The sequence below is a fragment of the Pseudoxanthomonas sp. LjRoot127 genome (genome assembly GCF_964253495.1).
Classification (GTDB): domain Bacteria; phylum Pseudomonadota; class Gammaproteobacteria; order Xanthomonadales; family Xanthomonadaceae; genus Pseudoxanthomonas_A.
Map to the genome: position 1 here is coordinate 3817433 of NZ_CAXUQR020000001.1, position 115343 is coordinate 3932775.

Annotated in this window: 93 protein-coding genes and 2 pseudogenes (2 of these 95 running past the window's edge); 51 read left to right on the plus strand and 44 right to left on the minus strand. The window is 67.4% G+C overall.

Annotated elements, in window-relative coordinates; genetic code table 11:
* The 26 genes and pseudogenes from ACSQ19_RS18075 to ACSQ19_RS18200 form a co-directional block, all read left to right on the plus strand.
* A protein-coding gene (locus ACSQ19_RS18075) for a chemotaxis protein CheA (protein ID WP_299343716.1) crosses the window boundary here: on the plus strand, nt 1-1525 show its 3' portion. Its footprint begins 221 nt before the window's first position; the window shows 1525 of its 1746 coding nt (coding positions 222-1746); the start codon falls outside the window, past its left edge; the stop codon is at nt 1523-1525.
* 217 nt (nt 1526-1742) lie between these two features.
* Complete coding sequence (locus ACSQ19_RS18080; protein ID WP_299343714.1) at nt 1743-2483, plus strand: flagellar motor protein; 741 nt, start codon at nt 1743-1745, stop codon at nt 2481-2483.
* 18 nt (nt 2484-2501) lie between these two features.
* Nucleotides 2502-3464 carry a flagellar motor protein MotD gene (motD, locus tag ACSQ19_RS18085; protein WP_343125255.1) on the plus strand — a complete coding sequence of 321 codons (963 nt, stop codon included), beginning with the start codon at nt 2502-2504 and terminating at the stop codon, nt 3462-3464.
* Nucleotides 3464-4246 (plus strand): ParA family protein, encoded by a 783-nt coding sequence (locus tag ACSQ19_RS18090; protein WP_296281151.1) that lies wholly within the window; start codon nt 3464-3466, stop codon nt 4244-4246. The genes motD and ACSQ19_RS18090 overlap by 1 nt, the downstream gene beginning before the upstream one ends.
* A complete protein-coding gene (locus ACSQ19_RS18095; protein WP_299343710.1) occupies nt 4243-5220 on the plus strand; it encodes a chemotaxis protein CheW in 978 nt (325 codons plus the stop codon). Before ACSQ19_RS18090 ends, ACSQ19_RS18095 begins: the two co-directional genes overlap by 4 nt.
* 185 nt (nt 5221-5405) lie before the next feature.
* The gene (locus ACSQ19_RS18100; RefSeq protein ID WP_296281155.1) at nt 5406-5717 is read left to right on the plus strand and encodes an STAS domain-containing protein; all 312 of its coding nucleotides are present in this window, start codon (nt 5406-5408) and stop codon (nt 5715-5717) included.
* Complete coding sequence (locus tag ACSQ19_RS18105) at nt 5714-6079, plus strand: response regulator (RefSeq protein WP_055944462.1); 366 nt, start codon at nt 5714-5716, stop codon at nt 6077-6079. The genes ACSQ19_RS18100 and ACSQ19_RS18105 overlap by 4 nt, the downstream gene beginning before the upstream one ends.
* Before the next feature lie 49 nt (nt 6080-6128).
* Nucleotides 6129-8123, plus strand: a complete 1995-nt coding sequence (locus ACSQ19_RS18110) for a chemotaxis protein CheA (protein ID WP_296281157.1) — start codon at nt 6129-6131, stop codon at nt 8121-8123.
* Between the two features lie 88 nt (nt 8124-8211).
* Nucleotides 8212-9405: an OprO/OprP family phosphate-selective porin gene (locus ACSQ19_RS18115; protein ID WP_435998937.1), complete on the plus strand. Its 1194-nt coding sequence runs from the start codon at nt 8212-8214 to the stop codon at nt 9403-9405.
* 214 nt (nt 9406-9619) lie between these two features.
* Nucleotides 9620-11839, plus strand: a complete 2220-nt coding sequence (locus tag ACSQ19_RS18120; protein WP_435998939.1) for a methyl-accepting chemotaxis protein — start codon at nt 9620-9622, stop codon at nt 11837-11839.
* Between the two features lie 191 nt (nt 11840-12030).
* Complete coding sequence (locus ACSQ19_RS18125) at nt 12031-14688, plus strand: Cache 3/Cache 2 fusion domain-containing protein (protein WP_435998941.1); 2658 nt, start codon at nt 12031-12033, stop codon at nt 14686-14688.
* A 252-nt stretch (nt 14689-14940) separates the two neighbouring features.
* A complete protein-coding gene (locus tag ACSQ19_RS18130; protein ID WP_299343697.1) occupies nt 14941-15720 on the plus strand; it encodes a flagellar brake protein in 780 nt (259 codons plus the stop codon).
* A 314-nt stretch (nt 15721-16034) separates the two neighbouring features.
* Nucleotides 16035-16487: pseudogene (locus ACSQ19_RS18135) on the plus strand (cache domain-containing protein); the annotation flags it as partial.
* A gap of 366 nt (nt 16488-16853) precedes the next feature.
* A pseudogene (locus tag ACSQ19_RS18140) lies at nt 16854-18587 on the plus strand (methyl-accepting chemotaxis protein); the annotation flags it as partial.
* 95 nt (nt 18588-18682) lie between these two features.
* A complete protein-coding gene (locus ACSQ19_RS18145; protein ID WP_192267748.1) occupies nt 18683-19171 on the plus strand; it encodes a chemotaxis protein CheW in 489 nt (162 codons plus the stop codon).
* Between the two features lie 215 nt (nt 19172-19386).
* Entirely contained in the window at nt 19387-21642 is a 2256-nt protein-coding gene (locus ACSQ19_RS18150; protein ID WP_435998947.1) for a methyl-accepting chemotaxis protein, read from the plus strand.
* Nucleotides 21643-21805: 163 nt separating this feature from the next.
* The gene (locus ACSQ19_RS18155; RefSeq protein ID WP_435998949.1) at nt 21806-24424 is read left to right on the plus strand and encodes an EAL domain-containing protein; all 2619 of its coding nucleotides are present in this window, start codon (nt 21806-21808) and stop codon (nt 24422-24424) included.
* Between the two features lie 216 nt (nt 24425-24640).
* Nucleotides 24641-24988 carry a hypothetical protein gene (locus ACSQ19_RS18160; RefSeq protein ID WP_436001026.1) on the plus strand — a complete coding sequence of 116 codons (348 nt, stop codon included), beginning with the start codon at nt 24641-24643 and terminating at the stop codon, nt 24986-24988.
* A gap of 91 nt (nt 24989-25079) precedes the next feature.
* The gene (locus ACSQ19_RS18165; RefSeq protein ID WP_435998951.1) at nt 25080-27311 is read left to right on the plus strand and encodes a methyl-accepting chemotaxis protein; all 2232 of its coding nucleotides are present in this window, start codon (nt 25080-25082) and stop codon (nt 27309-27311) included.
* Between the two features lie 98 nt (nt 27312-27409).
* Nucleotides 27410-28321, plus strand: a complete 912-nt coding sequence (locus ACSQ19_RS18170; protein WP_299343677.1) for a CheR family methyltransferase — start codon at nt 27410-27412, stop codon at nt 28319-28321.
* Nucleotides 28318-28920 carry a chemoreceptor glutamine deamidase CheD gene (gene cheD, locus ACSQ19_RS18175; RefSeq protein ID WP_296281868.1) on the plus strand — a complete coding sequence of 201 codons (603 nt, stop codon included), beginning with the start codon at nt 28318-28320 and terminating at the stop codon, nt 28918-28920. Before ACSQ19_RS18170 ends, cheD begins: the two co-directional genes overlap by 4 nt.
* A complete protein-coding gene (locus tag ACSQ19_RS18180; RefSeq protein ID WP_435998954.1) occupies nt 28920-29987 on the plus strand; it encodes a protein-glutamate methylesterase/protein-glutamine glutaminase in 1068 nt (355 codons plus the stop codon). Before cheD ends, ACSQ19_RS18180 begins: the two co-directional genes overlap by 1 nt.
* A 232-nt stretch (nt 29988-30219) precedes the next feature.
* Nucleotides 30220-31410: a methyl-accepting chemotaxis protein gene (locus tag ACSQ19_RS18185; protein ID WP_296281866.1), complete on the plus strand. Its 1191-nt coding sequence runs from the start codon at nt 30220-30222 to the stop codon at nt 31408-31410.
* Between the two features lie 125 nt (nt 31411-31535).
* On the plus strand, nt 31536-32159 hold the full coding sequence (locus tag ACSQ19_RS18190; RefSeq protein ID WP_435998956.1) for a histidine kinase: 624 nt from the start codon (nt 31536-31538) through the stop codon (nt 32157-32159).
* Nucleotides 32156-33871: an EAL domain-containing protein gene (locus ACSQ19_RS18195; RefSeq protein WP_435998958.1), complete on the plus strand. Its 1716-nt coding sequence runs from the start codon at nt 32156-32158 to the stop codon at nt 33869-33871. The genes ACSQ19_RS18190 and ACSQ19_RS18195 overlap by 4 nt, the downstream gene beginning before the upstream one ends.
* Complete coding sequence (locus ACSQ19_RS18200; protein WP_436001028.1) at nt 33855-34130, plus strand: GIY-YIG nuclease family protein; 276 nt, start codon at nt 33855-33857, stop codon at nt 34128-34130. Before ACSQ19_RS18195 ends, ACSQ19_RS18200 begins: the two co-directional genes overlap by 17 nt.
* A gap of 190 nt (nt 34131-34320) precedes the next feature.
* Here the strand turns inward: ACSQ19_RS18200 and ACSQ19_RS18205 are convergent, their stop codons facing one another.
* From ACSQ19_RS18205 to flgA, 4 genes are all read right to left on the minus strand, one after another.
* Nucleotides 34321-35565, minus strand: coding sequence for an ATP-binding protein (locus tag ACSQ19_RS18205; protein WP_435998960.1), 1245 nt, complete (start codon nt 35563-35565; stop codon nt 34321-34323).
* A 98-nt stretch (nt 35566-35663) separates the two neighbouring features.
* Nucleotides 35664-36008 (minus strand): flagellar protein FlgN, encoded by a 345-nt coding sequence (locus ACSQ19_RS18210; RefSeq protein ID WP_296281863.1) that lies wholly within the window; start codon nt 36006-36008, stop codon nt 35664-35666.
* Between the two features lie 5 nt (nt 36009-36013).
* Nucleotides 36014-36322 (minus strand): flagellar biosynthesis anti-sigma factor FlgM, encoded by a 309-nt coding sequence (gene flgM, locus ACSQ19_RS18215; RefSeq protein ID WP_435998963.1) that lies wholly within the window; start codon nt 36320-36322, stop codon nt 36014-36016.
* 168 nt (nt 36323-36490) lie between these two features.
* The gene (gene flgA, locus ACSQ19_RS18220) at nt 36491-37138 is read right to left on the minus strand and encodes a flagellar basal body P-ring formation chaperone FlgA (RefSeq protein WP_436001030.1); all 648 of its coding nucleotides are present in this window, start codon (nt 37136-37138) and stop codon (nt 36491-36493) included.
* Between the two features lie 253 nt (nt 37139-37391).
* On the opposite strand from flgA, the gene ACSQ19_RS18225 reads away from it, so the two are divergent.
* The 12 genes from ACSQ19_RS18225 (at nt 37392) to flgL (ending at nt 49812) form a co-directional block, all read left to right on the plus strand.
* A complete protein-coding gene (locus tag ACSQ19_RS18225; protein WP_296281858.1) occupies nt 37392-38345 on the plus strand; it encodes a chemotaxis protein in 954 nt (317 codons plus the stop codon).
* 138 nt (nt 38346-38483) lie between these two features.
* Nucleotides 38484-38870 carry a flagellar basal body rod protein FlgB gene (gene flgB, locus ACSQ19_RS18230; RefSeq protein WP_435998965.1) on the plus strand — a complete coding sequence of 129 codons (387 nt, stop codon included), beginning with the start codon at nt 38484-38486 and terminating at the stop codon, nt 38868-38870.
* Nucleotides 38871-38881: 11 nt separating this feature from the next.
* Nucleotides 38882-39289, plus strand: coding sequence for a flagellar basal body rod protein FlgC (gene flgC / locus ACSQ19_RS18235; RefSeq protein WP_296281855.1), 408 nt, complete (start codon nt 38882-38884; stop codon nt 39287-39289).
* Nucleotides 39290-39315: 26 nt separating this feature from the next.
* The gene (locus tag ACSQ19_RS18240; RefSeq protein WP_435998968.1) at nt 39316-39996 is read left to right on the plus strand and encodes a flagellar hook capping FlgD N-terminal domain-containing protein; all 681 of its coding nucleotides are present in this window, start codon (nt 39316-39318) and stop codon (nt 39994-39996) included.
* 34 nt (nt 39997-40030) lie between these two features.
* The gene (flgE, locus tag ACSQ19_RS18245) at nt 40031-41251 is read left to right on the plus strand and encodes a flagellar hook protein FlgE (protein WP_299343369.1); all 1221 of its coding nucleotides are present in this window, start codon (nt 40031-40033) and stop codon (nt 41249-41251) included.
* Between the two features lie 28 nt (nt 41252-41279).
* Complete coding sequence (locus ACSQ19_RS18250; protein ID WP_435998971.1) at nt 41280-42032, plus strand: flagellar basal body rod protein FlgF; 753 nt, start codon at nt 41280-41282, stop codon at nt 42030-42032.
* 924 nt (nt 42033-42956) lie between these two features.
* Nucleotides 42957-43742, plus strand: coding sequence for a flagellar basal-body rod protein FlgG (gene flgG / locus ACSQ19_RS18255; RefSeq protein WP_185896369.1), 786 nt, complete (start codon nt 42957-42959; stop codon nt 43740-43742).
* Between the two features lie 34 nt (nt 43743-43776).
* Entirely contained in the window at nt 43777-44463 is a 687-nt protein-coding gene (gene flgH, locus ACSQ19_RS18260) for a flagellar basal body L-ring protein FlgH (RefSeq protein ID WP_435998973.1), read from the plus strand.
* An 8-nt stretch (nt 44464-44471) separates the two neighbouring features.
* Nucleotides 44472-45653 carry a flagellar basal body P-ring protein FlgI gene (locus tag ACSQ19_RS18265; protein ID WP_299343365.1) on the plus strand — a complete coding sequence of 394 codons (1182 nt, stop codon included), beginning with the start codon at nt 44472-44474 and terminating at the stop codon, nt 45651-45653.
* Nucleotides 45654-45663: 10 nt separating this feature from the next.
* On the plus strand, nt 45664-46719 hold the full coding sequence (flgJ, locus tag ACSQ19_RS18270) for a flagellar assembly peptidoglycan hydrolase FlgJ (RefSeq protein ID WP_436001032.1): 1056 nt from the start codon (nt 45664-45666) through the stop codon (nt 46717-46719).
* Nucleotides 46720-46732: 13 nt separating this feature from the next.
* Entirely contained in the window at nt 46733-48613 is a 1881-nt protein-coding gene (flgK, locus tag ACSQ19_RS18275) for a flagellar hook-associated protein FlgK (RefSeq protein WP_296281836.1), read from the plus strand.
* Nucleotides 48610-49812 (plus strand): flagellar hook-associated protein FlgL, encoded by a 1203-nt coding sequence (gene flgL, locus ACSQ19_RS18280; RefSeq protein WP_299343362.1) that lies wholly within the window; start codon nt 48610-48612, stop codon nt 49810-49812. Before flgK ends, flgL begins: the two co-directional genes overlap by 4 nt.
* A gap of 126 nt (nt 49813-49938) precedes the next feature.
* Here flgL and ACSQ19_RS18285 read toward each other — a convergent pair whose 3' ends face one another.
* The 5 genes from ACSQ19_RS18285 to lexA are packed head-to-tail and all read right to left on the minus strand — an operon-like array spanning nt 49939 to nt 56496.
* Nucleotides 49939-50574 carry an alpha-ketoglutarate-dependent dioxygenase AlkB gene (locus ACSQ19_RS18285; protein ID WP_296281833.1) on the minus strand — a complete coding sequence of 212 codons (636 nt, stop codon included), beginning with the start codon at nt 50572-50574 and terminating at the stop codon, nt 49939-49941.
* 6 nt (nt 50575-50580) lie between these two features.
* Complete coding sequence (locus ACSQ19_RS18290) at nt 50581-53838, minus strand: error-prone DNA polymerase (RefSeq protein ID WP_435998977.1); 3258 nt, start codon at nt 53836-53838, stop codon at nt 50581-50583.
* Complete coding sequence (locus tag ACSQ19_RS18295) at nt 53835-55253, minus strand: Y-family DNA polymerase (protein ID WP_435998979.1); 1419 nt, start codon at nt 55251-55253, stop codon at nt 53835-53837. The genes ACSQ19_RS18290 and ACSQ19_RS18295 overlap by 4 nt, the downstream gene beginning before the upstream one ends.
* Before the next feature lie 9 nt (nt 55254-55262).
* Nucleotides 55263-55889 carry a translesion DNA synthesis-associated protein ImuA gene (gene imuA, locus ACSQ19_RS18300; RefSeq protein WP_296281828.1) on the minus strand — a complete coding sequence of 209 codons (627 nt, stop codon included), beginning with the start codon at nt 55887-55889 and terminating at the stop codon, nt 55263-55265.
* Between the two features lies 1 nt (nt 55890).
* Nucleotides 55891-56496, minus strand: a complete 606-nt coding sequence (gene lexA / locus ACSQ19_RS18305; protein WP_435998982.1) for a transcriptional repressor LexA — start codon at nt 56494-56496, stop codon at nt 55891-55893.
* A 111-nt stretch (nt 56497-56607) separates the two neighbouring features.
* Between lexA and ACSQ19_RS18310 the strand changes: the two genes are divergently transcribed.
* Together ACSQ19_RS18310 and ACSQ19_RS18315 are read left to right on the plus strand one after the other, a co-directional pair.
* On the plus strand, nt 56608-56829 hold the full coding sequence (locus ACSQ19_RS18310) for an AbrB/MazE/SpoVT family DNA-binding domain-containing protein (protein ID WP_435998984.1): 222 nt from the start codon (nt 56608-56610) through the stop codon (nt 56827-56829).
* A gap of 10 nt (nt 56830-56839) precedes the next feature.
* Nucleotides 56840-57268: a type II toxin-antitoxin system death-on-curing family toxin gene (locus ACSQ19_RS18315; protein WP_435998986.1), complete on the plus strand. Its 429-nt coding sequence runs from the start codon at nt 56840-56842 to the stop codon at nt 57266-57268.
* Between the two features lie 358 nt (nt 57269-57626).
* Here ACSQ19_RS18315 and ACSQ19_RS18320 read toward each other — a convergent pair whose 3' ends face one another.
* From ACSQ19_RS18320 to ACSQ19_RS18335, 4 genes are all read right to left on the minus strand, one after another.
* Nucleotides 57627-58784: an HDOD domain-containing protein gene (locus ACSQ19_RS18320; RefSeq protein WP_435998988.1), complete on the minus strand. Its 1158-nt coding sequence runs from the start codon at nt 58782-58784 to the stop codon at nt 57627-57629.
* 134 nt (nt 58785-58918) lie between these two features.
* The gene (locus ACSQ19_RS18325; RefSeq protein WP_435998990.1) at nt 58919-59734 is read right to left on the minus strand and encodes a hypothetical protein; all 816 of its coding nucleotides are present in this window, start codon (nt 59732-59734) and stop codon (nt 58919-58921) included.
* Between the two features lie 96 nt (nt 59735-59830).
* Nucleotides 59831-60661: a ribonuclease H-like domain-containing protein gene (locus tag ACSQ19_RS18330; protein ID WP_435998992.1), complete on the minus strand. Its 831-nt coding sequence runs from the start codon at nt 60659-60661 to the stop codon at nt 59831-59833.
* The gene (locus ACSQ19_RS18335) at nt 60658-63078 is read right to left on the minus strand and encodes a DEAD/DEAH box helicase (RefSeq protein ID WP_435998994.1); all 2421 of its coding nucleotides are present in this window, start codon (nt 63076-63078) and stop codon (nt 60658-60660) included. Before ACSQ19_RS18335 ends, ACSQ19_RS18330 begins: the two co-directional genes overlap by 4 nt.
* 189 nt (nt 63079-63267) lie before the next feature.
* Here ACSQ19_RS18335 and ACSQ19_RS18340 point away from each other — a divergent pair, with 189 nt between their 5' ends.
* From ACSQ19_RS18340 to ACSQ19_RS18350, 3 genes are all read left to right on the plus strand, one after another.
* Complete coding sequence (locus ACSQ19_RS18340; RefSeq protein ID WP_296281813.1) at nt 63268-63621, plus strand: hypothetical protein; 354 nt, start codon at nt 63268-63270, stop codon at nt 63619-63621.
* A 271-nt stretch (nt 63622-63892) separates the two neighbouring features.
* Nucleotides 63893-64306, plus strand: a complete 414-nt coding sequence (locus ACSQ19_RS18345; RefSeq protein ID WP_296281810.1) for a hypothetical protein — start codon at nt 63893-63895, stop codon at nt 64304-64306.
* Nucleotides 64307-64466: 160 nt separating this feature from the next.
* Nucleotides 64467-64787, plus strand: a complete 321-nt coding sequence (locus ACSQ19_RS18350) for a hypothetical protein (RefSeq protein WP_296281808.1) — start codon at nt 64467-64469, stop codon at nt 64785-64787.
* A 39-nt stretch (nt 64788-64826) separates the two neighbouring features.
* On the opposite strand, the gene ACSQ19_RS18355 is transcribed toward ACSQ19_RS18350, so the two are convergent.
* From ACSQ19_RS18355 to smc, 16 genes are all read right to left on the minus strand, one after another.
* Nucleotides 64827-66332 carry an ATP-binding protein gene (locus ACSQ19_RS18355; protein WP_435998997.1) on the minus strand — a complete coding sequence of 502 codons (1506 nt, stop codon included), beginning with the start codon at nt 66330-66332 and terminating at the stop codon, nt 64827-64829.
* 3 nt (nt 66333-66335) lie between these two features.
* Nucleotides 66336-66776: a response regulator gene (locus ACSQ19_RS18360; RefSeq protein ID WP_296281805.1), complete on the minus strand. Its 441-nt coding sequence runs from the start codon at nt 66774-66776 to the stop codon at nt 66336-66338.
* Entirely contained in the window at nt 66773-68575 is a 1803-nt protein-coding gene (locus ACSQ19_RS18365) for a sensor histidine kinase (protein ID WP_435998998.1), read from the minus strand. Before ACSQ19_RS18365 ends, ACSQ19_RS18360 begins: the two co-directional genes overlap by 4 nt.
* A gap of 105 nt (nt 68576-68680) precedes the next feature.
* Nucleotides 68681-69916: a diguanylate cyclase gene (locus ACSQ19_RS18370; RefSeq protein ID WP_435999000.1), complete on the minus strand. Its 1236-nt coding sequence runs from the start codon at nt 69914-69916 to the stop codon at nt 68681-68683.
* A 90-nt stretch (nt 69917-70006) separates the two neighbouring features.
* Entirely contained in the window at nt 70007-71065 is a 1059-nt protein-coding gene (mtnA, locus tag ACSQ19_RS18375) for an S-methyl-5-thioribose-1-phosphate isomerase (RefSeq protein ID WP_435999002.1), read from the minus strand.
* Between the two features lie 47 nt (nt 71066-71112).
* Complete coding sequence (locus ACSQ19_RS18380; RefSeq protein ID WP_435999004.1) at nt 71113-71868, minus strand: DUF3011 domain-containing protein; 756 nt, start codon at nt 71866-71868, stop codon at nt 71113-71115.
* 109 nt (nt 71869-71977) lie between these two features.
* Nucleotides 71978-72997 carry an EF-P lysine aminoacylase EpmA gene (gene epmA, locus ACSQ19_RS18385; protein ID WP_435999006.1) on the minus strand — a complete coding sequence of 340 codons (1020 nt, stop codon included), beginning with the start codon at nt 72995-72997 and terminating at the stop codon, nt 71978-71980.
* On the minus strand, nt 72994-75354 hold the full coding sequence (gene ligA, locus ACSQ19_RS18390) for an NAD-dependent DNA ligase LigA (RefSeq protein ID WP_435999008.1): 2361 nt from the start codon (nt 75352-75354) through the stop codon (nt 72994-72996). Before ligA ends, epmA begins: the two co-directional genes overlap by 4 nt.
* Before the next feature lie 35 nt (nt 75355-75389).
* Complete coding sequence (locus ACSQ19_RS18395; protein ID WP_435999010.1) at nt 75390-75737, minus strand: type II toxin-antitoxin system PemK/MazF family toxin; 348 nt, start codon at nt 75735-75737, stop codon at nt 75390-75392.
* A gap of 14 nt (nt 75738-75751) precedes the next feature.
* Entirely contained in the window at nt 75752-76003 is a 252-nt protein-coding gene (locus tag ACSQ19_RS18400; RefSeq protein ID WP_435999012.1) for an AbrB/MazE/SpoVT family DNA-binding domain-containing protein, read from the minus strand.
* A gap of 123 nt (nt 76004-76126) precedes the next feature.
* A complete protein-coding gene (locus ACSQ19_RS18405) occupies nt 76127-76486 on the minus strand; it encodes a GFA family protein (RefSeq protein ID WP_435999015.1) in 360 nt (119 codons plus the stop codon).
* Nucleotides 76483-76827: a low molecular weight protein tyrosine phosphatase family protein gene (locus ACSQ19_RS18410; protein ID WP_435999016.1), complete on the minus strand. Its 345-nt coding sequence runs from the start codon at nt 76825-76827 to the stop codon at nt 76483-76485. Before ACSQ19_RS18410 ends, ACSQ19_RS18405 begins: the two co-directional genes overlap by 4 nt.
* A 149-nt stretch (nt 76828-76976) precedes the next feature.
* Nucleotides 76977-77330, minus strand: coding sequence for a DUF2200 domain-containing protein (locus tag ACSQ19_RS18415; protein ID WP_435999017.1), 354 nt, complete (start codon nt 77328-77330; stop codon nt 76977-76979).
* A 111-nt stretch (nt 77331-77441) separates the two neighbouring features.
* Nucleotides 77442-78014 carry a hypothetical protein gene (locus ACSQ19_RS18420; RefSeq protein WP_435999019.1) on the minus strand — a complete coding sequence of 191 codons (573 nt, stop codon included), beginning with the start codon at nt 78012-78014 and terminating at the stop codon, nt 77442-77444.
* A 107-nt stretch (nt 78015-78121) separates the two neighbouring features.
* Nucleotides 78122-78856: a cell division protein ZipA gene (gene zipA / locus ACSQ19_RS18425; RefSeq protein WP_296281188.1), complete on the minus strand. Its 735-nt coding sequence runs from the start codon at nt 78854-78856 to the stop codon at nt 78122-78124.
* A 31-nt stretch (nt 78857-78887) separates the two neighbouring features.
* On the minus strand, nt 78888-82391 hold the full coding sequence (smc, locus tag ACSQ19_RS18430) for a chromosome segregation protein SMC (protein ID WP_435999022.1): 3504 nt from the start codon (nt 82389-82391) through the stop codon (nt 78888-78890).
* 275 nt (nt 82392-82666) lie between these two features.
* On the opposite strand from smc, the gene ACSQ19_RS18435 reads away from it, so the two are divergent.
* Nucleotides 82667-83869 (plus strand): aromatic amino acid transaminase, encoded by a 1203-nt coding sequence (locus ACSQ19_RS18435; protein ID WP_435999024.1) that lies wholly within the window; start codon nt 82667-82669, stop codon nt 83867-83869.
* A gap of 69 nt (nt 83870-83938) precedes the next feature.
* Here ACSQ19_RS18435 and ACSQ19_RS18440 read toward each other — a convergent pair whose 3' ends face one another.
* Nucleotides 83939-85021 (minus strand): ABC transporter ATP-binding protein, encoded by a 1083-nt coding sequence (locus ACSQ19_RS18440; RefSeq protein WP_435999026.1) that lies wholly within the window; start codon nt 85019-85021, stop codon nt 83939-83941.
* 430 nt (nt 85022-85451) lie between these two features.
* Between ACSQ19_RS18440 and glk the strand changes: the two genes are divergently transcribed.
* From glk to ACSQ19_RS18455, 3 genes are all read left to right on the plus strand, one after another.
* Complete coding sequence (glk, locus tag ACSQ19_RS18445) at nt 85452-86459, plus strand: glucokinase (protein WP_435999028.1); 1008 nt, start codon at nt 85452-85454, stop codon at nt 86457-86459.
* 232 nt (nt 86460-86691) lie between these two features.
* Nucleotides 86692-88602: a phosphogluconate dehydratase gene (gene edd / locus ACSQ19_RS18450; protein WP_296281194.1), complete on the plus strand. Its 1911-nt coding sequence runs from the start codon at nt 86692-86694 to the stop codon at nt 88600-88602.
* A gap of 123 nt (nt 88603-88725) precedes the next feature.
* Nucleotides 88726-89385 (plus strand): bifunctional 4-hydroxy-2-oxoglutarate aldolase/2-dehydro-3-deoxy-phosphogluconate aldolase, encoded by a 660-nt coding sequence (locus tag ACSQ19_RS18455; protein ID WP_435999030.1) that lies wholly within the window; start codon nt 88726-88728, stop codon nt 89383-89385.
* Between the two features lie 161 nt (nt 89386-89546).
* On the opposite strand, the gene ACSQ19_RS18460 is transcribed toward ACSQ19_RS18455, so the two are convergent.
* The 14 genes from ACSQ19_RS18460 to ACSQ19_RS18525 form a co-directional block, all read right to left on the minus strand.
* The gene (locus ACSQ19_RS18460; RefSeq protein WP_435999032.1) at nt 89547-90209 is read right to left on the minus strand and encodes a hypothetical protein; all 663 of its coding nucleotides are present in this window, start codon (nt 90207-90209) and stop codon (nt 89547-89549) included.
* Nucleotides 90210-90351: 142 nt separating this feature from the next.
* Nucleotides 90352-93615: a discoidin domain-containing protein gene (locus ACSQ19_RS18465; protein WP_436040793.1), complete on the minus strand. Its 3264-nt coding sequence runs from the start codon at nt 93613-93615 to the stop codon at nt 90352-90354.
* A 33-nt stretch (nt 93616-93648) separates the two neighbouring features.
* On the minus strand, nt 93649-94470 hold the full coding sequence (locus ACSQ19_RS18470; RefSeq protein WP_296281199.1) for a carbohydrate ABC transporter permease: 822 nt from the start codon (nt 94468-94470) through the stop codon (nt 93649-93651).
* Nucleotides 94467-95351: a carbohydrate ABC transporter permease gene (locus tag ACSQ19_RS18475; RefSeq protein ID WP_435999035.1), complete on the minus strand. Its 885-nt coding sequence runs from the start codon at nt 95349-95351 to the stop codon at nt 94467-94469. The genes ACSQ19_RS18470 and ACSQ19_RS18475 overlap by 4 nt, the downstream gene beginning before the upstream one ends.
* Nucleotides 95348-96628 (minus strand): sugar ABC transporter substrate-binding protein, encoded by a 1281-nt coding sequence (locus ACSQ19_RS18480; RefSeq protein ID WP_435999037.1) that lies wholly within the window; start codon nt 96626-96628, stop codon nt 95348-95350. The genes ACSQ19_RS18475 and ACSQ19_RS18480 overlap by 4 nt, the downstream gene beginning before the upstream one ends.
* A gap of 81 nt (nt 96629-96709) precedes the next feature.
* Nucleotides 96710-98323 carry a glucoamylase family protein gene (locus ACSQ19_RS18485; RefSeq protein WP_435999039.1) on the minus strand — a complete coding sequence of 538 codons (1614 nt, stop codon included), beginning with the start codon at nt 98321-98323 and terminating at the stop codon, nt 96710-96712.
* A gap of 120 nt (nt 98324-98443) precedes the next feature.
* Nucleotides 98444-101446: a TonB-dependent receptor gene (locus tag ACSQ19_RS18490; RefSeq protein WP_435999041.1), complete on the minus strand. Its 3003-nt coding sequence runs from the start codon at nt 101444-101446 to the stop codon at nt 98444-98446.
* Nucleotides 101447-101504: 58 nt separating this feature from the next.
* Nucleotides 101505-101879: a hypothetical protein gene (locus ACSQ19_RS18495; protein WP_435999043.1), complete on the minus strand. Its 375-nt coding sequence runs from the start codon at nt 101877-101879 to the stop codon at nt 101505-101507.
* Nucleotides 101880-101933: 54 nt separating this feature from the next.
* Entirely contained in the window at nt 101934-103457 is a 1524-nt protein-coding gene (locus tag ACSQ19_RS18500) for a tryptophan halogenase family protein (RefSeq protein WP_435999045.1), read from the minus strand.
* A gap of 66 nt (nt 103458-103523) precedes the next feature.
* Complete coding sequence (locus ACSQ19_RS18505) at nt 103524-106571, minus strand: TonB-dependent receptor (RefSeq protein WP_435999047.1); 3048 nt, start codon at nt 106569-106571, stop codon at nt 103524-103526.
* 96 nt (nt 106572-106667) lie between these two features.
* Complete coding sequence (locus ACSQ19_RS18510; protein WP_296281206.1) at nt 106668-107696, minus strand: LacI family DNA-binding transcriptional regulator; 1029 nt, start codon at nt 107694-107696, stop codon at nt 106668-106670.
* Between the two features lie 182 nt (nt 107697-107878).
* Nucleotides 107879-110140 (minus strand): glycoside hydrolase family 3 N-terminal domain-containing protein, encoded by a 2262-nt coding sequence (locus ACSQ19_RS18515; RefSeq protein ID WP_436040794.1) that lies wholly within the window; start codon nt 110138-110140, stop codon nt 107879-107881.
* 87 nt (nt 110141-110227) lie between these two features.
* Nucleotides 110228-110497 carry a BolA family protein gene (locus ACSQ19_RS18520; RefSeq protein ID WP_435999049.1) on the minus strand — a complete coding sequence of 90 codons (270 nt, stop codon included), beginning with the start codon at nt 110495-110497 and terminating at the stop codon, nt 110228-110230.
* Nucleotides 110494-110793 (minus strand): YciI family protein, encoded by a 300-nt coding sequence (locus tag ACSQ19_RS18525; RefSeq protein ID WP_299343294.1) that lies wholly within the window; start codon nt 110791-110793, stop codon nt 110494-110496. The genes ACSQ19_RS18520 and ACSQ19_RS18525 overlap by 4 nt, the downstream gene beginning before the upstream one ends.
* 373 nt (nt 110794-111166) lie before the next feature.
* On the opposite strand from ACSQ19_RS18525, the gene ACSQ19_RS18530 reads away from it, so the two are divergent.
* The 4 genes from ACSQ19_RS18530 to ACSQ19_RS18545 form a co-directional block, all read left to right on the plus strand.
* Nucleotides 111167-112072 carry a segregation and condensation protein A gene (locus ACSQ19_RS18530; RefSeq protein ID WP_296281214.1) on the plus strand — a complete coding sequence of 302 codons (906 nt, stop codon included), beginning with the start codon at nt 111167-111169 and terminating at the stop codon, nt 112070-112072.
* 51 nt (nt 112073-112123) lie between these two features.
* Nucleotides 112124-112948: an SMC-Scp complex subunit ScpB gene (scpB, locus tag ACSQ19_RS18535; RefSeq protein ID WP_435999052.1), complete on the plus strand. Its 825-nt coding sequence runs from the start codon at nt 112124-112126 to the stop codon at nt 112946-112948.
* Nucleotides 112945-114624 (plus strand): pseudouridine synthase, encoded by a 1680-nt coding sequence (locus ACSQ19_RS18540; RefSeq protein WP_435999054.1) that lies wholly within the window; start codon nt 112945-112947, stop codon nt 114622-114624. The genes scpB and ACSQ19_RS18540 overlap by 4 nt, the downstream gene beginning before the upstream one ends.
* A gap of 138 nt (nt 114625-114762) precedes the next feature.
* Nucleotides 114763-115343: the 5' portion of an NAD(P)/FAD-dependent oxidoreductase gene (locus ACSQ19_RS18545; protein WP_435999056.1), read on the plus strand. Its footprint extends 532 nt past the window's final position; only the first 581 of its 1113 coding nucleotides appear in the window; it begins with the start codon at nt 114763-114765; its stop codon lies off the right edge, out of view.

Genomic DNA, 115343 nt, shown 5'->3' on the forward strand with positions numbered 1-115343 from the left:
CCTGGTACGCGCAGGACAGGCCACGCTGGAACCCCAGCATTTCGACGCCGCCCAGCAGTCGCTGGACTGGTTGCAGCAGATGCTGGACGCCATCGGCGCCAGCGAAGATCCGCCCCATGCACCGCAGGCGCTGATCGACCAGTTCGATGCCCACGGCGGCACGCCCGCGCCGGCACGGAAGGCAAGCGCGGTGCCCGCCGCCGCCGCGCCTGCAGGCGACCTGATCGGCGACGACGAGTTCGAAGCCCTGCTGGACCAGTTGCATGGCGGCGGTGCGCCCACGAGCGTGGTGCCGCCCTCGCCGGCGCCTGCAGCGCCCGCGCCCACCCCGGCGAGATCCGCGGCACCCAAGCCGGCCGCCAAGGCCGGGGGCGAAGCGGAACAGACCATCCGCGTGGACACCAAGCGGCTGGACGCCATCGTCAACCTGGTCGGCGAGCTGGTGCTGTCGCGCAACCGCCTGAAGACGCTCCGCGCACGCATCCGCGACGAGGAACTGGACCGCGCCGTGAGCAGCCTGGACATCGCCACGGCCCGCCTGCAGACCGCCGTCATGCGCACGCGCATGCAGCCGGTCGGCAAGGTGTTCTCGCGCTTCCCCAAGGTGGCGCGCGACGTCGCCCGCCAGCTGCAGAAGGAAGTCGACCTGGAACTGGTCGGCGCCGATACCGAACTTGACCGCAACCTGGTGGAGGCCCTGGCCGATCCGCTCGTGCACCTGGTGCGCAACGCCATCGACCATGGCATCGAGGTGCCGTCGCTGCGCGAGGCCTGCAGCAAGCCGCGTGCCGGCCATGTGCGCTTGTCGGCGCAGCAGGAAGGCGACTTCGTCACCATCGAGATCCGCGACGACGGTGCCGGCATCGATCCGGAACGCTTGCGCGCGAAGGCGCTGGAGAAGGGCCTGATCGATCCCGAGGCCGCCGCCCGCCTCAGCCACGACGAGTGCCTGCAGTTGATCTTCCTGCCCGGCTTCTCCACCAAGGCCGAGGTCACCGACATCTCCGGCCGCGGCGTCGGCATGGACGTCGTGCAGTCGCGCATCCGCGAACTCAGCGGCCAGATCACCATCCATTCCGATGTCGGGCGCGGCAGCCGCTTCGTCATCCGCGTGCCCCTGACCCTGGCGATCCTGCCCACCTTGCTCGTGCAGGCCGGCGAGCCGGTCTACGCCCTGCCCCTGGCGCGCGTGATGGAGGTGCTGCATGCGCCGTCCGAAAGCCTGCGCTGGTTCGACGGACAGGCCGTGCTCGACCGCCAGAGCCACACCTTGCCGCTGGTCGATCTGCGCCAGTGGCTGCGCGTGGACCCGGTGATGGCTCCGTTGCTCACCATCGTGGTGCTGCAGATGGGCGAACAACGCTTCGGCCTGATCGTCGACCAGGTCCGGGGTCGCGAGGAAGTCGTCATCAAGCCCCTGCCGCGCGCCGTGCGCGGCCTGCCCGGCTATGCCGGCGCCACCCTGATCGGCGACGGCCGCATGGCGCTGATCCTCGACGTCGATGGTCTGCGCGCGACGGCGTGAGGCGTTGGCGATCTGTGGAACCCGGGCTGTTGTGGGAGCGACGTAAGTCGCGAGCTCTTTCCTTCAGACATCAAGACCCTGCTCCATCTCGTCTCGCGGCCATCGCGACTTACGTCGCTCCCACACCGGATATCCAGGTGTGACCAAGGTCGCGGCTTATGTCGCTTCCCACCCGCGTTACCTCAAGTCCCCCTGAACCGGGCCGATAGCTCTCACCATGGACATCTTCAGCCTCATCGGACTCCTGCTGGCGCTGGTCGCCCTGGTGGGCGGCAGCATCCTCAAGGGCGCGGGCCTGTCGTCGCTGTGGTCGTCGGCGGCGTTCGTCATCGTCATCCTCGGGACGATCGCCGCGATCCTGGTGCATACGCCTCCCCCGGTGTTCAAGCGCGCGCTGTCGATCGCGCGCTGGGTGATCCGGCCGCCGGGCAACGATGGCGATGCGCTGGTCGCGCAGATCGTCGAGTGGAGCAACATCGCGCGCAAGCAGGGGCTGCTGGGCCTGGAGCCGGTGGTCGGCCAGCAGGACGATCCCTTCCTGAAGAAGGGCCTGCAGATGCTGGTAGACGGTGTCGAGCCCGAGGCCATCCGCCACATGATGGAGATCGACCTCAACGGCCAGGAGCACCAGGACCTCGCCGCCGCCAAGGTATTCGAAGCAATGGGCATCTACGCGCCCACACTGGGCATCATCGGCGCCGTGTTCGGCCTGATCGCGGTGATGAAGAACCTGGCCGACCCCAGCAAGCTCGGCCACGGCATCGCCGCCGCGTTCACCGCGACCATCTACGGCATCGCCTCGGCCAACCTGTTCTTCCTGCCCATCGCCAGCAAGCTGAAAAGCGTCATCGGCGGGCGCAGCCGCGAACAGGAAATGATCATCGAAGGCCTGATCGCCATCGCGCAGGGCGAAAACCCGCGCAACATCGAGGCCAAGCTGGCCGGCTTCCTGCACTGAGCGCGCGGGACGATACCGATGGCACGCGGCAAGAAGCATGAAGAGCACGCCAACCACGAGGCCTGGGCGATCCCGTATGCCGACCTGATGACGCTGCTGCTGGCCTTCTTCGTCGTGATGTACGCCATCTCGACCGTCAATGAAGGCAAGTACCGGGTGGTGGCCGACTCGCTGACCGCCGCCTTCGGCGGCGCGCCGCGCACGATCAATCCCGTGCAGGTGGGCAACCACCAGCTGCAGGGCGCGGACTTCGACCGCCCGTCCCCCATCAAGTCCGGCGCCAAGAAGGGTCCCTCGGCCCCCTCGCCTTCGCCGAACGTCACCCTGCTGGCGGCGATGGCCTCGCAGATGAACATGTCGCTCGACGCGAATGCGCTGCAGGCGGCGCAGGGCGAACTGAAACGCATCGCCGACGACCTGGAACGCGCACTGGCCCCGCTGATCGACGAGAAGCTGGTCACCATCAAGCGGTCGGCGCTGTGGCTGGAGGTACAGATCAACAGCGACATCCTGTTCGCGACCGGTTCGGCGGCCCTGGACCCGCAGGCCCAGGAAACGGTCGGCAAGCTGGCCGAGGTGCTGGGCAACGTGCCCAATTCGGTACGCGTGGAGGGCTACACCGACGACCGCCCGATCCGCACCTCGCAGTTCCCCTCCAACTGGGAACTGTCGTCGGCACGCGCGGCCAGCGTCGTCCACTTGTTCGTCCGCGACGGAATTCCGCCGGAACGGCTGGCGATGATCGGCTATGGCGAATTCCGCCCTATCGGCGACAACGCCACGCTGGAGGGCCGCAACAGCAACCGCCGCGTGTTGCTGATCATCCTGGCCAGTCCCAGCGGACCGGCACCGAACTTGCAGGCACAGGACCAGGCCGTCGCGCCGCCGTCGGTGATCTCGCTGCCGCCGGTGCCGACCCACGCCGCGACGTCCATGCCCGGAGCGCCGCCGGCGCCCCAGGTCCATGAAGGAGTCCAGTGATGCGCGTGTGGGCAATCGCCAACCAGAAAGGCGGCGTCGGCAAGACCACCACCACCCTCGCCCTCGGGCGCGGCCTGGCCATGCGCGGCCATCGCGTGCTGCTGGTCGACCTGGACCCGCATGCGTCGCTGACGCGCGCCTTCGGCGTCGCAACCGACCCTCAGCCGAACGGGGTGCTGGACCTGTTCGACGAACAACCGCCGACGCTCGCGAGCGTGGCGCGCCCGACCGAAATCGAGAATCTCGCCTTCGTCGCCGCGCAGACGCCGCTGGCCACGCTGGAGCGCCGCAGCGCCACCCAGCCCGGCCTGGGCCTTGCGCTGTCCAATGCGCTGGCGCGCGGCGGGCACGCATGGGACCACGTGCTGTTCGACTGTCCCCCGACGCTCGGCCTGCTGATGGTCAACGCGCTGGCCGCGGCCGACCACGTCATCATCCCGACGCAGACCGAACCGCTGGCGCTGCACGGCCTGAAGGGCATGTGCCGGACCGCGGAGATGATCCAGCGCTCGCGCCATCGCCCGCTGCCGGTGTCGATCCTGCCCACGCTGCACGACAAGCGCACGCGCACCGGGGCCGAGACGCTCAAGGCGATGCAGGACGAATACGGCGAACGCGTCTGGAACGACGCCATCCCCAACGACACCCGCATCTGCAGTGTCGATGCGCTGACGCGTTCCAGCCCGGTCGCACAATATCCCGGCCGCGGGCTGTCGGCGTACCGCCGCGCGCTCGACTGGCTGCTGCTCACCGAAGCGCGCGATACGGAGCAGGCGGCATGACGACCCCCGCCGTCCTCGACGACTACCTCCTGGACCTGCTGGGCGACGCCGCCACGCCGGTACCCGCACAGGCGGCCCTCGCGGACGCCAGCGACCCCGCAGCGCCCGCCGCCGACCCGATCCATGCCACAGCACCTGCCGCGGTCCCGGCCTCGGCGGGCGCGCTCGCCGTGGCGCCGACGCGTCCGGGCAGCGAGGCGGACCTGATCAGCGATGACGAATTCGAAGCACTGCTCGACCAGTTGCATGGCGACAGCGTGCCGACGGCCGTCGTCCCCGCCCCCACCGCAGCGGAGTCCGCCATGCCCGCGCTCGCCGTCGCACCGACGCGTCCCGGCCACGCCGCCGACATGATCGATGACGACGAGTTCGAGGCCCTGCTCGACACCCTGCACGGTGACGGTGCACCGACGTCGCGCATCGTCGCGCCGTCACCGCCGGCAGCCCTGCCGCCGGCGACGACCCCCGCCCCGCCGCGCGCAGTCGCGCCGTTGCCGGCGAAGCCCTTCCTGCTGTCCCAGCCCGACACCGGAGAGCGGCGTCGCGCCACCGAACGCAAGACCCGCTGGCTGCGGCTGCGCTGCGACCAGCAGCATTACGCCCTCGAGCTGCTGAAGGTGCAGGAGGTGGTGCGTCCGGCCACCCTGTTGCCGCTACGGGGCGCCGCGCCGCACATGCTCGGCGTGATGAACCTGCGTGGCCAGGTGGTGCCCGTGATCGACCTGGGGCTCTACCTGGGCCGGCGCAGCATCGAGGTCGATGCGGTCACCCGCATCGTGGTGCTCGAGGAGCACGGCGAAACGCTGGGGCTGCGCGTGACCGCGGTGGAGGATGTCGCGAACCTCGCCGACCAGCAGATCGAATCGCCCGACAACGCGCGCGTGGGCCGCATGGCGAACCCGCTGTTCCGCGGCGTGGCACGCCTCAACGCTTGCGCGGTCATCCTGCTGGATGCCTCGCGGATCCTCCAGTGAAGGGCGGAGTCCGTGCAGAGGCGTGAGCAAGCGGCAGGCCCGCTTTCGCTCACTCCTCACGCCTCTCAGCGCACGCCTCGCCGTTAAGCCTGGCTTTCCAGAAATCCATCACACATTCACTCGCGCCCCTCAAGACCCGCCATGCCGCGCCGATACATCACCAGAGCCGCCTTTCCGGAGACACGATGAGCGCTGTGCCCCTGGGTGACGACCTCGGTATCGAGGCCGCCACCGACCTCAAGCAGCACCTGGCCCCGCATGTCGCGCAGCCGGGAACGTTGGCGCTCGACGCCGGCGCCGTGCAGCGCGTGCATACCGCCAGCCTGCAGGTGCTCTGCAGCTTCGTGCGGCAGCGCGAGCAGGCCGGGCTGGCCACCGACTTCAGTGCGGTCAGCCAGAATTTCCGCGATGCCGCGCGCCTGCTCGGCCTCTCCCCGCAGTTCGGCCTGGCCGACGACAACGAACACAACACGCAACAAGTGGAGAACGCCGCATGAGCGCACGCATTCTGGTAGTGGACGATTCGGCCTCGATGCGACAGATGGTCGCCTTCGCCCTGAGCTCGGCGGGCTTCTCGGTCGATGAGGCTGAAGACGGCCAGGTGGCGCTGGGACGCGCGCAGGGACAGAAGTTCAATGCCGTCGTCACCGACGTCAACATGCCCAACATGGATGGCATCTCGCTGATCCGCGCGCTGCGCGGCCTGCCGGACTACAAGTTCACGCCGATGCTGATGCTGACCACCGAATCGGCCGCCGACAAGAAGGCCGAAGGCAAGGCCGCCGGCGCCACCGGCTGGCTGGTCAAACCGTTCAACCCGGAACAGCTGGTCGCCACCGTCCAGAAAGTCCTGGGCTGATCCCTCCCTTCCTCCGCTTCCCTTCCGACCGCACCAGGGCACCGTCGCCATGAACATGGACATGCAGCGTTTCCACGCCACGTTCTTCGAGGAAAGCCGCGAAGGGCTGGAAGCCATGGAAGCGGGCCTGCTGTCGCTGGAACAGGGCAGCCGCGACGGCGACCTGATCAACTCCATCTTCCGCGCCGCGCATTCCATCAAGGGCGGCTCGGCGACCTTCGGCTTCGACGCCATCGCCGGCATGACCCACGTGCTGGAAACGCTGCTGGACGAACTGCGCGCCGGACAGCGCGCCGTCAGCCCGCCTGCGGTCGACGCGATGCTCGCCTCCGTCGACGTGCTGCGCGCGCTGCTGGCCGAGGCCGAACACGGCACGCCGGCCGATCCCGCCGCCGTGCAGGCCATGAAGGATCGCCTCAACGCGGTGCTGTCCGGCCAGGACGCGCCCGTCCCGGCCGCGGCGCCGGCCGCCGCCGCGGCGAAGGACGCCGAACCGGATGGCTGGAAGATCGGCTTCACGCCGGCGCCGTCGCTGTTCATGAGCGGCAACGATCCGCTGCGCATCCTGCGCGAACTGGAACACCTGGGCCCGCTGGAAATCGCGTGCCGCATGGAGCGCCTGCCCGGCTTCGAGCAGATCGATCCGCTCGAAGCCTATCTCGCCTGGGACCTTGGCCTGATCGGCAAGGTGCCGCGCAGCGCGGTGGACGACGTATTCGCGTGGGTCGTCGACGACTGCGAACTCGACATCCAGCCCCTGCAGCGCACCGCCGTGCCGGTCGAGGCCGCTGCCGTGGCCGCGCAGCCGGTCGCCGCCGTCGTCGCCAGCGGCGCGCAGCCGCCGGCCACCGCCACGCCGGCCGCCAACGACGCGGCCGAAACCTCCATCCGCGTCAGCGTCGACAAGATCGACGGCCTGATCAACCTGGTGGGCGAACTCGTCATCACCCAGGCCATGCTGAAGCAGGTCTCCGGCCTGCTCGACCAGGCCCAGTGCGAACGCCTGTTCGCCGGCCTCGACCTGCTGGAGCGCAACACCCGCGACCTGCAGGAGGCCGTCATCGGCGTGCGCATGCTGCCGGTGGACGCCGTGTTCCGCCGCTTCCCGCGCCTGGTCCGCGACCTGTCCGCGCGCCTCGGCAAGCAGGTGCGCCTGCGCACCATCGGCGAAGGCACCGAACTGGACAAGGGCCTGATCGAACGCATCGCCGATCCGCTCGTGCACCTGGTCCGCAACTCGATCGACCATGGCCTTGAAATGCCCGACGTGCGCACGCAGGCCGGCAAGGACGAGACCGGCACCATCACGCTGGCGGCCTCACACCAGGGCGGCCACATCGTCATCGAAGTCAGCGACGATGGCCGCGGCCTCAATCGCGACCGCATCCTGGCCAAGGCCGCGGAGCGCGGCCTGGCGGTGCCGGAAAACCCGACCGATTCGCAGGTCTGGGACCTCATCTTCCAGCCCGGCTTCTCCACTGCCGAGGCCGTCACCGATCTGTCGGGACGCGGCGTCGGGATGGACGTGGTCCGCCGCAACATCCAGGCGCTCGGCGGCGAGGTGCAGCTGGAAAGCGCGGCCGGCCAAGGCACCCGCGTGGTGATCCGCCTGCCGCTGACGCTGGCCATCCTCGACGGCATGGCGGTGTCGGTGGGCGACGAAACCCTGATCCTGCCGCTGACCTACGTGCTGGAAGCGCTGCAGCCGCAGAGCGAGGACATCCGCACCGTCGGCGGCGACGGCCGCGTGCTGCGCGTCCGCGGCGAATACCTGCCGATCGTCGCGCTGAACGCGTACTACCGCTACGGCGACAACCGCAACGCCGACCCGCTGGTCGTCGTGGTGGAGGCCGACGGCCAGAAGCTCGCACTGGAAGTCGACGAGCTGATCGGCCAGCAGCAGGTCGTGGTGAAGAACCTCGAAAACAACTATCGCCGCATCGAAGGCATTTCCGGCGCCACCATCCTCGGCGATGGCCGCGTGGCCCTCATCGTCGACGTCGGTGGCCTGGTCCGAGCGCGCCGGATGCAGCAGGCCGCCTGATTCTCCTCTTCCCGCGTTGCGCGGGTGTCCGCACCGTCCCACCCGGACGGTGCTCGCCGACGCACGCCCTTACTCTGACGGTATACGCATGAAGTACCTGCTTTCCACCCTCGCCCTTTCGCTGCTGGCCGTCCATGCCGGCGCCCGCGCCGACGACGGCAAGACCACGGCCACCGCCTGGCCGCCGAAGATCACGTTCGCCAACGGCACCGAACTCAGCCTCGGCGGCAACCTGCAGTACGACCTCAACCGCTTCTCCGGTGACGGTTACAACGGCGCCGCACTCGAGGACGACGATGCCTGGCGTCGCCAGGAACTCGGCCTGACCCTGCGCAGGAAGGGCGTGTACGACCTGGGCGTCACCTACGATTTCCACGCCAAGAGCTGGAACGACGTCGCCCTGCGCGTGGAAACCAAGGCGCTGTTCGGCCACGACGTGGGCAAGCTGCGCATCGGCCAGATGAAGGTGCCGCTCGGTTTCGAAGGCAACACCGCCACCCGTTCGGTGAGTTTCCTGGAAGCCGCCCTGCCGACCCAGGCGTTCTACGAGAACCGTCGCAGCGGCATCGACTGGGCGTTCGAGCGCGAGCGTTACCTCGTCAACGCCGGTTACTTCTTCGAATCCGACCTGCTGGGCAACAACAAGGGCGACACCACGGCCGTCCGCATGGCCTGGACACCGCGCAAGGCGGCCGGCGACGTGCTCCACCTGGGCATCGCGGGGTCGCAGGAGCGTCCCGACAACGAGGTCAACGGCCTCGGCATCACCGTGCATCCCAGCGTCCGCTGGCGTGCGCGTCCGGAAGCCGCGCTCACGTCCGTGCGCCTGGTGGACTCGGGCACGCTGACGCGCGTGGACCGCATCGACCGCGCCGGCCTGGAGGCACTGTGGATCCATGGCCCATGGTCATTGCAGGGCGAGTATTTGCGGCAGAAGACCACCCGTGACCTCGGCCTGCCCTCGTACTCGGCAGACGGCGGCTACGTGTTCGCCAGTTGGATGGTGACCGGCGAGTCGCGCGGCTACAGCGGCGGCAACGTCGCCAACCCCAAACCGAAAGCCGCCCATGGCGCGGTGGAACTGCTGGCGCGCTACAGCCGCATCGACCTGGACAGCGACGGCATCGCCGGTGGCCGCCAGCACGACTGGACGCTGGGCGCCAACTGGTACCTGACGCCGTACTTCAAGTTCCAGGCCAACTACGTGAAGAGCGATGCGACGCGTGGCGCGTTCGCCGCCGACCCGTCCGTGTTCGAGCTGCGCGCACAGATGCATTTCTGACCGTGCATTCCACAGCGCCCGCGCCGCCCGTCACGGTCTGCGCGGGCACGACGCCGACACGCAGGTAAGCACGCTTACTTTTCCGCCGAACGGTCATCAAGAACCGTCGGACACCGCCGTTACTCAGGAACAGATATCGCACCAAGGGCATGGACCGCTCTGCTTCCCTCTGATGCACCGGCCGCACCCACTGAACTCCATCGAGACTTCCTTCATGTTCAAGCACCTCAAGATCGGCAAGCGCCTGGCCATCGGCTTCGCCGTGCTCGTCCTGCTCATCGTCGCCACCGGGGCTTTCTCCGCGCAGCGGATGGGCGTGGCCCAGGACGTCGTGCTCGACATCACCAAGAAGGAAGTCCCGGCCATCCGCGACCTGGGGCGCATGGCCACGATGCTGGCCGAGTACCGCGTCAGCGAGCGTGGCCTCGTGGCCGGCTACGAGGACCCGGAAAAGGTCGCCGAATACACGGATGAGCTGATCGCGGGCGGCAAGGCCTTCGACGAGCTTTCCAAGGCGTATGGCAGCAGCCTGTCCGACCCGCAGGACAAGGCGCTGCACCAGGAGATGATGGCCAAGGCCGCGCTGTACTTCGAGAACAGCCGCCGCCTGATCGAGTCCGTCAAGGTCGGCGATCTGACCCCTGCCAGTGGTGCCGGCGATTTGCGCCAGGCCACCGCCGATGCTGTCGGGCGGATGCTGGACGCAAAAATGAAGGTGCTGGACAGCGCGGTGGCTGCACAGGAGGCCGGCTACAACACGAACATCAAGGCGATCGGGCTGCTGGTGGTGGTGGCAATGCTGTTGGCCATCGCCGCTGCGGTCCTCATCACCCGTTCGATCGTGCGACCGATGGCCGACGTCATGAGCGTCGCCGACGCCGTGGCGCGCGGCCAGCTCGATCGCCAGATCACGGTCGACGACCGCAGCGAGCTCGGGGACCTGCTCGGTTCCATGCAGCGCATGCAGACGCAGGTGAAATCGGTCATCGCCGCCCAGAGCGAAATGGCGGCGCGCCATGATGAAGGACGGATCAGCTACCGGATGGACGACAGCACGTTCCCCGGCGACTACGGCCGCATGGTGCGCGACACCAACGCACTGGTCGGTTCGCACATCGCCGTCAAGTTGCGCCTGGTGGAAGTGATGCAGCGCTACGCCGTCGGCGACCTGTCGATCGACATGGATCGCCTGCCCGGCGAGAAGGCCCAGCTCACCGAAGCCATGGACGCCACCAAGGCCAACCTGTCGGCCATCAATGCCGAGATCAAGCGTCTGGCCGCGGCGGCTGCTTCCGGCGACTTCAGCCAGCGCGGCGACGTGGCGCAGTACCAGTACGACTTCCGCGACATGATCGGCGGACTGAACCAGCTGATGGAAACCACCGACGGCAACCTGGCGGAAGTGTCCGCCCTGCTCCGGGCCATCGCGCGCGGCGACCTGAGCGCGCGCATGGAAGGCGACTTCCACGGTGTGTTCGCCACGATGCGCGATGACGCGAACGCCACCGTGACGCAACTGACCGAAATCGTCGGCGGCATCCAGATGGCGGCCATGAGCATCAATACCGCTGCCGGTGAAATCGCCGCCGGCAACAACGACCTCTCGCGCCGCACCGAACAGCAGGCCGCCAACCTGGAAGAAACCGCTGCGTCCATGGAGGAGCTGACCTCCACCGTGCGCCAGAACGCCGAGTCGGCCCGCCAGGCCAACCAGCTGGCCATCGGTGCCGCCTCGGTCGCCTCGCAGGGTGGCGAGGTCGTGGGCAAGGTCGTCACCACCATGACCGACATCGAACAGTCCTCCAAGAAGATCGCCGAGATCATCTCGGTCATCGACGGCATCGCCTTCCAGACCAACATCCTGGCCTTGAACGCGGCCGTGGAAGCGGCCCGCGCCGGCGAACAGGGCCGCGGCTTCGCCGTGGTCGCCTCGGAAGTGCGCACCCTGGCCCAGCGCTCGGCCAATGCGGCCAAGGAGATCAAGGGCCTGATCGAGAACTCGGTGGAGAAGGTCTCCGACGGCTCGGCGCTGGTGAACCAGGCCGGTGCGACGATGGCCGACATCGTGGCCAGCGTGCAGCGCGTGACCGACATCATGGCCGAGATCTCGGCGGCCTCGCAGGAGCAGTCGGCCGGCATCGAGCAGGTCAACCAGACCATCACCCAGATGGATGAAGCCACCCAGCAGAACGCCGCACTGGTGGAGGAAGCCACGGCCGCCGCACGCTCGATGGAGGAGCAGGCGCAGGGACTGACCGAATCGGTGGCGGTGTTCAAGCTGCAGGCCACGGTCGATACGCCGGTGCGCAAGGCGATCAGCCAGGCCGCCAAGCCGGTCGCCGCCGCCAGGCCCGTCGCCAAGGCCCTCGTCCGCAAGCCCGCGGCGCGCAAGCCCGAACCCGCGCTCGCCGATGGCGACTGGCAGGAGTTCTGAGCCCTGCGCCTCGCGTGATCCATGTTGCGTCTCGCGCGGCCCGGCATTCCCGGGCCGCGCGCGTTTCCGGGGTCGTGGCCGGCGCAAGGTATCCGTATTTACCGTTCGTCGGGAAAATCCCGACAAGGCGCTCAATCTTGAAGGCGTAACGCCGATACCGGTTGTGATCATTCCACTACCTTTCCCGGCCCATGACCCGATTCGCGCGTCTTTCGCTCGGTAGCAAACTCTCCCTGCAGGTCACGCTCGCCGTCGCGGCGGTGCTCACACTGCTCGCCATCGTGGTCCAGCGGCAGTCCAGTCGCGCCATCGAGGACCGGGCACTCGCCGACCTGGATGTCGCCGCGCAGGTGATGCTGGAATCCGTCGCGCTGTACGACAGCACCCTGACCGACACCACCCAGCGGATGGCGCGCAGCTTCCGCGCCACGCTGCCTGCCGGCGACGTATCGGTGGACGCGGACAGCGCCACCCCGATCGGCGATACCGACGTGGCCGCCCTGCGCTTCGGCGAACAGACGCTCAATCTCGACTTCACCGCCGTGGACCGCTTCACCGAAGGCACCGGCGTGGTCGCTACCCTGTTCGTCCGCCAGGGCGACGACTTCGTCCGCGTGACCACGTCGCTGCGCAACGCCGAGGAAGAACGCGTCATCGGCACGGCGCTGGACCACAAGCATCCCGCCTACGCGCTGATGCTGCAGGACAAGCCCTATACCGGTCGCGCGCGCCTGTTCGGCCGCGACTACATGACCCATTACGAGCCCCTGCAGGATGCCGAAGGCAAGACCGTCGGCATCCTGTTCGTCGGCCAGAACTACGGTGACGGCCTGGCCGCACTGAAGGACAAGCTGCGCACCACGCGGCTGGGCGAAGCGGGCTACTTCTTCGTGGTCGACCTCGCGGAAGGCGAACACAACGGCATGCTGGCGGCACACCCGTCCGATCAGGAATCGCCGTACACCGCCGTGGTCGGTCCCGACTCGGTCCCGGCGATGAAGGCCCTGCTGGACCAGGACCATGGGCATGCCGTGCTCGACATCGCCCCCGCGTCCGGCGATGAAGCGGTGCCTGCACTGGTTGCGGTCAAACGGTTCGCTCCGTGGAAATGGGCCTTGGTCGCCGTGGAGCCGCGCGAAACCGTGCTCGCCTCCAGCCATGCGCTGACGATCGCCATCGTGGGCCTGTCCGTGCTGGCGCTGGCGGTAATCGGAGTGCTCACCGCGATCGGCGTGCGCCGCGTGGTGTCGCGACCGTTGCGCTCGGCCGTTGCGATCGCCGAGGATGTCGCCGCGGGCCGGCTCGACGGCCGGATCGACACCTCCCGCCAGGACGAAGTCGGCCAGTTGCTCGCCGCCATGGGGCTGATGCAGACGCAGGTGGTGTCGGTGATCGCCGCGCAGACCGAGATGACACGCCGCCACGACGAGGGCCAGATCAGCTTCCGCATCGACGACAGCGCCTTTCCCGGCGAGTACGGACGCATGGTGCGCGATACCAACACGCTGGTCGGCGCGCATGTCGCGGTGAAGATGCGCCTGATCGAGATCATGCAGCGCTACTCGGTCGGCGACCTCTCGGTGGACATGGATCGCCTGCCCGGGGAGAAGGCCGTGCTGACCGACACCATGGACGCCACCAAGGCCAACCTGTCGGCCATCAACGGCGAGATCAAGCGCCTGGCCACGGCGGCCTCGTCCGGCGACTTCAGCCAGCGCGGCGACGTGGACAAGTACCAGTACGACTTCCGCGACATGATCGACGGCCTGAACCGGCTGATGGAAACGACCGACGGCAACCTGGCCGAAGTTTCCGAGCTCCTGCAGGCCATCGCCCGCGGCGACCTCACCGCCCGCATGGAAGGCGATTTCCACGGCGTGTTCGCCCGCATGCGCGACGACGCCAATGCGACGGTCGCCCAGCTGACCGACATCGTCGGGCGCATCCAGGAAGCCTCTGGCCGCATCGACGTCGCGGCCGGCGAGATCGCGGCGGGCAACCTGGACCTGTCGCGTCGCACCGAACAGCAGGCCGCCAACCTGGAAGAAACCGCCGCATCCATGGAGGAACTGACCTCCACCGTGCGCCAGAACGCCGAATCGGCCCGCCAGGCCAACCAGTTCTCGATCACCGCGGCCGGCGTCGCGTCGCAGGGAGGCGAGGTGATCGGCAAGGTCGTCGCCACCATGACCGACATCGAGCAGTCGTCGCGGAAGATCGCCGAGATCATCTCGGTCATCGACGGCATCGCCTTCCAGACCAACATCCTGGCGCTCAATGCCGCGGTGGAAGCCGCGCGTGCGGGCGAACAGGGGCGCGGCTTCGCCGTCGTCGCCAGCGAAGTGCGTACGCTGGCCCAGCGCTCGGCCAATGCGGCCAAGGAGATCAAGGGCCTGATCGAGAACTCGGTGGAGAAGGTCTCCGACGGCTCGGCGCTGGTGAACCAGGCCGGTGCGACGATGGCCGACATCGTGGCCAGCGTGCAGCGCGTGACCGACATCATGTCCGAGATCGCCGCGGCGTCGCAGGAGCAGTCATCGGGCATCGAACAGGTCAACCAGACCATCGTGCAGATGGACGAAGCCACGCAGCAGAACGCCGCACTGGTGGAGGAAGCCTCCGCCGCCGCACGCGCGATGGAGGAACAGGCGCACGCGCTGACCGAGTCGGTCGCCGTCTTCACGCTGAAAGCGGCTACCGGCCTGCCGGTCCGCAGGACCGCTTCGATCGTGACGTCGGCCGCATCGCGACCGGCCACGGCGCCCAAGTCCACCGTCCGCGCACGGCCCACGCGCCAGCCGGAAACCGCCCTTGCCGAGGGCGAGGGCGACGACTGGCAGACGTTCTGAGAAGCACCCGGGACCCGCACAGCCCGGCATGCCGCTGCGGCTGTGCGCTCCCATCGGAGAGGCCATGCGTCCTGCCGGGTGACCGGGGGAAAATCCTGCACGCGGCGCTGTTCCGCAAGGCACCACGTGCGCGATGGAAGTTTGCCCTGACCGGGATCCTGCTCCCACGTCTTCCGCCCCGCTCGCTCAAGATGCCGTGTCGTCCGCCGATACAGCCTGTGACGCCTTCCCTGCACTGACGTTTCCGCCCGCATGACCGAGCCCAGCGACGCCCCTCTGGCCGATCCCGTCAGGTACGACGACGAAGAAAAGTACCTGGTGCACGGCGAGCACGCGATCCGCCAGATCCTGCAATCGCTCATCGAAAAGCGGGCGCTGGTCAGCGGCTGCGCGATGCCGCGCAACCACACCTTCCCCACGTCGGTGGTCGAGGTGCTGGACGACGAGGACGCCGTGCTGATCGACGGCAGCGCCTCGGAGGCGATCAACCGCAGCCTCGACGAAGCCACGCACGTGACCTGCGTGTCCCGGCTGGACCGCATCCACGTGCAGTTCCGCCTGTACGGGCTGCAACGCGTGCAGAAGGATGGGCAGGTGGCCTTCCGGGCCGAGCTCCCCGACAGCATCCTGCGCCTGCAGCGCCGCGAGTTCTATCGCCTGCAGGTACCGGTGACCCAGCCGATGGAGTGCGGCATCCCGGAGCGCCAGCCGGATGGCGAAACCACCTACCGCAAGTACCGCGTGCTGGACATCAGCGGCGGCGGCATCGCCCTGGCCGTGCAGGCGGGGGAACCGACGCTGCGACCCTACAAGGAATTCCCCGGCAGCCTGCTGTACCTGCCGGACAGCGGACCGCTGTGCGTACGGCTGATGGTCAAGAGCCTGCACAGCCAGCTCAACCAGAACGGCAGCGAGAGCTGGCGCGCGGGTTGCCAGTTCACCGAGCTGCCGCGCGGCGGCGATGCGCTGATCCAGCGCTACATTTTCCGCCTGGAACGCCAGCGCAGCGCCCGCGAGCGCGGCGCTGCGTGACCTTCGTCCGCTTTCCAGCCACCGTTCATCGGCATTGAGCCGCACGTACTCAACCTGGCCGCGCCACCGCCGATACCCGGTGTAACGCTCCTGCAACACTCGCATGGCCGCACGTGGCCGTAGGCAGGGGCCGCCACACCGCCCCATCCGTCGAGGCCACCATGTCATCCGTGTCTACCCGTTTTTCCTCCCGCAGCATCGCCACCCGCGTGATGTACGGCACCGCCCTGGTGCCGCTGCTGGCCTTCGGCGTCGCCGCAGCGGCCAGCTACCTGCGCAGCAGCCAGTCCCTGCTGGCCGGCGCCCGCACCACCATGGAGACGCTGGCCAGCGCCGAGGCACAGCGCATCGCCGGTGACCTGACGGGCGCCTTCGACACCAACGCGGCCCTGGCGAACGCATTGCTCGCGCAGCGCGGCGCCGACGGCCTCAGTCGCGAGGCGGCCAGCGCCATCTTCAAACGCCAGCTCGAAGCGCACCCGGAATGGGTTGGCGTCGGCACGCTGTGGGAACCCGATGCCTTCGACGGCAAGGACGCGGACTACCGCGCCGCGGACGGCCACGACGACACCGGCCGCTTCATGAGCTACTGGGCATGGAGCGAGGGCGCTCCGCTGCAGGAAGCCCTGCGTGACTACGAGGTGCCCGGCGCCGGCGACTGGTACCTGAAACCGCGTGAACTGAAGCGCCAGGTCGTCGCCGAACCCTACGTGTACAAGATCGCCGGCAAGGACGTGCTGATGACGACCCTGTCGACGCCGGTCCTGGAAGACGGCAACTACCTCGGCGTCATGACCGTCGATTTCGCCCTGCAGTCGCTGCAGGAACGCATCGCCAAACTCACCCCGATGGGCGCGGGCTTCGTGCGCCTGCTCACGCCGGCCGGCGTGGTTATCGCCGACCAGGACGCCGCATCGGTCGGCAAGCCCTTTGCGGGCGCACAGGCCGCCGAAGTGATGAAGCAGATCGCCGCGGGCGAGCCCGTTTTCCGCGAATCGTCCAATGCCGCCGGCGATGCCGTCATGGAAGCCTATGTGCCCCTGCAGATCGGTGGCGCGCAGGAGCACTTCGCGCTGGGCGTCGTGGTGCCGCGTGCCGTGCTGATGCAGGAAGCCCGCGCCGTGTTGTGGACGGTGGTGATGGTGGGCGCACTGGGCGCCGCCCTGCTCTGCGGCGCGGTGTTTTGGCTGCTGCGCCGCCAGGTCGCCAGGCCGTTGGCCGGCGCCGTGCGTGTGGCCGACGACATCGCCCGCGGCAAGCTGGACAGCGACATCGACGCCAGCGGCACGGACGAGATCGGCACCCTGATGAAAGCGATGCGCAGCATGCAGGCCAACCTGCGCGATCGCATCGAGCGCGACACCGTGGTGGCCAAGGAAAGCCTGCGCATCCGCACGGCGCTGGAGGATGTGACGACCAACGTCATGATCGCCGATGCCGACCGCACCATCGTCTACGCCAACCGTCCGCTGATGAAGATGCTGACGGACGTGGAACAGGACCTGCGCCGCGACCTGCCCGCCTTCGACGTCAGCACGGTCGTCGGCAGCAGCATCGACATCTTCCACAAGAAGCCCGAGCACCAGTCGCGGATGCTTGCGCAGCTGCAGGGCACGCATCGTGCACAGATCAGCGTGGGCGGCCGCATCATGCAGCTCATCATCAATCCGGTGACCGATGGCGAAGGCCAGCGCATCGGTTACGTGGTGGAGTGGGCCGACCGCACCAACGAGGTGATGGTCGAACAGGAAGTGACCCGCATCGTGCAGGCCGCCGTGCAGGGCGACCTGACCGGCCGCATCGCCGAAACCGGCAAGCAGGGCTTCCTGCTGGGGCTTTCCCAGCAGATCAACGGCCTGTTGGGGACGATCGCGGGCAGCGTGGATGCCGTCTCGGGCGTGCTGCAGTCGCTGTCCAAGGGCGACCTGACCACCCGCATGGAAGGCGACTTCCACGGTGTGTTCGCCACCATGCGCGACGACGCCAACGCCACCGTCGCCCAGCTCACCGACATCGTCGGCCGCATCCAGGACGCCTCCGGTTCCATCAACACCGCTGCCGGTGAAATCGCCGCCGGCAACAACGACCTCTCGCGCCGTACCGAACAGCAGGCCGCCAACCTGGAAGAAACCGCCGCCTCCATGGAGGAGCTGACCTCCACCGTGCGCCAGAACGCCGAGTCGGCCCGCCAGGCCAACCAGCTGGCCATCGGTGCCGCCTCGGTCGCCTCGCAGGGTGGCGAGGTCGTGGGCAAGGTCGTCACCACCATGACCGACATCGAACAGTCCTCCAAGAAGATCGCCGAGATCATCTCGGTCATCGACGGCATCGCCTTCCAGACCAACATCCTGGCCTTGAACGCAGCCGTGGAAGCGGCCCGCGCCGGCGAACAGGGCCGCGGCTTTGCCGTGGTCGCCTCGGAAGTGCGCACCCTGGCCCAGCGCTCGGCCAATGCGGCCAAGGAGATCAAGGGCCTGATCGAGAACTCGGTGGAGAAGGTCTCCGACGGCTCGGCGCTGGTGAACCAGGCCGGTGCGACGATGGCCGACATCGTGGCCAGCGTGCAGCGCGTGACCGACATCATGGCCGAGATCTCGGCGGCCTCGCAGGAGCAGTCGGCCGGCATCGAACAGGTCAACCAGACCATCACCCAGATGGACGAGACCACCCAGCAGAACGCCGCGCTGGTGGAGGAAGCCACCGCCGCCGCCCGCGCCATGGAAGAGCAGGCGCATGCGCTGAGCGACGCCGTGTCGACGTTCCGCCTGGACAGCCACGGCACGGTCGCACGCCTGGTGCAGGAACGCGTCACCCGCATCGCGGCCGGCGGCGCACACCGCACGGTCTCCGAACCCCACGCCTACTGACCCGCTAAAGAAACCCCACCCGGGGCCGATCTAGGCATTGACCGGTTCCGTCCCGGGAACCCCACCCCTTACCGGCTGCGACAGGAGCCCGACGAATGAGCGACAAGAAGACCCAGGCCGCGGCGAGCGCGGACGAGTTCCTCAGTTTCACCCTGGGGGACGAGCACTACGGCGTGGATATCCTGAAGGTGCAGGAGATCCGTGGCTACGACTCGGTGACGCGCCTGCCGGATGCACCGGACTACATCAAGGGCGTCATCAACCTGCGCGGCACCATCGTGCCGGTGATCGATCTGCGCCTGAAACTGCGGTTGAAGGAAGCGCGCTATGACGCCTTCACCGTGATGATCGTGCTGAACGTGGAGGACCGCGTGGTCGGCATCGTGGTGGACAGCGTCTCGGACGTGCTCGCCCTGAACGCCGAGCAGATCCGTCCCACCCCGGAGTTCGGCGCCAGCGTCGATACCCGTTTCATCTCCGGCATCGGCACGGTGGACGAGCGCATGCTGATCCTGCTCGACATCGAAACGCTGATCGACAGCGCCGACCTGGGCCAGCCCCTGCCGGAACAGGCGGCTGCCTGATCCGTCGCCGGGCATCCGGCGCAGTGATGTTCTCCCGAGACCGCGGCCCTCACCGGCCGCGGTCTTCGCATTTCCGGCGCCCGCTGCCGACACGGATGCGTCCTCCGTCGCAGAACGCTGCCTGCGCCTGAACATTCGCCCTCGCCGGCCGATAACCCCTTTGGGACGCCACGGCGCCCCGCCCTCCCCTGTATCGCCCGTCGTCCGAGATCGCCATGACGTTCACTGCCCGCATTGCCGCCACCCTCTCTTCGCTGCCCCTGAAGCGCCGCTTCCTCATCCAGACCGCGGTCGTCGCGGCAGGCACCATCGCCCTGGCCGTCGTCGCCGCGCGCATGCAGTACCTGGACCTGACCGGCACGCGCCAGGCTGGCCTGAAAGCGCAGACCGAGATGGCACTGGGCGTGATCGAGGGTTACGCGCAACAGGCGAAGGACGGCAGGCTCGATGAAGCCGATGCGAAGGCCCGCGCGCTCGCGACCCTGGCGACCATGCAGGCCAACAAGGGCGTGGACTACTTCTTCGTCACCGACGAAGCGCCGACCATGCTGATGCACCCCACCCGCCCCGACCTGGTCGGCAAGCCGCTGGACGACGTGCTCAGCCCCGATGGCAAGCGCATCTTTCCCGAGTTCGTCCGCGTCGCGCGCGCCGGCGGCGGCCATGTCGACTACAGCTGGGCGAAGGCTGGCGAAGAGGATCCGGTGCCCAAGACATCGTATGCGGCGCTGTACCAGCCCTGGGGCTGGGTCATCGGCACCGGCGTCTACATCGACGACACGCAGGCGCAGGCATTGCAGTTCACCCTCATCATGACCGTCGCGGGCGGCGTGCTGGTGCTGTTGAGCATGGCGATCGGCTGGATCATCGGCCAGTCGGTGCTGGAACCGGTCGCACGCGCACTGGCTGCCATCAAGGGCGTGTCGCGCGGCGACCTGAGCGTGCGCACCGGCCACCATGGCCGCGACGAAATCGGGCAGATGCTGAAGTCCACCGACGCGATGGTGCACATGCTCGAACGCTTCTCGCACGAGACGCGCGACATGATCCGCCTGCACGCCGCCGAGGACATCCGCCACCGCATGCCGGAGGACTTTCCCGGCGTGTACGGCGAACTGGCTGCCGGCATCAACACCATGATGTTCGAACACCTGGATGCCTTCCGCGATGCCATCGGCATCCTGGAGCGCTACGCCAACGGCGACCTGAGCCAAGATGCGCGCCGCCTGCCGGGCACCCGCGCCTTCCTGCACGAGGCGATGGACGCCGCCAAGCAGAGCCTGCTGGCCATCAACGGGGAGATCAAGCGACTGGCGCAGGCAGCCTCGGCCGGCGACTTCACCGCCCGCGGCGACCAGGCCGGCTTCCGCCACGACTTCCTGCAGATGGTGCAGGGCCTCAACACCATGATGGCGACGAGCGACCGCAACCTGGCCCAGCTGTCGTCGCTGCTGCGTGCCATCGCCGAAGGCGACCTGAGCGCGCGCATGGAAGGCGACTTCCACGGTGTGTTCGCCACCATGCGCGACGACGCCAACGCCACCGTGACGCAGCTGACCGAGATCGTCGGCGGCATCCAGATGGCGGCCATGAGCATCAATACCGCTGCTGGTGAAATCGCCGCCGGCAACAACGACCTCTCGCGCCGTACCGAACAGCAGGCCGCCAACCTGGAAGAAACCGCCGCGTCCATGGAGGAGCTGACCTCCACCGTGCGCCAGAACGCCGAGTCGGCCCGCCAGGCCAACCAGCTGGCCATCGGTGCCGCCTCGGTCGCCTCGCAGGGTGGCGAGGTCGTGGGCAAGGTCGTCACCACCATGACCGACATCGAACAGTCCTCCAAGAAGATCGCCGAGATCATCTCGGTCATCGACGGCATCGCCTTCCAGACCAACATCCTGGCCTTGAACGCAGCCGTGGAAGCGGCCCGCGCCGGCGAACAGGGCCGCGGCTTTGCCGTGGTCGCCTCGGAAGTGCGCACCCTGGCCCAGCGCTCGGCCAATGCGGCCAAGGAGATCAAGGGCCTGATCGAGAACTCGGTGGAGAAGGTCTCCGACGGCTCGGCGCTGGTGAACCAGGCCGGTGCGACGATGGCCGACATCGTGGCCAGCGTGCAGCGCGTGACCGACATCATGGCCGAGATCTCGGCGGCCTCGCAGGAGCAGTCGGCCGGCATCGAGCAGGTCAACCAGACCATCACCCAGATGGATGAAGCCACCCAGCAGAACGCCGCACTGGTGGAGGAAGCCACGGCCGCCGCACGCTCGATGGAGGAGCAGGCGCAGGGACTGACCGAATCGGTGGCGGTGTTCAAGCTGCAGGCCACGGTCGATACGCCGGTGCGCAAGGCGATCAGCCCGGCCCCCAAGCCGGTCGCCGCCGCCAGGCCCGTCGCCAAGGCCCCGGCCCGCAAGCCCGCGGCGCGCAAGCCCGAACCCGCGCTCGCCGATGGCGACTGGCAGGAGTTCTGAGCCTCCGGACCCGCTTCGCATCCGCCCCGTGACCGTTTTCAAGTAATCCGGATCCCGGCCGATATGTCACCTGAAGGCACTCCTCCCTGGCCCCCATGACCGTCGCACTCACCGCCCACGACGACGCCAGCCCCGCGACGCCCGCACATTGCGAGGAGTCCGCATGCTGCGCCGCACGTTGAACGCGCTTGCGCCCGTGCGCGACGTGCAGGCACCGCCCGGCCCGGCGCACGACAGCCTGTGGCACGTGCTGGAGCAGTCGGTCGATGCGGCGTTCGTCATCGATGCGCGGCACCGCGTGGTGCTGTTCAACCCGGCGGCGGAAGCGCTGTGGCGATGCCGCCGCGAAGACGTGCACGGCGTGCCGTTCACCCGCCTGCTCGCGGAGGCGCCGGCAGGCGTCGCCGGCGAGACGACGCTCGCATCGCTGCTCGGGAGCCATCGCGATGCCGTGCTGGTGCGGGCCGACGGAAGCGAAAGCGCCTGCTCGGTCTCCATGTCGAAAGTGGTGATCGGCGACCAGGTCTTCCATACCGCCTTCGTCCGCGACACCAGCGACCAGCAGCGGCAACTGGCGCGCCTGCGGCAGCTGTCCATCGTCGTGGACAGCAGCGACAACGCCATCTTCATCAGTTCCGCCGACCGCGAGGTCGTCTACGTCAACAGCGGCTTCACGCGCATGCTGGGCTACCGCCTGGAGGAGCTGCGCGGCGTCCGACCTTCGGAACTGCTGTCGGGACCGCACACGGACGGTTCGCTGGACGAACGAATCAGCCGTGCGATCGACAACGGCGAGGGATTGCAGACCGAGGTCCTGCTGTACACCAAGGCGGGTCGCCCGCTGTGGCTGTCCACGGCGATCAACCCGGTACGCGACGAGGACGGCACGCTGCTGGGACTGGTGAGCGTGCTCAGCGACATCACCCAGACCAAGATGCATCAGGTACTGCACAACAAGGTGCTGGACGCGCTGGTGCACGAGTGGAACGTGGCCGACGTGATGACGCTGATCTGCCGGGAGGTGGAGCACATCGCGCCGGAGCTGACGGTGTCCATCATCACCGTCGACAACGAGGGGCTGATGCACGCCCTCGCCTCGCCCAGCCTGCCCGAAGCCTGGTCGCGCAAGATCAACGGCCTGCCGATCGGCCCGCGCGCCGGCGTCTGCGGGGTAGCCGCCTGGCGCGGCCGGGCGGTCCTGGTCAAGGACATCGCCAGCGACCCGCTGTGCGCCAACACCCGCCACCTCACCACGCCGCTGGGCCTGCACGCCTGCTGGACGCACCCGATCAAGTCGAGCAGCGGTCGCGTGCTCGGCACGCTGTCGTTCTACTACCGCGAGAACCGCGGACCGGACGAGCTGCACGAGCGGCTGGCCGACACCTGCCTGCACCTGTGCTCGCTGACGCTGGAGCGCGAACAGACCAACGAACGCGTGCACCAGCTGGCGTTCTACGACACCCTGACCGGCCTGCCGAACCGCATCATGTTCAGCGCCAAGGCCGAGCAGGCGCTCGCCAACGTGGCACAAGCCAACGGTACCGCGGCCGTGGTCTTCATCGACCTGGACCGCTTCAAGCGGGTCAACGACGCGCAAGGCCACGCCGCCGGCGATGGCCTGCTGCGTGACGTGGCCGCGCGCCTGAGCGAAGAACTAGGCGGCATCAACATCGTCGGGCGACAGGCCGGCGACGAATTCGTCGCCGTACTGCCGATGTGCGGCACGGAACAGGCCGGCAGCGTCGCCGAGCGCCTGCTGGGCGCCATCGCCGCCCCCACGACGGCAGGCCTGATGACCCTGCACCCCAGCGCCAGCATCGGCGTGGCGATGTTCCCCGACGACGGCCGCGACATCGACCTGCTGGTCCGCCACGCCGACATGGCCATGTACCGCGCCAAACGCGACGGCGGCGGCAGCTTCCGCTTCTTCAGCCTGGACATGAACCGCGTGGCACAGGAGCGCGTCTCGCTGGAGACGGCGCTGCGCGACGCGCTGCGGCTGGACCAGCTGGACCTGCACTACCAGCCGCAGGTCGGCGGCGGCGACGGTCACGAGCTTTACGGCGTCGAAGCGCTGCTGCGCTGGCACCATGCCGATCTCGGGGTGATTCCGCCGTCGCGTTTCGTTCCCGTCGCGGAAGAGTGCGGCCTGATCGCCGACCTCAGCCTGTGGGTGCTGCGCCGGGCATGCGCGCAGATGGCCGACTGGCGCCGCCGCGGCATCGACATCCCGCGCGTGTCGGTCAATGTTTCCGCGATCAATTTCCGCGACCCGCAACTGTCGCTGCAGATCTCCGACCTGCTGGACGAACACGGCCTGGTGCCGGCCGACCTGACGCTGGAAATCACCGAAAGCGTCATGCTCGATCCGGATCCGGACGTGCTGGAGAACATCGAGGCCATCTACGTGCTCGGCGTGCGGCTGTCGCTGGACGACTTCGGCACCGGCTATTCCAGCCTCAGCCACCTGCACCGCCTGCCGATCAGCGAGCTGAAGCTCGACCAGAGCTTCGTGCGCGACATCGACACCAGCGCCATCGCCCGCACGCTGACCTCCTCCGTCCTGCGCATCGGCGAGAGCCTGGGCATGAAGGTGGTTGCCGAAGGGGTGGAAACCGAATCCCAGCATCGTTTCCTCACCGAACAGCGCTTCCCCGTCCTGCAGGGCTACCTGTTTTCGCCGCCGCTCCCGGCGGGCCCGCTGGAAGCATGGCTGCACGCACATCCGCATGCATCGGTGCGCGACATCGAGGTCGTGGCGGACAGCGTCGCCACGGCCTGAGCCGGGCCGCCGCCGCGCGCCAGCGGCCACGAACTGTGATGCAGCTCCCACTCGTGCGCATCACCGCTTCCTGAAGCGTCCGAGGTCTCAAGTTTGGCGGCGGGGCGCCGATCTCAGGCGGTGAGTGTTTCCCACCATCCCTGCCCCTCCGGAGTTACTGGCATGAAGATCGCATCCGTCCTGACCCTGTCCCTCGTCGCCGCCGGCGCCGCCCTGATGATGCCCACGCCGGCCAGCAGCCAGTCGCAGATCGACAATGCGATCCCCGCCGACATGGCCGCGCGCTTCACCGGCAAGGCCGGCACCGTCTGCGGAAAGGTGGGCAAGGCCCGCTTCGCCGAGAACACCGAAGGCACCCCGACTTTCCTGTACATGGGCGGCAACTTCCCGCGCCACACGTTCACTGCCCGCATTCCGGGCGACGCCCGCGCCAAGTTCAAGCCGGCGCCGGAAGAGCTGGAAGGCAAGGATGTCTGCGTGATCGGCAACATCGAGCGCGACCAGTCGCGTGCCGAGATCGTGGTGAGCTCGCCGTCGAACCTGAAGCTGGCGACGATCCGCTGATCCGCTTCACGGGCAGGGCCGCGCGCCCTGCCCCGCCCTGGTTGCCAATGAGAGCGGCGCGGCGCGCGCCCCGGTAAAGGAAAGAATCCCCATGCAGCGGATCAAGAACCTCAAACTGACGACGAAGATGATGCTGGCCTTCGGCGTCGTGCTGGCCCTGATGTTGGTCCAGGGCATCGCCGCGTTCGTCGGCCTGAACTCGTTGAACGGTGTCACCACCCAAGTGACGGGCAACGTCGTGCCCAGCGTCAAGGCCGCCGGCGATCTGCAGAGTCTGCTGGGCGAATACCGGACCAATTCCTATCGCCAGCACGTGCGCGCGAGCGACGCCGTCAAGGCCGAGGCAAGGAAACTTGCCGGCGAAACCGAGAAGAGGATCGAGCAGGCGAGCAAGGACTACGCCAAGCTGATCACCGACGCCGACGAGAAAAAGGCTTACGACAGCTTCGTCAAGGAATGGAAGGCGGCTCAGCAGTCCTACGCGGACGTTCAAGAGATGCTGGACCTGGGCTTGCCGGACGATGCCGTGGACACGTTCATCGGCGCGACGCGCGACCAGCACCGCAAGGCGACGGCTGCACTCTCCACGTTGATCACGGTGGTCGACAAGCAGGCCAAGACCGCCAGCACGAACGCCCACAGCACTTATACGGCCTCCAGCACGCTGATGGTCGTGATGCTGGTGGCAGGCATTGTCGGTGGCCTTGCCCTGGCCTGGTTCTTCGCCCGTGCCATCGCCAATGCGGTCGGCGAAGCCGTGCGCGTGGCCAACGATGTCTCCGCCGGCAAGCTGGACGGCAAGATCGATACCAGCCGTTCCGACGAGGTCGGCCAGTTGCTCAGCGCCATGCAGCGCATGCAGACGCAGGTGCAGTCGGTCATCGCCGCACAGAGCGAAATGGCCGCACGCCACGACGAAGGCCAGATCAGCTACAGGATGGACGACAGCGCGTTCCCGGGCGAATACGGCCGCATGGTGCGCGACACCAACGCGCTGGTCGCCTCGCACCTGCAGGCCATCGGCGACGCGCTGAAGATCATGCAGCGCTACTCGGTGGGCGACCTGAGCCTGGACATGCCCAAGCTGCCCGGCGAGAAGGCCAACCTGACCGAGACGATGGACGCCACCAAGGCCAACCTCTCGGCCATCAACGGCGAGATCAAGCGCCTGGCCATGGCGGCCTCCTCCGGCGACTTCAGCCAGCGCGGCGACGTGGACAAGTACCAGTACGACTTCCGCGACATGATCGACGGCCTGAACCAGCTGATGGAAACGACCGACGGCAACCTGGCCGAAGTTTCCGAACTGCTGCAGGCCATCGCCCGCGGGGACCTCACCGCCCGCATGGAAGGCGATTTCCACGGCGTGTTCGCCACCATGCGCGACGATGCGAATGCCACCGTCGCCCAGCTGACCGACATCGTCGGCCGCATCCAGGACGCCTCCGGCTCCATCAACACCGCCGCCGGTGAAATCGCGTCGGGCAACGCGGACCTGTCGCGTCGCACCGAACAGCAGGCGGCGAACCTGGAGGAAACCGCAGCGTCCATGGAGGAACTGACCTCCACCGTGCGCCAGAACGCGGAATCGGCCCGCCAGGCCAACCAGCTCTCCATCGGCGCCGCGTCCGTCGCGTCGCAGGGCGGCGAGGTGGTCGGCAAGGTCGTCACCACGATGCGCGACATCGAGCAGTCCTCGAAGAAGATTGCCGACATCATCTCGGTCATCGACGGCATCGCCTTCCAGACCAACATCCTGGCGCTCAATGCCGCCGTTGAAGCGGCGCGTGCCGGCGAACAGGGCCGCGGTTTCGCGGTCGTGGCGAGCGAAGTACGCACGCTCGCCCAGCGCTCGGCCAATGCGGCCAAGGAGATCAAGGGCCTGATCGAGACGTCCGTGGACAAGGTCGCCGACGGTTCCAAGCTGGTGAACCAGGCGGGCGCGACGATGGGCGAGATCGTCGCCAGCGTGCAGCGCGTGACCGACATCATGGCCGAGATCTCGGCGGCCTCGCAGGAGCAGTCGGCGGGCATCGAGCAGGTCAACCAGACGATCACCCAGATGGACGAGACCACCCAGCAGAACGCCGCGCTGGTGGAGGAAGCCTCGGCCGCCGCCCGCTCGATGGAAGAGCAGGCGCAGTCGCTCAGCGAGTCCGTCTCGGTGTTCAAGCTGCATGCCCACTCCGCACCCGTGGCCGCCGCCAAGCCGGCCAAGGCCGCGGCCGCCCCGACCGCCGCAACGCCGAAGCCGGTCGCCCGCACCGCCTCGACGGTGCTGGAGCCCGCCCTTGCCGACGGTGACGACTGGCAGGAATTCTGAGGCACGCGGTTTGCATCGTCCCGGTCGCGCGCCGGGGCCCGTCCACAGGACGGACCCCGGCGGCATGACCGCCAGTACCCCGCTCTTGCGAGACCTCCATGTCCGTCAGTACCCGCCCCCTTGCTCCGGCTACCTCGACCCGACGGACCTCCGCCCCGCCCCCTCGCGACGACGCCGCCGCGACCGGCGCGCGTGATTTCGAGTTCGATGACCGCGACTTCCGCCGCGTCGCCGACCTGATCCGCCAACGGGCAGGCATCGCCCTGGCCGACGGCAAGCGCGACATGGTCTACGGCCGCCTTTCGCGACGCCTGCGTGCGCTGGGCCTGCGCAGCTTCAAGGACTACCTGGACCAGCTGGAACGGGACGGCGGCGACGAGTGGCAGGCCTTCACCAATGCGTTGACCACCAACCTGACCTCGTTCTTCCGCGAACCGCACCATTTCGAGCGCCTGCAGGAAGAACTCGCCAAGCGGCGCAACGACGGAGCGCTGAAGATCTGGTCCTGCGCCGCCTCCACCGGTGAGGAGCCCTACTCCATCGCCATTTCGGCCTGCGAGGCCTACGGCACGCTGACGCCGCCGGTGCGCATCCTGGCCACCGACGTCGACACGCAGGTGCTGGCCACCGGCGAACGCGGCGTGTATCCGATCGAACGCATCGCCGGCCTGGACGACGCGCTGAAGCGGCGTTACTTCCAGCGCGGCAGCGGCCCCAACGAGGGCAAGTGCCGCGTGCATCCGGCGTTGCGCCAGATGATCGACTTCCGTCCGCTCAACCTGCTGGCGCCACGCTACGACGTGGCGGGCCCGTTCGTGGCGATGTTCTGCCGCAACGTGATGATCTACTTCGACAAACCGACCCAGCGCAGCATCCTCACCCGCCTCGTGCCGCACCTGGCCGACGACGGCATGCTGTACACCGGGCACTCGGAGAATTACCTGCACGCCGCGGACATCATCCAGCCCTGCGGGCGCACGCTGTACCGGCGCGCCGGGGCCGCCGCATGAGCGCCGCCGCGGCCGCCTTCGCCGATGGCAGCGTGATGCGCTACCACGACATCCGCTTCAAGACCGATGCCGCCAAGCTGCTGCCCACGCAGTACCTGGTGGTGAACGATCACACCGCGCTGGTCACCGTGCTGGGCTCGTGCGTGGCCGCCTGCATCCGCGATCCGCTGCTGAAACTCGGCGGCATGAACCATTTCCTGCTGCCGGACGGCAACGTCGGCGACGGCGCACCCGCGCGCTATGGCAGCTACGCGATGGAACTGCTGATCAACGACCTGCTCAAGCGCGGCGCCGCGCGCAGCCGCCTGCAGGCCAAGGTGTTCGGGGGCGCCAACGTGCTGAAGGGCTTCACGAGCAATCCGGTCGGTACCCGCAACGCCGAATTCGTGCGCCGTTACCTCGATGCCGAGCGCATCCCGGTGGTGGCGGAAGACCTGCGGGGCATCCATCCGCGCAAGGTCTGGTACTTCGCCGACAGCGGCCGCGCGGTGGTGCAGCGCCTGCCGCACGCCCACGATGCCGAAGTGCTGGCCGCCGAATCCGCCGCGCGCGCGCGCCTGTCCAGGGCGCCCGTCACCGGGGGCGTGGAGCTGTTCTGATGAGTACGAATCCTTGCCGCGTGCTGATCGTCGACGACTCGGCGGTCGTTCGCCAGATCCTGACCGAAATCCTGTCGCGCGACCCCGGCATCGAGGTCGTCGGCTCCGCCGCGGACCCGCTGCTGGCGCGCGACAAGATCAAGCGGCTCAATCCCGACGTGATGACGCTCGACGTGGAAATGCCGCGCATGGACGGCCTGGCGTTCCTGGAGAACGTCATGCGCCTGCGGCCCATGCCGGTGGTGATGATCTCCTCGCTGACCGAGCGCGGCGCCGATACCACGCTGCAGGCGCTGTCGCTGGGCGCGGTGGACTTCGTTTCCAAGCCGAAGCTCGATGTCGCCAGCGGACTGCAGGCGTATTCCGACGAGATCATCGCCAAGGTCAAGACGGCGGCGAAGGCGCGCGTACGGCCCTTGGCCCGCACCGGCGCGCCACGCGTGAACCTCGATGCGGCACTGCCGGCGCCGCCGGCATTGCGCTTCCGCACCACCGACCGCCTGATCGCCATCGGCGCCTCCGCCGGCGGCACCGAAGCGCTGCGCGTGGTGCTGGAACAGATGCCCGCCGACGCGCCCGCGATCGTGCTGACCCAGCACATCCCCGCGGGCTTCAGCCGCGCCTTCGCCGAACGCCTTGACCGCCATTCGGCAATGGCCGTGCGCGAAGCCAGCGACGGCGAAGCGATCCTGCCCGGCCACGCCTATCTGCCCCCGGGCGGCCAGCACATGCGGATCATCCGCGACGGTGCGCGCTGGCGCGCCCGCATCGACGACGGCCCCGCCGTCAACCGCCACAAGCCGGCGGTCGACGTACTGTTCCGCTCGGTGGCGCAGAGCGCGGGGGGCAATGCGGTCGGCGCCATCCTGACCGGCATGGGCGACGACGGCGCCCGCGGCCTGCTGGAGATGAGCCAGGCCGGTGCGCCGACCCTGGTGCAGGACGAAGCCACCAGCGTGGTCTGGGGCATGCCCGGAGCCGCGATGCGCCTGGGCGCGGCCAAGGAGGCGCTGCCGCTGGAACGCATCGCCCAACGCCTGCTCGACCTGGCGGCGGCGATTGCCTGAGCGTGCGGCATCGCCGCTGCGAGCCTGATGTGGGAGCGACGTAAGTCGCGATGACGCGACGGCGATGCCTGAACGAAGAGCATCGCGACTTACGTCGCTCCCACAACCGCCGGTCGCACAAGCGGCAATGGCGGTCACAGATCGCCCGCCACAGCAAAACCGCGCGATTTCCCGCCTAAAGAGCCGTTCCCCACGGCCGATACTCATCAGTGAGCTTCATCAGAGAGCACCCATGTACTCGCGCATCCTGGTTCGTCTTGCGGCACCCCTTCTCCTGACCCTGCTGTTCCCGCTGTCGGTCGGCTTCGACTGGCCCAACGCCGTGCAGTGGGCGTTGCTGACGTCGCTGACGCTGGCCTGGCTGATCTTCGCCTGGCTGACGGCCGTCAATTCGCACCAGATCTCCCCTGAGCATGCCAGCGTGGTGCGTGAACAGGATGCGCTGCTGACCGAGCTGCGCCGCTTCGTGAACAACGAGATCGAAGGCTCGCGCAGCGAGATCGACCGCGCACGGGAACTGATCCGCGAGGCGGTCAGCAACCTCGGCGGCAGCTTCGACGCGATGAACCGCAAGTCGCGCGAACAGAGTGCGGCCATCTCCCGGATCATCGACCGCAACGGCGACGGCGACCGTGCCGGCGTGGACGTGGCGCGCTTCGCCCAGAACGCCAGCCAGCGCATGGAACAGCTGGTCGAGGCGCTGGAACAGGTCGCCGGCCAGAGCGGCACCACGGTGCACCACATCGACGACATGGCGCAGCACCTGGATGGCATCTTCTCGCTGCTGGAAGACGTCAAGTCGATCGCCGACCAGACCAACCTGCTGGCACTGAACGCCGCCATCGAAGCCGCGCGCGCCGGCGAAGCCGGTCGTGGCTTCGCGGTGGTCGCCGACGAGGTGCGCAACCTGTCGGAGCGCTCCACCGCCTTCAACGAGCAGATCCGCAAGCTGGCGCACAGCTCGAAGGAATCCATTGCCAAGGTCCGCGACACCGTGTCGAACATGGCCTCGCGCGACCTGGACCGCTCGCGTGAAGCCCGCTCCGAAGCCGCCGGCATGCTCAACCAGGTTGCGGCGATCAACGCCTCGCTGGGCGACGGCATGCGCGAAGTCTCGATGTGCGGCCACGCCATCGACGCCAGCGTCGCCGATGCCGTCCGCTCGCTGCAGTTCGAGGACATCGCCACGCAGTCGCTGGGCAGTGCGCAGACCCACCTGGACCGCCTGACCGCGATCAACAAGGAAGCGCTGGCCCTGCAGGAACTGCTGCACCGTACCGGCGGCGCGACGGACAACGAACTGCTCAGCGCGCTGCGCCTGATCGGCAACCGCCTGCGCGACCAGCGCACCGAATGGGAACGTCCGCCGCACAAGCCGGTGGCCCAGCAGAACATGGGCGCGGGCACGGTCGAGCTGTTCTGACCCCCGCCACCGGATGACACGCACGGGGCGGCCAGCGATGGCCGCCCCGCTGCATTCAGGGCCGCTCCGCCATGCCACGGCGGCACGACTGGCATACTGCCGCCGTTCCCGCCCGCGCCGCGCCCATGCCGCCTTCTCCCGACGACCTGCTGTTGCAGCTTTTCCACCTGCAGGAAGCCGACCGCCACCGGGTCGGGCGCGCCCTGCACAACCAGGTCGGCCAGGCCTTGTCGGCGATCCGCATGGGAGCGCACCTGGTGCAGTCGGAGGATGACGCGGAGATCCGCCAGGAGGACCTGCGCGAGATCATCCGCGCAAGCGATGAGGCGGTCGCCCTCGTGCGCGACCTGCATGCCACGCTGCATCCGCCGCAACTCGATTCGATCGGGCTCGACGCCGCATTGCGGGCCGAGTACGAACGCCTGTTCCCCGGCAGCACGTTGACACTCGCATCCTTGCCCCACGCACCCGGCGCCGACCGTGCCCTGGTCGCGTTCCGCATCGTCCAGACCATCGCCCGGGAAGTGGCCCACGCGGGCGGCCGCATCATCCTCGCGCTCAACGGCGATCCCGATCCCCGCGGCGGCTTCACCGTGGACATGCAGGTGCAGGCCGACGTGGATGCGCGGCCGCTGCTGCAGGCGCTGGCGAACGCGGCGGGGGGCGAACTGGTCGTCGTCCCGGACGCGCCATGGCGACTTCGCCTACCCTATGGGTCCCTGCCCGCCACATCCGCCGATCCCGCGTGAACTCCGAGCACGCCCACCTGCCCCGCCTGCCGCGCCTGGGGGCCGGCGAACCCGACCTGCTGCGCATGGTCGAGGCCGCCACCCACGACGGCACGCCGTTGATGCTGCTGTACGTCGACATCGACCACTTCCGCTCGATCAACGAGAACATGGGCGTGGAAGTCGGCGACGAAGCCCTGGCGATCCTCAGCGACCGCCTGCAGCAGGCCTTGGGGACCGAGGCGCGCGCCTGGCGCCATGGCAGCGACGAGTTCATCGTGGCCGTGCCGCGCTCGCCCGGCACCCTGCCGCCCGAACGCTTCGGCGAGCTGCTGCGCGAGCAGATCGAGCTGCCGATGACGGTGCTGCCGTACACGCTGTTCCTGACCGGCACGCTGGGCATCGCCTTGTGTCCCGAACATGCCGACACGCCGTCTGGCCTGCTGCAATGCGCCGAGAGCGCGATGGAACAGGCCAAGCACGAAGGCATGAACCTGGTGCGCCTGTACCGGCGCGGCGCGGCGATCACCGCACGCAGCGACAGCATCATCGCGCGGCAGATCGTCAATGCCATCCACCACAACGAACTGCGCCTGTTCTACCAGCCGCAGATCAATGCCCACGACGGACGCGTGGTCGGCATGGAGACGCTGCTGCGCTGGTACTCGCCGGCCCTTGGCCTGCTGGTGCCCGAGCGCTTCATGCACGTGGCCGAAAAGCTGGGCGTCATCGTCCAGATCGGCGACTGGGTGCTGCGCAACGCCTTCAAGCAGGCGCGCGTCTGGCGCGACTGGGGCTTCGACGACTTCGAGATCGCGGTCAACGTGTCCACGCTGCAACTGCTGCGCCCCAGCTTCGTGCCCGAAGTCCTGGAGGCCATGCAGGAGGCCGGCATCCCGCCGCAGATGGTGGTCCTGGAGGTGCGCCAGAATGCGCTCGCCAAGGACATGAACCTGGTCCACCGCACGCTGGCGCAGCTGCACCGCGAAGGCGTGCGGCTGACGCTGGACGACTTCGGCATGGGCGACTCGAACCTGGATTCGCTGGTCCGCTTTTCGGTGGACAAGATCAAGATCGACCGCAACTTCGTGAAGGGCGTGCCCTCGGGCAACCGCGAGGTCGCCATCACCTGCGCCATCATCGCGATGGGCCACCAGCTGGGCATGAAAGTCATCGCGCACGGCGTGGAAACCGATACGCAGCTGGGCTTCCTGCGCAGGAACCAGTGCGACATGTTCCAGGGCCACCTGTTCGGCGAGCCGATGTCGGCCGAGGATGCCGGCGCGGTGCTGCGCCGCCGCTACCTGCGCGCCGATGCCTTCGCCGCCACCAAGCCCGACCGCACCCTGCTGCTTCTCGACGACGAAGAGAACATCCTGCGCTCGCTGGTGCGCCTGTTCCGTCGCGATGGCTACCGCATCCTGGCCGCCAGCAACGTCACCGACGCGTTCGAGCTGCTGGCCACCAACGACGTGCAAGTCATCCTGTCCGACCAGCGCATGTCGGACATGAGCGGCACCGAGTTCCTCGGCCGCGTGCGCGTGCTCTACCCTGACACGATCCGGCTGGTGCTGTCCGGCTACACCGACCTGGCGACCGTCACCGAGGCGATCAACCGCGGCGAGATCTACCGCTTCCTGACCAAGCCGTGGAACGATGACGACCTGCGCGAACACATCCGCCAGGCATTCACCACGCACGAGAACCAGCCGCACCATCGTGCGCACGCCTGACGCCGACGACGCGCCGGGTCGCTGGTGCGTGTACCTGCTCGAGTGTCGCAGCGGCGCGTATTACGCCGGCATCACCAACCGCCTCGACGCACGCTACGCCGCGCATGTCGCCGGGACCGGCGCGAAGTACACGCGTGCGAATCCTCCCGTGCAGCTGCTGGCCAGCCGCGCGTATCCCGACCGCAGTGCGGCATCGCGTGCGGAAGCGCACCTCAAACGGTTGCCGCGGGCGAAGAAGCTGGCGTTCTTCGAGTCCTGACACACCCCCTCTCCCTGCGAAGCGGGGAGAGGGTGCCGGAGGCGGGTGAGGGGCGAACGAAGACCAAGAGCCGGGACATGCGGCGCCATCGCAACAATCGCAATGTATGCCGCGAGGTTTATTCCTGCGCTCGCCCCTCATCCGCCCTTCGGGCACCTTCTCCCCGCCGAGCGGGGAGAAGGAAGTGATGTCACGCCGCGTCGAGACTCGGCTGCCGGATCGGCAGCACGATGCGGAAGCAGGCGCCGGCGCCCGGCACGTTGCGCGCTTCGATGCGCCCGTTGTGCTTCTTCACGATCCCGTAGGAAATCGACAGGCCCAGCCCGGTGCCGCTGCCGACCGGCTTGGTGGTGAAGAACGGATCGAAGATGCGCTGCAGGATCTCGTCGGGGATGCCGTGTCCGCTGTCCTGGATCTCGATCCACACCTCGTCGCCCTCCACCCCGGTGGCCACGGTGATCGTGCCGCGTTCGTCGATGGCATGGCTGGCGTTGAGCAGGATGTTCATGAACACCTGGTTCAACTCGGAGGGGCGGCACTGCACCAGCGGCAGCTTGCCGTACTGCTTTTCCAGGGTGACCTTGTACTTCAGCTCGTTCCAGATGATGTTGATGGTGGAATCGAGGCCGGCATGCAGGTCGGCGGACTTCCAGCTGTCGTCGCGCCCGGAGTACGAAAAATCCTTGAGGTTGCGCACGATCGCGGTGACGCGCTCGATGCCTTCGCGCGACTCGGACATCAGCTGCGGCAGGTCGCCGGTGATGAAGTCGATGTCGGCGCGTGCACGCAGGTCCTCGATCTCGGGCAGCATCGTCTTCGGGTCCGGCAGGCGCAGCGCGCGCTCGTAGACTTCGATCAGCGAGAACAGGCTGTGCAGGTATTCCTGCAGCGAGCCGAGGTTCGAGTGCACGTAACCGATCGGATTGTTGATCTCGTGCGCAACGCCGGCCGCGAGTTGGCCGATGGAGGCCATCTTCTCCGACTGGACCAGCTGCTCCTGCGCACCGGCCAGCCGCACCAGCGTCTGCCGGAGCTGTGCATGGCGACGCTGCAGTTCCTGCTGGCGCGCATGCGCCTCGCTCACGTCGTGGAACACGACCATGCAGTGGCCGCCGCCCGGACTGTCGTGGAAGTACGCGCGCACCTGCAGCACCAGGCCGTCGTCGAGCGTGAGGTCGGCATTCCAGCGCCCGGTCTCGCGCGCGATGCGGATCGCGTCGGCGGGCAACAGGCGGGACAGCGCGGCCAGCACGTCGCCTTCATCGTTCACCAGCGCGCGGGCGGCTGCATTGGCGTGCAACGGACGCGCATCGCCACGGCACAGCAGGTAGCCATCGTCCATCAGTTCGGCCAGCGCCTTGAGATCGGCGAAGGACGGGATGTCGTCCACGGTGCAGGCGCCGGAAGGCGGATTCGTCAGCGGGTCTGTGGCCACGGATGGATCGGGTGGCGGCGATGATGGGGCGCCAGTATCCGGCGCGGCCGCAGGAGCGGCAAGGTGCGGTGTCGCAGTTTGCGGATCCGGCACCGGGCTCAGGCCACCGCGATCGGACGCGGGGCGGCGTTCGTCGATGTCTGGCCCTGGGCGTCGTAGGCGCCGTGGCTTTCGGTGCGGCCGAGGTGGCGCAGCGCCCAGTTCACTTCGCGACGCCGACGCGCCAGCAGGATGCCATTGGCGTGGTTCATGTCGGCGAGTTCGGCCAGGCGCTGGCGCAGTTCGTCCGGGAAGCCGTAGCCGGCGGCGGCGCCTTCCAGCGCCCGCAGCGCGTCCAGCTTGTCCTGGGTGCAGCGCACGAGCGCTTCCACGTCGTGCTCGACGATGGCGCGACGCTCCTCTTCCAGGGCCGCGGACAGTCGCTGGAGGGGGGCGTGCGTCATGGTGCTCAGCCGCCCAGCTGGTCTTCCAGGCCGAGCATGCCGTCGGCGATGGCCTCGCCGTTGATCTTGTACGTGCCGGCCTGCAGCGCTTCGCGCACGGCCTGCACGCGTGCCTCGTTGATCGCCGGGGCGGTGGACAGTTCGCGCTGCATGGCCTGCAGGCTGGTGGCCTCGCCGGTCAGGCGCAGGCTGTCGCCTGCCGCGCTGGCTTCCACGGGGCTGGAACGGTCGGCGCCCGCCGGGGCGACACGGCCACCCAAGGGGCCTGTGCTGCGGATGGCGGCAGGGGGAGTGCCTTCGATTTTCTGGTTCATGTCAGTCACCTGTAACAGGGTTCAAAGGAGTTATCGGCCGCCACCCGGTCGACTTTAGTGACGGATCGCACAATTCCGAGGAAGGCCCGTTTTCTGCCCGATGTCCTTCCACCCAGCGTCGGTATCGGCACCCCGCGGGACATCTTGAGGGCCGATCGCGAATTATTTTCATCGACTCACCCAGACGTCGCCGCCCGGCCCGACCACACCCTGCACCACGCGGCGCGAGGACAGGTTTTCGACGGTCACCCGCTCGTTCTCGCCTGCATCGGCCAATGCCTTGCCGGCGACGCGGACTTCCACGCCCCCGCGCCGGGACACCAGCGCCACATTGTCGCCGCGCCGGACCAGGCGCTGCGCGACCAGGTCGGTCGACGCCAGCACCGTCCCGGCAGAAAGCATGCGTCGCGCGACCCGGCCCACCGCCTGCGCCGGATCGGCGACAGCCGCCCCGACGACGCGGGAAGCATCGCGGCGCTCGGCGACGAAGGCATCGGCGGTGATGGTCTCGCCTGGCGCCACGCCACGCGCCAGCACCAGCACGGTCTGGCTGCGGCGCACGCGCACGGGCACGAACAGGCGCCAGCCGGCATCCTGCGGGCAACTGACTTCCACGTTGTTGCTGCCCTGGATGCGCGCCACCAGCGCGGCACCGCAGCGCGGCAGGCGCAGGGCGGGATCGAGCGTGGCCTCGGCTTCGCTGCCCGCAGGCAAGGCGCCGAGGGCAGCGGCCTTGATGCTGTCGACCGGCTGGAAGTCCGCGGCGAGCACGGCGCATGCGGTCAGACCGCCGATCAGGGCGGTGGTCAGGCGCAGCAGCATGGGCGGGCTCCGGTGGTTCATCGGCGGGGTGGGTGCAAAGCGTGTGCCAGTTCCTGCCCCTCGCCCTGCGCAGCGGGGAGAGGGTGCCGAAGGCGGGTGAGGGGCGAACGAAGCGATGACGCGCCGGCGCTCGATCAGGCGCCGCGCCCGCCCCTCATCCGCCCTCCGGGCACCTTCTCCCCGCAGGCGGGGCGAAGGAAAGTGCAACGCCGCTCAAGCACCCCTTGGGCGTGCCGATAAGTTGTCCATGACCCAGGACCTGCTCAACCGCATCGACCAGCGCACCCGCCTGGCCGGCCACAACCGCCTCGCATTGCTGCTGTTCCGCCTGGGCGGGCGTCAGCTTTTTGGCGTCAACGTCTTCAAGGTGCAGGAAGTCCTGCGCCGCCCGCCCCTGTTCCAGCTTCCCGGACTGCCCACCGAATTCGTGGGCGTGGCCGACGTGCGCGGCCGTTCCGTCCCCGTGCTGGACCTGGGACTGAGCATCCGCCACCCCGAGCGGGACCCCAATCCCGAGAACGCGCCCAACTACCTGGTGGTCACCGAGTTCAACCGGTCCATCCAGGGGTTCCTGGTCAGCGGCGTGGAGCGCATCGTCAACATCGCGGTGGAAGACATCCATCCGCCGCCGGAACTGGGCGCGGAAAACAGCTTCCTGACCGCGGTGACGCGTTTCCAGGGCGAATTGATCCAAGTGATCGACGTGGAAAGCGTGCTGGCGGACATCTGCCAGTCGCGCATGGACGCCACGCTGGCGCCGGAGATGGCCCTGCCCGCCGGTGCCCCGCCGATGCAGGTGCTGGTGGTCGACGACTCGCGTGTCGCGCGCTCGCAGATCCGCAGCGTACTGGAGCAGTTGGGCGTCACTGCCACCCTGCTATCCGACGGGCGCCAGGCGCTGGACCACCTCTTGCAGGTGCACGCCGCCGGCGAGAACCCGGCCGAACGCTACGCCATGGTCATTTCCGACATCGAGATGCCTGCGATGGACGGCTACACGCTGACGACGGAAATCCGGCGCCATGCGGGCCTGGCCGGCCTCTACGTGCTGCTGCACACGTCCCTGTCGGGCGTGTTCAACAACGCCATGGTCGAACGCGTGGGCGCAAACGCCTTCGTGGCGAAGTACAGCCCGCACGAGCTGGCCGAGCACGTGCTGTTCCGGCTGAACCAGGTGGCGGCAGCGCAAATGGCGGCGTAAAGCGCCCCTCATCCGCCCCCGTATCGAGTATGGGGCACGCGCTTCGGGCACCTTCTCCCCGCCGCACGGGGCGAAGGAAGAGCACGTTCTGGCACACGCCTTGCAGCATCCCCGGCAACGGTCTGCCGGAGCGGTGCCATGTCCAATCCCATCTCCAACTACCTCGGTGTCCATGCGGCGGCACTGCCGCTGCGTGAGCAGCGCATGCAGCTGATCGCCAGCAACCTGTCCAACGCCGACACGCCGAACTACAAGGCGAAGGACCTGGACTTCCAGGCTGCCCTGAAGAACGCCGCCGCCAGGGCCGCGCCCTTGCGGACCACCAACGAACTGCACCTCACCCTGCAGGACGCCACCCCGCGCATGTTCGAACGCGATGGCGTGCAGCCCAGCCTGGACGGCAACACCGTCGACGCCGACACCGAGCGCGCCGCCTATGGCCGCGCGGCGCTGGAGTATCGCGCCTCGCTGAGCTTCATCGAATCCAAGGTGCGCACCATGCTCACCGCGATCACCGGCCAGTAAGGAGGCATGCCATGAGCAACCTGCCCATCTTCGACGTCGCCGGTTCCGCGCTGCAGGCGCAGTCCGTGCGCCTGAACACGATCGCCAGCAACCTGTCCAACGCCGATTCCATCGCCTCGTCCGCGGATGCGGTCTACAAGCCCATCGAGCCCGTGTTCCAGGCGCGCCCGCTGCGCGGCGACGGCTCGCTTACGTCGGTGCAGGTGAAGGAGATCAGCCAGAGCGATGCGCCACCGATCAAGCGCTATGAGCCCGGCCACCCGATGGCCGACGGCGACGGCTACGTCTACGCGCCCGATGTGGATCCGGTCTCGCAGATGGTCAACCTCATCTCGGCGTCGCGCGGCTACCAGGCCGGCGTGGAAGTGCTGAACACGGCCAAGGAACTCGCCCTGGCCACCCTGACCATGGGCCGCTGACGCCCCGCCACCGAGCGACCACGCACATGACCACCATCAATGGCGATCCGTTCGCCGCCATCAATACCGCCTCCTCGGGTGTGGCGACCACCAAGAAGGCCGACACGCTGGGCCAGGCCGATTTCATGCGCCTGATGACCGAGCAGCTGAGCCATCAGGACCCGCTGAAGCCGCTGTCCAACAGCGAATTCGTCGCGCAGCTGGCGCAGTTCTCGACCGTGCAGGGCATCAGCGAACTGAACACCACCGTCGGCGGTTTCTCCTCTGCGTTGACCGGCGACCAGGTGCTGAAGGGCGCGGCGCTGGTCGGCCATTCCGTCGTGGTGCCGTCCAGTTCGGTGGCACTGCCTGCCACCGGCAATGCCACGGGCCTGGTCATGTCCCCGGGTGCGGGCAAGGTGACGTTCGAGATCACCGATGCCAGTGGCGTGGTCGTGGACACCATCGACGTCGAATCCACCGGCAAGGGCGAAACCGCCTTCGTCTGGGATGGCGTCAAGGCCACCGGCGAACGCGCGGCGGCCGGCGCGTACTCCATCAAGGCCACGCATACCGGCAGCGATGGCACCGGCACCGCGCTCAATACGTACGTCGACGCCACCGTGGAAAGCGTGACCATCGGCTCCGACGGCCTGTACCTCAACCTGCCCGGCCTGGGCACCGCCCCGCTCGACTACGTGCTGCGCATCGGCAAGTCGGCGTCCTGACCTCACTCCCACCGCATCCAGCAAGGAGTCTTCCATGGCTTTCAACAGCTCGCTGTCCGGCATGAGGGCGGCCAATGCCGACCTCAACGTTACCTCGCACAACATCGCCAACGTCAACACCAGCGGCTTCAAGGAGTCGCGCGCGGAGTTCGCCGAGGTGTTCTCCACCACCGGTTACGGCCTGCTGCAGAACGGCATCGGCGCGGGCGTGCGGGTGACCAACGTGGCCCAGCAGTTCTCGCAGGGCGACATCAACCAGACCGGCCGCTACCTGGACCTGGCGATCGACCGCGAAGGCTTCTTCACCGTCAGCAACAACGGCACCAACGTGTATACCCGCGCCGGCAACTTCCAGCGCGACGCGAATGGCTTCGTCACCACGCCCGACGGTTACCGCCTGCAGGTGTTCCCGCCGCGCGCCGACGGCGTAGGCTTCGATACCGGCAACCTGGTCGACCTGCAGCTGCTGACCACCGATAGTGCGCCCTCGCCGACCACCAACGTGGACCTGGGCGTGACCCTGCCCGGCAATGCGTCGCAGCCGACGATCGCGCCGTTCTCGCCCACCGACAGCGCCAGCTACAACGAGACCACCTCGGTGACGGTGTACGACTCGCTCGGCGTGGCCCACCAGCAGGCCGTGTACTACGTTAAGACGGCCAACCCGAACGAGTGGCAGATGCACACCTATGTGGACGGCGCCTCCATGGGCGCACCGACCACCGTGCAGTTCGACAACAACGGCACGCTGACCGCGCCGGCCAACGGCCTGGTGACGCTGGCACCGTTCACGCCCAGCACCGGCGCCGGCGTGCTCAACATGACGATGAACATCAGCGGCACCACGCAGTACGGCGAACAGTTCGCCAAGCGCATCCAGAACCAGGACGGCTACGCCACCGGCAAGCTCAACGAGTTCAGCGTTTCGCCGGAAGGCGTGGTGTATGCGCGCTATTCCAACGGTGTGGACCGCGCCATCGGCCAGGTCGGCCTGGCCAATTTCACCAATCCGCAGGGTCTGGTGTCGCAGGGCAACAACACGTGGACGCACAGCTTCGCATCCGGTGAACCGCGTATCGGCGCGCCGGGCACGTCGGACTTCGGCCAGGTGGCCTCGGGCGCGTTGGAAGCTTCGACCGTCGACCTGACCGAGCAACTGGTCAACATGATCGTGGCGCAGCGCAACTTCCAAGCGAACTCGCAGATGCTGTCCACGCAGGACCAGATCACCCAGACCGTCATCAACATCCGTTGATGGCGGCACGGCCGACGGAGGCTGACGCATGGACAAGGCACTCTACGTCGCGATGACCGGCGCCCGCGCTTCGCTGCAGGCGCAGGGCACGGTGTCGCACAACCTCGCCAACGTGGACACGAAGGGTTTCAAGGCGGCGCTCGCCGGCACGGAAGCCTTCAAGATCCAGGGCCAGGGTTTCCCCTCGCGCGTCGATGCCGTGCTGATCGATCCCGGGTTCGACGGGCGCACCGGATCGCAGATGGTCACCGGCCGTTCGCTCGACATCTCGCTGCAGCCGAACCGCTGGATGGCCGTGCAGGCCGCCGATGGTGGCACGGCCTACACGCGCAACGGCGAGCTCAACGTCACCCCGAACGGCCAACTGGTCACCGCCGGTGGCCGCGCGGTGCTGGACGACAACGGCAATCCCATCGCGATCCCGCCTGCACAGTCGATCGACATCGGTGCGGACGGCACGGTGTCGATCATCCCGCAAGGCGAAGGCCCGCAGACGATGGCCATCGTCGGTCGCATGCGCATCGTGGAAGCCGCCCAGTCGCAGCTCGCCCGGGGCGGCGATGGCCTGATGCGTCCCTCGGATCCGCAGGCGCCGGCGTTGCCGGTAGCCAATGGCAACAGCCTGACGATGGGCGTGCTGGAAGGCAGCAACGTGGATGCGGCCGGTGCGCTGGTGCAGATGATCCAGTTGCAGCGGCAGTTCGAGATGCAGGTGAAGGTCATCCGCACGGGTGACGAGATGGCGCAGTCGTCGAATCAGCTGCTGCGGTTGGGTGGTTGATCAACAAGCACCATAAGCGCGATGCGTTCATGGTATTTGAGCGCACGACGTTCGTTCGTTGGATGCGTTCATTGGATGCGTTCACTAGCCTCAAGCATGGTGCCGCTCGCCGCGGAGGCATTCTTTCTTTGCTTGTGCAAAGAAAGAATCAAAGAAACACACCCCAGGCGGCACGCCCTGCGCTTCGCTCCGGGTCCGCGAGCGGGCCGGGAATTTTCGTATGACACATCCATGTGCCATACGAAAACGCCGTCATCCATGACGGCGCCCTTCGGGTTTTACCCGGCCCACTCGCCGTGCCTCATGGGGGCCCGAAGGCAACAGCAACGGCAAAAGCGCGCCTTGGTCAGTCAGACGCCGCCCTTGGGGCCCCTGAGGTCCGGCAGTCGCGGCGGGTAAAACCCCGCAGGGGCGCCGCACATGGATGTGCGGCGTTTTCGGCCGGGGCAGGATGCCCCGTCCGAAAATTCCTGCCGCGACTGCGAACCCGCCGCGCAGCGGCGGGCGGACCGCCGGGGGGTGTTTCTTTTGCTTACTTTTCTTTGCACAAGCAAAGAAAAGTAAGGCCCCCGCGGCGAGCGGCGCCATGCCTGACCCAAAGCCCCGCCTACGAAAGACGCACTCAACACGTTCATCATGATTGTGCGTTTCGAGTGAACGGAGGATGTGGAAAAGTCGCTGATAGCCGGGGTAGACCGGCTTCGTTGCCCCTCACCCCAACCCCTCTCCCGCAGGGAGAGGGGCTAACGCCAGGCCCCGCCGGTTTTCCGCCACGCCTACGCCGCGACCGGAACCTCCGCCCCATTTCGGCGCCAATCCCAGCGCCAGAACCACGACACCCATTCCGGCACAGGACTTGCCTGAGAGGAAGCGAGGAACCGCACCGCGCGGTTCCACCCCTTCCACCCCGCGAGGAACCACGCCATGAACCAGGCCCTCTGGGTCGCCAAGACCGGACTGGACGCGCAACAGACGCGCATGTCCGTGGTCTCCAACAACCTGGCGAACACCAACACCACCGGCTTCAAGCGCGACCGCGCCAGTTTCGAGGACCTCCTGTACCAGCAGGTCCGCCAGCCCGGCGGCTCCACCTCGTCGCAGACCCAGCTGCCCTCCGGCCTGCAACTCGGTACCGGCGTGCGCGTGGTGTCGACGTCCAAGGACTTCCAGCAGGGCAACCCGCAACAGACCGGCCGCTCCCTGGACGTGATGGTGAACGGCCGCGGCTTCTTCGAAGTGCTTCTGCCCGATGGCTCGCCGGCCTACACGCGCGACGGTTCGTTCCAGATCAACGCACAGGGCGAACTGGTCACCAACAGCGGCTATCCGGTGCAACCCGGCATCCAGGTGCCGGAAGGCGCGCAGTCGATGACCATCGGCAATGACGGCACCGTCAGCGTGACCATGGCGGGCCAGGCGCAGGCGCTGGAGATCGGCTCGCTGACGCTGACCGATTTCGTCAATCCGTCGGGCCTGCAGGCCAAGGGCGAGAACCTCTACGTCGAGACCACCGCCTCCGGCCCCGCGCAGAACGGCACGCCCGGCCTCAACGGGCTGGGCAGTCTGGTGCAGGGTTCGCTGGAAGGCTCCAACGTCAACGTGGTGGAAGAGCTGGTGAGCATGATCGAGACCCAGCGCGCCTACGAGATGAACGCCAAGGCCATCTCCACCACCGACTCGATGCTCGGCTACCTCAACAACAACGTCTGACGCCTCACTCCACCGTCACGCCACGAGACACGCCATGAAGCGCACCACGTCCGCCACCACCCTTGCCTGCGCGCTCATGCTGCTGCCGGGCTGTGCACGCTACTACGGCGACGTGCGCCCGTACGCACCGATGCAGCCCATCCAGCCGATCGTCGCCGCGCAGTCGCCGGCGACCGCGGGTTCCATCTACCGCGCCGGCCCCGGGCTGAATCTCTACGCGGACCGCCGCGCGCGCGACGTCGGCGACCTGCTGACGATCAACCTGGTGGAGAACACCACCGCGCAGACGTCGGCCACCACCTCGGTCGACAAGCAGAGCGAAATCGCCATCGCGGCCCCGAACATCGCCGGTGCGCCGGTCACGTACAACGGCCGCGACATCCTGAGCGCTTCGGTCAATGGCGACCGCGGCTTCAGCGGCGCCGGCAACAGCGCGCAGAGCAACAAGCTGCAGGGCAGCGTGACGGTCACCGTGATCCAGCGCCTGCCCAACGGCAACCTGGTGGTGCAGGGCCAGAAGAACATGCGCCTGAACCAGGGCGACGAGCTGGTGCAGATCCAGGGCATCGTCCGCCCCGCCGACATCAATCCGGACAACACGATCTCCTCCGGCAAGGTCGCCGACGCGCGCATCGCCTACGGCGGCCGCGGCGCGATCGCGCAGTCCAACTCGATGGGCTGGCTGGGCCGGTTCTTCAACTCCCCGATCTTCCCGAACTGAGCACCGTGATGGACGCCAACGAAGCCAACCGCGCTGCACCGGCACCCGCGAAGAAGTCGCGCCGCATCGACACCTACACGCTGCTGGGGCTGCTGGCCTGGATCGGCCTGGTGCTGATCTGCCTGGCGCCCGCTGCGCGTGCCGAGCGCATCAAGGACCTGGCCCAGGTCGGCGGCGTGCGCAGCAACCCGCTGGTCGGCTACGGCCTGGTGGTGGGCCTGGATGGCAGTGGCGACCGCACCAGCCAGGCGCCCTTCACCGTGCAGAGCCTGAAGAACATGCTCGGCGAGCTGGGCGTCAACATTCCGCCCAACGTCAATCCACAGCTGAAGAACGTGGCGGCCGTGGCCATTCACGCCGAGCTGCCCGCCTTCGCCAAGCCGGGCCAGCCGATCGACATCACCGTGTCCTCCATCGGCAACGCCACTTCGCTGCGCGGCGGCAGCCTGCTGATGGCGCCGTTGCGCGGCGCCGATGGCGAGGTCTATGCGATCGCCCAAGGCAATCTGGTGGTCGGCGGCTTCGGTGCGCAAGGCAAGGATGGCTCGCGCGTGTCGGTCAACGTGCCCAGCGTGGGTCGCATCCCGAACGGCGCCACCGTCGAGCGTGCGATCCCCAATGCACTGGACAGTGGCGAAGGCACCATCACGCTGAACCTGCACCGCGCCGATTTCACCACGGTGTCGCGCATGGTCGCGGCGCTGGAACAGAACTTCGGCGCCGGCAATGCCTACGCGCTGGATGCGGTCACGGTCGCGGTGCGCGCACCGGCCGAGATCTCGCGGCGGGTGAATTTCCTCGCCCAGATCGAGAACCTGGAACTCACCCCCGGCAGCGCGCCGGCCAAGGTCATCGTCAACGCGCGCACCGGCACTGTGGTGATCGGCGCGCAGGTGCAGGTGATGCCGGCGGCGGTCACCCACGGCTCGCTGACGGTGACGATCACCGAATCGGCGAACGTCAGCCAGCCGAACGAATTCTCCCGGGGTGGCACCACTGTGGTGACCCCGCAGTCCAGCGTGTCCGTCAGCCAGGAAGGCAACCGCATGTTCAAGTTCGAAGGCGGCACCTCGCTGGACGAGATCGTCCGCGCGGTCAACGAAGTCGGTGCCGCACCCGGCGACCTGATCGCGATCCTGGAAGCCCTGAAGCAGGCCGGCGCCTTGCGCGCGGAGCTCGAGGTGATCTGACATGGCCAGCATGCCCATCGGAACGCTGAATCCTTCCCTGCCGCTGGCCGATGCCGGCGGCAAGCCGGACAACGCGCGCATCCACGACGTCGCGCGCAAGCTGGAAGGCCAGTTCGCGCAGATGATGATCAAGTGCATGCGCGAGGCCGGCTTCGGTGATTCTCTGTTTCCCGGCGAAAACCAGATATTCCGCGACATGTACGACCAGCAGATCGCCAAGGCAATGAGCGAAGGGCGCGGTTTGGGCCTGGCGCCGATGATCGCGCGGCAGCTGGGCGCGACCGACAGCACCACGCCCGCGGTTCCCGCCACCACGGCGCTGTCCGCGTACAAGCGCCTGCTGCCGGGCAACGAAGCCGATTCCATGTTGGACGCCATCGCAGGCCGCGGCATCGGCAGCAGCGCCGTGCGCCACGACCCCGGCATGCCGGGCACGATCACGCTGGACACCATCACCGTCCGTCCTGACGCCGCCTGCGATGAGGTGGAACAGGTCGCGTCGGCCGATCCGTCGAAGTACGCGCGTAATACGCCCGAGCGCTTCGTCGCCGAGATCTGGGACCACGCCAAGCAGGCGGCGAAGGAGCTGGGCGTCGACCCGCGCGCGCTGGTCGCCCAGGCTGCGCTGGAAACCGGCTGGGGCAAGCGGCAGATCAAGACCGGCGATGGCGACAGCGCGCACAATCTGTTCGGCATCAAGGCGACGGGCTGGAAGGGCGAGCGCGCCCGCACCGCCACGCACGAATACAGCAATGGCGTGAAGCACAGCGAGACCGCGGACTTCCGCGCGTACGCGTCGCCCGCGGAAAGCTTCGCCGACTACGTGCGACTGCTCAAGAACAATCCGCGCTACCAGCAGGCACTGGCGGCCGGCAAGGACATTGCGGGCTTCGCCCGCGGCCTGCAGCGCGCCGGCTACGCCACCGACCCGACGTATGCCAACAAGATCGCCTCGATCGCCAACGGTCCGACACTCGGAAAAGTGCTGTCGGCCATCGGCGACAGCGTCGGCGGCAAGGTCGGCGGATTCGTCGGCAATGCCATCGGCAACGCATTGAAGCGCTGACCCCGGAGCACGCATGTCCAACCTTCTCGCCACCGGCAGCAGCGCCCTCCTCGCTTTCCAGCGTGCGCTGTCGACGGTCAGCCACAACGTGGCCAACATCAACACGCCCGGCTATTCGCGCCAGCGCGCCGAGTTCGAAGCGCGCGACGGCACCTACTTCGGCCAGGGCTACCAGGGCAACGGCGTGCAGATCGTCGACATCCGCCGCATGGCGGACTCGCTGGCGACCTCGCGCCTGCTCGACAGCGGCGGCGAACTGTCGCGCCTGCAGCAGCTGTCGGTGCTGTCCACGCGCCTGGACCAGCTGTTCTCCGAAAAGGCGACGGGCATCAGCGCGCCGTGGTCCAGCTTCTTCGATTCGGTGAGCGCGCTGTCGTCCAACGCGGCCGGCTCGGCCGACCGCGAAAGCGTGCTGGCGCAGGCGAACGCGCTGGTCACGCGCTTCCGGCAGATCGACCAGCACCTGGACGGGCTGGATACCGAGGTCAATGCCGGACTCACCGCCGCCACCGGTGAAGTCAACCGGCTGGCGAAGGAGATCGCCCAGCTCAACGGGCAGATCGGCGGCAACACCCATCCTTCCGGCGACCTGCTGGACCGCCGCGACCAGTTGATCAGCGAACTGGTGGCCTTCACCGGCGGCAACGCGGTGACGCAGGACGGCGGGCTGGTCAACGTGTTCAGCGCCGGTGGACAACCCCTGGTCGTCGGCGCTACCGCCAGCCGGCTCGTCACCGTGCCCGACGCGTACCGCCCCGAGCGGCTGCAGGTGGCGCTGGAAACGAACAGCCAGCGCATCACGCTCGACAAGCGCGCGATGGGCGGACAGATCGGCGGCCTGATCGAGTTCCGCACCACGGTGCTGGACCCGGCGGTCGCCGAGCTTGGGCGCGTCGCCACGTCGCTGGCCGATACGTTCAATGCCGGCCACCGCGCGGGCATGGACCAGTATGGACAGCTGGGCGCCGACTTCTTCAGCCTGCCCGCGCCACGCATTTCGTCGAACGCCGGCAACACCGGCACCGCCGTGCTGCAGACGGCCGTGGGCAGCGTCTCGGCACTCAATTCGCAGAACGTGCTGCTGCGCTTCGACGGCAGCGCATGGGTGGCGACGCATCCCGACACCGGTGCCGCCATCGCAACGACCGGCACGGGCACGGCGGCCGATCCGCTGGTGGTGAACGGCGTGGAGGTCGTGCTCGCGTCCGGCACCCCGGCCGCCAACGATCGCTTCCTGCTGCAACCCACCGCGGGCGCCGCCGGCAACCTGGGCGTCGCGATCACGGATCCCGGCCGCATCGCCGCGGCCACGCCGGTCAAGGCCACGACGGACATGGCCAACACCGGCAGCGGCAAGCTGAGCGGCCTGAAAGTGCTGGACGCCAGCCATGCGGGCCTGCTGGCGCCGGTCGACATCGACTTCCTCGATGCCACCAACTACACCATCAATGGCGCCGGCCCGTTCGTCTACACCCCCGGACAGACCATTGCGTCGAACGGCTGGAGCCTGGTGCTGGACGGCGCACCCGCCGCCGGCGACCGCTTCAGCGTGGGCCCGACCGGCGCCAATTCCAGCGACAACGGCAACGCCCGGCTGCTGTCGAACCTGGACGACGCGCGCGCGCTCAACGGCGGCACGCTGACGCTCAATGGCGCCATCGGCGGGTTGACCACGCAGGTCGGTTCGGCGGCGCGACAGGCGGATTACTCCGCCCAGGCGCAGCAGGTCATCCACGACCAGGCGCAGGCCGCGCGCGATGCGATTTCCGGCGTCAACCTGGATGAAGAAGCCGCCGACCTGATGCGCCTGCAGCAGGCGTACCAGGCGGCGTCGCAGATCATCGCGACCGCCGACACCCTGTTCCAATCGCTGCTGAGCGCCACACGCCGATGAACAATCGCATCTCCACCGGAATGATGTACCAGCAGTCGATCTCCACGATGCTGGCCAAGCAGGCGAAACTGGCGCACACGCAACAGCAGCTCGCCAGCGGGCAACGCCTGGTGACCGCCAAGGACGATCCGGTCGCTGCGGGTACCGCGGTCGGCCTGGACCGGGCCGTCGCCGAACTCGAACGCTTCGGCATGAACGCCAACGCGGTGCAGAACCGCCTCGGCCTGCAGGAGAACGCACTCACCCGCGTGGGCGAAGCGATGGCGCGCGTGCAGGAGCTGGCGATCCAGGCCAACAACGCGGCGATGGGCGACGACAGCCGCCACGCCATCAGCACCGAGCTGAAGGCGATCTATGCCGGCCTGCTGGACCTGGCCAACAGCACCGACGGTGCCGGCCGCTACCTGTTCGGCGGCACCAGCGACGGCAGCACGCCCTTCGCCATCGCCGGCGGCAGCGTGATCTACAGCGGCGACCAGACGCAGCGCCAGGTGGAAGTGGCGCCGGACATGTTCGTCGCCGACACCCTGCCCGGCAGCGAGGTCTTCCTGCGCCTGCGCACCGGCGACGGCCGCATCGACGGACGGGCCGCTCCGGGCAACACGGGTACGGGCCTGCTGATGGATTTCAGCGTCACCGATTCCACCCTCTGGTCGGGCGGCAGTTACACGCTTTCGTTCGGCGCCGGCAACACGTACCAGGTGCTGGATGCAGGCGGCAATGCGGTCACGACCGGCACCTACGCCAAGGGCGAGAGCATTGCCTTCGCCGGCGTGCAGATGAAGATCGATGGTCAGCCCGCCAACGGCGACAGCTTCACCCTGGGCCCCTCGGGCAGCCGCGACATCTTCGCCACCGTGCAGGGACTGATCGACACGCTGGACGCCAACCCCACCACGGACGCGCAGCGCGCCGCGATGCAGAACAACCTGCAGGCCGCCATGCGCGATGTCGGGACCGCGCAGGGAAAGATGATCGATGCCCGCGCCAGCGGCGGCGCGCAATTGTCCGCCATCGAGGATGCGGCCGCCCTGCGCGAAGCCAACAACGTCACCCTGCAGGGCACCCTGTCCACCCTGCGCGACCTGGACTGGGCCGAGGCCATCGGCCGCTACCAGATGGAGAACACCGCGTTGCAAGCCGCGCAGACGGTCTTCATGCAGATGCAGCAGCTGTCGCTGTTCAAGCTGATGGGCTGACCGGCCTCTCCTTTTCATGCAGTCCTTCCCCTCACGCCGCGATGCCCTCGCGGCGTTTTTTTTCGGGCAGCCTGTTGTGGGAGCGACGTAAGTCGCGATGAAGCTTTACAGGTGACCCTTCGCGACTCACGTCGCTCCCACACCTGCCAAGCCACCTGTTCCCACAGGGGACGAAGGCCTCACCCGGAACACCACGCTGATCCGCGGCCCCTGCGAACGCCGGGTCTTCGGAATGCCGTGCTCGTGCGTGCTCTGCGACGCATGGCTCATCGACAGGATGCTTCCCGGCGCGAGGTCCACCGCCAGCGTTTCGCGCCTGCCCTCGCGTGCGCGGATCAGCATGCGCCGCGGCGCGCCCAGCGAGACCAGGGTGATCGGATGGCCGGCGGCTACGGTATGCAGCTTGTCGCCGTGCATAGCGACGCTGTCGTGGCCGTCGCGGTAGAGGTTCATGCCGATGCGCGAATAGGGCGCAGGCGCCCTCGCCTGCACGCAGGCCAGGAGACCGGCCAGCGGAAGCTCGGGCGGCAGTGCATCCACGGCGTAGTTCGCCAGCAGGCGCGGCACGTCGACGATGCGGTCGTACATGGGGCGCTGCAGATGGATCCACGCGGCCTGTGCGTGCAGGGCCTCGAACCATGCCTGCGCCGTATCGGGATCGATCGCACCCGGCCAATAGCGGATGCCGCCCTGATCGTCATGCACGAGGCGGTGCATCGCGGGAGCGAACAGATCATCGGTGTGGGCGGTCAGCGCACGCATGGCAGGTCAGTGGAAGTCACGGGAGCCGGGCTGGATCTCGCCCAGCAGGTGACTGAAATCCTCCAGCCGGCGTGCGATCAGGTGGGAGACGCCGTCCACCTGTTCCCAACGGCCGCGTACCGCCATCAGGCGCGCGCCAAGCAGGGCCTTGCGGTCGCGCAGCGCCACGTGCGACCACACCACCACGTTGACCATGCCGTGCTCGTCCTCCAGGGTGACGAAGATGGTGCCCTTCGCCGTGGCCGGCCGTTGCCGCTGGGTGACGATGCCAGCCGCGAAGGCGCCCCGCCCGTGTGGCAACCCGCTCAGCTGTCGCGAATCGACCACGCGTTGCCGCTGCAGGCGTTCGCGCAGCAACGACAGCGGATGCGCGCCCAGCGTCAGCCCGGTCATGCGGTAGTCCGAGGTCACGTCCTCGCCCACCGTCGGAGCGGGCAGGACGATCGCCTCCTCATCCGGGCTGCCGGGCAGCAACGGGCGCTGCCGCTCGATGCCGGCGACCGCCCAGCGCGCGGCATGGCGATGCCCGGCGAGCGAATGCAACGCGCCCGCTTCGGCCAAGGCAGTGCGCGCCTTCTCGTCGAGCCTGGCGCGCTGGCAGAGATCACGGACATCGGCGAAGGGGCGTTGCGCGCGCGCGGCCATGATCGCCTTGCCGGCGTCCTCCGACAGTCCGCCCACCTGCCGGAAGCCGAGCCGCAGCGAGGGTTGTCCGCCGTCGTCGACCCCGCGGCGCACATGCCCGCCTTCCAGTGTGTTGTCCCAGTCGCTGATGGCGACGTCGACGGGCAGGACATCAATGGACACACGCCCGCCCTGCCCGCGTCGCGCGTCCTGCACGATCTGGCTGGGCGAGTAGAAGCCCATCGGCTGCGCATTGAGCAGCGCGCAGGCGAAGGCGGCCGGCTCATGCCGTTTCAGCCAGCAGCTGATGTAGACCAGCTTGGCGAACGAGGCCGCATGGCTCTGCGGGAAGCCATAGGAACCGAAGCCCTTGATCTGCTCGAAGATCTGGTCGATGAACTCCGGAGAGTAATTCTTCCCGAGCATCAGCTCGCGGATGCGCAGGCGATGCGGCTCCATGTCGCCGCCCCGCTTCCAGGCCGCCATCGAGCGGCGCAGACCATCCGCCTGCGAAGGCGTATAGCCGGCATGGATCACCAGTTCCATCACCTGTTCCTGGAACAATGGGATGCCGAGCGTTTTCCCGAGGATCTCCTTCACGCCCTCGGAGGGATAGGTCACCGGATCCTTGCCCTGCCGGCGGCGCAGGTAGGGATGCACCATGCCGCCCTGGATCGGGCCGGGGCGCACGATCGCGACTTCCACAACCAGGTCGTAGTATTCCTTCGGCTTCAACCGCGGCAGCATGCTCATCTGCGCGCGGGATTCGATCTGGAACACGCCCACGGTGTCGGCGGCCTGGATCATCTGGAAGGTCGCTTCGTCATCGTTCGGCAGGCGCGCGAGATCCAGACGGAATCCGCGGTGTTTCTCCACCAGGTCCACCGCCTTGCGGATGCAGGTCAGCATGCCCAGCGCCAGGCAGTCGACCTTGAGCAATCCCATCGTCTCCAGATCGTCCTTGTCCCACTGGATGATGGTACGGTCGTCCATCGACGCGTTCTCGACCGGCACTACCGTTGACAGCGGCGCATCGCCGATCACGAAGCCTCCCACGTGCTGCGACAGGTGACGCGGGTGGTCGCGCAGCTGGTCGGTCACCGCCAGCACGCGCCGGATGAGTGGATTTCCCGAATCAAACCCCGCCTCGCGCAGGCGCTGCTCCATCGGTGCCTCGCCGTTGCCCCAGCCATAGCAGTCGGCCAGCAGTGCGATCTGGTCCGGCGGCAGGCCGAACGCCTTGGCCACGTCGCGCACCGCGCTCTTGCCGCGGTAACGGATCACCGTGGCGGCCAGCGCGGCACGGCGGCGGCCGTACTTGGTGTAGACGTACTGCAGCACTTCCTCGCGGCGCTCGTGCTCGAAGTCGACGTCGATGTCCGGCGGTTCGCCGCGATCCTTGGACAGGAATCGGGCCATCAGCAGGCGGCTTTCGGCAGGATTGACCACGGTGATGCCCAGTGCGAAACAGACCGCGGAATTCGCCGATGAACCACGTCCCTGGCAGAGGATGTGCTGTTCCCTGGCAAACCGCACGATGTCCCACACGGTCAGGAAGAACGCCTCGTACTGGAGCTCTTCGATCAGCGCGAGTTCGCCGTCGATCTGATCCACTACTGAATCCGGCACGCCCTCCGGCCAGCGCTCGCGCATGCCGCGTTCAGTGAGTTCCCGCAGCCACGTGCTGGGCGTGTGGCCCGCCGGCACCAGCTCGGCGGGATAGCGGTAATGGATGTCGCGCTTGAGATCGAACCTGCAACGCCGCGCCAGCGCCACCGCGGCATCGATCAGGGCACGCGGATAGATGTTGCCCAGCGCCCGTCGCGTGCGCAGGTGGCGTTCGCCGTTGCGGAACAGGTGCTCGCCGCATTCGGCCAGCGGTGCGGCATGGCGGATCGCCGTCATCGTGTCATGCAACGCGCGGCGGCGGCGCACGTCCATGTGCACGTCGCCGGCCGCCACCGGCACCATGGCGAGGCGTGCGGCGGTCTCGAGCAGGCGCGCGAGTCGGGCGGCATCGTCCTGCTCACGGTGCAGTTCGACCGCCACATGCGCGCGATCGCCGAACACCGACTGCAGCCACTGCCCCTGCGTTTCGTCGATCTCGGGTGCCGGCAGCCAGAGTGCGAACAGGCCGCAGACGGCAGGATCGACGTCGGACAGGAGGCGCTCCATGTCCAGCCGCGTGAGCCGGTAGCCCTTCTTGTCGACGGCGCGCCGGGCGGTGGTGATCAGTTCGCACAGCCGCGTGTAGCCGGCCGTGGTTTCCACCAGCAGCACGCACTTCAACCCGCACGCCAGGGTGAACTCGCTGCCGACGACGAGGGGCACCTCCGTCGCACGCGAAGCTTCCCAACCGCGCACGATGCCGGCCAGCGAGCATTCGTCGGTGATCGCGAGTGCTTCATAACCGAGATCGCGCGCCCGCTCGAACAGCTCTTCCGCACTGGCCGCGCCTCGCAGGAACGAGAAGTCCGACAGGCAATGCAGTTCCGCATAGGCCGGCCAGGCATCTTCCTGCGGGCCGTCGTCGTTGGCCGCGGCATGCCGGCGCAACCGCTGCGCCACTTCCCACGCGCGGGGCGGGCGACCGCCGGGCGTATCGCGGTCGACGCCGTCCACCGCATCGTCCCAGCTCACGCGAACCACCCATGCAGCATCCAGCCGCCCTGCTCGCCCGGCGGCGCGAACGCCCAGGCCCGCTGGCCTTGCGAGGTCTCCAGCACGTAGTAGTCGCGGCGCGCGTCCTCGCCGTCCCACCAGCCGCTTTCCAGCCGCTCGGGCCCGGAGACGATGCGCGGGTGCGGATCGCGCAGCGGCACCGGTTGCGGCAGCAACCAGGTCGGGCGTGGCGGACGCAGGGGCGCCCGTTCGATGCGACTGCCATCGCCCTGCACGCGTCGCCACGCGCGTTCCGGGCGTGGATCGCCGGCCGGTGCCACGCGATGCACCGCCTCGTCGCCCAGGCGCGCGCGCAGGCGTTCGCGCAACTGCGGCCACGGCAGTTGCTGCTGCGGCCGCGTATCGAACAGATCGCGCGCGGCCGGCACGAACGGCGGCAGCTCGCGTGCCAGCAGGCGCACGCCTACCACCGGCTGGGCGATCTGCACGCGCTCCAGGCGATTGCGGGTGAGTTCGAACAGCATCGCCGGCTCGCGCTCGGCGGCCAGCAGGCCCACCTCGACATCGGTATGGCCCTCCTCGTGTTCCAGCCGCAGCACGAAGCGCTGCACGCCGCCGTCGCGGATGGACAGGTAGGTGCACAGGTCGCCGATCAGGCGCCGGAGCGGGAACAGCAGCGCCATGTGGCTCTCGACTTCGTAGCCGAGTTCGATGCGCGCATCGAAGTGGTCCGGCGGCGCGTAGTACGCCAGCGCGTCGTCGGCCTGGCCGTACAGGCGATCCAGGTGGTCGAGCACCGGCAAGCCGAAACGGCGGCGCACGCTGTCGCGTGGCAGGTCGCGCAGCGTGCGCAGGTCGCGGATGCCCATGCGATGCAGGCGTTCGCCGGCATCGTCCGGCAGGCGCGCACGGCGCACCGGCACGCGGTCCAGCATTTCCGCCATCGCCGCCGGCTGCATCACCGCCAGTCCGTCGCGCAGGCCGGCGAACACATGCGCCGCGCGCGGCGTGGGTGCCAGCGCGAGACGATGCTGGAAACCCAGCAGCCCGAGTTCCTCGCGCAACCGCACCTCGATGCGCGGCCAGGGCCCCAGCAGGCGGAAGCTGGCGCGCACCTCCAGCACCAGGCAGCCCGGCCACTGCGCGCTTACCAGCGAACTGTGGCGATACGCCCAGGCGGCGAGGAACCGCTGCCAGCGCGCTTCGGCCGAGGGGTCGTATTCGACCATCGCGAAATCCGGCAGCAGCGCGTGCGCGGCCGTCAACCGCATGCCGGCCCGCAGGCCCGCCTGCGCGGCAGCGGCATTCACCGCCTGCAGGGTACGCAGTTGCACGGCACCGCCGACCAGCGCCAGCGGCGCGTCGGGATCAGGCAAACGCCGGAGGACGGCGTCCAGCGCCAGCTGCGGCAGCAGTACACAGGCCCAGAGCATCGGTAGGCCTCAATGCGCGACCAGCGCGAAGGGTTGCGCAGGTGCCGGACCACCCCGGCATTTGCGCACCTGCCACTGCGTGCCGCCCTGCGCATCGCGCATGGCTTCCACGCGCAGCGCGGCCGCCGAGGGATTGGCCGCGTGGCGACGGTCGCGCAGCGCAAAGCCCAGGCATTCGCCGCTGTCGGCCGCCACCTGCAACCTGCGCAGCGCAGGACCGTCGGCGTGCGTGGGCCAGCCCAGCACGGCGGCGCAGGCACCGCTGCGCAGGCATTGCTCGAACGCCCACAACGCATCGCGTGGCGCGGCTTCGACGATCTCCAGCATCGCCAGGTCCACGCCCGCGGCCTGCCAGGCCGGCGCATACGGCACGTAAGGCGGCGCGATCACCGCCACCGCGCTGCCGGCCTGGGTCATGCGTGCCAGCGTGGGCAGCAGCAAGGCCAGTTCGCCCACGCCGTCGGCAGGCAGCAGCAGCTCGGTCAGGGCGCGCCGTGGCCAACCGCCCTGCGGCAGCAGCGCGTCGAGCGCCGCATGGCCTGTGGGTTCGCCATCGGCGGCGATCGCCGCACTGCGGCCCGCGTGCCACAACGTGCGCGCGGCCAACAGCGTGTCGAGGGCGACGACCGCACCCATGTCAGCCGCGCCTTACCAGGCCGCAGTAGACGCCTTCGATGGCGAAGTCCTGTCCCGGCTGCACCTCGATCGGCGCGTGCGCGGGATTGCGCGGCAACAGGCGGATGCGCCGGCGCTCGCGCTGCAGGCGCTTGATGGTCAGTTCGCCGTCGATGCGGGCCACGACGGTCTGGCCGTCGCGCGCCTCCGGCGTGCGATGCACGCCGACCAGATCGCCATCGACGATGCCGTCGTCGATCATCGAATCGCCCTGCACCTTCAGCAGGTAGTCCGGCTGCGGCGAAAACAGCCGACGGTCCAGCCACAGTTGTTCGTCTAGGCCGATGTCGGCGCCGATCGGCTGGCCCGCGGCCACCCGGCCCAGCACGGGCAACGGCAGCAGGTCGGCCATGCCGCCGGGCAGGCGCAGGCCGCGCTTCTGGCCCGGCGCCTGTTCCAGCAGGCCATCGGCGACCAGCGCCTGTACGTGCTTCTGGGCGGCATTGCGGGAGGCGAAGCCGAAGGCCCCGGCGATGTCCGCCAGGCTGGGCGCGCGTCCGGCCGCCAGCTCCCGGCGCAGGAAGGCCAGGACGGCGGCACGTTGGGGAGGCAGATCGATGGGGTTCATGGGTGTACATTTGTACACCTTCAGGTCTCACATGACGAGAAAAACGTGCGGGTTGCCTCAACCCCTCATCCGCCCCAATATAACCATGGTTATAACGTCAGGAAGGCAATCATGAAGCTCAAGATCACCACGGTCGGCAATTCTGCCGGCATCATCCTGCCCAAGGATCTCCTGGCGCGCCTTCGCCTGGAAAAAGGCGATGAACTCCATGCACTCGAGACCCCCGACGGCATCCGCCTGACGGTCTACGACCCCACCTTGGCCGAGCAGATGGAGGTGGCCGAGCAGGTGATGCGCAGCCGCCGCACCCTGCTCCACAAGCTGGCCCAATGAAGCAGCCCGGATGATCGTCTGGATCAGCCGTGCCTTGGCCTTGGCCATCCATGACCGGCAATTGGCCGAGCATGGCGGCGCGACCGGCATCCGCGACGAGGGCTTGCTGGAATCGGTGCTGGCGCGCGCCCGGCAGCTGCACGCCTACGGACAACCCACGCCGGACCTGGCCGATCTGGCTGCCGCCACGGCCTTCGGCCTGGCCCGCAACCACCCCTTTGTCGACGGCAACAAGCGCATGGCAGCCGTGGCCTGCGAAGTCTTCATCGTACTCAATGGCGCCACGTTGTCGGCGGAAGACCACGAGCTCTATCCGCAGTATCTGGGCCTGTCGGAAGGCAGTCTCGGCGAAGCCGACTTCGCCGCGTGGCTACGACCGCGGATCATCGCCAAGCCAGCAGGCAAGGTGCAGGAGACCTCTCCCACCTACGGTCCCTGACAGCGTCACGCCCGTCGTCCCCGGGAAAGCCGAGACCCATCTCGCCTTTGCCTTCCCCGCCGCACGAAGGATGCGGATCACTGACGGACAGTGGATTTCTGCTTGCGCTGGAATGACCGCAAGGGATGGCGGCACGGATTCGGACACGCCAGCCCCGTCGTCCCAGCGAAAGCCGGGACCCACGTTGCCGATGCTTTCCCTGACGTTCGCTAGAAAGGACATCGCTGAGAGGCCATGGATTCCGGCTTGCGCCGGAATGACGGCCACGACGTCACTCGCGGGCCGCTCCACGTAGACAGACGTGAAGCATCGCAGACGCTGCATCGCGCGCAGGCGCGCACGCGGAATCAGAGACGCGTCAGGCCGCCTGCTCTTCGGCGCGCTCGACCATGGTCTCGGCCATCTGGCGCCAGTTGGGCAACTGGTCCAGCACGCCCAGCGACTTCAGGTAACCCTCGTCCACCGGTTCGTTGCTGGCCAGCGCACCGGCCACGTGCACGGCGCCGGGCACCCAGAAACTGCGCAGGCTGGAACGCTGTGGCTGGCGGTGGAATGCCACCGCTTCGACGATCGGCATCGGCAGGCCCCACAGGCCCAGCAGGTAGGCGCCCGCCTCGGTGTGACCGGGGCGGTCGTCGTCCTCGCTGGCCGGCGTATCGCGCTCGTCGCGCACGCCCGGCAGCAGCAGGCCGATGTCGGCCAGCAGCGCCGCGGTGGCACCGAGTTCGGAGCTGGTCCGCGGCAGGATCTTCGCCGCCAGGCGCGACGCCAGCAGCGCACGCTGCTGCAGCGCGCCGCGGTCGACATGGGCCGCGGTCTTCATCGAGAACACCTCGCTCGCCAGCACCAGGTCGCGCAAGGTGCCCAGGCCCAACCGCGTCACCGCAGCACGCAGGTCGGTGATCGAGCGGCCACTGGAGAAGTAGGCCGAGTTGCACAGTTGAAGCACCTTGGCCGCAATGGCCGGATCGCCGGCCACGAGCTTGGCGATGTCGTTGGCCGTGCCTTCGTCTTCTTCCAGTGCGCGCGTCAGGGCGAAGTACAGGTGCGGCGGCGACGGCAGGTGTTCGACGCGACCGATGGCGCGACGCAGGCGCGGACTGTCCAGCAGGTCGCGCAGTTCTTCCAGGCTGTGGATCGCTTCCAGCACCGTTTCCGACGACAACGGCAGCGGCAGGAAGCGGTGCGCCACGCCGATCAGCTTGATGGGGGCGGACAGGCTGTCTGCATTGCCTTCCAGCAGGGCGATGCGGATCGTCTCCGAGCGCAGCGTGCGGATCTGGCCCAGCAAGGTGGCCGGCGGCAGGTCGGGCAGCGCCGGTCCCACCATCACCACGTCGACCGGACCATTGGCGACCGCAAACATCGCCGACTTCCCGTCGGCTACCGTCTCGACCGTCCACTCGTCGCCCATGTCGCCGATGTAGTCGGCCAGATCGTCAGGCAGGCAGGCGGTGTCGCCAACGTACAGAATGCGCAAGGCACGTCCCCTTCTTTTCTTGCAAGTTCGATGCATGCCTTCCACGTGGGAAGGCACGGCTCATGTGGAATCTAGCAAGGGTGTCGGCCATGGCGGCGCATTCTTGAGCCGCGATGCAGGGAATGCGCAACGCTTCACACTCCGCTGTCGGTGGTTCCCCGACAGGCGGTTCAGAACCGGAACAGCGTGAGCAGTTGCGGCCCGCAGTTGTTCAGGTGGATGTTGCCATCGAACCGCGTGCGCCGCAGGTCCAGGTCCACGTTGTTGTAGTTGTAGCGCAGGGAAAACCCGAGGTGCCGCCAAGGCAGGTAGTCCAGGGCGACCTGCGCATCGAACGCATCACCGCTGACCGCACCGCCGTTCTTGCGCGTGTACGCCAGTGCCGCGCCCCAGCGCCAGCGCATGGACAGCGATCGCACGTATTCGGCACGCAGCATGGGGGCCCATGCGTCTTCGGAGAGGTCGTTCGCATACGCGGCCGGCGTCCCGGCGAGGGTCGCGCTGGCATCCAGGTCGGCGCGGATGTCGTAACGCATCGCACCCAGGCCGATGCCCGCGGCCTGGCGTCCGTCATGCAGGAACATCCACGTATACGCCACGCCGGTGATGTCGAGATCCAGACGGCCTTCGAAGGACGCATCGACCGGATACACGTTGTCGCCGATCTCCAGCATGCGGTCGAGCACCCGCATGCTGGTGTCGTCGTAGTCGTAGCCGAAGGCGTCGAACGTGTGCCGCCGCGCCGTGCCCAGACTGCCACCGATGCGCCAGGCCAGCGCATCCTGCCGATCGGCGAATCCCAGGTCGCGCTGGAAGTCGACGCGCGCGCCCCTCGATCCATCGCTGGCATCCCAGCGCGTGTCGAGATCGTGGTCGGCCGCGTAGAGGCCCACACCCAAGTCGAACCTGTCGATGGGCGGAAGCCGGTCCTGCGCCGCCACCGGCGCGGACAACGCAATGGCCAGCAGGACGACAGCGGTCTTCATGCAACGCTCCTGGAGCGGAGGGAATCGCATCCTCGTCGGTGCCCCGACATGATCAGCATCCGACGCGCCCTCCTGCACGGTCAAGCACGCCGTTCCTCAGGCTTCGGGTGGCGCCGACAGGTGCAGCAACAGGTGGGCGAGCGTCACCACGTCCTGGAAGTTGTGATGCAGCACGCGCCGCAGCAGGCCGGCGTCGCCGCCGCGCAGGTAATGCAGCCAGGCGCCCGGTGCTTCGGAGCCCGGCAGGTCGTCTTCGCGGACGATGCCCAGCGCATTGCGCTCGATGGTGCCCAGGCGACAGTTTTCCCACACCCCCCGATACCGCCGCCGCGAGGGGAACAGCAGGTCGAGATGTTCGATGCCGGCCAACGGCGTGCCCTGCCGCGCCAGCCGGTAGCGCGTGGCCAGCAACGGCGCGTCGTAGCAGCGACCGTTGTAGCTGACCAATCGTGTGTCTTCCGACAACCAGCCGGCGAAAACGCGCAGCATCGCCGGCTCCGCCGACAGGTGGGTGATCAGCAACTGGCGCACGCGCAGCCCGGCCGCAACGAAATCCGACGCACCCACCATGAAGGCGCGCGTGCCCGTGCCGCCGGACAGGCCGGTGGTCTCTGTGTCGAAGAACAGCATGCCAGGCGTCGGCAGTGCGCCGGTCCGTGCGAACGTGCCGTCCACGTGGGGCGGCACGGCATCGAACGGCAACACCTGTTCGATCTGCAGCAGCCCCGGCGCGATCTCGTCGCCCGGCAGCGCACGATCGCATGCGCGCCGGGGGACGGCCGGACGCGCCCGCTCGCGGATCCCGAGCATGCGCCGCAGTGCCGGCAATGGATCGTGCGCCGGCGGCAAAGGAACCGATGGCGACGTACCACCGCCCTGCCCCGCCTGGCGACGCAGGCGCTGCAGCTTCTCCAGGCTGACGCTCACGCCGCGTCCAACAGCTGCAGCACCCGCGCAGCCAGTGCGCGCGGCGTGGTGTCCGCGTCCTCATCGTTGGCCAGCACGGGCCCGACGCAGGCGGGACACCCCGCCTTGCAATCGCACGAAGACACCAGCTGTGCCGCCCGCTGCACCAGTTCGCGCTGGCGCCGCCACAATGGTTCGCTCAGGCCGATGCCACCCGGGTAGTTGTCGTAAAGATACGCGGTGGGAATGAAACGCTCGCCCGACACCGGCGACAGTACCTGGCTGTCGGTGCCGCGCAGTTGTCCTCGCCCCTGCGTATCGGGCAGCGCGAACCATGCGCCGTCACCGTCGCCCACCGCCTTCTGCAGATCCCGACCTTCCGCCATCACCGCGACGGTGGCCGCGATGTGCAGCGCGTACGCCGCGCCGAGGAAGCCATCCAGCGCGTCCTGCCGCGACTCGAAGGCCGACTCCAGCAGCGCGGGGGGCAGCTGCCACCAGAGGCTGGTGGTATGCATCTCCTGGTCGGGCAGGTTCACCGGGCCGTAGCCGATGTTCTCGTGCGTGTAGTAACGGATCTTCTTGTAGCCGGCCACGCGGCGCACCACATGCACCTCGCCGTGGTGGCACGTACCCTGCCCGGCGATGACGCCATCGAACCGCTCAAGCACCTTCAGCTTGGTGTAGTCGATCGCGTCGGTGTAGTAGTCCACCTGCGTGCGGGTGACATAGGCCTTGCGGCCCTCCCAATCCAGACGTTCCACCTGGTACGGCGCGGACTGGATCATGTGGATTGCCCCCTCGTACAGCGTCAGCGGCGCGGCACTGAAATCCACCTCGGCGATGATCACCTGGCGCCCGTCGGTACGATCCACCACCACGAAGTTGCCGTCCGCCACCGAACGCAGGCTGACCGCGTTGGCCGGATAGCTGTCGGCGATCCACTCGTAGCGGTCGCCTTCGCGGTGTACCACGCTGTCTTCGTCGAGCAGTTGCAGGAACGGCGACGGATCGACCGGGCCGAACGGCTCGCCGGCGAGGAACGGCAGCTCGAACGCGGCGCAGCGCACATGGTCCAGCAGGATCATCGGCTGGTCCGGCGCGATGCGTGCGTGCTCCGGCGGGCTGTCGGCGAAGAACTCCGGATGCCGCACCACGTACTGGTCCAGCGGCTGCGAACTGGCGACGAGGATGCCCAGCGATGCCTGCTGCCGTCGCCCGGCCCGGCCGAAGCGCTGCCAGGTCGCCGCGATGGAACCGGGATAACCGTTCAGCACCACCGCATCGAGGCTGCCGATATCCACCCCCAGTTCCAGCGCCGACGTCGAGACGATCCCGTCCACGCGCCCGTCGCGCATCGCGCGCTCCGCCTCGCGCCGTTCGGTCGGCAGGTATCCGCCGCGATACGCGCGGATGCGCGCCGGCAGCCGCGGATCGCTGTCGAACACGTCCTTCAGGTACTTGGTGAGCACTTCGACCATGGTGCGCGACTGCGCGAACACCAGTGTCTTCAGACCCGCCTTGATCGCCAGCCGCGCGATGCGGTTGCTCTGCGAGCGCGCCGACGCGCGCAGGCCCAGGTCGGGATTGACCACCGGCGGATTCCACAGCAGCACGTGCTTTTCGCCCGTCGGCGCGCCGGACTCGGTGATGGCATGCACCGGCAGTTCCAGCAACGCTTCCGCGTGCGCCTGCGGATTGCCGATGGTGGCCGAGCACACGATGAACTGAGGCGTGGCCCCGTAGAAGGCGCACACGCGCTTCAGGCGCCGCAGCACGTTCGCCACATGGCTGCCGAACACGCCGCGATACATATGCACCTCGTCGATCACCACGTAGCGAAGGTTCTCGAAGAACTGCGCCCATTTCGTGTGATGGGGCAGGATGGCCTGGTGCAGCATGTCGGGGTTGCTGACCACGATGTCGCCATGCAGGCGGATCGCCTGCCGTGCATCACCCGGCGTATCGCCATCGAAGGTGAAGGCCTTCAGGCCCAGGTCGCCGGCGCGGCTGAGGTCGAGCAACTCGGCCACCTGGTCCTGCGCCAGCGCCTTGGTCGGAAACAGGTACAGCGCCTTGCCCCGGCGCGACAGCGCCGACGCCACCACCGGCATCGTGTAGCACAGCGATTTGCCGGAAGCGGTCGGGGTGACGATGGCCAGATGATCGCCGGCCTGCGCCTGCCGCCATGCCTCGGCCTGGTGCGAATACAGCCGGTCGATGCCGCGCTGGCGCAAGGCGTCGGCCAATGCCGCCGGCACGTCGTCTGGCAGCGCTTCGTAACGCCCCTCGCGTGCAGGAATGACGAACTGCCCGGTGACGCGGTCGCGGTACTTGCCGGCGAGTCGCTCCGCCAGCGCACCGCCATCGGCGTGCACCGCAGGCAACAGGGCGGTCTCGTCGGCGTGGCGACGGATCAATGCGGTCTGTGCGGCCATGGCGGTCTCTCGGCAGGGGCCGCCATCTGACGCGCGGAGCGTCTCAGGCGCTGAGACTGACCGCCCGCTGATCGCGTCGATCGGCGTCAGCTTCGTGACCGGCCAACGAAGGTATTTCTCACCTGCGACTAACGCGGCGCGCGGTACCAGTTATCCATGCCAAGCGCCCGCCAGGAGCAGGAGACTTCCATGGACCGACCACTGTATCGCGCGCAGCTCGACCAGCTGCGGCAGACCACATGGCGAGGTACGGCCGCCGATGGCGATGCGTTCGCCGCCTTCACGGCCTACGACTATAGCCGCCGCCGGCGCCTGCACCCCGATGTCGCGTGGGAAGACGCCTGCCACGTCTATGCATTCGCCGCTTCCTCGCATGTCCAGTATGGCGGCGCGTTGGATCTCGATACCGAACTCGAACTCGAACACGACTGGGAACGGTTGCGCGGCGAGGCCGGCCCTGACTGGCCCGTGGCCAGGACCCTGCTGCGCGAGGCGTGGCGCTGGCTGGACCAGCACGGCGCGGTCACCGCCCGCGTGCACTGACCCACATGCCGTCCACGTCCGCACCGACGGACGGTCGGCCGTTCCGGTTGCACGTCCTCGTCTGATCAGAAGCAGGGGGCCACCACAACCGCGAACGCCGGCAGTACGCACGCATCTCACCGGGGACGGGGTCGCATCGTCTCACGCGGATATCGCGCAGGTCCGGAAGGCCGTCGCGATGGCCGTGGGCACAGAGGCCGATGCACGGACAAACCGCGCTTCATTCCATGGGATCGATACGCTGCCTTTCCGTGCGCCAGGGAGGGGACCCATGTCCCGTCGCGTTGATCCGTTTGCACATGCATGGAATGACGACGCCATGCCCTGCGCCGTGGTGGACATCCAGTCCGAACTGCGGTTCTGGGAACAAACCTATGCCTGCCAGCCCTTCCATCACCCGGGCACGCCCTTCCGGCATTACGTGCCGACGTTGAAATTCGCGTACGACAGCTATCTGCTGTCGCACCGGCGCTCACTGCAGCAACTGCTTCCCTTGCTGCCGGGGCGCTACGAGATGGCGCTCGCACGCAGCGTTCGCCTGGAATGGCCGGTCGCGGCGGCGGTCATCGCACGCGTCTGGGAGCGCCTCAATGCACCGCTCGAAGAAGACCCCCCGCTCTTCTCGCCGCTAGCCGCCGCATTGGAAGAACGCGCACTGATCAGCGACGCCATGCACCGTCGCTGACCAGCGCCGATGCAGCGCATTCACGCAGCACTGGCAAAGGTGAACGGAAATTCCCGCGCACGGTTAAATACGGGTTAAAACGGCCTTTATTTCACTTAAGCATCACCGCGACGAACAAAAAATCCTCTCGTCACCACCACATCGACACAGGGGATTCACCATGGCCAGCCTGCACCAGCGCAACGTCCAAGCCACTGCGCAGATCGTCGACATCGACGCCGAACTCGCCTACTGGAAAACGCGCCTCAACGAGGACACTTTCCAGGTGGTCGGCGCCACGGTCGGCGATCTGGAGAAGTGCCTGAAGATCGGCTACGACGCCTACCTGCTGCACCATCGGCAGGAGTTCGACGAGATTGCGCCTTCGCTGCGCGACCGCCTGCAGCGCCACTGCCCCGACACGCCGATCGGCTGGTATCGCGCGCAACCGATCATGCGCGCGGTGTGGCAGCGCCTGAAGCCTACGGCGGGCCACGTCTGAGATTGCCGGGCGCGCGCCTGCTTCCTCCCGGAGAGGATGTCAGGCGCGCAGTCCCAGCGCGTGTTCGATCGCGCCGAACAACGCCTGCACCTGTACCGGCTTGGCGACCGTGGCGCACTCGCGCCCATCCGGCGCCCTTCCCGGCTCCTGCAGCCGGATCACCGGGCCGTCGAAACCCGCCTCCTGCAGCACCGCCAGCACGTCCGCCGCGGACAGCAGCAGGATGTCGTCGTCGATGATCGCCAGTGCGGGCATGCCGTCGCGCGCGATCTGTTGCAACGCATTCGCACCGTCCGGTGCCATGACCGGGTCGTAACCCTGCGCGGCCAGCGCGTTGCCCAGCAGCGACAGGCGCGTGACATCGCCGTCGACCAGCAGGATCCGGCGCCCCGCGCCGTCGGCGAACGCCGCGTCTTCGCTGCCTGCCCATTCCTCGGTCGTGGGCGCGGGCAGGTGCAGTTCGAAGGACGTGCCCTTCCCCAGCGTACTGTTGACCTCGATGCGACCGCGCGCCGATTCGACGATGCGCTTGCACGACATCAGCCCCAAGCCCGTGCCGCCCGCCTTGGTGGTGAAGAAGGGCGTGAACAGTTGCTGGCGCGTCGCCTCATCCATGCCGGTGCCTTCATCGGACACGCGCACCACCACGTAGGGCTGGCCATCCGCCGCCACCGTCGGCGTCGCCGACAGCGTCAGCTGTCCGCCCCGTTCCGCCATCGCCTGGATCCCATTGAGGCACAGGTTGATCAGGCACTGCTGGAATTCGGTGTAGTTGCCTTCGATCAGCAGATCCTCCGGCGGCAGTTCCACCGTCAACCGGACCTGCCGCGACAGGCTTCCCTGCAACAGCAGCTGCACCGCGCTGAACAAGGCGGCCACGCTGATGGTTTCGCTGGCCTTGCGCGAGCCGCGGACGAACGACAGCATCGAATCCGCCATCTCGTGGCCGCGCTTGCCGCTCTCCGAGATCACCGCGCCCAGGCGCAGGATCTTCGGATCGTCGCTGTAGGTCGATAGCAGGTCCGGCACGATCAGCAGGGGCTGCAGGATGTTGCGCAGGTCATGGCTCAGGCCTGCCGCCAGCATCGCCAGGCAGTCCAGCCGTTGCGAGCGCATCAGTTCGCGCTCGGCGTGCTCGCGTTCGCGCTCGGTGCGCGCCTCGCGGATGGCGCGCGCCACCGCCGCCGGCAACCGCGCCGGCGTGTGCTTCAGCACGTAGTCGCTGGCGCCCTGCTGCAGCGCCTTGACCGCCGCCTCCTCGCCGATCGTGCCCGAGAAGAACACGAACGGCAGCCGCGCATCGTGCGCGCGCAGGATTTCAAGCGCCTGGTAGCCGGAGAACCCCGGCAGTTCCATGTCCGACAGCACCAGGTCGAAGGTTCCGCCAGCCAGCGCCGTGCGCATGTCGTCGGCGCCATCGACGCGCAGGAACTCGGCGTCGAGCCCCGCGTCCTGCAGCTGCTCGATCAGCAATTCGGCGTCCAGTTCCGAATCCTCGACCAGGAGGATGCGGACGCGGCCCAGCGGTGATCCACTCTGCGGCACGGCTCAGTCCAGGCTGGGGGTTTCGTTGATGACGGCCCAGAACGTGCCCAGCGTTTTAACCGCCTGGAAGAACTGGTCGATGTCCACCGGCTTGACCACGTAGGCGTTCACGCCCAGGTCCCAGCTGCGTGCCAGGTCGCTTTCCTCGCGCGAGGACGACAGGATGACCACCGGCAGCGCCTTCAGCTTCTCGTCGTTGCGGATTTGCTTGAGCACTTCCAGCCCGTCCATGCGCGGCATCTTGATGTCCAGCAGCAGCACCGACGGCATGCCTTCCTCACGGTTGGCGTGGGCGCCGCGCCGCAGCAGGTAGTCCATCGCTTCCACGCCGTCCTCGACGTGCACGATGGGGTTGGCCAGGTTGGCTTCGCGCAAGGCGTCGATCGCCATTTCAGCGTCGGCCAGGCTGTCTTCGGCCAGCAGGATGGTGCGGATGTCGCTCATGCGTCTCTCTCTCGGGAAGGCGGAGCGTCGAGCGCTGCCGGAAGGGTGAAGAAGAACGTGGCGCCCTGGTCGGGGGCGGCCTCGGCCCAGATGCGGCCGCCGTGGCGGCTCAGCACGCGGCGCACGCTGGCCAGGCCGATGCCGGTGCCGCTGAATTCGCTCGCCTTGTGCAGGCGCTGGAACACGCCGAACAGCTTGTCCGCATAGGCCATGTCGAAGCCGGCACCGTTGTCGCGCACGGTGAACAGATGGCTGCCGTCTTCCTGGTTGCGGTGCTCGACCTCGATGACCGCGCGCTCCCGCTGGCTGCTGTACTTAAGCGCGTTGCCCAGCAGGTTGCTCCAGACCTGGCGCATCATGTTCTCGTCGGCCAGCACGATGGGCAAGGGCGCGATGCGCCATTCCACGCGGTCTGCACGCCCTTCGTTGGCCTCGTTGGCATCCAGCATCGCGCGCGCCTCGGCGACCATCGACTGCATGTCCACCGCCTGCAGGCGCAGTGCGCTGCGACCCAGGCGCGAGTAGACCAGCAGGTCGTCGATCAACTGCGACATGCGGCGCGCCGAATCGCCGATCACGCTCAGGTAATGCCGGCTCTTGTCGTCGATGCCCTCTCCGAGGTGGCGGCCCAGCTTGTCGGAGAAACCCGCCACGTGCCGCAGCGGGGCACGCAGATCGTGCGAGACGGAGTAGCTGAAGGCTTCCAGCTCGCGGTTCACTTCCGACACCTGCTCCACCTTGCCCTCGAGCTGGCGGTTCAGGGCTGCGATTTCCTGCTGGGCGGTCTTCTGCAACGAAATGTCGCTGACCGTCATCAGCACGGCGTGATCGTCGGAGTCAGGCAGCGGCATGCGCCGCGCATTGAGAAGCACCGTGCGGCGCAACCCATCGGCGGTCTCCTGCTGCAGCTCGTAGTCCCACAGCTCGCGGCCGCGCGACAGCACGTCGTCCAGCCGCTGGCGCATCACCTTGTCCTGCCAGGCCGCACCCAGTTCGTCGAGCGTCCCGACCTTGCCGCCCTTCGGCACGCCATACAGCTCGGCGAAGGCGCTGTTATGCATCTGGATGTGCTGCTCGTCGTCCAACAGCACGATCGGTTCGCGCACCGTGTCCAGCACCACCAGCGCGCGCTGGCTGGCCTGCGCGGTCCGCTTTTCGGCCGCCAGCCGGCGCCCCACCTGCTTGCCCAGCGCCATCAGCACCAGCGAAAGCAACAGCAGCTGCGCGCCCAGCGCGATCATGCGGATCCATTCCATCCGGCGGCGCTGTTCGGTCGCGTCCTCACTGCGCGCCTTCAGCAGCGAGCGCTCGTCGTCCAGGATCTCGGTGAGCAGGCCACGAATGGGGAAACGCGTGGCCAGCGGCGCGACGACATTCGCCTTGTAAGCATCCGGCGCCTCGAGCAACTGGTCCACCACCTCGACCCTGGCGTTGACCAGTTCGCGCAGGCGGCCCACGCGCACCAGCTGTTCGGGGTTGTCCACGGTCAGGCGGGCCAGCGCATCGAACCGCTCGGGCAACGATGCGCGTCCGGCGACCAGGCGCTCGCGCGCCAGCGGGTGGTCGACGCCCAGCGCGATCAGCATGGCCGAGCTTTCCATCTCGCGGACGTCCAGCGCCAGCGCCAGCACGGTCGCCTCCACCTCGTGCGTGTGGATGAGGACGTCGGCGGCTTCCTGATTGGCGCGGGACAGGCGCTGCAGCAGGATGACCGGGACCACCACGATCAGCACGATCACCAGCCCCAACAGGGGCAGGCGGGATTTTTCCCACAGCGTGCGGGTGCGTGTTTCGTTCATGTTCCCCTGGCGTCGGCTGGACGCGTGAGGGCTGGTTACATGCCCGCGCGAACGTTGCAAAGATGCTAGCGCAGGGTTGTCACATTTGGAATCACATTGAGGCGTTCAGGAAGCGTCGGCAACATGAACGCGGTCGCGTCCCTCGTGCTTGGCGTCGTACAGCGCCAGGTCGGCACGACGCATCTGGTCGCGCAGCGATTCGCCCGGCAGGTGCCCTGCGATACCGGCGGAAAGCGTGGCGACGACACCGCCATGCGCCTTGCCGAATTCGCCGCGCAGGCGCTCGGCGAATGCGAGTGCCGAGTCGGCATCCTCGCCGTCCAGCAGGACCGCGAACTCCTCGCCCCCGATGCGGGCCGCGCAGCCATCGTCGCCGACCCGGGCCCGCATCAGGTCGCCCAGGCGCTGCAGCACGGCGTCGCCACCGTCGTGGCCATGGTCGTCGTTGATGCGCTTGAAGTAGTCGATATCCAGCACGATCACCGCAACCGGACGCCCGGCCGCCGTCGCCCGCGCATGCACGGCGATCGCCCGCTCGCTCCAGCCATTGCGGTTCAACAGCCCGGTCAGTTCGTCGGTATGCGCCTGTTGCACCAGCCGGCGCCGCATGCGCCATGCGGACACGGCAAAATCCGTACGGTAGCCGGCCAGCACCAGGCCGAACCCGATGGTGGTGAGCGTATACAGCCAGTACAGCGCACTGCCGGTGCCCGGCGCGCCGTACAGCACGATGCGCAGCTGCGCCATCACCACGATCAGCAGGGCCAGCGCGAGTACCGACATCGGCCGCACGGTCAATGCCATCAGCGCCAGCGGCAACAGCTGGAACAGGCCGGTACGCAGGGCCAGCTGCCCGGTGACGCCCGGCAGCGGCATGCTCATGACGATGCCCGTCAGCAGCGTGCCGCCCAGCACCAGGACGAGGCGGTGCTGCCACGCGTCCAGTCGGGCCACGCCGACGGCGCAGGCGGCCACGGCGACCGCCGCCAGCAGCTGCACCCAGAGGGGATATCCGATCGTGGGCGTCACGCCGGTGGCGTCGAACACCGCGATGATGGCCAACAGCACCGCCCCGCACAGCAGCACGCCGCTGACGATCGGGCGCGTGGCGCGCAACTGCGCCTGTGCCAGGTCCTCGCGCTCGGCCGCATCCAGCATCCGCGTCGAATCGCGCGACAGCAGCGCGCGCAGGCTGTGCATCAGGCCCGGCGCCGCCGCAGGTGCAGGGACAGCGCGGGCACGCATGCGCGGCTCCCGGGCGGAATCCGCATCGCCAAGCAATCGGCGCGCCGCGCCGACGGCGATGTCGTCGTCCTCCCCGGGTCGCCGGACGCCGCTCATGCGCGCTCCGCCTTCCGCGGGTGGTGATGGGCACGCCACCGACATGCAGTGTCGGTCATGACGGTATCGCGGGCGTGCCGTTGGCGGCGGTCATCCGCCGAACGCGGCGCGCAAGCGCGCTTCGTCGGGCTGCTCGATCACCCCCTTCTCGGTGACGATGGCGTCGATCAGTGCGGCCGGGGTGACGTCGAACACCGGATTCCACGCGGCCACGCCATCGGCCACGATGCGGGTGCCGCCGATGCCCAGCAGTTCGGCCGGGTCGCGCTCTTCGATATGGATCGCGTCGCCGTTCGGCGTGGCCATGTCGACCGTGGACGACGGCGCCACGACCATGAACTTCGCGCCGTGGTGGCGCGCGGCGATCGCCAGTTGGTAGGTGCCGATCTTGTTGGCGGTGTCGCCGTTGGCGCAGATGCGGTCCGCACCCACCACCACCCACTGCACGGCGCCGGTCTTCATCAGGTGCGAGGCCGCCGAGTCGGCGATCAGCGTGGCGGGAATGCCGTCCTGTTGCAGCTCCCACGCGGTCAGCCGCGCGCCCTGCTGCCAGGGCCGGGTCTCGCCGGCGTAGACCTTGCCGATGCGGCCCTGGGCCACGCCGGCGCGGATCACGCCCAGCGCGGTACCGAAGCCGGCCGTGGCCAGCGAACCCGTATTGCAGTGGGTCAACACGCCGCTGCCCTCCCCGATCAGCGCCGCGCCCAGCTCGCCCATGTGGCGGTTGGCGGCGAGGTCTTCCTCGGCGATGGCCAGCGCTTCCAGTTCCAGCACGCCGCGCCAGTCGCTGCCAGCGCTCTTCAAGGCCGCGCGCATGCGGGCCAGCGCCCAGGCCAGGTTCACGGCCGTAGGGCGGGCCGCGTTGAGGCGCTGCAGGGCGGGTTCCAGCTTCTCCATCGCCTCGGCCGGCGTGGCGGCCATCACCTTGCGGGAAGCCAGCACCACGCCCCAGGCAGCGGCAATGCCGATCGCGGGCGCACCGCGCACGGCCAGGTCGTGGATGGCCGCGGCCACCTCGTCGCTGGTGGTGCAGCTCAGGTACTCGACCACGAAGGGGAGCTTGCGCTGGTCCAGCAGTTCCAGCGCGCTCCCGGTCCAGCGGATCGGACGGATGCGGTCGTAGCGGGCGTAATCGATGGGGTCGGTCATGGGGCCATTGTACCGGCCCCTCCCCGTCTCTCCTCACACCTGCGGCATCACCAGCTGCGGAACTCGGCCCGGCAGCCGTCGGTCACCCAGACGCCGCGGGCATCCTGGCCCCAGGTGCGGCCTTCGATGCAGGCCGCATTGGACAGCTGACGGACCAGCTGCACGCGACCGCGGCCGTCGACGCCGCAGGTGCGCGTGCGGCCTTTCTCGGATTCGCAGCGGAAGGTCTGGCCATTGCCGTAGCCATTGCCGTAACCGTTGTCGTAGCCGCCGTTGTTCCAGCCGCCGCCATTCCAGCCATTACCGCGGCCGTACACCTCGAACTCGGCGCGGCAGCCGCGCGACACCCAGATCGCGTTGCGGTCCTGGCCCCAGCTGTAGCCTTCAGTGCAGCGCGCCTTGGACAACTGGCGGACCAGGCGCACGTCGCCACGGCCGTTGATGGCGCACGTACGCGAACGGCCGTCGTTGGACTCGCAGCGGATGCGCTGGGTGTTACCCGCATAGCCGCCACGACCGCTGGCGAACTCGGCGCGGCAGCCGCGGTCGACCCACACGCCGTCGCGCGTGCGGCCCCAGGTGCGGCCCTCTTCGCAGCGCGTCTTGGAAATCTGTCGCACGATCTGCACGCCACCACGCATATCCAGGCGGCACTCGCGGTAGCGGTTGTCGTTGGAGTCGCAGCGCACCACCTGGCCGCCGCCGTAATAGCGATCGTCGTACTGCGGTGCGGCCTTCGCCGCGACGGCGCCGAACAGTGCGACGGTGCCCAGCACCAGCGTTGCGATCAGGGAGCGTTCCATGGCGTGCGTCCTCGTGGGTGTTGGAACGCAATCTACGCAGCGATCATGAACGCGCGCCCACGTAATCGTTTGCAGTCGAAGCCGTGCCTGTGGCGTGTTTGGCTGGCTTTCAGCCGCGCGCGAAATCGAAGGCGACCACGTCCGCGATGCGCGGCGTATCGAGCATCGCCATCAGCAGCCGGTCCACGCCGAGCGCGACGCCCGCACAGGCCGGCATGCCATGCGCCAGCGCGGCAAGGAGGCCTTCGTCGAGGGCGGGCGCATCCTCGCCCCGTGCGCTGCGTGTCGCCACATCGCGTTCGAAGCGCAGGCGCTGCTCCGCCGCATCGGTGAGCTCGTGGTAGCCGTTGGCCAGCTCCAGCGGGCCCAGGTAAAGCTCGAAGCGTTCCGCCACCGGCACGCCGTCGCGCTCCACCACCTTGGCCAGTGCGCATTGGCTGGCCGGGTAGTCGTGCACCACGCGCATCTCGTCGCGACCGAACGTGGGCTGCAGCCGGTGCGTCATCAGCAGGTCCAGCCAGTCGTCGCGGGTCAGGCCCTCGCCGTCGATGGCGATGCCGGCCGCAGCGTTGCGCACCGTCTCCAGGTCGGCCGTCATCGGATCGACGCCCAGCTGCTGCCGATACAGATCGCGGAAGCTCACGCGCGACACGGTCGCTTCCCGCCCGATCATCGACAACGCCGCCTGCACCAGCGCCACCGTCTCGTCCATCAGCGGTTCCAGCGTCCAGCCCACACGGTACCACTCGAGCAGGGTGAACTCCGGGTTGTGCCGCCCGCCCGCCTCGCCGTCGCGGAATACCCGCCCCAGTTCGAAGCAGTCGCCCACGCCGGCGGCGAGCAGGCGCTTCAGCGGGAACTCCGGCGACGTGCGCAACCAGCGCCTGCGCGACGCGCCGTCGGTGCGGCCGGAGAATTCAAGCGCGAACGAAGCGATGTTGGCGTCGGTATTGCCCGCGCGCGACATCATCGGCGTTTCCACTTCCAGCACGTCGCGCGCAAAGAAGAATTCGCGCACCAGCCGGTTGACCCAGGCGCGCAGGCGCAACGCGTCGCGCGAGCCGGACGGTGCCCAGTCGAGGCCGGCGACGCCTTCGCTCCAGCCGGGCCCCGGTCGCCAGCGGCTCACGCATCGCTCCCGTGCTGCGCCAGGAACGCCAGCAACTGCGCCTCGTCCCAGATCTCGATACCCAGCTCCTGTGCCTTGGCCAGCTTGGAACCGGCGGCTTCGCCCGCCACGACCAGATGCGTCTTCTTCGACACGCTGCCGGCGACCTTGGCACCGAGTGCTTCGAGCTTCTCGCCGGCTTCGTCGCGGCTCATCGCCGCGAGGCCACCGGTCAGCACGACGGTCTTGCCATCGAGCGGTCCGGTCGCGGTGGCGACGTCTTCGGGCGTGACCTCGAGCAAGGTCTCCAGTGCCGCGCCGCTGCGCGACAGCAGCTGCGCGTTGGCCTCGTCTTCCAGCCAGGTGGCGAACGCGTTGGCCGAATCGCTGGGCAGGCCGGCGGTGACGAAGTTGTGCACCGGTGCGTCCAGCAACGCCGGCACCGATGGGAACGCGGAAGCCAGTTGTTCGGCGCGCACGCGGGTGACCTTGGGAATCTCCAGATCCACCAGCAGCGTCGCCAGGTCCAGCGTCGCGCGCAGCTTGCCCGACGGCGGATGCGTGTCGCCGATGACGACACCCCGCGCCAGCAGATCGTCGATGGCCTGCTGGTTGCCGGGCTGGTCGAGGAAATGCCCCAGCGAACGCGCCACTTCGCCGCCGATGTCGGGCACGCGCTTGAACAACGGCCACGGCAGGCGGCGGATCAGTTGCAGGTCGCCGAACCACAGCGCCAGCGCCTTGGCCGTGCTCTCGCCCACGTGCTGGATGCCCAGCCCGAACAGGAAGCGCTCCAGCGTGGTCTGTCGGCTGCGGTCGATGGCCTCGATCAGGTTCTCGGCCCACTTCGTCGCCACCTTGCCGGCCTTGACCCCGCTCTTAGTAAGTGCGAGCGGGGTGGTGCCGTCGCGCTCGTCCACGCGGCGTTTCATCTCGAGCAGGTCGTCGACGGTCAGCTTGTAGAGGTCGGCCACGTTCTGCACGAAGTCGAGGTCGCTGAGGTCCTCGACGAAGCGCTCGCCCAGGCCCTCGATGTCCATCGCGCGGCGCGAGGCGAAGTGGATGATCGACTCCTTGCGCTGCGCCGGGCAGGTCAGCTCGCCGCTGCAGCGCCATACCGCTTCGCCTTCCTCGCGGACGATCTCAGAACCGCACACCGGACATTCGGTAGGCATCTGCCACGGCACGGTGTCGGCCGGACGCCGCTCCGGCACTACGCCGACCACTTCCGGGATCACGTCGCCGGCGCGGCGCACGATCACCGTGTCGCCGTTGCGCACGTCCAGGCGCGCGACCTGGTCGGCGTTGTGCAGGGTGGCGCGGGTGACGGTCACGCCACCGACATGCACCGGCTGCATCAGCGCCCACGGTGTCACCGCGCCGGTGCGGCCGACGTTGACCTCGATGGACTCCAGCACTGTCATCTGTTCCTGCGCCGGGAACTTGTGCGCGATCGCCCAGCGCGGCGCGCGCGAGACGAAGCCCATCTCGCGCTGCCCTTCCCCGTCGTCCAGCTTGTAGACCACGCCGTCGATGTCGAACGGCAGGCCGTCGCGCGCTTCGCCGATGCGCTGGTAGTAACCGAGCAGGCCGTCCACGCCTTCCACCACGTCGCTGAGGCTGCTGACCGGGAACCCCCAGCCGCGCAGTTGCTTCAGCGTGGCCGAATGCGAATCCGGCAGGTCGCCGCCCTCGACCAGGCCGGTGCCGTAGGCGAAGAACGCCAGCGGCCGTTGCGCGGTGATGCGCGGGTCGAGCTGGCGCAGCGAACCGGCCGCGCCGTTGCGCGGGTTGGCCAGCACCTTGCCGCCGTGCTTGCGCGCGTGTTCGTTGTATTTCTCGAAGTCGGCGCGCGGCATGTACACCTCGCCGCGCACCTCCAGCACGGCGGGCCAGCCGGTGCCGCGCAGGGTCAAAGGAATCGCTTTGATGGTCCGCAGGTTGAGGGTGACGTCCTCGCCGGTGGCGCCGTCGCCACGCGTCGCGCCCTGCACGAACGCGCCGTTCTCGTAGCGCAGGCTGATGGCCAGGCCGTCGAGCTTGGGTTCGGCCGAGAAACGCAACGCCGGGCGCTTGAGCTTGTCGGCGATGCGGCGGACGAAGTCCTGCACTTCCTCGTCGCTGAAGGCGTTGCCCAGCGACAGCATCGGGATGGCGTGGCGCACCTCGGCGAACTTGCCGGCCGGCGCATTGCCCACGCGCTGAGTGGGCGAATCGGCGGTGACCAGCTCGGGGTGCGCGGCCTCCAGTTCGTCCAGCGCGCGCAGCAGGCGGTCGTACTCGGCGTCCGGGATGCTGGGCTCGTCCAGCACGTGATAGCGGTAGTTGGCGTCCTCCAGCTGGCGGCGGAGGTCGGCGATGCGGGCAGCGGGTTCCATGGTGCGATTCTACCGGCCGCGGCGCGAAGCGAGCGTCACTCGAGGATTGCGCGCACCGCGTCCAATGCCTCCTGCACCAGCCCATCCGGCGCCTTCTCGATCCGCTTGAAGGTACGCGCACGTGCGTCCACGGTTCGCGTCTGGTCGCACAGCACGATCCCCTGCGTACGCAGCCCCGTGCCCATCAGCGTCACGCTGAATCCGTTCGCACGTGCCGCCTGACCGCCTTGCGTAATCGGAGCGACCAGAAGCAGGCCGGAGGCCTGATTGAAGGCGCTGGCAGACAACACCAGCACCGGACGGGCGCCGCGGATCTCACGACCCTGTGTCGGGTCCAGGCTAAGTTCCAGGATGTCGCCGCGCTGTGGGATTCCCTTGCCCATGATGTCCGCTCCTCCTAGAGCAGTTCGCGTCCCGCCGGCTCATCCTCGAGCCACACTTCGTCCCTGGTCCACGCCGCAGGCGTAGCAGGGCTGCCGGCCAGGCGATCCGCCAGCGAACGACGCGCCGGCGACACCGTCAGGGTGCGACCTTCCACCGTCAATTCCACGACCGAGCCTGCCTCGACGGCCAGCGTGCTGGCAATGGCCTTCGGAATTGACAGGATGACCGAACCGCCGGACTGGCGGAGGATGGCGGTGCACGACATGGTATCGCCCCGTAAGTTTTACTCTAGTAAAACTTACTCTGCCCTTTTGCCGATTGCAAGCGGCGATATAAGGGGTCACGGGGACTCGGCTATAGCAAGGGATTTACGTGTGGTGCGATCCCGTCACGGCATGCCCGCGCCCACCGTCATCCTTACCGGGATGCCGGCCGGATCGAATCCATCCAGGCAATAGACGTTGATGCCGTAGTAGTCCGGGGTGACGCGCTTGCGGTGGAACGGATAGATGCCGCAGATCGTGCAGAAATGGTGGTGCGCGGTGTGCGTGTGGAACTGGTAGTCGGCGAGCACGTCGGCGCCCGCCAGCAGGCGGAACGCGCTTTCGTGCACCTTCACCATCAGCGCGTTCTTTTTGCGGCAGATCGAGCAGTCGCACTGCGTCAGCTCGGGAAAGTCGGTGTCGATCTCGAAGCGGACGGCGCCGCAGTGGCAGCTGCCGGTCCAGGTCTGCAGGGGGCGACTCATGCGAGCCCCGCGCCGGCAGGCAGGAACCGAACGACCTTCTGTTTCAGCAATCGGATGAGCACGGGGTCCATGTACGCGTAATCGTCCGGGATATCCAGGCAGATCACCCGCTTGCCGTTGAGGTGGCGCTTGAACTCCGCGGACAGGCGGCTGCGATGCGCTGGCTCCATCACGAAGATAAGGTCCGCCCACGCCAGCAGCTCGGGCGACACGGGGACTTCGGCGTCGTTGCCCAATCCTGCGGACGCCGTCTCCACGGCCGGCCAATCAGCGAACACCTGCTCGGTCGTCGGACTGCGCAGGCGGTTCTGGGTGCAGATGAAGAGGATGTTGCGGGGCATGGAAGGAGTGTGGGCGAAGGCATGACGGCGAGCCAAGGCTGCACGACGGCCGTAGGCTGGGTTGGAGCGCAGCGTAAACCCAGCAGAGCCGTCATCGCGCCTGATGCTGGGTTTCCGCTGCGCTCCAACCCAGCCTACGGTGCATTCCTCTATGTCGGAGACCGCAGGATCTTCTCCATCGCCTTCCCCTTTGCGAGTTCGTCCACCAGCTTGTCGAGGTAGCGGATTTTCTGCATCAGCGGATCTTCAACGTCCTCCACACGGACGCCGCAGACCACGCCTTTGATGAGCGAGGCATGTGGATGGAGCTGCGGGGCTTCGGCGAAAAAGGTCTCGAAATCCTTCTTCGCCTCGATCTGCCGCTCGAGTCCAGCCTGGTCGTAACCGGTCAGCCAGCGGATCACCGCGTCCACCTCGGCTTTCGTCCGACCTTTGCGCTCAGCCTTCTGTACGTACAGCGGATACACGCTGGCGAAGGAGGTGGTGAAGATGCGGTGCGACATCGAAATCACTCCACGAATATGGCGTCGACACGATCGATATAGTTTGGGGTTCGCTTCGCTCACTCCAACCGATGTGCTGGGTTTGCGCTACGCTCCAACCCAGCCTACGGTTTACGATATCCGCGTCGGCTCCGTGCCGACCACGCGCCAGACACCGTTTTTCAGACGAAGCGTTGATCTCCACCCGCTACCGCAGAGCGGTCCGCAGTGGATGCCGAAATCGACGGTGGCGGACAGGCCCTGCGCATCACGTCGATAGCGCGGCATCTCAAGCGACATCCAGGACGCCAGTCCCGGATAGGTTTCCTGCAGACATGGCAGCGGAGAGTGCAGTTGCTCACGCGCCATCCTGCCCAGGCAACGGTGGACGTTCGCGTCGAACCGCGCCTCATCCTCGAACCGCACGGAAGGACACCCGAGATCCTCGGGGAACGCCAGCAGGCCCATTTCACGGCGCCCATCCATCCGGTCGCGCGGTGGCGACGCGACGATGAAGAACTCGCGTTCCATCCGGCAGCGGCCATCCAGCGCAAGCCGCAATACATGCGCGTCGTATTCCATCGCGAACGCCGGCGTCAGTACGAACGGCGGGATTTCAGTCGGAGGTGGCGGCAACAGGGTTGGCCGCGCTTTCAGCAAGGGGAGCGCCAGCGCTACGGCAGACACGCCGAGCAGGAGCAGCATCCATGTCGCGATCCGTTTGCGTGTCATCGCCAGTCTCCCCTGCAAGCCATCCGAGCGAAGATACAGCCATGACCTGGGCCAGCCACTGCGGCCCTACGGTGCTCGGTTCACCACCGCGGCGCCTTCGTCAACGGCGGCGCCTCATGCTGGCGGTCGTACGCGCGCAGCTCTTCGCGGATGTGCTGGATGCGCTGGCGGCCGAGGGTGTTGCGGCTGTCGTCGAGGACCACGCCGCCCAGCAGTTCGGCCATGCGCTCCACATTGGGCAGCAGTTTTTCCCAGGCTTCCAGCGCGGTCATCGGCGCGGGCAGTGTGAGGAAGAACGCGATGGCCGGGGTTTCCAGCGTGCGGATGGTGGCCATGTCGAAACTGCCGGGCTGCATGATGTTGGCCATGCTGAAGACCGGGCCGCGCTCGGGGTGGCCTTCCACCAGCCGGTGGAAGACGTTCATGTGGCCGAAGGTCAGGCCCGTCTTCTCGGCGGCGACCACGATGTCCTCGCCACGCAGCACCTGCCCGGCCTTGGCCGCGACGTACAGCGAGACGATCTTGTCGAAATCCTGGTTGGGCCGCTTGCCGAGGTCGCTTTCCGCGCCGGCGACCGGCGTGCCGCCGGGCAGGCCGAGTTCGGGCTGGCTGACGCGCTCGCCACTGTAGTCCTGCACCTGCTCGCTCGTGTCGTCGCCGGCAAGGCTGGGCTCGACGCGCGCGGTATCGCGTTCGGAGGGATCCAGCCGGCGGCCCTGGCTGGGTTTCTTGGGACGACCGAACAGGAAGATCGCGACCAGCAACAGGATGCCGGCGACGATGATTCCGATACGAAGCATGGCCATGTCGGACACAGGGGATTCTCCGGCAAGGTGGAATGAAGGGTCAGGCGGCGCCGGCCAGGCGGGCGGCCTCTTCCAGGTCCACCGACACCAGCCGGCTGACACCGGGTTCCCGCATGGTAACGCCACTGAGCTGGTGTGCGGCTTCCATCGTCGCCTTGTTGTGCGACACGAAGAGGAACTGCACCTTCTCGCTCATCTCCTTCACCATGTTGGTGAAGCGACCAACGTTGGCCTCGTCGAGCGGTGCGTCGACTTCGTCGAGCAAGCAGAACGGCGCGGGGTTCAGCTGGAAGATGGCGAAGACCAAGGCCACCGCGGTCATTGCCTTTTCGCCACCGGACAGCAGCGAGATGTTGGACACGCGCTTGCCCGGCGGGCGCGCCATGATGGCCACGCCGGTGTCGAGCAGATCCTCGCCCGTCAGTTCCAGATAGGCGTGGCCGCCGCCGAACAGGCGCGGATACAGCTGCTGCACGCCCGCGTTGACGCGATCGAAGGTGTCCTTGAAGCGGCCGCGCGTCTCGCGGTCGATCTTGCGGATGGCTTCTTCCAGCGTCTCCAGCGCGGTGGTGAGGTCGACGTGCTGCGCATCCAGGTATTCCGAGCGCTGGCTGGCTTCGCCGTACTCGTGGATGGCGGCCAGGTTGACCGGCTCCAGCCGGCGCATGCGGCCATCGATCTGGGTGACGGCCTGTTCCCACTCGCGCACGTCGGCCACCTCGGGCAGCGTGTTGATGACGTCCTCGAGCACGAAACCACCGGCGACCACGCCTTCGGAGAGCTGTTCGGCCTTCAACGCGAGCGCCTGCTGGTCGAGCTTGCGCTGCGAGATGCGCTCGCGCTGCGCCACGGCCTGTTCGTCGCGCTGCTGGCGGGTCTGTTCGTACTTGCGGAGTTCGTTGTCGATGCTTTCCAGCAGGGAGCGGGCCTCGGCAAGCTGGCGATCGGCGGTGACGCGATGCTCCAGCGCCGCCTGGCGCTGCGCTTCCAGTTCCTGCACCGGCGAATCGCCTTCGCTCAGCTGCAGCGTGAGTTCTTCCAGGCGCGAATCGAGGTGGCCACGCTGGCCGCCCATGCGATCCAGTGCCTGGCTCAACGACACGATCTGGGTGCGTTGCGACTCCAGCGTCAGCGCCAGCGCGTGCGCGGCGTCGCGCGAGGCGCGCGCGGCCTCGCGAGCCTGATCGCGCGCGTCGACCAGCTGGCGGCGCTCGCTTTCCAGCGCCTGGCGGGCGGATTCGAGGTCGCCCATGCGGGTCACGGCGTCTTCGAGCTTCGCGCGGGCTTCGCGGGCCTGCTCGCGGCTGGTATCGAGCGTGTCGACCAACTGCGCGATCTCGCCATCGATGCGCTCGAGGCGCGTGCGCGTAGCGTCCACCTTGCCCTGCTGGCTTTGCAGCTGGCCGGCCAGCTCGGACACGCCACGGTGCGCCATGTACAGCGTGCGCTGGGCGTCTTCGCGCTGCTGTTCGGCGGCGAGCAACGCATCGCGCAGCCCGGCCAAGCGTTCTTCCAGCTCCGCTTCGCGTGCCTGCAGGGTTTCGATCTCGGCGCGCAGCGACTGGATGTCGCGCTCTCGCAGCAGGGCGCCCTGCTTGGCTGCGCCGGAACGCAGCACGCGGACCCAGCCGGCCCCCAGGCGTTCGCCGTTGCGCGTGATGACGGAATCGCCCTCGCCCAGCTGAGACTGCAGACGGCGGGCTTCATTGAGGTCGTCGGCCACGTGCAGGCGGGCCAGCAGGCGGCGGATCGCGGCCGGGCCCTGCACCTTGGCCGCGAGGGACGTCGGCGCGAAGGCAACGTCGCTGCGGTCGTCCGACACCAGCGCGATGCGGCCATCGCCGAGTTCGCCCAAGGCATCGACCAGCGCTTCCGGTGCATCGACCAGCACGCCTTCGATCAGCTGGCCGAGCGCGCCTTCGACGGCGTTCTCCCAACCGGGCTCGACAGTCAGCTTCTCGCCGACGCGCGAGGCATTGTCCAGGCCGCGCGCCTCCAGCCAGCTCATCGCGGCGCCCTGTTCCTGGCCCAGCGCAGCGTGCTGCAGGGTTTCCAGCGAGGACAGTCGACCGCGGGCTTCCTGCGCGCGCTTGCGCACGTCCGAGAGTTCGGCCTGGGTGGCGCGCTGCTGTTCCTGCACATCGGCCGCGCCCTGCTTGCGCGCCTCGACCTGCTCGGTCAGCGACTCCAGCGATTCCTTCTGCGTGTCGTGCTGCAGCTGCAGCTGTTCGAACGCGGATGCCAGCGCATCGAGGTCGAGCCCGGCGCGTTCATTGGCCAGCGCTTCGCGACGGCGTTCGGCTTCCAGCGACTGCCGGTCGAGATAATCGACGCGCGTGCGCTCCACGTCGCCGGCCCGGGAGGCCTCGGCGGAGTCGCGGCTGTGGGTTTCCCAACGCTGCTGCCAGTCGGCCAGCCGGGCTTCGGCCTCGCGCAGCGCATCCTGCCTGAACACGTCCTCCTCGCGCAGCTGCTCGAGCTGCGGTTCGGCATCGGCGACCGATTCACGCAACACGTCGAGGCGGGTCTGGTCGCCGCTGATGTGCTGGCCGAGTTCCTGCAGCGCGTTGTGGGCCTCGTCGCGGGCCCGCTTCAGGCGGTCGGCGAGTTCGCGCTGGTGCTGGATCTGCTGTTCGACGCGGGCCAGCGTGCTGCCGACCTGGTAGACCTCGCCCTGCGCCTTGTTGAGACCTTCGGCAGCCTCCTCGCGGCGCACGCGGTCGGTTTCCAGCAGGCGTTCGGCTTCGCGCTGCTCGGCGATCAGCTGCTGCAGTTTCGTCTCTTCCTGGGACAACGCCTCGCGCAGGCCCTGCAGCTTGCCGTCCAGGCCGCGGTATTCCAGCGCCTTCCACTCGGCGTCCTTGACCCGGCGCTCTTCCTGCAGCGCCTTGTACTGCTCGGCCTGCTTGGCCTGCCGCTTGAGGTGCTCGAGCTGCTTGCCGATCTCCTCGCGCAGGTCGTTGAGGCGGTCCAGGTTTTCGCGGGTGTGGCGGATGCGGGTCTCGGTTTCCTTGCGGCGTTCCTTGTACTTGGAGATGCCGGCGGCTTCTTCCAGGTACACGCGCAGGTCTTCTGGGCGGGCCTCGATGATCTGGCTGATCATGCCCTGCTCGATGATCGAGTAGCTGCGCGGGCCCAGGCCGGTGCCGAGGAACAGGTCGGTGATGTCGCGGCGACGGCACTTGGTGCCGTTGAGGTAATAGTTGCTCTGACCGTCACGGCTGACCAGGCGCCGGACCGAGATCTCGTTGAACGCGGCGAACTCGCCGCTGATGGTGTGGTCGCTGTTGTCGAAGATCAGTTCGACCGAAGCCTGCGACACCGGCTTGCGCGCCGCCGATCCGGAGAAGATGACGTCGGTCAGCGAGTCACCGCGCAGGCGGCTGGCGGAACTCTCGCCCATGACCCAGCGCACGGCGTCGATGATGTTCGACTTGCCGCACCCGTTCGGGCCGACCACGCCGGTCATGTTGGTCGGCAGGTGGAGCACGGTGGGATCGACGAACGACTTGAAACCGGACAGCTTGATGGTGGAAAGGCGCATGCGGCGGTGTCTTCCGGGCACCGCGACCGGACCGGTCCGACGCGCTGCCGCAAGTATGAAATGGGATCAGCTTCGACTGCCAAGGCCTTGATTCCACGGCAATCCGGCCTGCCTGCTGGCACGCCAACGGATGAGTATAGCCGCCCCCGCCACCGTATGCCCGGGCCTGCCAGGCCCGTACGCCCGCGCGCCGTCCGCGTACGGCGCAAGCGCCCGCCTGTTAGGATCGCGGGCGGCTTCACCCCCCTCCCTCATCCACCAACGGTCCCCACTCCGTGTCTCTTTTTGCATCCGTAGAACTCGTACCCGGCGATCCCATCCTGGGGTTGACCGAGGCGTACAACGCCGATCCCCGCACCCGGAAGGTCAATCTCGGCGTCGGCATCTATTACGACGAACAGGGGCGCATTCCCCTGCTCGACTGCGTCCGCCAGGTGGAGCAGGCGCTGGCCGCCGAGGGCAAACCGCGCGGCTACCTGCCGATCGACGGCCTGGCCGCCTATGACACCGCCACCCGCGAACTGGTGTTCGGCAAGGACTCCGGCCTGGTCGCTGCCGGCCGCGTCGCCACGACCCAGACCGTGGGCGGCAGCGGCGCGCTGCGCGTGGGCGCGGACCTGCTGAAGAAGCTGCTGCCGCACGCGACCATCGCGATCAGCAACCCGAGCTGGGAAAACCATCGCGCGGTGTTCGGCGCGGCGGGTTTCGACATCGTCGACTACACCTACTTCGACGACGCCACGCATGGGCTGGACTTTGCCGGCATGCTCGCCGACCTGGGCAAGCTGGAGCCCGGTACCGTCGTGCTGCTGCATGCCTGCTGCCACAACCCCACCGGCGCCGACCTGACGGTCGCTCAATGGACCCAGGTCGCGGCGCTGATGAAGGACCGCGGACTGTTCCCCTTCATCGACATGGCCTACCAGGGCTTCGACAAGGGCATCGCCGAGGATGGCGCGGCCGTGCGCATCGTCGCCGAGGCCGGCATCGACAGCTTCATCGTCGCCAACTCGTACTCCAAGTCGTTTTCGCTGTACGGCGAGCGCGTGGGCGCGCTGTCGGTGGTCGGTCCGGATTCCGCGGCCACCAAGGCCGTGCAGTCGCAGGTCAAGCGCATCATCCGCACCATTTATTCGAGCCCGTCGACGCATGGCGCGGCGCTTGTCGCGGGCGTACTCGCGAGCAGCGAACTGCGCGCGCTGTGGGAACGCGAGCTGGGCGGCATGCGCGAGCGCATCCACGCGCTGCGTGCCGGTCTCGTGGACAAGCTGGCCGCCCTCGGCGCGCCGGACTTCGCCTTCATCCAGCAGCAGGCCGGCATGTTTTCCTACTCCGGCCTGAGCAAGGCCCAGGTGGACAGGCTGCGCGACGAGTTCGGCATCTATGCGGTCGGGACCGGTCGCATCTGCGTGGCCGCGCTGAACCAGCAGAACCTGGCGTACGTGGCGGAAGCGGTGCGCACGGTCAGCCGCGGCTGACCGATACCGTCGGCGGGCACGAAAAAAGGAGGCCATGGCCTCCTTTTTTCCTTGCTGCGGTGGACGACCTCAGCCCAAGCGCAGGCCGCTGTCCGGATCGAAGCAGTGCAGCGGCGCGTTCTCTACCGTGACCCGCAGGCCCTGCCCCGGCTCCGGCAACACCTGCGGCGGCATGCGCGCCACCAGTGGCTGGCCGACGAAGCGAAGGTTGACGAACACTTCGTTACCCACCGGCTCGATCAGGTCGACATGGGCCTCGAACGCGGGCTTGCCGATACCCGCCGGCTGCAGGTGCTCAGGGCGGATGCCGAGCGCGATGCGCCGTCCGATCCAGGCACCGGCGACGGCCGCATGGCCCAGCGAAATCTGGCCACCGCCGTCCAGCGCCAGCTGCAAACCATCTTCCTGCTGCAGCGTGCCATACAGTACGTTCATCGCCGGGCTACCGAGGAAGCCGGCGACGAACAGGTTGGCCGGCCTCTCATAAAGCGCCATCGGCGTGTCGATCTGCTGGATCTCGCCATCCTTCAGCACCACGATGCGCTGGCCCAGCGTCATGGCTTCCACCTGGTCATGGGTGACGTAGATCATCGTCGCGCCGAGCTGCCGGTGCAGGCGGCCGATTTCGGTACGCACGGAATGGCGCAGCTTGGCATCGAGGTTCGACAGGGGTTCGTCGAGCAGGAACACCGAGGGCTCGCGTACCAGCGCGCGCCCCAGCGCCACGCGTTGCCGCTGGCCGCCCGACATTTCACGCGGCAGCTTGCCCAGCATGTGGGTCATGCCCAGGGTCTGCGCGGCATCGTGCACGCGGCGTTCGATCTCGGCGCGTGGCGTGCCGCGCAGCTTCAACCCGAAGGCGAGGTTCTCGGCCACCGTCATGTGCGGGTACAGCGCGTAGCTCTGGAAGACCATCGCGATGTCGCGGTCCTTCGGCGCCACGTCGTTGACGCGGCGGCCGCCGATCGACAGGGTGCCGTCCGAAATCTCTTCCAGGCCGGCAATCATGCGCAACAGCGTGGACTTGCCGCAGCCCGAGGGACCGACCAGCACCATGAGTTCGCCATCGGCGATCTCGAAACTGGCCCCGTGCACGGCCACCTGGCCGTTGTCGTACACCTTGCGCACGCGGTCGAGTTGGACACTGGCCATCATTGCTCCGGTCGGGCGGCGCCCGTGCTGGTTCGCTGCGTCCCGGCCCTCCCGGGTGCAGGCATGCCTTCACAGGCGATGCGCTCGGCTTCCCGTTCCGTGGGCGGGGAAGGTGCACTATTCTGCCATGTAACCGTTTTCACGGCGCAAGCGGCACCGCCGCGAAGAACCTGGAGTCTTCACCTCACGTGCCGCCGACCCTGCTTTCCCCTCGCCCCTGCACACGTCCCGCCGCGCACGCGCATGCCGGTATCGCGCATACGTATACGCATCGCGCGGACAGGTTCGCCTCCGTCTTCCCACGATGCGGGTGCGCGCTATCATTCGCCGCCCACACAGCGTGGCCCTCCCACGGCAGCACAGGATCGATCAGGCGAATGCAGCGGACCCGTTTTGGAAGCCACCCCGCCTCGAACAGGATGTTGGCCGCATGAGCAGCGCCGATCGTGTCCTTCTCGCCGATATCGGCGGCACCAATGCGCGCTTCGCGCTGGCCGATACGTCCGCGTCAGTGCCGCTCATCGACGACAGCGTGCGTGAATTCGTCGTCGCCGATTTCCCCTCGCTCGCTGACGCCGCCCAGCATTACCTGGACGAGACCGGCGCCACCGCCCAGAACGGCGTGTTTGCGGTCGCCGGACGGGTCGACGGCGATGAAGCACGCATCACCAATCATCCGTGGGTCATCTCGGTGAACCGCACGCGCCAGGCGCTGGGCTTCCAGGGCCTGAGACTGGTCAACGATTTCGCCGCGCAGGCGATGGCGGTGTCGCTGCTCACGCCGCGCGACGTGGTCGCCATCGGGGGCGCGCACTGGGCGCCCGCTCCGCTGTCGGTTCCACGCACGTACGCCGTGATCGGCCCGGGCACGGGCCTGGGCGTCGCCGCGCTGGTGATCCGCGACGGACGCGCCTATCCGCTGGAAACCGAAGGCGGCCACGTCAGCTTCCCGCCCGGTACGCCGGAAGAGATCCGCATCCTCGAAATCCTGTCCGCGCAGTTCGGCCGCGTGTCGAACGAGCGCCTGATCTGCGGTCCCGGCCTGGTCAACCTGTATCGCGCGCTGAGCGAGATCGCGGGCGAAGATCCCGGCGGTCCGCTGGAGCCGAAGGATGTCACCGCGCGCGCGGCCGCGGGCGATCCGCGCTGCGTGCGCACGCTGGACGTCTTCTGCGCCGTGTTCGGCGCGATCGCCGGCGACCTCGTGCTGACGACCGGCGCCTGGGATGGCGTGTTCCTCACCGGTGGCCTGGTGCCGAAACTGCTCACGTCACTGCAGCATTCCGGCTTCCGCCAGCGCTTCGAACACAAGGGCCGCTTCTCGCCCGCGATGGGGCGCGTGCCCACGCTCGCCAACATGCATCCGCGTCCCGGCCTGCTCGGCGCGGCCGCGTATGCGGTCGAACTGTTCGGACCGAAAACGCCCGCGCACGCCTGAGGTTTTGCGCAGATGCGCGCTGCAACGCAGCACGCGCAGCGCGACCTCACGCGGACTGGTCTGCCTTTGGTCGCTTTCGCGCCTGCGGCAAAGGCGGTAGAAAGCAGCATGCCGTCGCCGTCGTTCGTCGCCCTTCCCCTCCACGCGCTGGAGCTGCAGGAAGGCCGCTCCGCACGGCCCTTTTCCGCCATGCCATGCAGAATGCATCCGTCTGCAGCCTAGTCCTACGCCAATGAGCCTGCACCCCCGCATCCAGGAAGTCACCGAACGCATCCGCCAGCGCAGCGCCCCGTTGCGCCGTGCCTACCTCGACGGCATCGACGCCGCCCACCGCGACGGCCCGCAACGCGCGCGCCTGAGCTGCGGCAACCTCGCGCACGCTTTCGCTGCCTGCGGCCCCACCGACAAGGGTCGCCTGCGCGCGGACGTGACGCCGAACCTCGGCATCATCAATGCCTACAACGACATGCTGTCGGCGCACCAGCCGTTCGAGCATTACCCGGAGATGATCCGCCAGGCCGCACGCGACCTCGGCGCCACCGCGCAGGTCGCCGGCGGCGTGCCGGCGATGTGCGATGGCGTGACGCAGGGCCGCCCGGGCATGGAGCTGTCGCTGTTCTCGCGCGACGTGATCGCGCAGGCCACGGCGATCTCGCTGAGCCACGACATGTTCGATGCCGCGCTGTACCTGGGCGTCTGCGACAAGATCGTCCCCGGCCTGCTGATGGGCGCGCTGGCGTTCGGCCACCTGCCGGCGGTGTTCGTGCCGGCCGGCCCGATGTCGCCGGGCATCCCCAACAAGGAGAAGGCCGCGGTACGCGAGCGTTATGCCGCGGGCGAAGCCACGCGCGAGGAACTCCTGGAAGCCGAAGCCGCGAGCTATCACGCGGCGGGCACCTGCACCTTCTACGGCACCGCCAATTCCAACCAGGTGCTGCTGGAGGCGATGGGCCTGCAGTTGCCGGGCACCTCGTTCGTCAATCCCGACCAGCCGCTGCGCGATGTACTGACGCGCGCGGCCGCGGAGCGCGCGCTGGCCATCACCGCGCTGGGCGACGACTACCGACCGATCGGACGCCTGATCGACGAACGCGCCATCGTCAACGCCATGGCCGCACTGATGGCGACCGGCGGTTCCACCAACCACACGATCCACTGGATCGCCGTGGCACGGTCGGCCGGCATCGTGCTGACGTGGGACGACATGGACGTGATCGCACAGACCGTGCCCTTGCTGGCGCGCGTGTATCCGAACGGCGAAGCCGACGTGAACCGGTTCGCCGCGGCGGGCGGCACCCAGTTGGTGTTCCGCGAGTTGCTTGACGCCGGGCTGATGCACGACATCACCACCATCGTGCCGGGAGGCCTGCGCGCCTTCTGCGATGAACCCCGCCTGCAGGACGGCAAGCTGGCCTACGCGCCGGGCATCGCCCAGAGCGCGGACGAAGAGGTGGTGCGCCCGGTCTCGCGGGCGTTCGAGGGACAGGGTGGCCTGCGCCTGCTGCGCGGCAACCTGGGCCGTTCGCTCATCAAGACCTCGGCCGTGAAGGCGGAATACCGCTTCATCGAAGCGCCGGCCGTTGTCGTCGACGATCCGCGTGCGCTCAACAAGCTGCACGCCGCCGGTGTACTGCCGCAGGACTTCGTCGCGGTGGTCCGCTATCAGGGCCCGCGCGCGAACGGCATGCCGGAACTGCATTCGTTGGCGCCGTTGCTCGGCCTGCTGCAGAACCAGGGCCGCCGCGTGGCCCTGGTGACGGACGGCCGGCTGTCCGGTGCTTCCGGCAAGATTCCCGCCGCGATCCACCTGACCCCGGAAGCCGCGCGCGGCGGTCCGCTGGCCAAGCTGCGCGAAGGCGACATCATCCGGCTCGATGCCGAAGCCGGCACGCTGGAAGCGCTGGTCGACGCCGCGGAATGGGCGGCACGCGAGATAGCACCGAACACGTCGCCCGCGGCGCTGGACCTGGGCCGCAACCTCTTCGCGGTCAGCCGTGACGTGGTCACGCCGGCCGACCGCGGCGCGATGTCGATTTCCTGTGGCCTGCCGTACCACGATGGCACCTGGGAATACGACGCCGAGTACGAACTGGGCGACGCCGCGCACGCCGCGGAGGCACCCCACGAGGCCAAGGATGCGTAACGTCGAATCAGGCTCTTCTTCCGGACATCATTTCCGTGGGAGCGACGTAAGTCGCGAAGCTTCCACCTGACGCCGATCGCGACTCACGTCGCTCCCACAACACGAATCGCCCCACTTGCCCCCATGACCATCGAAGCCCGCCAGCAGAAAGCCGAATCCCTCCTCCGCGCCGCCGGCATCCTGCCGGTCGTCACCGTCCACACCCTGGATGAAGCGCGCAAGGTGTCCGAAGCGCTGTTGCAGGGCGGCCTGCCCGCGATCGAGCTGACGCTGCGCACGCCGGTGGCGATGGACGCGCTGGCGATGTTGAAGAAGGAACTGCCGGACATCGTGATCGGCGCAGGCACGGTACTGACCACCGAGCAGATCAGGCAGTCCATCGATGCCGGTGCCGACTTCCTGGTCACCCCCGGCACGCCGCCGGCGCTGGCCGATGCGCTGGCCGCCGCCGACATCCCGGTGGTGCCTGGTGCCGCGACGCCGACAGAACTGCTGTCGCTGATGGGCCGTGGCTTCCGCGTCTGCAAGCTCTTCCCGGCCACCGCGGTCGGCGGCCTGGCCATGCTGAAGGGTCTGGCCGGACCGCTGTCGGAGCTGAAGATCTGCCCCACCGGCGGCATCACCGAGGACACCGCGGCCGACTACCTGTCGCAGCCGAACGTCGTCTGCATCGGCGGCTCGTGGATGGTGCCGAAGGGCTGGCTGGACAACGGCGAGTGGGACAAGGTCACCGAGAGCTCGGCGAAGGCGGCCGGTATCGTACAGCGGGTTCGGGGCGGCTGAATTTTTCCGTGGGAGCGACGCAAGTCGCGACCGCAGAAGTGAAATGCCGTGAGGCGCGTGCGCCGTCACGCCCTCGCTGCCGGAGACATGGCCCGTGCCCTCATGCTGCGGCATGCGATGCCGTGCGGTCGCGACTGATGCCGCTCCTGCATCGGATCGCGTCATGTCAGCTCCAGCGCCAGGCCTTGCCGTTTCCAGCCGTATGCCAGCACCGCATGCCAGCCGACCATCAGCAGCCCCAGCCACCACTTAAAAATGTTCTCCCAGCGGTCCTTGGCTGACGGATCATCGACCACCACCCCGGCCACGACGTTCGCCACGCCCAATCCGAGCATCGCGATCGAGATCCACGACATCGCCACGATGATGCCCGCAGGCAGTGCTTTCGTCGCGGCCGCACGCCGCATCAACGCCAGCTGCGCCAGGTAGCCGAATCCGAAGTACACCACCACGCCGTAGCGCCGCAGGAAGCGATACGCCTCGCCTTCGGTGCCGAGGAAGTTCGCGTACACCGCCAGCGCAATGGCCGACATCACGCCAAGCACCACCATGACGCGACCGCCACGCAGCCAATGCCTGGCCAGCCACCACGCCAGCGCGTGCAGCACCGCGCAGGGGATCACCAGCAACTGGAACAGGTGATTGCCCCAACCGTGCCGTGCAGCGCGGCTGATCGACACACAGCCGCCGATGTACGGCACGCATGCCGGGACATGGCCGCCCTGGATCGACAGCACGTAGGCGACGTGCGCCGCCATCACGAACAGCAACGTCAACAGCAGCGGCAAGGGCCAGAGCGGGATGCGCGGGCTGTCGGCGACCATCGCGGCGAGAGGGGAAGGAACGTGCCGCGCAATGTACTCCGTCCCGCGACATGACGTAGCGCGGGGCTGGCCCGGCGATGAAAGACCGGTCCGCGTTCAGGGCACGCCGGATCAGCGGAGCAAGCTCCGCTCTACGAGACGGTCAGCGCGTGCGGATGCTGACCTTCGCCGGCAGCGTGGTGATGCGGAGCTCGCCGTCCTTCCACTGCGCGGGCTTGCCGTTGATGCGCGTCTCGCCAGGCGCGGCTTCGTAAGGCCAGGGCAGTACCAGGCCCCCGGCCGGAAGCTTCAGCCCGGCCTTCGCATCGAGGACGACCTCATCCCCCTGCTTGCGCAGCGCGTAGCCGAGTACACCGCTGGGCGTGCGCAGGCCATGGATGGCGATGCCCTCGCCGTCCAGCCAGCCCGTGGGCACGCCGGCCGCCAGCACCAGGCTATCGTCCGCTTCGCGGGTGTAGGCGAACATGTCCAGCGCCGAGCGTACGAAATCCGACGCCACCCAGGCATGCGGCAGGTCGCCGACGAAGAACGGTTTGCGCGGCGTACGCGACACCACCTCCGCCCACTGGTTCCACGCCTGCGGCGCACGGTCCTTGAAGAAGAAGTCCAGCACGTCCCATGCGCGTTCGCGCCAGCCCAGCCGGACGAAAGCCGCCACGTTGCGCCATTCGTACGGCGTGTAGTCCTTCCATTCGCGCTTGCCGTCCCGGCGCTGCACGAACTCGGTCCAGTAGCGCTCGAACGTGCCGTGCAGCAGATCCGCCGGCAGCGCGTCCTGCTCCCCACCCGGCGCCAACGCGATGGTCGTGGATGTCGGGTCGAAGTCGCCGATCTCCGCCGCACCCGGCAGATACGCGATGCCGTGCAGGGCGGTCGCCGCCCGCAGCGAGGCGTAGAGATCGTCGCGGAACTGGTCGCGCGAAGCGGCCATGCGCCGCGAGGCCGCGCTGTCGCCCAGCGCATCGGCGATCTCGACGGCATCCTTGTAGCCGCGGAGGGCCCAGAAATTGTCCCAGTACGAATGCATCGGCTTGGCCGAGTAGCCTTCGTGGCTGATCGAGGCCGGCATCATCCCGTAGAACGCCGCATTGACCGCACGGTTGGCCTCGGTCCGCTCGCTGAGACGCAGCTCTTCCATGTAGGCGAAAGCGCCCTGCACGTGCGGCCACATCTTCTTCAGAAACACCTTGTCGCCGGTATAGCGGTAGTACTCGGCGATGTTGAAGATCAGCTCGCCGTGGCTGTCGTTCTCGGGTACGGGATCGCTGCCGCGGTCGTCCACGCAGCACGGCACCTTGCCGTTCTCGAACTGGTAGGGCGCGTAGTACTCGACGTACTCCTTCACCACTTCCGGGCGGCCCAGGCGCAGCAGGCCCTCGGAAATCATCGCGCCATCGCGGATCCAGCTGCGCGAGTACGACCGCGTACCCGGCTGCAGGCGCGGACCGATGCGCGAAATCAGCATGTGGGCCAGCGCGGTGCGCAGGGTGTCGGCCACGGCCTGGCCTTCGGCCGGGACCTGCAGCTTCATTTCATCCAGCTTGCTGCGCCAATAGTTAGCTACCGCGGCCTGTTCTTGCTCCATCGTCGCTGGTGGCGGAATCGGCGGCCCCGGAGGTGGCGCGTTGTCATCGGTGAGCGGTGCGGTCCATCCGATTTCTCTGCTTTCGCCAGGACGCAACCGCACACGCAGTACACCGGCGCCAGAGGCCATGCCAGACGGATCGATTACGTTGCTGCCACTCTGGCCAACCTGCAACGGAACGCCCCCCTCATCTGGTCGCGCCATGTACCCATTCCAGTCGACACCATTCAGGACACCCACTATCTCGCCGGAATCCAAGCTACTTGCAAGCGTAGAGGTAGGTACGAATCGCAGTTGTACGGAGTGATCGCCGTTGATGACAATGTTGCCCTCACGCACTGTCAGTGTATTGATTGCACTGAATCCGCCCGGCGTATTGAGAAACTGCGAGGGCGGGTTGACTTGCCAGGGCCGGACGGCGAGAACAAAAGCATAGTCACGCTCTTGGTCGGACGTATTGGTAAGTACGTAGCGAGCCAACAACCGCGAGCGCTCGACCTTCCCGTCAACGAACGCCGTGGTCTGCAGCGAGAACTGTGGGTGGGTCCAAGTTACCGAGGGAATAGGCAGGTATCCATCCTGGAGCGACTGCTTCGCGCTAACGTCAGCCCACGAAATCAACTGTCCGTCGCTGACCACGAAAGGTTCGATGCTTGGCCCTCCCTTAAACAACTCGATGGCGCCGTCCTCACCGATCAGCCCCTGCTCGCGCCCGCCATCCAGTCCCACGATCGTCCAGTACGGCTGCTCGCCGCTGAAACCACGCGGGAACCAGCCCTTAGGCGCTTCGGACGCCATCGCCTTGATCAGGTCGTTGGGATGCGCGGCGAAGGCAAGCGGCTTCACCTCGAGCTCGGCCAGTGCGAACGAGCGGCCCGGTCCGTCGCCGATGGTGAGCCGCACGTAGCGCGCTTCCGATTCCGGCAGCGCCAGGTAGTCGTTGCCGCCGTTGCCGTCGACCACGGTGTGGACATCACGCCACTGCTGGCCATCGTCGGACAGCTGCACCAGATAGTCGGAGGCGTGCTGATCGGGCTTCCAGCGCAGCACAAGACCACCGAATTCGCGCAACTTGCCCAGATCCAGCGTCAGTTGCGGATCGGCATCGCCGTGCAGGTCCGCCGACCAGGCGGTGCCGGGCTTGCCGTCCACCGCCATGCGCGCCGCACCGGCGGGGAACGCCACGGAGGCACTCGCCGCGCCCGTCAACGGCGCACCATCGTCGATCGGCAGCGCCTGGAACGTCAGCTGGTCGAAACAGACCGATCCCTTGCCGCCGACGTTGTTGTAGACGGTGAATTCGAGCGTCTCGCTCCGGCGCAGCACGCGGTCCGGATCCGGACCCCACGCCTTGTCGATGTGGCGCTGCTTGTAACGCACGGGTGTCCACGCTGTCGGGTAGTCGTACTTCGGCCGGTTGACCCACCAGACGTTGTCGCCACTGGCATCGACCACCTTGAACTGCAGGTCGTTTCGCGGTGAATCGCCGCGCAATTGGAAATCGAACCGGTAGTTCTGCGGATACGCGATCGACAGGTCGCGCTGGATACCGGCATGTCCCGATACCCCGTTGAAATCGTAGTCGAGGCACAGGGCCTTGCCTTCCGCGCCATCGACCTGCCGCAGCGCGCCGCTGACCTGGTTGGACGTCACCACGCGCCACGTCGACGGATCGCTGAAGTCGTCGAGGACGCGCACGCCGTCCGGCGCGGCGAGGACAGGCGTGGCGCCTGCGAGCAGGACGCTGCACGCCAGTGCCGCGCGGCAGAAAGCGACATCACGGGATTCCCGCTTGCGCGGAAAGGACGGTTCGATGTTCATGGTGATTCAAGCTCCACAATGACCCGCTTCGGATCAGCCTTTGACACTGCCCAGCAACAGGCCCTGGATGTAGTAACGCTGCAAAGCGAGGAACAGCAGCAGCACCGGCAGGATGGTCACGACGGAGCCGGCCATCATCAGTTCGTAATCCATCACGTGCTCGCGCGACAGGCCGGCCAGCGCGACCGGCAGCGTCTGCAGGGCATCGTCGCTCAGGACGATCAACGGCCACATGAAGTCGTTCCATGCGCCCAGGAAACTGAAGATCGCCAGCGTCACCAGGATCGGCTTCAGTCCGGGCAGGACGATCTGGAAGAAGATGCGCGCCTCGCCTGCGCCGTCGATGCGGGCCGCTTCGAGCAGCTCGTCCGGAATGGAGCGTGCGTACTGGCGGACCAGGAAAATGCCGAAGATCGCCGCCATGCCCGGGACGATGGCGCCCGCGTAGGTATTCACCAGGCCCATCTGCTTGAGCAGCAGGAACAGCGGCATCATCGCCACCTGCGCCGGTATCACCAGCGCCGCCAGCAGCGCACGGAAGGTACGGTCCCTACCCTTGAAGCGCAGCTTCGCGAACGCGTAGCCCGCCATCGTGTTGAACAGCAGCGACAGCAGCATGACGCTGGTCGACACGATGAAGCTGTTGAGCAGGTAGCGGCCCATGCCCGCGCGCACGAACAGCTCGCGGTAGTTGTCGAGCGTCGGCGCCGACGGCAGCAGCGGCGGCGGGAAGTGCCCCGCCTCGCCGGTCTGCATGAAGGACACCGACAGCATCCACAGCAGTGGACCGATGCTGAGGATCGCCAGCGCGACCAGCAGGGCGTTGACGGTGACGGCGGCGACGCGCTGGTTCATTCGACACCCCGCCTGCGTGCGAACCACAGCAGCCCGCTGGTCACCGCCGTCATCAGCAGGAACAGCAGGAACGCCACCGCGGACGCGTTGCCCAGGTTCCACCACTTGAAACCTTCTTCGTACATCAGGTACAGCACGCTCTTGGTGCTCTCCAGCGGCCCGCCCTGCGTCATCACGTACGGCTCGGCGAACAGCTGGAAATACCCGGCCATGGTCAGGATGCCGACGAGCAGCAGCACGGGCCCCAGCTGCGGCAGCGTGACGTGGCGGAACTGCGCCCAGCGCGAGGCACCGTCGATGCGCGCGGCTTCGTACAGGTCTTCCGGAATGCTCTGCAGGCCGGCGAGGAAGATGATCATGTTGTAGCCGAAGTTCTTCCACACGGCGAACAGGATGATGGTCGGCATCGCCCAGGTGGGATCGCCGAGCCAGTCGATCGGATCGATGCCAACCCACGACAGCCCCCAGTTCACCAGGCCGTACTTGGTGTGGAAGAGATAGCGCCAGATCACCGCGACCGCGACCACGGTGGTGACCACCGGTGCGAAGAACGCAGTCCGGAAGAAGCCCTTGAAGCGGCCGAGCTTCGAGTGCAGCAACAGCGCGGCGCCGAGCGACAGCGCCACGGATAGCGGAACGCCGACCACCACGAAGTACACCGTATTGCCCAGCGACTTCCAGAACATCGGGTTCTGCAGCAGGCCCACGTAATTGTCGACGCCGACGAAGCGGAGGTTGCCGATGTCGGCCAGCGCATAGATGTCGAAGTCGGTGAGACTGAGCGCCAGCGCCGCCAGCACCGGCAGGCCGAAGAACACGACGATGACCGTCAGCGCGGGGGCGGCAAAGAGCCAGCCGGCCAGTGAGTGCGTGGACCTCATGGCGCAGCCCCCGGCTTGCCCGGCTGGTCCAGCATCCAGCGGCGCTTCTCGAGGATGCGGTCGGCGCGTCGGTCGAGTTCTTCCGCGGCCTGGTCGACGGTCAGCCGGCCGTTGGCGACCTGCTCGCCCACCAGGCGCATCTCCGTGGCGATGCGCTCCCACTCCGGCACCTTCGGCGTGGACACGGCACGCTCCAGCTGCTCGCGGAACGCTTTCGCATAGGGATCATCGGCCAGTGCGGGCGTGAGCCACGGCGAACGACGCGGCGGCAGGTCGCCGGTCAGCGCGTGGAACTCGGCCTGCACGTTCGGCGACGACAACCACGCGATCAGCGTCCACGCCGCGTCCTTGTTCGGCGAGTCCCTGAACACGACGAAGCTGGTGCCATTGGCCAGCGATGCGCCGGGGCCACGGGGCCCCGGTAGCGGCATCGTCCCCCAGTCCGCCTGCTGCGCGGCGGGCAGGCGCTCCTTGAACTTGGCGATGTTCCAGGGACCGGAGATGTAGAACGAGTAGAACCCCTTGCCGAACTCGTCCCAGACGTTGGAAATCTGGTTGTTGGTGACGACCGGCGCCCACTGCTGGTCGAACATTTCCTTGTAGAACCCGAGCGACTGCCTGAATCCTTCGCTGCGGAAATTGCCGTAGCGTCCATCGTCGCGCAGCAAGGGCTCGGGCTGCTGGATGGCAAGGCTGAGCAGTGGCTCGAACTCGTTGAGCGGCAGCAGGATCGAATAGTTGCCCTGCCCTGCGACCTGCTTGACCCGCCGCATCGCGACGCGCCATTCGTCCCAACTGGCGGGCAACGTCCGCACGCCGGCCTTGGCCAGCATGTCGCGACGGTAGAACGGCAGGCGCGTCTCGACGTACCAGGGCACGGCATACGCGCGCCCGTCGATCACGCCCGTATCCCACACGCCCGGAAAGAAGTCCGGCTGGTCGAAGCCAGGCGTCGCCGCGATCTCGTCGTCGAGCGGCTCGAGCGCGCCGAGCGCCGCGAATTCGGGAATCCAGGTGTTGCCGATAGGGCTGACGTCGGGCAGCGACTCGCCCGCGAACGCGGTCAGGAGTTTCTCGTGCGCCGACAGCCACGGCACGATCTGCAGGTCGACGTCGATATCCGGGTGCTGGCGTTCGAACTCGGGCAGCAGCCGTGCGACGACTTCGCCTTCATACCCCATCACCCAGAACCGCACGACGGTGCGGTCGTCGTTCGTGCGCGCGCAACCCGCGATCGCCAGCGCGCACAGCAGCGTCACGAAAGAACAGCAGCGCACCAGGGCCCTCCTTCCACCGGAGAAGGCCCTGATGCGTGCTGGAGAGACCTTTGCTGGCGCACGCGGATCCATGCGAGCAGCTTACTCCGGCTGCTGCGGACGCGCCGCCTCGGGCTGTGCGGCCTGGTTGGCGCGCGATTCCGCCGTCCCCAGTGCGCGTGCCGCCGCGGCATCGAGATCGGGGGGAGCGGTCGGCGCGGTCGCGGCGCTGGCCGCGGCCTGCTCGGTCTTCGCGTCGAGCCAGCCCCCTTCGAAGCCGGCCTTCTTCAGGCCATCGCGGATGTAGGGGTTCTTCTTCATCACGCTCCAGACGAAGTCGTTCCGGTAATTCGCGATCATCGCCAGGATGGGGCCCTGGTCGATGCCGATGTAGTCGCTGGCCACCCAGCCCTTGCCCGGGACGATGCGCCCCGTCTTCAGCGGGATGTCGTAGTCGAAGCTCGGATTGAACGAATCCAGGAAGCCGTAGCTGGAGTACAGGTAGTCGCCGTAGCGACGATGCATTTCCTCGGTCGCGGGAATGACGATCTCCGGGGCGAACGGCAACGAGGCGATCGCCGCGGTCGGCGCGATGGTGCCGTCGTCGAAATTCTCGCGGAAGCCGGCGCCACGGGCAGAGTAATGGCGGAACGAGCGCTGCTCGCCACGGTACTCCTGCTGTGTCTGCTGCGGGCCATCGGACGCGGTCAGGCCCCACACGTTCTCGCCGTAGTCCTTCCACTTCATCGGGTTTTCGATGGCGTACGCGCGCTGCGCGTACGTGGCGCGGCGGCTGTTCTCGAAATAGTCCATGCCGCGCTCGCGCATGTAGTCGTCCTGGATGCCGCGGAAGTCGATCCAGACGTGGCTGTACTGGTGGCCGAAGTGCGGCGCGAACGTCAGGTATTCCTGGCCCTGGAACACACCCCACAGCTCGCTGTAGCTGCGCGTCCACACTTCCCAGGCCTCGGGACCGACCGGATGCGTCGGCGATGCCATCGCCAGCACGTACACCATCATCGCCTCGTTGTAGCCCTTCCAGTCATGCGGAATGACGCCGCTCTCGGGGAACCACCCCATCGAGATCAGCGGCTTGTTGTTCTGCAGGAAGGTCCAGTCGACGCGCTTGTAGATCGTGTCGGCGATGTCGCGTATTTCCTTCTCGCGCGCGTCGTCGCGGTCGTAGTAGGACTGCGCGAACAGCACGCCCATCAGCAGCAGCGAGGTGTCGACGCTGGACAGTTCCACCCAGGTGTTGAAGCGCTCGCCGGTGTTCATGTCGAGGAAGTGGTAGTAGAAGCCCTTGTGGCCGCCCTTCCCTTCCTTCTGCGGCCCCTGCGGCACGTCGCGCAGGAACTTCAGCGTCGTCAGCGTGCGATCCACCGCCTGGGTACGGCTGACCCAGCCGTTCTCGATGCCGATGGGATACGCGGTCAGCGCATAGCCGATGGACGCGATGCTGGCGAACGGACGCGACGGGTAACGGTCGGGCGTGAGGCCGTTCACCTCGTTGGTGGTGTCCCAGAAGAACTGGAAGGTGCGGCGTTCGATGTCGCGGAAGAGCGGCGGCAATTCCGGCTTTGCCGGAGGCTCGGGCTTGGCCGCCACCGCAGGCACGGCCGGCTTCGACGCCGGTGCAGGCGCGACCTTGTCTTCCGGCGCTTTCTGGCAACCGGCGATCAACAGAGTCAGCGCGACGCCGATGAACCAGGACATGCGCGGGGCTGGGGTGATCTTGTTCAAAGCGATTTCCCGTTGTAACCGTTTACAGACGTGCGTGGAAGAAACCCGCCGGTCAGGCGACGCCCGAAGACGTCGCCCGAGGGCGGGTGGGTATTACCAGTCGAAGCCGAAGGAGAGCTTGAAGGTGCGGGTGGGTTCGAAAATCTCGATGCCCGTGCGGTTACCCAGGTTCGGATTGACCGGGCCGCGCCCACCGTTGCCCGTACCGTACGCGCCGTCGTACTGATTCCAGTTCCTCCAGTTGAACGCGTTGATCAGATCGACCCGGACCTTGAAGCTCAGGTCCGTGCCGGTATGCCACCGCTTCTCGGCTGCAAAGTCGAACTGCTTGAAGCCGATGGTGCCATTGGGCGTATACGGATCGTAGAAGCACAGATAATTGGCTGCAGGCGCAGGCAGCGAATTCAGGCAGTTCGTACCGGATTTCGGAATCGGTGTTGCCAGCACCAGTTTGCCGCTGAACACGACATCCCAGCCCGGCGAGTAGATGCCACTCAGGACAAGGCGATGCTTCGGCACGCCGGTCGAGGTGTACATCTGGTCATTCGCGAAAGCGTAGTCGAAGAGATAAGTCTCGCCAGTCGATGCGTTCGGGCGATTCTCTTCCGCATCGCTGTAGGTATATGCCGCATTGAAGCCCCACGGCGATTCCGCCGTATACGGCTTGTCGATGGAGAGCAGCAGCGAATTCAGGTTGTACTCGAAGCCGTTGTCTCCGAGGATCAGACTGCCGTAACCGGGGATGGCGAAGCCGAACGGCGCCCCGCCCCATGTCTGGCCCAGCGCCTCGAACTCATGGAACGTTCCATTCGGACGCCTGTTGCCCAAATGGGAGTAAATGCCGTCGCGACTGCGTATATGGGAGAGCGTGACCGACGTGTTCCAGTCGAGGCCCCACAGCGAGACGATGTTGCGCATGCCCAGGCTGAACTGGTCGGAATACGGGGTCTTGAGATCGTTATTGAGCAGATTGACCTCGCCGCCCGCCGTCGGATTGGCGGCGCTGTAGGCGTCCAGGCCTGCCTGAGTCAGCAACGCGCTATTGAAAGGAATGCAACTTGCGCTGGCGGCACAGGGATGCAGTGGCGTCGGGAAACGGATGCTGTAAGTGGTGAACGCACCGCCGTAGTATTCGCGCGCCATGTAGTCGAACAGATTGCGGTCGTACGCGCGGCCTGCACCACCGAAGATCACATGACGCTGATCGCCGGTCAGGTCATAGGAGAAGCCCAGGCGTGGCTGGATGGCCCCCTTGAAGTCCTTGCGATTGCTGCCATCGCTGATGTAATCCTCGATGTCGTAGTCGGTATCGCGGATGTTGGTCCAGCCACGCAACGCGGTGGCGATGCGGGGATCAAGGCGATAGTCGGTGTAACTCGGGATTTCTTCGTAGTCCCAGCGCACGCCAAGGTTGAGTGTCAGCTTGTCAGTGACGGCCCAGTCGTCCTGGAAGTAGATGCCGAACTGCTTGTTGGCGGACTCCACGAACGGGTCACGACCGAGACGCGCTGTCGTGAACTCGATGCGGTATGGCTGCGTCAGGCTTTCGTTGACGTCGTACCAGTAGCGCGGATAGGGCGGGAACTGCTGGAACGCCGTCAGGTCGACCCGCTTGTACTTGATGCCGGCCTTGAGGGTGTGTCCCTCCCACCCGTAGAACGTGAAGTCATTCTGCAGCGACCAGCCTTTCTGGCCTTTGTCCTGGAAATTGGGTCCGCCGCCGGCATTCAGCACGACCAGGTCCAATTGGCTCGGATTACGCGGATTGACGATGGTGTAACGGCTGCTGGGCGCATTCACCAACGGAGAGGGGTTGTAGGACGATTCCTCGAAGGTGATGTGCGCGTCATTCATCCAGCGCTCGGCCGAGTAGACCGATCGAAGGTCGTAACGCGTCTCATCGTTGACCAGGCCGGTACCGGCCTCGGGCAGGTTGACGCCACCGATGCCCGAAACACCGACTTCGTCGCGCCGGCGTGCCGAGAACTCCACCAGGTGATTGTCGCTTGCCTGCCAGCTCAACTTTCCGAAGTAGGTATCCTGGTTGAAGGGACGGCTGTAGAGATTGTCGTACGGCGCAAGGATCTGCGACGGCAGGTTGGCGCCGGCAGCGTCCGTGGGCAGCAGCATGAGCGCAGGGCGGAGGATGTCCTTCGCCTCGTAAGTAACGAAGAAATGCAGCTTGTCGCGAATCAGGGGGCCACCGACCGAAAGCCCATACTGCTCCACACGCTCGATGGCTTCGGCCCCCAAACGCTTCTCTTGGGGCGTCGGACTTTGCCATTTCTCGCTGGTGCGATCCCAGAAGAAACTTCCACTGAACTCGTTGGTGCCTGACTTCGTAACGGCAGTGACCGCCGCACTGCTGATCTGGTCGTACTCGGCCTTGTAGTTCGACGTGATGACCTTGTACTCGCCGATGGCGAGTTGCGGGAACGGATTGCCTTCACTGTCGTCCTGTCCGGTGATGCCACCCGGGGTGACGTAGTTCTTCTGGCCCACGCCGTCGATGTAGACATTGATGTTGCTGGCGCCTTGCGCGCCACTGCGAAGTTGGCTCTCCTGCCCGCTCGGCGGCGTGGTGAAGAGCATGCCCGGCACGGTGTCCGCAAACGCGAGGAAATTGCGCGAATTCTGCGGCAGCAGTTCGATCTGCTTGTTGGACACGTAGGTCGCGACTTCCGACGTCTTTGTCTCCACCAGCATCGGCGCGGTCACGCGAACCGTATCGAGCGTGGTGGCGTCGCCGGCGGGCGCCTGGGCGGCGGATCCCTCAAGATTCAAGGTTGCCGTCTGGCCGACCGCCAACGTCACCGCACGGCTGCTGGTCTGCCCGCCGGCCGTCACCTCGATGCGGTACGCACCGGGCGGCAAACCACCGATGTTGTAGCTGCCATTGGTCGCCTTCGCACTGCGGGTGAGACCGGTATCCACGTTGATCACGGTGACGGTGGCATCGCTGGCAACCGCGCCTCGCAGCGTGGCGGACGTCGACTGCGCAAGCGCATGGGGTGCCGCCATCGCCAGGCAACTCGCCAGTGCGCAGGACAACAGTTTGCGATTGAGTTGGAACGTGTTGCGGCCGTGATGCTTCATGCGGTCTCCCCTCCAGGATGGGTACAACGTTTGCGACACTCATGCCGCGTGTAATCGATTACATCTTTCGCACCAAAAAAGCGGCATCGCTGCCGTGTACCGTGACGCTCCCCGCGCCCGTCCGTCTGATGGATGTGCCGGACACGCCCGCAGGCATGCCGCTTCGTGGCGTTGTCGCGTGCCAGAGAAAATCCACGGGATGGGCCATGCGTTGACGGCTCAATGACCAGGCAGGACGTCGCGTCATGACCTGCCACCCTTTGCGCGCCTCGCAGGTGAGCCACCCGTGCGTCATGTCCGCCCTCCACGGCTGACCTTCACTGTAGGCAATGTAACCGTTTTCAGCAGGGGTGGCAAAAGCGTTCTTGCGATCCCCTTCGCGCCTTGCAGGCCGCGGACAAAAAGGGAAAATTCCAGCCGTTTTCTGCTGCATCGCAACGTAGATTCGTGGCGTGTCCAGCTCCCAGCACTCGCCCCACGCCCGCCCTCACGACACCGTCGCAGGGGCCCGGCAATGACGGTCGATGAAGGCCTGATGCTTGGGCATGGCCTGCACGCATCGCTGGAGCGTCTCGCGGACACTGGCCACCAACCGAACCACATCCTCCTCCGGCATGCGATCCACAAGGGGCGAATACGCATGCGGCACGATCCGCTGCCCCAACATCACCTGCACCCAGCTCTGCAGCGCGAAGAATTCCTCGCCGTCACGGTAGAAGCGCCCGGTAGCGCGGAACAGGTCCAGGTTCGCCTGCAACGTATCGGGAATCGGCATGTCCCGGCATCGCCGCCAGAAAGGCTCGTCGCGTTCGACGGCCTTGTAATGCAGTATCAGGAAGTCGCGGATATGGTCGTATTCGAAGTGGGTACGCGCGTTGTAGCGCGCCACCAGCCCCGGATCCATGTCGCGATGCGGGAACATGTCCAGCAGGCGCAGGATGCCGGTCTGGATAAGCAGCAGGCTGGTGGATTCCAGCGGCTCCATGAACCCGCTGGCCAATCCGATGGCGACGACATTGCGGTTCCAGAACTGCTTCCGCTTGCCGGTGACGAAGCGCAGGGGCCGCGGCTCTGCCTGCGGCTTTCCGTCGAGGTTGCCCAGCAGCGTTCCGATCGCCTCGTCTTCGCTCATGAAATCGCTGCAGTAGACCATGCCGTTGCCGGTGCGGTGCTGCAACGGAATTCGCCATTGCCAGCCGGCGGTACGCGCGGTGGATCGCGTGTAAGGCGTGGGATCGCCGACGCGGTCGCAGGGAACGGCGACCGCACGGTCGCAGGGCAGCCAGTGGCTCCAGTCCTCGTAACCGGTCTGGAGCGCCTGTTCGATCAACAGCCCGCGGAAGCCGGAGCAATCGATGAAGAGGTCGCCGGTGACGCGGCGACCGTCTTCCATTACCACAGCGCTCACGAATCCCGTTTCCGGCACCCGTTCCACGTCGACCACCTTTCCTTCCACCCGCTCGACACCCAAGCGTTCGGCGAATGCGCGAAGGTAGCGGGCGTACAGCGTCGCATCGAAGTGATAGGCATACGCGACGTTGGCGAGCGGCGACGTCGGCGGTACGTCGTTGGCGCCGGGCAGGAACCGGTCTTCGCGCGACGCGAGCGTCTGCAACTGATAGGAGCCGATATCGCCCACGTCCTTGCCTGCCAGCAGCAGGCGCAGCCAGTAGTGATGGAAAGCGGCGGGGCCGGGATCGTGGCCGACCGTTCCGAAGCCGTGCATATAGCGGTCGCCGACGCGCGCCCAGTCGCGGAACTCGATGCCGAGCTTGAAGGTGCCCTGCGTGGCACGCACGAACTCGGCCTCATCCAGCCCGAGTGCCTGCGCGTTGAACGTTCGGATGTGCGGCACGGTCGCTTCGCCGACGCCGACGATGCCGATCTCGTCCGACTCCACCAGCCGCACCTTGCAGCTTCTGTCCAGATGCCGGACCAGTGCCGACGCCGCCATCCAGCCGGCGGAGCCACCGCCCACCACGACGACCTCGCGAATCGCATTCCCGTCCATCTCCCCTCCCCCATATGACGGGACCCGCTTGCGCGGGTCCCGAACATGACCGATGACGCCGTCCTGTTACCAGGTCAGACGTGCACTAACGAACAGCGTACGCGGCGGCGTGTAGCTCGTGACGCCGAGCCCGGAACTGACCACGCTCGTTTCGGGATCGTAAACGCCACCGGTACCAAAGGCGGTACGGTATGTGCTGTAGTTCGCCGCGTTAGTTACGTTGATCATGTCGGCGCGGACCTCGAACGTCATGTCCTCTGCGATATCGAAGCGCTTGGACAGCGAAAGGTCAAGCTGCTTGGTGCCGAGCGTGCCGGGAGTATCAACCGACACGATCAACGGCGGCACGGGCGTCGCGGAACCGTACTCCCACCAACCCACGACGAGATTACCTGGCGGCGGCGTAGCCAGTGTGACCTTGGCGGATGCAGTGATGCCCCATGGCAGATCGTAGATACCGGTCATCACCAAGCGATGCCGCGAAACCGCCTTCAGATCGATGAAGGGATAGTCCTCAATGGTGGCTGCGTCGAAAGAATAATGTTCGTCGCCACCACGATTGCCCTTTGCACGCGAGAACGTATACGCAGCAGTGAAGCCCCAGCCCGACTCTTCGGTGTACGGCTTATCTGCCGACAGCAGCAATTGCGTCGTCTTTGTCTCGATGCCGTTGTCGCCAAGGATGAGTGAGCCGAAGCCGGGCGGCGAGTGCTCCCACGGCTGGGCGATATCGTTGGCGTTCCAGGACGGCGCATCGTAGAAGTTGCCATTCGGGTAGCGGTTGCCCAGGGTGAAAACAAATCCTTCCTTGCTATGAACATATGCCACCGTCGCCGACGTGTTCCATTCGCCGATCGTGCCACGGATGCCCAACGAGTATTGGTCGGAATACGGCGTGACCAAATCGTTGTTCATCAGGTCGATCTCGCCATTGCGGTTGCGCGCGTCGACCAGCGAATAGAGCTCATCCATGCCATTGAGGTACCGCGGATCCCAGTTGACGCAAGTAGCAGATATGGGCGCGCAACCCGAGCTCTCGACGAAGTTGATCCGGTACGTCGAAAGTGCCGACTTAACCTGCTCAAGACCCATGTAGTCGTACAGGTTGCGGTCGTAGCTACGCCCCGCACCGCCAAACAGCACCCAGCGTTCGTCGCCGGTCAGATCGTACGAGAAGCCCAGACGGGGCGCCCAGTTGTTTTTGTCTGCCTTACGGTTGTTGCCGGTACTGATGTAGTCCTCGATGTTGACGCCGCCGGCGCGCAGCTGGTCCGCGTAGACGCCGCCCGAGTTGCTACCCGTACCAGGACCATACAGTGCATCGACAACCTCCTGGGGCGTCTGGAAATCCAAGTAGGACGGAATTTCCTCGTAGTCCCAACGCAAGCCAAGGTTCAGCTGCAGGCGATCTGTGACATCCCAGTCATCCTGGATATAGAGCCCATACTGTTTCGCCTTGGTAGTGACGATCGGCGAGGCCCCTTCGAACGGAGCGTTGAAGTTCACTTGATAAGGAATCGTGTTCGTGCCGATCGGCAGGTACGCGCTCGGCGTCTCCGACCCGTCGTTGACCGCGTAACGGAAGGTCGGATTGATGGCGGAGTTCTCGCTCTGCGTCAATTCGACCGACTTGTACTTCACACCCATTTTGACAACATGGTCGCCCATCCACTCGAACGAGTTGAACGTCAAGTCGTTCTGGAACGCAGGGCCCTTCTGGCCTTTACGTTGGATCGACAGCGCGCTGGTCGAGTCACTGGTAATCAGCACCTCGCTCTCGCGCAGCCCGCGCGTGAAGACTGACTGGTTGCCAATAATGTAAGCAGCGGGGTTGAACAGCGCATCCTCATACGTCACGCGCGCTTCGTTGAGGTACGAGTCTCCATAGTGCATCCAGCGCAGGTCGTATCGCTTCTCGGTATTGAAATTGACCTTTGCAGCGCTGTCCGTCGTGGTGCCGCCATTACCGCTGACAGCCTCTTCATCGCGATACTTGGCGGAAAGCTCAAGGCGGTCGTTGTCACCGACATCCCAACTGATCTTTGCGAAGTAGAGATCCTCTGCGAACGGCGACGTCGTGGGCCCGTACTGCGCACGGATGCGATCCGGCAGGAAATCCTGATAACTGCCCCGGTTCGAAGGCACCGCCACCGGATCGACGTTCAACACGAAGTCCTTGGCTTCGTAACTGAAGAAGAAATGCATCTTGTCCTGGATGATCGGGCCACCCAGCGCGAAACCGTATTCGTTCTGCTTGGTCTTGTCCTTCTCGGTACCAGCAGCCTCTTCGCCGACGGTCCGCTGGCGCATTGAGGTATTCGTGTAACGCGTGAACACCTCACCCTTGAACTCATTGGTACCCGACTTGGTCTGGGCGATGACGGCGGCTGAGCCCACCTGATCGAACTCCGCCTTGTAGTTGGAGGTCACGACCTTGTACTCGCCGATCGCCAGTTGCGGAAACGGATTGCCCGCACTCTGGTCTTGGCCCGACACGCCACCGGTCATCACATAATTCTTCTGACCAACGCCATCGATATAGACATTGATCGCGCTGGTCTTTTGAGCACCGCCGCGCAGTTGCGACTGGCCATTGCTCTGCGAAGTGGTGAACTGCATGCCCGGCACGGTATCGGCGAACTCAAGGAAGTTGCGCGTGAGCTGCGGGACGGTGTTGATCTGCTTGAGCGACACGTTGGTGCCGACTTCAGAGGTTTTGACCTCTTGGAGCGGCGGTGCGGAAACCCGCACGGTGTCCAGCGTAGTGGCATCACCAGTGGGTGCCGCAGGCGCAGCGCCGGCAAGATCCAGGCTCACCGACGTCGCGACCTGCAGGGTCACCGTGCGTTCGGTGCCACCCGAGGAAACCTTATAGGTACCCGGCGGCAACCCTACCAACGCGTAGCTGCCGTCGGCGGTAGCTGTCACCTGACGCTTGCTGCCAGTAGCAGTGTTGACCGCCGTGACCTGCGCGCCAGCGTCAGCCTTGCCGCGCAGCGTGGCGTTGGACGACTGCGCGATCGCGTGGCCGCTCGCCACGACCAGCACGCTGGCCAGTGCGCACGTCAGCAGTTTGCGCTTGGGTTGGAACATGTTCCGGTTGCGCTGTTTCATTGGCTCTCCCTCCAAAGATTGATGTGGTGCATATCGGCTTGATGCCGCTTGTAATCGATTACATCCCCGCCCAAAAAAAAGCGGTCCTGTCTCTACCTAAGTCTTTGCGTGGCGGCCCTCTCCCACACTCGAAGCCCGGACGATCAGTTCTGGAATCAGCATGGCGGACGGCGCGACGCGCGCGCCGTCGGAATCGATCGCATCCAGCAGGCGGCTCATCGCCTGTCCACCCAGCTCCGCGATACTGACGCGCATCGTGGTCAAGGTCGGGTGAACGAAACGCGCCAGCGGAATGTCGTCGAAACCGGCCAGCGCCACATCCTGCGGGACGCGCACGCCGGCCTCGTTGAAAGCGTACAGGCAGCCCAGTGCCGTCATGTCGTTGGCGGCGAAGACGGCCTGCGGCCGGTCCGCCGACTGCGCCATGCGCTTGCCGGCCTCATAGCCCGAAGACTCACTGAAGTCGCCGGCGAATTCCTGCGGTGGCGTCCCCGGCACGAAACGCGCCATGGCATCGCGGTAACCGCGCAGGCGTTCGCGCGCATCGAAGTTGCCCTCGGGGCCACCGATGAAGGCGATGCGGCGGTGCCCGGCGTTCGCCAGGTGTTCCACCATTGCCACGGCAGCGCCGTAGTTGTCGATGGTCAATGCAGGATAGGACGCATCCTGCACGTCGGTATTGATCAGCACGACCGGCAGGGAGGACGGCAGGTTGTCGACGAGGAAGCCAGGACGGTCGCTGTACGGGGACAGCACCAGCAATCCGTCGACGCGGCCCCGCATCGCACGCAGCGCCTCGCCCTGCTCTTCCGGGTGACCGTGGTAACTGGAGACCAGCAGATGTTGGCGACGCGCGCGGGCGACCTGGTCGATGCCGCGTACCAGTTCCGAGAAGAACTCACCGTACAGATCGGGCAGGACCACGCCAATGGTCTGCGTGCGCCGGCTGCTCAGGCTGCGCGCAGCGGCGTGTGGCTGGTAGCGGAGGCGGTCGGCGGTGGCGAGCACCTGCTGGCGGACGGACTCGGCGACATTCTCGTGGCCATTCAACGCACGCGACACGGTGGCGACGGAAACCCGCGCCTCACGTGCGACGTCCTTGATGGTGACCGAGGTTCGCGCCATTCCCCGCCCCTCCGCGGTGATGACTGCTGCAAGTGGCGCGGACTGTAACCGTTTTCACGGAAACGTGTAAAGCCCGCGTTATTCGACACGCAAACCCTCGGAAATTCATGCACTTGAATGAACCTCCGAGCGACCGGGAACATTTTGCATTGCAGCATGATCCGCTGCTGCAATTCCCACTTTTACTTCGGCACGACCTCGAATGCGGCATCGCGCGTGCGATCGGAACTGCCACCGACGAAGACCGTGAACGTGCCGGGTTCCACCACCCGCTGCATGCGATCGTCGTACATCGCCAGATCCTCGAAGCCGAGCTCGAACGTGACAACCTTCGACTCGCCCGGCGCCAATGCCACCCGCTGGAAACCCCGCAGCTGCTTCACCGGACGGGTGATGCTGGCAACGTCGTCGCGCACGTAGAGCTGCACCACCTCTTCACCTGCGCGCTTGCCGGTGTTGCTGACGCGCACGCTGACGCGTTGCCGCAGATCGCCGAGCTTCAGCGTCGGCGATGCCACGCTGGGCGCGTCGTAGCGGAACGTCGTATAGCTGAGGCCATGGCCGAACGCGTAGAGGGGCGTCCACGGGACGTCGAGGTACTTGCTGGTGTACTTCTCTTCCTCGCGCGGCGGACGGCCGGTGTTCTTGTGCGCGTAGTAGATCGGCACCTGACCGACGTTGTGCGGGAACGTCACCGGCAGCTTGGCGGACGGATTGACGTCGCCGAACAGCACGTCGGTAATCGCATGGCCGCCCTCCACGCCCGGGAACCAGGCTTCGAGGATGGCCGGCACCTTGCCCTTCAGGCGACCGATCGACAGCGGCCTGCCGTTCAACAGCACCACCACCACCGGTTTGCCGGTCGCTGCCACCGCCAGGGCGAGCTGCTCCTGGACACCCGGCAGGTCCAGCGTCGTGCGGTTGTTCGCCTCGGCGCTCATGTCCGGATGTTCGCCGAGGAACATCACCACCGCGTCGGCATTCTGCGCCGCCGCCACCGCTTCGGCGAAGCCGGACGTATCCTGGCCATCGATCTCGGCGCCCTTCGCCACGGTGATGCGGGTGCCATTGCCGAGCGTGGCCTTCAGGCCTTCCAGCGGCGTGACGGCATCTTCTTCCTTGCCCGCCACCGCCCAGTTGCCCAGCATCGCGCGGCGGTGATCGGCCAGCGGCCCGATCACCGCCAGCGTGCGCACGGACTTGGACAGCGGCAGCACGTCGTTGTCGTTTTCCAGCAGCACCAGCGACTTCTGCGCCATCCGGCGCGCATCGGCGCGATGCGCAGGGGTCAGCGTCATCGCGCGCTCGTGGGCACCATCCGGCGTGCAGGAGCGGTAGGGATCGTCGAACAGGCCCAGCCGGTACTTCGCGTTGAGCACGCGACGCACGGATGCATCCAGTTGCGCCATCGGCACCCTGCCCGCCTTAACTTCGGCGGGAAGATCCTTCACGTAGATCTGGCTGACCATGTCGACATCCACGCCGGCCCGCAAGCCCAGCGCGCCGGCCTGCTTGCGGTCCGCGGCGATGCCGTGCGGCATCAGCTCCATCACACCGGTGTAGTCGCTGACCAGCAGCCCATCCCAGCCCCACTCCTTGCGCAGCAGGTCCTCGATCAGCGGCCGGTGCGCGTGCATCGGGACGCCGGCTATCTCGTTGAAGGCCGCCATGATCGATTGCGCACCTGCATCCACGGCAGCCTTGAACGGCGGCAGGTAGAGCTCGTGGAGCGTGCGCTCGGAAATGTCGGCGACGTTGTAGTCGCGCCCCGCCTCGGCCGCGCCATAGGCGACGAAATGCTTGGCGGTGGCGAGCACCGCATCCGGCTTGCGCAGGTCGTCGCCCTGGAAACCGCGCACACGCGCGGCCGCCAGCACCGAACCCAGGTAAGGGTCCTCGCCTGCGCCCTCGACCACCCGGCCCCAGCGCGGATCGCGCGAGATGTCGACCATCGGCGCATAGGTCCAGTGGATGCCATGCGCCGACGCTTCGATCGCGGCGACGCGGGCGGCATGCTGCACTTCCGCGGGGTCGAAGCTGGCCGATTCGCCCAGTGGCACCGGGAACACGGTGCGGTGGCCGTGGATGACGTCGTAACCGAACAGCAGCGGAATGCCGAGCCGGGACTCTTCGACGGCGATCTTCTGCAGGCGGCAGGTCAACGCCGCGCCTTGGGTTCCGAGGTACGAGCCGATCTCGCCACGCCGGATCTGGTCCTCGTTGCCGGCCATGGCCGCCGGGCCCGTGTTGTTGCCGACGCCTGGCGGCTGGTTCAGCTGGCCCAGCTTTTCCTCCACCGTCATCTTCGCCAGCAGGGCGTCGACGAACGCCTTCTCTTCGGGCGTGGCATAGACCGGAGGCGTCGCAACGGCGGGCGCCGACAAGAGCGCGGCGAACATCCCGATCAGCAGGGGTCGCGGCGAAACGAGGGGTTTCAGGTTCATGGGGGCCCTCCCGGCCTATCGGAGGGGGGCGAATGTAAACGTTTTCATCGCACCCTGCATGTCGCGCTGCCAGATGCGGGCAGTCCCTCAGCGCGATTCGTCGGGGGTGCGGGCCTCGATGGCCAGGGCGTGGATGTCGGTCTGCATCATGTCGCCGAGGGCTGCGTAGACGGCCCGGTGGCGGGCGAGCGGCACCTTGCCGGCGAAGGCCTCGCTGGTGATCCGCACCGTGAAATGCCCACGCCCATCGCGGGCGCCCTCATGGCCAGCGTGCTTGTGACTGTCGTCGTCGACCTCGAGCGCGAGCGGCCGCAGGGCGGATTCGAGAGCTGCCCGGATGCGCTCCACCCGATTCACGGCAGGACCTTGCGGAACGGCCGGACATCGACGCGGGCATAGACGCCTGCGGCTACGTAGGGATCGGCATCGGCCCAGGCCTTCGCGTCTTCCAGCGAATCGAATTCGGCGATGACGATGCTGCCGCTGAAACCGGCCGGACCCGGATCCTCGGCATCGATCGCCGGGCAGGGACCGGCGAGCAGCAGGCGCCCCTCGTCGCGCAGGGCGGTCAGGCGCGCCAGGTGCGCCGGTCGCGAGGCCAAGCGCAACGGAAGGACATCGGTCCCGTCATGGCCTTCAATGGCATACCACATGGTGTTCACTCCCAGGGCGAAGACTGAATTGTACGTGCGACCCGCGCGGCGGGTGCTGGACACGGTCAGGGCCAACGCTTACCCTGTCCTCCATTGCACGGCCGGAAGCAGCGGCCCGTCCAGGGGAAAACCCGGCCACGCCGGCCTCCCTGCCCTGTCGAGGGACCTCCTGGACGTTCGATTCGCTGCCCCCCTCCGCCCGCGCCCGACGACCTCGCTGTTCGCTCCCCGCATTCCTGCGGTGTGCTTTGCCGGTTGCTGTAAGGGAAGCGTTCGCCCTGCGACGCGTAGATGATGGTTGGTGCATTGCCGGTGCCGCGCCGTCCTGCCTCGGGCAGGCCCGCAGGGTGACCCGCATGATGGCTGTTCCTTGATGAGCCCAGAACTCGCGTCCGACGCGAACCCACAACCCCCGACCACGCGCCCCCAGCAGCAGGAAATGCCGCTGGCGGTGGTGCATGGCCAGCCTGTTCTGCAGATTCCCCAGGACCTGTACATCCCGCCGGATGCGCTGGAAGTCATCCTGGATGCGTTCGAAGGTCCGCTGGACCTGTTGCTGTACCTGATCCGGCGGCAGAACCTGGACATCCTTGACATCCCCGTCGCCGAGATCACCCGGCAGTACGTGGACTACATCAACGTGATGCAGGAACTGCGGTTCGAACTCGCCGCCGAGTACCTGCTGATGGCCGCCATCCTGGCCGAGATCAAGTCGCGCATGCTGTTGCCGCGGCCGGTCAGCGAGGAAGGCGAGGAAGGCGACCCGCGCGCCGAACTGGTCCGCCGCCTGCAGGAATACGAGCGTTTCAAGCAGGCCGCCGAGGACCTGGACGCCCTGCCCCGCCAGGACCGCGACACCACGCCGGTGCACGCCGACGTGCCGGATCGCGCCGCGGTCAAGCTGCCGCCGCCGGTGGAACTGAAGGAAATGCTGCTGGCGCTGCACGACGTGCTCAAGCGCGCCGAGCTGTTCACCGGCCACGCGATCAAGCGCGAGGCGCTCAGCGTGCGCCAGCGCATGGGCGACGTGCTGACGCGGCTGGAGGACGGCAAGTTCCATCGCTTCGAAAGCATGTTCACGCCCGAGGAAGGCAAGCTGGGCGTGCTGGTGACCTTCCTGGCCATGCTGGAACTGGCCAAGGAGCAGCTGCTCGACATCGTGCAGGAAGCTCCGCTCGCCCCGATCTACATCAAGTCGCTGGCACTGAACAACACCAACGAACCGCTGCAGTTCTCCAGCGAATTCGACGACAGCGACGCCGCCAACGACAGCCAGTGAACCCGGCCGGGGCCACGAACGCCCCGCCGCACTTCCGAACGACAGGACCGCATGGATCAATCGCTCATCAACCGCATCGTGGAAGCCACCCTGCTGGCGGCCACCCAGCCCCTGACGCTGGCGCAGCTGCATGGCCTGTTCCCCGAGGACGAGCCGGCGCCGGAAGGCAGCGTCGAGCAGGCCCTCGAGGATCTGGCCGCCGCCTGCGCCGACCGCGGCGTCGAACTGGTGGAGGTCGCCTCGGGCTACCGCTACCAGGTCAAGGCCGACGTGCATCCGTGGGTCGCGCGCCTGTGGACCGAGCGCAAAACCAAGTACACGCGCGCCACGCTGGAGACCCTGGCCCTGATCGCGTACCGCCAGCCGATCACCCGCGGCGAGATCGAACAGGTTCGCGGCGTGGCGGTCAGCAGCAACATCATCCAGGCGCTGGAAGAGCGCGAGTGGATCCGCGTCGTCGGCCACCGCGACGTGCCCGGCAAGCCGGCGCTGTTCGGCACGACCAAGGTTTTCCTGGACTATTTCGGCCTGAAGCGGCTGGACGAACTGCCGCCGCTGTCCGAGCTGAAGGACATCGGCGAACTGGAACCGCAGCTGCCGCTGGATGGCGCGCCGCTGCCGGTCAGCATCGCCAGCGGCGATGCCGTCGACGACACCGGGCTTGAAAGCCCGCAGGACGCGGACGCAGACGTGGACGAGCACGGCGACAAGGACGACGAACAACAGGACATCCCGGCATCTGCCGATGCCGACGAAGACACCCCCTCGGATGAAACCGGCGACGACGCCGGGGACGACGAAGCACCTCAACCCGAAGATGACGACGCCGCTGCTTCCCACCAGGAAGACCAGGCACCGTCGGAGCAGAAACAATGAGCAACACCCCCCCGAAGAAAGCCCCCCTGGGCAAGCTGTCGCTGAAGCGCGGCGAAGGCGCCGAGACGCCGGAAACCACCCGCCTGGAGGAACGCCTGCACAAGGTGCTGGCCCAGGCCGGCCTGGGCTCGCGCCGCGCGCTCGAACAGCGCATCGCCGACGGCCTGGTCAAGGTCAATGGCGAAACCGCGCAGACCGGCATGTCGGTCAAGGGCGGCGACCGCGTCGAGCTGGACGGCAAGACGTTCGTCGCCAGCGCGCTGACCGAACCCTCGCGCGTGCTGATCTACAACAAGCCGGAAGGCGAAGTCACCACCCGTGAAGATCCCGAAGGCCGCCCGACGATCTTCGAAGCGCTGCCCGCACTGAAGGGCGCGCGCTGGATCGCCATCGGCCGCCTGGACATCAACACCACCGGCCTGCTGGTGCTGACCACCGATGGCGAACTCGCCAACGCGATGATGCACCCCTCCTACGAGGTCGAGCGCGAATACGTCGTGCGCGTGCGTGCGCCGGAAGGCCAGGAAAGCGTGCCGGACAACATCGTCGACCGCCTGCGCCGCGGCGTGGCGCTGGAGGACGGCCCGGCGAAGTTCGACGAGATCGAGCGCATCGGCGGCACCGATTCGCACGACTGGTTCCGCGTGGTGGTCAAGGAAGGCCGCAACCGCGAAGTGCGTCGCCTGTGGGAATCCCAGGGCTGCCAGGTCAGCCGCCTGAAGCGCGTGCGCTACGGCAAGGTCAGCCTGCCGCAGCCGCTGCTGCGCGGCCAGACGCAGGAACTGCCGGATGCGCAGGTCGAAGCGCTGCGCAAGGACCTGGGACTGGATGTCGGCACCCCCGCCGCCCTGACGCTGCAGCCGGTGATCGGCCAGCGCAAGGCGGCCAAGTCGACCGTGCACGTCGGCGGCGGCCGCAGCGGCAGCGCCTACGTCAACGGCCACAACAGCGCCGACGAAGGCCGCGAGCTGCGACGCTTCGACCACGTGCGCGAAGACCGCGGTCGTGGCGGTCGCGGCAAGAAGCCGCACGGCGGCCTGACCGTCAGCGGCGAACAGGCGGCCAAGCAGTCGCAGCGCCCGTTCAAGCAGCGCACGCCCAAGGGCCCGAAGCCGTTGCCCGATGGCAATCCGGCCGCCTTCCGCAGCTGGTACGTGCCGGACGGCGTGGACACCGGTCCTGCCGGGCATCGCAACGCCGGTCCCGGCGGTCCGAAGAAGCCCTACGGCGGCAAGCCCGGCGGACGTCCCGGTGCCGGTGGCAAGCCCGGTGGCGGCGCTGGCAAGCGTGGCCCGGGCGGCGGCCCGGGCGGCTTCGGCGGCGACCGCTTCGGCAACGAACGCGGCCCCGGATTCGGCGCCGAACGTGGACCGCGTGGCGGCCAGGGCGCCGGCAAGCCGCAACGTGCGGCGCGTCCGTACGGCCACCCGGCCAGCGCGCCGAGCTTTCCCTCCGACCATGCCAACCCCGGTTTCAATCCGTACGGCCAGCAGCCGCGCGGCCCGCGTCCGCAGGGACGGCCTGGCGGCGGCAATCGCCCGCAGCAGGCCGGTCCGCGGCCAGGGCCGGGCGGTCGTCCTGCAGGCGGCCGTGGTCCTGGCGGTCGACCGGGTGGAGGCGGTGGAAGGCCCGGCGGTGGCGGCCAGCGCGGCCCCCGCGGCGGTGGCCACGGCTGAAGCGACACCAAGAAGGCGCCCACGGGCGCCTTCTTCGCATGTGCGGATCGGAGGCGCGGACTTCATGGCGACTTCATCGCCGCTCCGCGAACGGCCTGCACGCTGCACGCCTTTCCGTGATGGAGCGCGTGCCAGATCATGCAGGATTGCCGTTATGACGTGATCGTCGTGGGGGCCGGCTTCGCCGGCCTCGCCTGCGCACGGGAACTTGCCATGCATGGCCTGCGGGTCTGCGTGATCGACCGCAAGCAGGACCTCGGCGAACGCATGCACACCACCGGCATCCTGGTACAGGAAGCCTGCGATGCGCCGCTGCTGGCCGGCTTGCCGCCGGCACTCGTGCGTGCCGTGCCGCACGTGCGCCTGTACGCCCCCAACCTGCGCAGCGTGCGGCTCGGCGCGGAGGGCTATCGCTTCTACACCACCGATACACCGGCGCTGCTGCGCTGGATGGGCCAGCGCGCCGAAGCCTGCGGCGTCGAGCTGAAACGTGGCCTTGCCTTCCGTGACGCCACCCGTACGACAACCGGATGGCGGCTGGACGGTATCGGCGAGGCCCGCGTGCTCGTCGGCGCCGACGGCGCACGCTCGCGGGTCGCGGAGAAGCTGGGGCTGGGTCGTGTGGACCAGTATCTCCATGGCGTGGAATACGAGTTCGACGGCTTCGCCCTGCGCGAACCCGATGCCCTGCACTGCTTCATCAGCAAGCGCTTCGCGCC

Coding starts and splice junctions, on each gene's coding strand:
- ACSQ19_RS18080 (WP_299343714.1), top strand. CDS start 1,743: ATGGACATCTTCAGCCTCATCGGACTCCTGCTGGCGCTGGTCGCCCTG.
- motD (WP_343125255.1), top strand. CDS start 2,502: ATGGCACGCGGCAAGAAGCATGAAGAGCACGCCAACCACGAGGCCTGG.
- ACSQ19_RS18090 (WP_296281151.1), top strand. CDS start 3,464: ATGCGCGTGTGGGCAATCGCCAACCAGAAAGGCGGCGTCGGCAAGACC.
- ACSQ19_RS18095 (WP_299343710.1), top strand. CDS start 4,243: ATGACGACCCCCGCCGTCCTCGACGACTACCTCCTGGACCTGCTGGGC.
- ACSQ19_RS18100 (WP_296281155.1), top strand. CDS start 5,406: ATGAGCGCTGTGCCCCTGGGTGACGACCTCGGTATCGAGGCCGCCACC.
- ACSQ19_RS18105 (WP_055944462.1), top strand. CDS start 5,714: ATGAGCGCACGCATTCTGGTAGTGGACGATTCGGCCTCGATGCGACAG.
- ACSQ19_RS18110 (WP_296281157.1), top strand. CDS start 6,129: ATGAACATGGACATGCAGCGTTTCCACGCCACGTTCTTCGAGGAAAGC.
- ACSQ19_RS18115 (WP_435998937.1), top strand. CDS start 8,212: ATGAAGTACCTGCTTTCCACCCTCGCCCTTTCGCTGCTGGCCGTCCAT.
- ACSQ19_RS18120 (WP_435998939.1), top strand. CDS start 9,620: ATGTTCAAGCACCTCAAGATCGGCAAGCGCCTGGCCATCGGCTTCGCC.
- ACSQ19_RS18125 (WP_435998941.1), top strand. CDS start 12,031: ATGACCCGATTCGCGCGTCTTTCGCTCGGTAGCAAACTCTCCCTGCAG.
- ACSQ19_RS18130 (WP_299343697.1), top strand. CDS start 14,941: ATGACCGAGCCCAGCGACGCCCCTCTGGCCGATCCCGTCAGGTACGAC.
- ACSQ19_RS18145 (WP_192267748.1), top strand. CDS start 18,683: ATGAGCGACAAGAAGACCCAGGCCGCGGCGAGCGCGGACGAGTTCCTC.
- ACSQ19_RS18150 (WP_435998947.1), top strand. CDS start 19,387: ATGACGTTCACTGCCCGCATTGCCGCCACCCTCTCTTCGCTGCCCCTG.
- ACSQ19_RS18155 (WP_435998949.1), top strand. CDS start 21,806: ATGCTGCGCCGCACGTTGAACGCGCTTGCGCCCGTGCGCGACGTGCAG.
- ACSQ19_RS18160 (WP_436001026.1), top strand. CDS start 24,641: ATGATGCCCACGCCGGCCAGCAGCCAGTCGCAGATCGACAATGCGATC.
- ACSQ19_RS18165 (WP_435998951.1), top strand. CDS start 25,080: ATGCAGCGGATCAAGAACCTCAAACTGACGACGAAGATGATGCTGGCC.
- ACSQ19_RS18170 (WP_299343677.1), top strand. CDS start 27,410: ATGTCCGTCAGTACCCGCCCCCTTGCTCCGGCTACCTCGACCCGACGG.
- cheD (WP_296281868.1), top strand. CDS start 28,318: ATGAGCGCCGCCGCGGCCGCCTTCGCCGATGGCAGCGTGATGCGCTAC.
- ACSQ19_RS18180 (WP_435998954.1), top strand. CDS start 28,920: ATGAGTACGAATCCTTGCCGCGTGCTGATCGTCGACGACTCGGCGGTC.
- ACSQ19_RS18185 (WP_296281866.1), top strand. CDS start 30,220: ATGTACTCGCGCATCCTGGTTCGTCTTGCGGCACCCCTTCTCCTGACC.
- ACSQ19_RS18190 (WP_435998956.1), top strand. CDS start 31,536: ATGCCGCCTTCTCCCGACGACCTGCTGTTGCAGCTTTTCCACCTGCAG.
- ACSQ19_RS18210 (WP_296281863.1), bottom strand. CDS start 36,008: ATGACGCACGCCCCCCTCCAGCGACTGTCCGCGGCCCTGGAAGAGGAG.
- flgM (WP_435998963.1), bottom strand. CDS start 36,322: ATGAACCAGAAAATCGAAGGCACTCCCCCTGCCGCCATCCGCAGCACA.
- ACSQ19_RS18225 (WP_296281858.1), top strand. CDS start 37,392: ATGACCCAGGACCTGCTCAACCGCATCGACCAGCGCACCCGCCTGGCC.
- flgB (WP_435998965.1), top strand. CDS start 38,484: ATGTCCAATCCCATCTCCAACTACCTCGGTGTCCATGCGGCGGCACTG.
- flgC (WP_296281855.1), top strand. CDS start 38,882: ATGAGCAACCTGCCCATCTTCGACGTCGCCGGTTCCGCGCTGCAGGCG.
- ACSQ19_RS18240 (WP_435998968.1), top strand. CDS start 39,316: ATGACCACCATCAATGGCGATCCGTTCGCCGCCATCAATACCGCCTCC.
- flgE (WP_299343369.1), top strand. CDS start 40,031: ATGGCTTTCAACAGCTCGCTGTCCGGCATGAGGGCGGCCAATGCCGAC.
- ACSQ19_RS18250 (WP_435998971.1), top strand. CDS start 41,280: ATGGACAAGGCACTCTACGTCGCGATGACCGGCGCCCGCGCTTCGCTG.
- flgG (WP_185896369.1), top strand. CDS start 42,957: ATGAACCAGGCCCTCTGGGTCGCCAAGACCGGACTGGACGCGCAACAG.
- flgH (WP_435998973.1), top strand. CDS start 43,777: ATGAAGCGCACCACGTCCGCCACCACCCTTGCCTGCGCGCTCATGCTG.
- ACSQ19_RS18265 (WP_299343365.1), top strand. CDS start 44,472: ATGGACGCCAACGAAGCCAACCGCGCTGCACCGGCACCCGCGAAGAAG.
- flgJ (WP_436001032.1), top strand. CDS start 45,664: ATGCCCATCGGAACGCTGAATCCTTCCCTGCCGCTGGCCGATGCCGGC.
- flgK (WP_296281836.1), top strand. CDS start 46,733: ATGTCCAACCTTCTCGCCACCGGCAGCAGCGCCCTCCTCGCTTTCCAG.
- flgL (WP_299343362.1), top strand. CDS start 48,610: ATGAACAATCGCATCTCCACCGGAATGATGTACCAGCAGTCGATCTCC.
- ACSQ19_RS18285 (WP_296281833.1), bottom strand. CDS start 50,574: ATGCGTGCGCTGACCGCCCACACCGATGATCTGTTCGCTCCCGCGATG.
- ACSQ19_RS18295 (WP_435998979.1), bottom strand. CDS start 55,253: ATGCTCTGGGCCTGTGTACTGCTGCCGCAGCTGGCGCTGGACGCCGTC.
- imuA (WP_296281828.1), bottom strand. CDS start 55,889: ATGGGTGCGGTCGTCGCCCTCGACACGCTGTTGGCCGCGCGCACGTTG.
- lexA (WP_435998982.1), bottom strand. CDS start 56,496: ATGAACCCCATCGATCTGCCTCCCCAACGTGCCGCCGTCCTGGCCTTC.
- ACSQ19_RS18310 (WP_435998984.1), top strand. CDS start 56,608: ATGAAGCTCAAGATCACCACGGTCGGCAATTCTGCCGGCATCATCCTG.
- ACSQ19_RS18315 (WP_435998986.1), top strand. CDS start 56,840: ATGATCGTCTGGATCAGCCGTGCCTTGGCCTTGGCCATCCATGACCGG.
- ACSQ19_RS18320 (WP_435998988.1), bottom strand. CDS start 58,784: ATGCATCGAACTTGCAAGAAAAGAAGGGGACGTGCCTTGCGCATTCTG.
- ACSQ19_RS18325 (WP_435998990.1), bottom strand. CDS start 59,734: ATGAAGACCGCTGTCGTCCTGCTGGCCATTGCGTTGTCCGCGCCGGTG.
- ACSQ19_RS18335 (WP_435998994.1), bottom strand. CDS start 63,078: ATGGCCGCACAGACCGCATTGATCCGTCGCCACGCCGACGAGACCGCC.
- ACSQ19_RS18340 (WP_296281813.1), top strand. CDS start 63,268: ATGGACCGACCACTGTATCGCGCGCAGCTCGACCAGCTGCGGCAGACC.
- ACSQ19_RS18345 (WP_296281810.1), top strand. CDS start 63,893: ATGTCCCGTCGCGTTGATCCGTTTGCACATGCATGGAATGACGACGCC.
- ACSQ19_RS18350 (WP_296281808.1), top strand. CDS start 64,467: ATGGCCAGCCTGCACCAGCGCAACGTCCAAGCCACTGCGCAGATCGTC.
- ACSQ19_RS18360 (WP_296281805.1), bottom strand. CDS start 66,776: ATGAGCGACATCCGCACCATCCTGCTGGCCGAAGACAGCCTGGCCGAC.
- ACSQ19_RS18365 (WP_435998998.1), bottom strand. CDS start 68,575: ATGAACGAAACACGCACCCGCACGCTGTGGGAAAAATCCCGCCTGCCC.
- ACSQ19_RS18370 (WP_435999000.1), bottom strand. CDS start 69,916: ATGAGCGGCGTCCGGCGACCCGGGGAGGACGACGACATCGCCGTCGGC.
- mtnA (WP_435999002.1), bottom strand. CDS start 71,065: ATGACCGACCCCATCGATTACGCCCGCTACGACCGCATCCGTCCGATC.
- ACSQ19_RS18380 (WP_435999004.1), bottom strand. CDS start 71,868: ATGGAACGCTCCCTGATCGCAACGCTGGTGCTGGGCACCGTCGCACTG.
- ligA (WP_435999008.1), bottom strand. CDS start 75,354: ATGGAACCCGCTGCCCGCATCGCCGACCTCCGCCGCCAGCTGGAGGAC.
- ACSQ19_RS18395 (WP_435999010.1), bottom strand. CDS start 75,737: ATGGGCAAGGGAATCCCACAGCGCGGCGACATCCTGGAACTTAGCCTG.
- ACSQ19_RS18400 (WP_435999012.1), bottom strand. CDS start 76,003: ATGTCGTGCACCGCCATCCTCCGCCAGTCCGGCGGTTCGGTCATCCTG.
- ACSQ19_RS18405 (WP_435999015.1), bottom strand. CDS start 76,486: ATGAGTCGCCCCCTGCAGACCTGGACCGGCAGCTGCCACTGCGGCGCC.
- ACSQ19_RS18410 (WP_435999016.1), bottom strand. CDS start 76,827: ATGCCCCGCAACATCCTCTTCATCTGCACCCAGAACCGCCTGCGCAGT.
- ACSQ19_RS18415 (WP_435999017.1), bottom strand. CDS start 77,330: ATGTCGCACCGCATCTTCACCACCTCCTTCGCCAGCGTGTATCCGCTG.
- ACSQ19_RS18420 (WP_435999019.1), bottom strand. CDS start 78,014: ATGCTGCTCCTGCTCGGCGTGTCTGCCGTAGCGCTGGCGCTCCCCTTG.
- smc (WP_435999022.1), bottom strand. CDS start 82,391: ATGCGCCTTTCCACCATCAAGCTGTCCGGTTTCAAGTCGTTCGTCGAT.
- ACSQ19_RS18440 (WP_435999026.1), bottom strand. CDS start 85,021: ATGGCCAGTGTCCAACTCGACCGCGTGCGCAAGGTGTACGACAACGGC.
- glk (WP_435999028.1), top strand. CDS start 85,452: ATGAGCAGCGCCGATCGTGTCCTTCTCGCCGATATCGGCGGCACCAAT.
- edd (WP_296281194.1), top strand. CDS start 86,692: ATGAGCCTGCACCCCCGCATCCAGGAAGTCACCGAACGCATCCGCCAG.
- ACSQ19_RS18455 (WP_435999030.1), top strand. CDS start 88,726: ATGACCATCGAAGCCCGCCAGCAGAAAGCCGAATCCCTCCTCCGCGCC.
- ACSQ19_RS18460 (WP_435999032.1), bottom strand. CDS start 90,209: ATGGTCGCCGACAGCCCGCGCATCCCGCTCTGGCCCTTGCCGCTGCTG.
- ACSQ19_RS18465 (WP_436040793.1), bottom strand. CDS start 93,615: ATGAACATCGAACCGTCCTTTCCGCGCAAGCGGGAATCCCGTGATGTC.
- ACSQ19_RS18470 (WP_296281199.1), bottom strand. CDS start 94,470: ATGAACCAGCGCGTCGCCGCCGTCACCGTCAACGCCCTGCTGGTCGCG.
- ACSQ19_RS18475 (WP_435999035.1), bottom strand. CDS start 95,351: ATGAGGTCCACGCACTCACTGGCCGGCTGGCTCTTTGCCGCCCCCGCG.
- ACSQ19_RS18485 (WP_435999039.1), bottom strand. CDS start 98,323: ATGTCCTGGTTCATCGGCGTCGCGCTGACTCTGTTGATCGCCGGTTGC.
- ACSQ19_RS18490 (WP_435999041.1), bottom strand. CDS start 101,446: ATGAAGCATCACGGCCGCAACACGTTCCAACTCAATCGCAAACTGTTG.
- ACSQ19_RS18495 (WP_435999043.1), bottom strand. CDS start 101,879: ATGCAGCAGAAAACGGCTGGAATTTTCCCTTTTTGTCCGCGGCCTGCA.
- ACSQ19_RS18500 (WP_435999045.1), bottom strand. CDS start 103,457: ATGGACGGGAATGCGATTCGCGAGGTCGTCGTGGTGGGCGGTGGCTCC.
- ACSQ19_RS18505 (WP_435999047.1), bottom strand. CDS start 106,571: ATGAAACAGCGCAACCGGAACATGTTCCAACCCAAGCGCAAACTGCTG.
- ACSQ19_RS18510 (WP_296281206.1), bottom strand. CDS start 107,696: ATGGCGCGAACCTCGGTCACCATCAAGGACGTCGCACGTGAGGCGCGG.
- ACSQ19_RS18515 (WP_436040794.1), bottom strand. CDS start 110,140: ATGAACCTGAAACCCCTCGTTTCGCCGCGACCCCTGCTGATCGGGATG.
- ACSQ19_RS18525 (WP_299343294.1), bottom strand. CDS start 110,793: ATGTGGTATGCCATTGAAGGCCATGACGGGACCGATGTCCTTCCGTTG.
- ACSQ19_RS18530 (WP_296281214.1), top strand. CDS start 111,167: ATGAGCCCAGAACTCGCGTCCGACGCGAACCCACAACCCCCGACCACG.
- scpB (WP_435999052.1), top strand. CDS start 112,124: ATGGATCAATCGCTCATCAACCGCATCGTGGAAGCCACCCTGCTGGCG.
- ACSQ19_RS18540 (WP_435999054.1), top strand. CDS start 112,945: ATGAGCAACACCCCCCCGAAGAAAGCCCCCCTGGGCAAGCTGTCGCTG.